Here is a 112951-nt window from a genome sequence, read left to right as displayed (position 1 = left end):
GACGTGTACGCGCTCTCGGCCAGGTCGGAGGTGCTGGGCGCCGGGCACAGCAGGCTGGTGCGCTCCACGGGCAGCCGGGCGGCCGGTGCGGCCGTGTCCGTGCCGGAGCCGTCCGGGGCGGACACCGCCGCGAACCCGGTGACGGCGGCGAGCGCCGTCGCACCGGCGATCAGGGACAGGGTCGTGCGCTTCACTGCTGGCTCCCGTCGGGACGCTCACTGCCCGTGCCGTGGGGCTGCTGGGGCTGCTGGGGCTGCTGGGGCTGGGAAGGGTCGTACGGCGTGTCGTATCCGCCCTGTCCGTACGCCTGGTCGTAGGCGGGGTCGTACCCGCCCTCCTGAGCCTGCGTCGGGCCGCCGTAGGCGTAGGGGTCGTACTGGCCCGCCCCGTACTGCACGCCCTGGCCGCCGTCGCCGCCGTGACCGCCCTGGTAGGCGTCCGCCTGGTACGGGTCCGCCGCCTGGTACGACTGCTGTCCGTACGCGCCCGGGTCGTACTGCTGGGCGCCCTGGTACTGCTCACCGCCGTAGCCGCCGTCGTAGGAGCCGTAACCGGCGCCGGTGTAGCCCGTCGCGTCCCATTCGCCGTACGCCTGCTGCTGCGGGACCGGCACGGGGGCCTGGACGGGTGGCTCGGGCACCTCGGCGGTGTCACCGGCTGCCTCGGGGCCCGGCTCCGCCTCCGCGAAGGCCCCGGCACCGGCCTCCGCTTCGGCCTCGGCCTGGGCCCGCAGTCGCCGGGCCCGGCGTCCTTCGCCCTCGACGGGCTGGGCGGGGACGAGCGCCTCGTCGGGCAGGTCGTCGTCGACGTCGCGGCGCCTGCCGGGCAGGGCGAGGACGACCAGGACGACGGCGAGGAGCCCCTGGGCCCACAGCCAGGCCGTGTGCGTGAACGGGTCGTCGTAGGTGACGTCCAGCCGGCCGCCGGAGGCGGGGAGTTCGAAGCCCTGGGCCCAGCCGTCGACCGTGGTGCGGGCCAGCGGCTTGCCGTCCAGGGTGGCCGTCCAGCCCTCGGCGGCGGTGTCGGCGAGGCGCAGCACCCGGCCGTCGGCGCCCGCCTCGATGTCGGTGTGGATCTCCACGGGTCCGGCGGCCACGGGCTCGGGCGCGCCGCCACCGGACTTCCCGGCACCGGTCTTGCCGTCGGCCACGATGGTCGCGCGCGCGACCTCCTGGTCAACCCGCCACAGCCCGCTGCCGTCCTGCTGGCTGAGCCTGCTCAGGCCGGGCGTGGCGTCCAGGACGCGGGTGACCTCGCGGGGGGCGCCCTTGTGCACGAGCACGTAGCGCACGGCGAACCCGCCGAGCTGGTCGGCCTGGTCGGCGCCGGAGCCGGCCACGAGGTTGGCGACGACCTTGTCCAGCGTGCTGTTCCCGCCGTCGCCGGAGGCCAGTTCGCCGTCGCCGAGGCGGGCGCCGGAGCCGCGGACCAGCATGTAGCCCACGTGCGCGGCGGAGTCGCTGTCCAGGACGAGAGTGCGGGCCTGGTCGCGGGTGTGGCTCTCCTCGGCGACGAACGCGGGCACCTGCACGGGATCGCGGCGCTCGACGGGCCCGTCGGCGCCGCCGAACATCCAGCCGGCGGCGGCGATCAGCGGGCCGAGGGCCGAGGCGAGGGCGATCAGGGCGGCGACCGGCTGGCGCCAGCCGAAGCTCTGCTCGGCGACGCGGAAGCGCGCCCCGTCGGCGCCGAGGGTCGCGGCGGACAGCAGGGCGATGCCGTAGACGAGGGTGGCGGGGCCGGCCCAGGCGGAGCGGTTGGACAGCACCGAGAAGACCAGGGCGACCAGGGCGACGGCCCAGGCGGTGCGGACGCCCAACTGCCGCTCGGAGCGCAGCAGGGCGGCCAGCGCGGCCAGCACGATGCCGAGGAGGAGCAGCCCGCCCACCGTGCCGGGGCCGCCGGGGCTGGCGCCGAGCAGGTCGAGGGCGGAGGCGGCCGAGGAGCCGTACCCGAGTCCGGCCTCGTCGAAGAAGCCGAACGGCAGCAGCGACAACGACCAGGGGGCGAGCAGCAGCAGCGGGGTGCCGAGCTGGGCGAGGAAGCGCGGCCCGTACGCCGTGATCTCGCCGCGGCGCAGGGCGAGCACCCCGATGCCGAGGACCAGCGCGACGGGCCACACGACGGGCGTGAAGGCGGTGGTGACGGTGAGGAGCAGGGCGTACGCCCAGGTGGCGCGCCAGCTGCCGCGGGCGCCGGAGGAGCCCGACAGGCCGGCCGCCGCGACGCCCGCGCGCGCGATGAGCGGCAGCAGGACGGCGAGGACGGCGGTGCCGATGCGGCCGCCGGCGAGCGCGCCGGTGGCGGCGGGCAGGAAGGCGTAGGCGACGGCGGCCCAGGCGCGCAGCAGCCGGGACGGGACCAGCGGGCGGGAGGCGAAGTACGCGGTGGCACCGGCCAGGGGCACCGAGCAGACCATCAGCAGGGTGACGGCGAGTCCGGTGGAGCCGAGCAGCAGGGACGCGACGGTGGCGACGATCGCCAGGTAGGGCGGTGCGGAGGCGGTGCCGCCGGTGCCGACCGTGTGCCAGGCGTCCGCGTACCGCGACCACAGCTCACCGGCGCCGGCCGGTGCGGGCAGCAGCGCGCCGCCCGCCAGGGCGCCACCGCCGAGGAGCGCGCGGCAGGCGGCCAGCGAGACGAGCAGCAGCACCAGGAAGAGCACCGGTCCGGGCTTGCGGGCGATGCGCTTGAGGCGGGCGAACTGCTCGATCTCCAGGAAGTCGGCGTCGTCGCCGCCCGGTCCGGACTCGATGCCGCCGCCGTGCCGGCCGGCGCCCGCGGCTGCCTCGGCGTCGGAGCTGCCGAACAGGTCGCCCGCGACCTGCTCGACGGTGGCCCGGACGGTCGCGCCCGGGGGCGGGAACAGGGGCCGCAGTTCGTCCTTCTCGACCTGCGGGCGGCCGCGTTCGCGTCGGCCCGCGACGATCCGCTCGGGCCGCAGCAGGACGCCGAGCAGGCCCCGGATCTCGTCGAGGGCCTGACCGGGGACCTTGCCGACGAGGTAGGCGACGGTGCGCAGCAGTGTGCCGAGGACGACGCGCAGCAGCACCCACGGCAGGACGGCGGTGCGGACGTTGACCAGGAGGGTGTGGACGGCACCGGCCTTGTCCACCTTGTGCGGTGAGGCGGTGGTGCGCCCCGCGCAGTCGACGGCGCGGCGTTCGCGCGAGGCCGCCTCGGCGTGGCGGACGACCGCCTCCGGGGCGACGAGGACGCGCAGTCCGGCGGCGTGCGCGCGCCAGCACAGGTCGACGTCGTCGCGCATCAGGGGCAGCCGACGGTCGAAGCCGCCGAGCCGCTCGAAGACGTCGCGCCGGATCAGCATGCCGGCGGTGGACACCGACAGCACGGTCCTGACGTGGTCGTGCTGGCCCTGGTCCTGCTCGCGACGGTCCAGGCCGGTCCAGCGGCGGCCGGAGTTGGCGATGGAGACGCCGACCTCCAGCAACTGCCTGCGGTCGTACCAGCCGCGCAGTTTGGGGCCGACGACGGCTACGTCGTCGCGGCCGAGTTCGTACTCGGTGTCCACGACGCGCAGCAGCTGGGCGAGGGCGTCGGGTTCGGGGGCGCAGTCGTCGTGCAGCAGCCACAGCCACTGGACGGGCTCTCCGTGGGGAAGCTCCGGCATGTCGTAGGCGTCGTCGCGCCAGGAGCGGGTGACGGGGTCCCAGCCGCTGGGCCGCCTCAGGTACGGCAGGTCCTCGGGGGTGAGGACGGGGGCGGTGCGGGCGGCCTCCTCGACGGCCTGGCCGAAGCCGGTGCGCCGGGCGAGGTGGAGCACGCGGTCGTCGCCGAGGGCTTCGGCGACGAGCCGGGAGGAGTCGTCGGCGCTGCCGGTGTCGGCGGCCACGGCGTACTGGACGGGGCGCTCCTGGCCCAGCAGCCCGGCGAGCGCGTCGGGCAGCCAGCGGGCTCCGTCGTGGGCGACGAGGACCGCGGTCACCACGTGACGCGGGAACTCAGGTGCGGCAGCGAGGTCTTGCTGGGCTGCCGAGTGACTCTGCACGGACATCGAGGTACGGGCCCCGGTTCGGTGGACTGCGGTGGACGCCCGTGCCCGTTGAGGGTGGCGGGGCGTCTCGGACGAGCGCCCACACTATCGGCTGGGCAGCAAGAGGGCCCGCCGCCTGTGGACAACCCACCTGCGACGGGCCGTTCTCGCTGTTCGGGCCGTTTCTGCCGCTGCGTCGGGCGGCGCTTTCAGACCGCGGCCTTCTTGAGGCGGCGGCGTTCCCTCTCGGACAGGCCGCCCCAGATGCCGAAGCGCTCGTCGTTGGCAAGGGCGTACTCGAGGCATTCGGAGCGGACCTCACAGGCGAGGCAGACCTTCTTGGCCTCGCGGGTGGAGCCGCCCTTCTCGGGGAAGAAGGACTCGGGGTCGGTCTGGGCGCACAGTGCGCGCTCCTGCCAGCCGAGTTCCTCGTCCGCGTCGTCGACCAGCAGTTGCTGCACCAGCTCGGTCATGTGCGCCCCTCGTCTGTCTTTCGCGTCCCCGTGATCTAGCCGTTACCGATTCCGGCTGAACGACACGAGTGAAATTACAAGTGTGCTGCTCCGGGCGAGTCAAGCCGAGATCTGCTATTGGGCCCCTTATTCACTCTGCGGAACCAAGCCCATGCAGTAAGTGTTCAAATCGCCATAAACCTTGACATACCAATGAGGCCCACCGGGATACCCGTCCCGATTCACACCCGCACCAGGAAGGACGCCCCGGCGTTCGATCCCGTTCCGATACACGCGCCGAAGCGAACCTGATCACATTCGGATCACGGGATCGCAACGGGGGTTGTGCGCCCGGCTTGTGCGCCATGTGTCCCGGTAGCCGTCTGAGCAAACCTTTCGGCAGGACGATCAACCGGATGAGGTGAAACATGTCCCACATAACGGTCATCGAGTTGACAGTGCCTGTGTGAACCGCTGTCCTTGGGGGCATGCTCGCGAACTTGGCGCTCGCCTCGACCCGCATCGCCGGGTCCCACGGTGCTGCCCGCGCTCGCTGTAGCTGTTGCCGCTGTTCCAGCTGTTGAGCCAACCGCGCTCCGGCTGTCCCCGAGTCCCACGCGACTCGACTGCTCCTTCCCGCCCCACCGGGGCGCGCCTCGTCATCGCTCCGCTCAGCCGCACTCTTCCGTTGAGGAACCACCGCACCCATGAACAGCGACAGCGACCTCCAGATCGCCGGCGACATCCTCGAAGTCCCCCACCTGCTGCAGGCTCCGCGCGAGCACCCGGCCACCGTCGCCGAGTTCGCCGGTCTGCTCCGCTCCGTCGCCGCCGACCGCTCCGAGTGGGGGCACCTCGTCCGGTACGACGCGACGACCCGCTGGTACCACCGGCTGCGCACCGGCCCCGGGTACGAGGTCTGGCTGCTGTCGTGGGTGCCGGGTCAGGGCAGCGGACGCCACGACCACGGCCCCTCCTCCGGCGTGTGGACGGTGCTTGAAGGCACCCTCACCGAGCACACGGAGCGCGGCACGCGCGCGTTGGACCCCGGTACGCAGCGCGTGTTCGCGCCGGGGTACGTGCACGAGGTGGTCAACGACGCGCTGGAGCCGGCGGTCAGCCTGCACGTCTACTCCCCGGGCCTGACCGAGATGCCCATGCACTCCCCGCAGTGCTCGCCCGCCGCGGTGACGACCGGCTGACGCGGTAACGACCGGCTGGCGCGGTGACGACTGGCTGACGCACTGTCGTACCCGCCTGCAAGACTGGGGCCATGCGCATTGTGGTTCTGGCAGGCGGCATCGGTGGTGCCCGGTTCCTGCGTGGTCTCAGGCAGGCCGCGCCGGACGCGGACATCACGGTCATCGGCAACACCGGGGACGACATCCACCTCTTCGGGCTGAAGGTCTGCCCGGACCTCGACACGGTGATGTACACGCTCGGCGGCGGCATCAACGAGGAGCAGGGCTGGGGCCGGGCCGACGAGACCTTCCACCTCAAGGAGGAACTGGCGGCGTACGGCGTCGGCCCCGAGTGGTTCGGCCTAGGCGACCGCGACTTCGCCACGCACATCGTGCGGACGCAGATGATCACCGCGGGCTTTCCGCTGAGTGCGGTGACCGAGGCGCTGTGCGACCGCTGGAAGCCCGGTGTTCGCCTGATCCCGATGACCGACGACCGCGTGGAGACGCATGTCGCGGTCGAGCTGGACGGGGAGCGCAAGGCGGTCCACTTCCAGGAGTACTGGGTGCGCCTGCGCGCCTCCGTCCCCGCCGAGGCGGTCGTGCCGGTCGGCGCCGAGCAGGCCAAGCCGGCCCCCGGCGTCCTGGAGGCCATCGGGGAGGCGGACGTGATCCTCTTCCCGCCCTCCAACCCGGTCGTCTCCATCGGCACGATCCTCGCCGTACCCGGCATCCGCGAGGCGATCGCCGACGCCGGGGTGCCGGTGGTGGGCCTCTCCCCCATCGTCGGCGACGCGCCCGTGCGCGGGATGGCCGACAAGGTGCTCGCCGCGGTCGGCGTGGAGTCCACGGCCGCCGCGGTCGCCGAGCACTACGGCTCGGGCCTGCTCGACGGCTGGCTGGTCGACACGGTCGACGCGGACGCCGTCACCCGGGTCAAGGCCGCCGGCGTCCTCTGCCGCGCCGTACCGCTGATGATGACCGACCTCGACGCGACGGCGCAGATGGCCCGGGAGGCGCTGACGCTGGCGGAGGAGGTGCGGGAGGCATGAGCGACGAGACGCGCGACGACGCTCCCGGCCGCGGGGACGGCTACCGCGGCGGGTACCGGGTGTGGGCACTGCCCGGTCTGCCCGAGGTGCGGCCCGGCGACGACCTGGCCAAGCTGATCGCGGCCGCCGAGCCCGCGCTGGCCGACGGGGACGTGCTGCTCGTCACGTCCAAGATCGTGTCCAAGGCCGAGGGCCGGGTCGTCGAGGCCGCCGACCGGGAGGCCGCGATCGACGCGGAGACCGTACGGGTGGTGGCCCGGCGCGGCCCGCTGCGCATCGTCGAGAACCGCCAGGGCCTGGTCATGGCGGCGGCGGGCGTCGACGCCTCCAACACCCCGGCCGGGACCGTGCTGCTGCTCCCCGAGGACCCCGACGCCTCCGCGCGCGGCATCCGCGAGGGACTCCGCGACACGCTCGGCGTGGACGTCGGCGTCATCGTCACCGACACCTTCGGGCGCCCCTGGCGGGCCGGGCTCACGGACGTGGCGATCGGTGCCGCGGGCGTCCGCGTCCTCGACGACCTGCGCGGCGGCACGGACGCGCACGGCAATCCGCTCGGCGCCACCGTCGTCGCCACCGCGGACGAGCTGGCCGCCGCGGGCGACCTGGTCAAGGGCAAGGCCGCGGGCCTGCCCGTGGCCGTCCTGCGCGGGCTGCCACAGGTGGTCGTCGCCGAGAGCGAGGACGACGGCGAGGGCGCGCGGGCGATGGTGCGCGGCGCGCGCGACGACATGTTCCGCCTCGGCACCTCGGAGGCGGTACGCCAGGCGGTCACCCAGCGTCGTACGGTGCGGGCCTTCACGGACGAGCCGGTCGATCCCGGTGCCGTACGGCGGGCGGTGGCCGCGGCCGTGACCGCGCCGGCGCCGCACCACACGACGCCGTGGCGGTTCGTGCTCCTGGAGTCCGGGGAGTCCCGCACCCGGCTCCTCGACGCGATGCGCGACGCGTGGATCGCGGACCTGCGGCGCGACGGCAAGAGCGAGGAGTCCGTCGCCAAGCGCGTGCGGCGCGGTGACGTCCTGCGCAACGCGCCCTACCTCGTCGTCCCCTGCCTGGTCATGGACGGCTCGCACACCTACGGGGACGAGCGCCGCGACGGGGCCGAGCGGGAGATGTTCGTGGTCGCCACCGGCGCGGGGGTGCAGAACCTGCTCGTCGCGCTCGCCGGGGAGCGGCTGGGCTCCGCGTGGGTGTCCTCGACGATGTTCTGCCGGGACGTGGTGCGGGAGGTGCTGGGGCTGCCGGGCGACTGGGACCCGATGGGGGCGGTGGCGGTCGGCCATCCCGCCGAGGAGCCGAAGGCCCGGCCGGAGCGGGACGCGGAGGCGTTCATCGAGGTGCGGTGAGTCTCCTCCCCCGAGCCCCTACCCTCGTAGAGGCTCACCCCTCTTCCCAGAGGCTCACCCCTCTTCCTCCCAAGGATCTCTCTCGTGGCAGGACGCTTCGCTCCCCGCCCCACGCGCGCCACGGTGCGCGGCGGGGAGACCGTCGTGCCCTCGGCCGCCATACCCCGGCAGGCCGCCGCGCCGGGCACGGTGCGGGTGTGGGTGCCGGACGGGCCGCTGGATCTGGGGCTGGTGCTCGGGCCGCTGCGCCGCGGGCCGGGCGATCCGACGTTCCGGACGATGCCGGACGGGTCGGTGTGGCGGGCCTGCCGGACGCCCGCCGGGCCTGGCACGCTGCGGGTCACCGCGCGCGGCGCCGAGGTACGGGGCGAGGCATGGGGGCCGGGGGCCGAGTGGCTGCTGGAGCAGTTGCCGCGGATGCTGGGCGCCGAGGACGACCCGTCCGCGTTCGTGCCACGGCACCGGCTGCTGGCGGTCACGGCCCATCGGCGGCCGGGGCTGCGGCTGACGCGGACCGGGCTGGTGCTGGAGTCGTTGATCCCGTCGATCCTGGAGCAGAAGGTCACGACGCTGGAGGCGTACCAGGCGTGGCGGCTGCTCGTGCGGAGGTTCGGGGAGCCGGCGCCGGGGCCCGCGCCCGGACGGATGTGTGTGATGCCTGCGGCGCGGACGTGGGCGCTGATCCCGTCCTGGGAGTGGCATCTGGCGGGGGTGGACGACAAGCGGGCGTCCACGATCCTGCGGGCGGTACGGGTCGCCGCGCGGCTGGAGGAGGCGGCGGGGATGGAGCCGGCGGCGGCGCGGGAACGGCTGGAGGTGCTGCCGGGGGTGGGGCCGTGGACGTCGGCGGAGACGGTGCAGCGCAGTCATGGGGCGGCGGACGCGGTGACGGTGGGGGATCTGCATCTGCCGGGGATCGTGGGGTTCGCGCTGGGTGGGGACCGGTATGCGGACGACGCGGAGATGCTGCGGTTGCTCGAGCCGTATGCGGGGCAGCGGCATCGGGCGGCTCGGTTGGTGTTGCTGAGTGGGCGGGCGCCGGGGAGGCGGGCGCCGCGGATGGCTCCGCGGGGGATTGAGCGGCTGTAGGTGGTCCGGCGTTGTCTTGGCGCCGGGGTGGGTGTGGGCGGCGGGTGGGTGCGCAGCCCGGCGTGGCGGGGTGCCTCCCCCAGTGCCTGAACGGCCTGGGAGGTACCCCCACCGCCCACCCGTGCCGCCCCAGCGGCACGACTGCCCGCAGTGGCGGCGGCACGCGACTGACCCCAGCTTTCAGGAGATTACGCGTCCGGGGAGAAGCGGAGGGATGCCGGGGGGATGTGGGCGTTGCACCAGATTCGGGCGCCGGAGCGGAGTTCGTTGTCGGCGCCGATGACCGCGCCGTCGCCGATGACCGTGTCGGCGAGGACCGAGCGGGTGCCGATGCGGGCGCGGGTGCCGATGAGGGAGTCGGTGATGTCGGCCCCCGGCTCGATGACGGCGCCCGGCAGGATCGTGCTGCCGAAGACACGGGCCCCCTCCGCCACGAAGGCGCCCTCGCCGACCACTGTGCCGCCGGCCAGCTTGGCGTCGGGCGCGACCCGTGCCGTGGGCAGGACGAGGCGGTCGCCGCAGCGGCCCGGTACGGCCGGGGACGGGGCGCGGCCCAGGACCAGGTCGGCCGAGCCGCGGACGAAGGCCGCCGGGGTGCCCAGGTCCAGCCAGTACGTGGAGTCGACCATGCCCTGGAGGTGCGCGCCGGTGGCGAGGAGTTCCGGGAAGGTCTCGCGTTCGACCGAGACCGGGCGGCCCGCCGGGATCGTGTCGATGACGGAGCGGCGGAAGACGTACGCCCCCGCGTTGATCTGGTCGGTGACGATCTCCTCGGGGGTCTGGGGCTTCTCCAGGAAGGCGAGCACTCGGCCCGTGTCGTCCGTGGGGACCAGCCCGTACGCCCTCGGGTCGGTCACCTGCGTCAGGTGCAGGGAGACGTCCGCGCCCGTCGTCTCGTGGGTGCGGACCAGCGCGTCGATGTCCAGGCCCGTCAGGATGTCGCCGTTGAAGATCAGCACCGGCTCTTCAGGGCCCGAGTGCAGCCGGGACGCCACGTTGCGGATCGCGCCGCCGGTGCCGAGCGGTTCCTCCTCCGTGACGTACTCGATGTGCAGGCCCAGCGCCGAGCCGTCGCCGAAGTACGGCTCGAACACCTCGGCCAGGTAGCTCGTCGCGAGCACGATGTGCTCGACGCCGGCCGCCTTGGCCCGTGCCAGCTGGTGCGTGAGGAAGGGCACTCCGGCAGCCCGGACCATGGGCTTGGGCGTGTTCACCGTGAGCGGGCGCAGCCGCGTGCCCTTGCCGCCGACCAGGAGGATCGCTTCTGTCACCTGTCGTCTCTGCTTCCTGCCGGGACCGGCCGAACTGTCCTTCGGCGGGCCAGTGTATGCAGACCGTTCCACGGTGCCTTCGACGACCGCGCGGCGCCCGCCCTCAGCGGCCCTGGTACTGCGCCGCCTTGGCACGGGCCGTGCCGAGCCTGGCGTAGAGCTTCGTGCCGGGGCAGTTCGTGGCGAAGCCGTCGCGGTGACCGGAGATGACGTTCAGTCGTACCTTCTTGCCCTTTCGGTAGAGGTTGCCACCCCCGGACTTCAGGTATGTCTTCCCGCGCGGATTCATGCCGTAGAGCCCGACCTTCCACGCGGTGAGCCGGGCGATCGCCTTCAGCGCGGCCGACGACGGCTTCTTCGAGCTGTACGTGCCGAGCACCGCGATTCCCATGCTGTTGGAGTTGAACCCCAGGGTGTGGGCGCCCAGCACCGGCTTGGACACGCCTCCGGCCCGGCCCTCGTAGATGTGTCCGCACTTGTCGACGAGGAAGTTGTAGCCGAGGTCGCGCCAGCCCGTGCTGCGGACGTGGTAGCGGTAGATACCGCGGATGACCGACGGCGCCTGCGAGCAGCGGTAGTTGTTGCCGGTGGCCGAGTGGTGCACGAAGGCCGTCTTGACCTTCTTCGTGTACACGAACCCCTTTTCGCGCAGCTTCTCGTCGGCACCCCAGCCGCGGCGCGTGGTGATGCCCGGGCGGGGGCCGATGTGCGGCCCGGCCTTCCGCCGCGCGGGAAGTGCGGGGAGCACGGACGGTTCCGTCTGGGTCCGTGCGCGGTTCGTCGGCGGCGGGGTGCCCTCGCCGGGGTCGACGAGTTCGAGGCGGAGTCCGGCGGGCAGCGGCGAGGCGGACCGGGCGGTACCGGGCTCGTGCCCGGCCCGTACCCGGACCTCGACGCCGTCGGACTCGCCCACCCACAGCGGTGCGGTGGCGCCGCGGACACGGCCCGAGGCGCTCTCCGGGGTGCCCGGGTCGGCGGCGTGGTCGGCGTTGTGGGGCTCCAGTTCCTGCCAGCCGGACCAGGTGCCGGTGGCGGTGGCACGGGTACGGACCTCTACGCGGCCGTGGAGTTCGATGGCGGGGCTGTCCCAGACGACGCCGACGAGCGAGAAGTGCCGTACGTCCGAGCGTCGCAGGCCCTGTTCGGCCGCACCGGGTGTCCCGGGTGCACGGTCGCGGGCGAGGGGGGCGAGGGGCAGGGACTGGGTGCCGCCGGGGGCGTACGCCCCGGGCCGTGCGGTCGAACTCGTCGCGGGTGGGGCCGAGGAGGTGGCGGCTGCCGCGGGCGGGGCGAGCGGGAGGGCCAGGGCCGCCGCGCACGTGACGCCGGTCGAGGAAGCTAGGAATCCACGCATGCCCCTGATACTGGACATGGTCTTACAAATATGTCCATTTGGGATCTGACGGGCCGTAGGGTGCCTTGGTCCGATCCGGTGGTGGCGCGGTCAGCCGTGCGCTCGCTGCGCGTTGCCCGTCCCGCGTACGCTTGCGCGGGTGAACGCGACCGACCGCACCCCTGCCGACCTGCTGAGTTCCGCGCTCGCCGCGGACCCGGGACGCCCCCTGGTGACCTTCTACGACGACGCCACGGGCGAACGCGTCGAACTGTCCGTGGCCACCTTCGCCAATTGGGTGGCCAAGACCGCCAACCTCCTCCAGGACGAGCTCTCCGTCGAACCCGGCGACCGGGTGGCGCTGCTGCTGCCCGCGCACTGGCAGACGGCGGTGTGGCTGCTGGCGTGCGCGTCGGTGGGTGTCGTCGCCGACGTGGCGGGTGATCCGGGGGCGGCGGACGTGGTCGTGAGCGGGCCGGAGCCGGAGTCGCTGGAGGCGGCGCGGGCGTGCTCGGGCGCGCGGATCGCGCTGGCGTTGCGGCCGCTGGGGGGTCGGTTCGCGCCGGCGCCGCCGGAGGGCTTCGCCGATTACGCGGTGGAGGTGCCGGGGCAGGGGGACCGGTTCGTGCCGTACGCGCCGGTGGACCCGGAGGCGCCGGCGCTGATCGTGGCGGGGCGGGAGTTCAGCGGGGCGGAGGTCGTGGAGCGGGCTCGGGCGGAGGCGTCGGGGCTGGGGCTCACGGGGCCGGGGGTGCGGATTCTGTCGGGGTTGCCGTACGACACGTGGGAGGGGTTGAGCGCGGGGTTGTACGGGCCGCTCGCGAGTGGGGGGTCGGTGGTGCTGTGCCGGAATCTGGAGCTGGCGGGGGCGGGTGTGGTGGATCAGCGGATCGAGGCGGAGCGGGTTTCGGCGACGGCGCGGTGAGTTTCCGCCGGGTGGTTGGTGGACCGGCGTTGAGGTGACGCCGGCGAGTCGGTGACCGGTGCCGGCCGGTGCTCGGCGTCGGTGTCGGCGCGGGGTGGGATGCGCGGCCCGGCGCTGACGGGGCGCCGCCTGCGCCCACCCGTGCCGCCCCAGCGGCACGACTGCCCGCAGGTTGCGGGGCGGGGCGGGTGCCTTACCTGCCCGCAGGTTGCGGGTGGGCGCCTTGCGTGCCCGCAGGTTGCCGGGGGGGTGCCCCCCGTTCGGCCTACCTGCGTTCTGTCCTTCGGGGCTGGTCGGGGCATGGTCGTACCAGCGTGCGGGTGTGGACGGAGGCAGGCGTGGGCGAGGACGCGGGCACGGCGGGCCCCGGCGGGGGTCCGGGGGACGGGGCGTCCGCGAGCGGGATCGGACTGAAGCGGCGGCGGCGCAGGCGGCGGCTGGGGATCGCCGGGGTCGTGGTCGTCGCGCTGGCCGGGGGCGCGGTGGGCGTCGGATGGGCGGTGTACGCCAAGCTGAGCGGCAACATCACCGCGGACGAGGCGGCCGCGGCCGAACTCGCCCGGTACGAGAAGGAGCGGCCCACCTCGCTGGTGCGCGGCGCGCAGAACGTCCTGCTGATCGGGTCGGACTCGCGGTCCGGGGACGGCAACGCGCGCTACGGGCGGGACTCCGGGACCGAGCGGTCGGACACCACGATCCTGCTGCACCTGGCCGCGGGCCGGGACAGCGTCACCGCCGTCTCCCTCCCCCGCGACCTGATGGTGCACGTCCCCGGCTGCCACCGCCCGGACGGGTCCCTCACCGAACCGGCGCTCCAGCAGTTCAACTACGCCTTCGCCGCAGGCGGTTCGGCATGCTCGATCCGTACGGTGGAGAAGCTGACCGGCATCCGGATCGACCACCACGTGGTCGTCGACTTCGAGGGTTTCAAGGAGATGGTCGACGCGCTCGACGGTGTCGAGGTGTGCCTGCGAAAGCCGGTCGACGACAAGGACGCCAAGCTGAAACTGCCCGCGGGCCGGGTGACGCTCGACGGGGAGCAGGCGCTCGGGTACGTCCGGGCGCGGAAGTCGCTCGGCGACGGCAGCGACACCGACCGGATGGACCGGCAGCAGCGTTTTCTGGGAGCGCTTGTGAGCAAGGTGCAGAGCAATGACGTGCTGCTGAATCCGGTGAAGCTGTATCCCGTTCTGGACGCCGCCACGTCGTCGCTCACCACGGATCCGGGTCTGGCGAGTCTGCGCGATTTGTACGACCTTGTGCGCGGGCTGCGCGGGATTCCCACCGAGCGCGTGCAATTCCTGACCGTCCCCCGGGAGTCCTACTCCGGCGACGCCAATCGGGACCAGCTCGTGCAGCCCGCCGCGGAGAAGCTGTTCACCCGCCTGCGGACGGACGAGCCCGTGACGGTCACGGCTTCCCGACGGGACGCGACGGACGCGACGGGCGGTACGGCGAATTCCGGTGAACCCCGTGCCGCCGATTCCCCGGCGCCCACGTTCAGCGGGAACACCGCCGACGAGGACGTCTGCGAGTAAAGCGCATTCCAAGAAGGAGCCACCCGCACGCAAGGCGGGCGCGAACGCGCGGACAATTGTCCGAGAAATGCGCCGGATTGCCCAGTTGTAAGGTTCGTGGAATACGTCACTGCCGTCGCCCTGCGGCGAAGAGGGCGGTTAGTGTGAGCGATCCGGTGTGCCCGGCCGCGGACTTCTGCCCCGGCCACGCACTGAACTGACGTGAGCGAGACCGGGCGCCCGGAGGGGAGGGCGCCGCGTGGCCCCGACGGAGGATTCGGACAACCGTGGACGCGCAAGGCCGTGGGCGGGCGGAGGACATCGACCCCGCAGACCAGTGGGTACTCAATCCGGACACCGGTGACTACGAACTGCGACTGCCCCCTTCCGCACCGCAGTCACCCGTCCCGAGGTCCCGCCGGGCCACCCCCGCACCCGCCCCCGAGGTTCCCGCGCCCCGCAGACGCCGCGCGACGCCCGAGGAGCCGCCGCCGCCCGGCCGACGCGACCGCCGACGGCCGGCGAAGAAGAAGTCGAGGGGCAAGAAGATCCTGCTGTGGACCGGCGGCACGATGGCGTTCGTCGTCCTCGCCGTCGGCGCCGCCGGATACCTCTACCTGCAGCACCTCAACGACAACATCGAGTCCCTCCCCGACGACGGCGCGAGCACCGGCGGGTTCCAGAAGGACCAGGCGATCAACATCCTGCTGATCGGCACCGACAAGCGCACCGGCTCCGGCAACGACGGCTACGGCGACAAGGGCAGCGCGGGCCACGCCGACACCACGCTCCTGCTGCACGTCTCCAAGGACCGCTCCAACGCGACCGCTCTCAGCATCCCGCGCGATCTGATCGTCGACGTCCCCGACTGCCCGACCACGCAGGAGGACGGGAGCACGAAGGTCATCCCGGGCTCCACCGGCGTCCGCTTCAACACCAGCCTCGGCCAGAGCGGCCGTACGCCCAGCTGCACCATGCGGACCGTCACCGAGCTGACCGGCGTCACGCCCGACAACTTCATGGTGGCCGACTTCAACGCGGTCAAGACCCTCTCCTCGGCGGTCGGCGGGGTCGAGGTCTGTCTGGCGAAGGACATCGACGACCCCGACTCGCACCTGAACCTGCCGGCGGGCAAGCACACCGTCGAGGGCGAGGAGGCACTCGCCTTCGTCCGCACCCGGCACTCCGTCGGTTTCGGCGGCGACCTGAGCCGTATCGAGCTCCAGCAGCAGTTCCTCAGCTCGCTGATGCGCAAGCTGAAGTCCAACGACACGCTCACCAGCCCGACGAAGATGGTGAAGCTGGCCGAGGCGGGCACCGATGCGCTGACCGTCGACGCCAAGCTGAAGAGCATCGGCAAGCTCAAGGACCTCGGTCTGGAGCTGGGCAAGCTCGACACCAAGAACCTCACCTTCGCCACGGTCCCGGTGAAGGACAACCCGGCCGAGAAGACACCAGTGACCGTCGTCCTCAAGGACGGCCCCGCCCAGCAGGTCTTCGACATGGTCAAGAACGACGTCTCCTTCACCGAGGTCAAGAAGAAGGAGAAGGAGAAGAAGGACAAGGAGGACGCCGCGGTCGCCGCCCGCCTCGAGGGCGAGAAGTCCGAGCCCTCCGAGGTCCGCGTCCGCGTCCTCAACGGCGGCGCCTCGTCCGGCAGCGCGGGGCGGGAGCTGACCTACCTCCAGAACGAGGCGGGCGTCACCAAGTCCGAGAACGCGGGCAACGCCCCCGCCGACATCGCCAGGACCACCCTGGAGTACGCCCCCGACCAGGCCGACCAGGCCCGCGCCCTGGCCGAGATCCTCGGCCTGTCCGGCGCCGCCATGAAGCCCGGCGAGAGCGTCACCAACTCCCAGGGCCTGCCCGCCATGACCCTCACCCTCGGCAAGGACTTCAAGGGCGCGGGCGTCAAACTCGACGCCACCTCCGCGAAGGCGCCGGAGGACCTCCAGAAGTCCACGGCGGACAAGGTCGAGTGCGCGAAGTGACCTGAGGGGCCCCACACGCGTCTGACAGTACGACAGTCCATCGGTCGACCGGTCCAACCGCGAACAAACCACCGGGCGTCGTACAGCCAACGCGAGGCTTCGTACGTCCAACTGTGCGAACAGGTCGCGTGCGGGAGCACGGTCGCGGGTCCGAGGGTGGGAGAGGCATGACGCAGAGCAGTGTGCGCGGGGAGGGAACGCGACCCGACACGGTCCGGCACGCCCGCGGCAGGCGAGCCGGACGCAGCGGCCGTGACGACGGCGGGGCGGGAACGAGCGGACAGGACGGCTCGGGCGGCAACGGCGGCAACGGCAGACGCTCCGGGCGGCGGCGCGCGGGAGGGCGCCGGCACCGGGCGTTGCGCTGGTCCGCGACGACCCTCGCGGTGCTGATACTCGGCACGGCCGGCGCCGGATACCTCTACTACCAGCACCTGAACGGCAACATCGACAAGGGCGAGCGCAGCAGCGGCGACTCCAAGGCGCACAAGGCCGAGCCGAACGCGGCCGGACAGACGCCGATGAACATCCTGCTGCTCGGCTCCGACAGCCGCGCCTCCGCCGCCAACGTGGCGCTGGGCGGCGGCAAGAACCACCGCGACAACCCGCCGCTGGCCGACGTGCAGATGCTGATCCACCTGTCCGCCGACCGCAAGAGCGCCTCGGTGGTGAGCATCCCCCGGGACACCCGGGTCGACATCCCGGCCTGCAAGGACCCCGACAGCGGGGAGAAGTTCCCGGCGACCAACGCCATCATCAACACCTCGCTGGCCCGCGGCGGCGCCGGCTGCACCCTGGCCACCTGGGAGAACCTCACCGGGGTCTACATCGACCACTGGATGACGATCGACTTCGCGGGCGTGGTGTCGATGGCGGACGCCATCGGCGGCGTCGAGGTCTGCGTGAACCAGAACGTCTGGGACCGCCCGCTGCCCGGCGTGCCCGGCGGCTCCGGCCTGAAGATGACGGCCGGCCGGAAGAAGGTCGAGGGCGAGCAGGCGCTGCAGTGGCTGCGCACCCGGCACGCCTGGGGCAGCGATCCGCTGCGGGCCCGGGCCCAGCACATGTACATGAACTCGATGATCCGCACGCTGAAGAGCCAGAACGTCTTCACGGACGCGGGCAGGCTGATGGACCTGGCCGAGGCCGCCACGAAGTCGCTGACGGTCTCCGAGGAGATCGGCACCGTGAAGAAGCTGTACGACCTGGGCATGCAGCTCAAGACGGTGCCCACGGACCGCCTCACCATGACGACGATCCCCACCGTCGAGGACCCCGAGGACGAGAACCACCTGCTTCCGGCCCCCGACGCCGACAAGATGTGGGCGATGCTCCGCGACGACGTGTCCTTCGACGACAAGGGCACGAAGGAGAAGAAGGGCACGGGCACGGGCGACGGCAAGGACGCCGCCGGAGACGACGCCGCGCAGGGCGACGCCGGGCAGCCCTCCGACGAGCCCGCCGCCGACTCCGAGATCGGCGTCCTCGTCCAGAACGCCACCCGCTCGGCCACCCTCGGCCCGGTCACCGGCCGGGCCGGTGACATCGCCGGGACGCTGGTGGACAAGGGCTTCGCCAAGGCGGTCAAGGACACCTCGGCGGCGCTCTCCGAGGAGCGGACCGTAGTCCGGTACCCGAGCGAGGAGTTGGCGGGCGACGCGCGGCGCGTCGCCGAGGCGCTGGGAATCCCCGCGAACGCGGTGCGCAAGTCCACGGACGTGTCCGGGATCACTCTCGTCGTGGGAGCTGACTGGCGCGAGGGGACGTCCTATCCGAAGCAGAAGACGCCCGAGGCAGGAGACCTGCCGGAGACCAGCGACGCCATCAACGGCTCGGACACCAGCAAGTGCATGGACGTCTACAAGCCCTACCGATGGTAGGAGTTCACGAAAATAGGAGGGAATGCCCTGTTGTAGGAGTGACGATCGTGACACCAGAGTCGTTCGACGCCGAACCGGGCGGATAGTGTGAGCGCTCCGGTGCCCCCTGCCGCGAGGTCCGCCCTGGCGTCGTGCACTTGTTGACTCTTTACCGGGCACCTTCAGAGGAAGGTGCCGCGTGGCCCCCGACGGAGGATTGGGAGACCGTGGACGCGCAAGGACGTGGGCGGGCAGACGACGTCGATCCCGCAGACCAGTGGGTGCTGAATCCGCGGACCGGTGAATACGAACTGCGACTGTCCCCCTCCGCACCGGAGTCGTCCGTCCCGGGGCCCCGCGCGGAAGGCCCCCGTACGGCGGGGCGCCGTACAAGCGCTCCGGGCCGTGAGGTGCCGCCCCAGCGGCGGCGGCGTCCCGAGCCCGAGGCGCCGGTGCCCGGGCGGCGCGGACGCCGGCCGGAGAAGAAGAAGTCCCGGGGCAAGAGGGTCCTGCTGTGGACCGGCGGCAGCATGGCCTTCGTCGTCCTGGTGGCCGGTGTGGGCGGCTACGTCTACCTCAAGCACCTTGAGGGCAACGTCTCGACGACGGACGTGGGCACCGCCGGAAGCAGCAGCTTCAAGAAGGACGAGGCCTTCAACATCCTCATCATCGGCACCGACAAGCGCACCGGTGAGGGCAACGAGGGCTACGGCGACAAGGGCAGCGCCGGACACGCGGACACCAACATCCTGCTGCACGTCGCCGAGGACCGCTCCAACGCCACGGCGCTCAGCATCCCCCGCGACCTGATCGTCGACATCCCCGACTGCGAGACGACGCAGGAGGACGGGACGAAGAAGGTCATCCCCGGTACCTCCGACGTCCGCTTCAACCAGAGCCTCGGCGACTTCGGCCGGGACGCGGGCTGCACGATGCGCACGGTGGCGGAGACGACCGGCATCAAGCCGGACCACTTCATGATGGCCGACTTCAACGCGGTCAAGACGCTGACCACCGCGGTCGACGGGGTCGACGTGTGCGTGGAGCACGCCGTGGACGACCCGAAGTCCCATCTCAAGCTGCCCGCGGGCGAGTCCAAGGTCGAGGGCGAGCAGGCCCTGGCCTTCGTCCGCACCCGGCACGCCTTCGGCAACGAGGGCGACCTGGACCGCATCAAGGTGCAGCAGCAGTTCCTGGGCTCGCTGATGCGCAAGATGGCCTCCGGCGACACCCTCACCAGCCCCACCAAGCTGGTGAAACTCGCCGAGGCCGCGACCGAGGCCCTGACCGTGGACAAGGCCATCGGCAAGGTGGGCACGCTCAAGGACATCGCCCTGGAGCTGAAGAAGGTGCCGACGAAGAACATCACCTTCACCACGGTGCCGGTGATCGACAACCCCGCCGAGAAGGTCAAGGCGACGGTGGTCGTGAACGAGGCCAAGGGCCCCCAGGTCTTCGACATGATCAAGAACGACATCTCCTTCACCGAGGTCGAGCAGAAGAAAAAGAAGGAGAAGGCCGCCGTCGCCGCCCGGCTCAAGGGCGAGAAGTCCGAGCCCGGCGAGGTCCGGGTCCGCGTCATGAACGGCGGCGCCCCCACCGGCAGCGCCCAGCAGGAACTGGCCTACCTCCAGACCCAGGCCGGGGTCTCCAAGTCCGAGAACGCGGGCAACGCCCCCGCCGACATCGCCAGGACCACCCTGGAGTACGCCCCCGACCAGGCCGACCAGGCCCGCGCCCTGGCCGAGATCCTCGGCCTGTCCGGCGCCGCCATGAAGCCCGGCGAGAGCGTCACCAACTCCCAGGGCCTGCCCACCATGACCCTCACCCTCGGCAAGGACTTCAAGGGCGCGGGCGTCAAACTCGACGGCTCCGTCAAGAAGCCGGACCTGGACACCGAGTCCACGGCCGACCAGAAGCTGTGCGCCAGTTGACCTGAGGGGCCTGTCGTACGTCTCACAGGGCGGCGACGGGCCCACGCGGTGGCCCGGGGGTGGGGAGGGACGCGGACGTGACGCGGAGCAGTGTGCAGGGGGAGGACACGGACGAGGGCGCGGCAGACGCCCCCGAGCGTGCGGAGACCGTCCGGGGGGACGACGACAACGGTGTCGACGACGACGGTGTCGACGACACCCAGGACGAAGCCCCCCGTCCGCGCAGGCGCCGGCGGGTCCTGCGCTGGACCGCGGTGGTGCTCGCCGTGGTCCTGGCCGGCACGGCCGGGGCGGGTTACCTCTACTACGAGCACCTCAACGACAACATCAAGCAGGACGCCCTGAACCTGGGCGACAGCAAGGTCGCCGCGCCGACACCGAACGCGGCCGGGCAGACCCCGCTGAACATCCTCGTCATCGGCTCGGACGCCCGGGACAGCGAGGAGAACCAGCAACTGGGCGGCGCCCGCGAGACGTTCGGCTCCACGCCGCTGGCGGACGTGCAGATGCTGGTGCACCTGTCCGCCGACCGCAGCAACATGTCGGTGGTCAGCATGCCGCGCGACACCCTGCTGGAGATACCCAGGTGCACCGACCCGGACGACGGCGAGGTCTACCCGGCGAGCGAGGGCCGGGTGATGACCAACCAGAGCCTCGGCCACGGCGGCCCGGGCTGCACGGTGGCCACCTGGCAGGAGCTGACCGGCATCCACATCGACCACTTCGTGATGGTCGACTTCGCGGGCGTGGTCTCGATGGCCGACGCCGTCGGCGGCGTCCCGGTCTGCGTGGACGCCAACATCCACTCGCGCGACAGCGGGGGCCACGGCTCCGGTCTGAAGCTGGCGAAGGGCACGCACCCGGTCAAGGGCGAGCAGGCCCTGCAGTGGCTGCGTACCCGGTACGGCTTCGAGGACGGCAGCGACCTGGCGCGGGCCAAGGCCCAGCACATGTACCTGAACTCGATGGTCCGGGTACTGCGCGAGAACGCGACCCTCAGCAGCCCGAACAAGCTGCGCAGGCTCGCCGAGGAGGCCACCGCGGCGCTCACCGTCGACCCGGGCCTGGACTCCGTCAAGAAGCTGTACGACCTCAGCAACGAGCTGCGCACGGTGAAGCCCGAGCGCATCACCATGACCACGATGCCCAACCGGTACGTCGGCGCCCGCGTCGAGCCGACCGAGGACGCGGAGCAGCTGTTCCGGCTGGTGCGCGAGGACATCGCGCTGGACGGCAAGGACGCGAAGAAGAAGCCCGACGCGGAGCCGGAGCTCCCGGCCGACCCGGCCGCACCCGACGACGAGATCGCGGTGCAGGTCCGCAACGGCACCCGCACCGACGCACTGGGCACGGCCCCCGGACGCGCGAACACGGTCACCGGGCTCCTGGTGGAGCGGGGCTTCACGAAGGCGGTCGCGGACCCGTCGGTGCTGCCGAGCGAGGACCGTACGGTGATCCGCTACCCGAGCGCCGACCTGGAGGGCGACGCCCGGCGCGTCGCCAAGTCCCTCGGAATCCCCGCGAGTTCGGTGCGGCGGTCGACGGACGTCTCCGGCGTCACACTCGTCGTGGGGGCCGACTGGCGCGAGGACACGGCGTACCGGGCGCCCGAGAGCGACGACCGGACCCCCGAGTCGGCCGAGGCCCTCAACGGCGCGGACGACAGCGCCTGCATGCACGTGAACCCGGCGTTCACCTGGTCCTGACGGCCGTCACCGGGTACCGGCGACGCCCGTGTCCGGCCGGCCGGGCATGATCGCGGAAGCGGCGGGCGGCCGCACGCCGGACCTGCCGTTCATCGGCGCTCGCGTTACCGCGAACGGGGGACACGGGTGCGTGCCGCGGGGCCACAGCCCCGGGCAGCAGATCGTATGGGCCTACGGTGCTCACGAATCCCGCGTCACTCCCATGTCCGGCCGCACGGTCCACGCCCAGGGCCCGTCCCCGCGGAGGTGTCCCCTTGCCCACGCCGCCCCGCTCGTCCCGGGTCCCGGCCTCGACCAACCGGGGCGGCCCCCCGCCGCAGCGCGGCGGACCCCGGCCGTCCGGGCGTGGGCCGAGGCCCCCCGTACGGCGGAAGAAGCCGCGCTGGGCCATGCGGGCGGTGACCGCGCTGTCGGTGGTGGTGCTCGCCTCCGCCGGGATCGGGCACGCGGTGCTCTCGAGTCTGGACTCGGACATCTCGCGGTTCGACGCGTTCAAGGACATGAAGAACCGGCCGCGGGCGGGCGACGGCATGAACGTCCTGATGGTCGGCACCGACGGCCGGGACGAGATCACCGAGGAGGAGCGGCGCAAGTACCGCCTGGGCGGCGCCCCCTGCCACTGCACCGACACGATCATGATCGTGCACATCTCGGAGGACCGGGAGCGCGCGAGCGTGGTCAGCCTGCCGCGCGACTCGTACGCCGAGACACCCGGCCACACCGACCGCACCACCGGCAAGCACCACAAGGGGCACCCGCTCAAGCTGAACGCGGCCTATGCCGAGGGCGGCCCGCAGCTGACGATCCGCACCGTGGAGAACATGACCCGCGTGAAGATCGACCACTATCTGGAGGTCGACTTCACCAGCTTCATGAAGACCGTGGACGTCCTCGGCGGTGTGGAGATCTGCACGGTCCAGCCACTCAAGGACAGCTACACGGGACTCGACCTGCCGGCCGGCTCGCACACCCTGATGGGCGGGCAGGCGCTGCAGTACGTGCGCGCCCGCCACCTCGACGGCGCCTCGGACCTGAGCCGGATGAAGCGCCAGCAGCGCTTCCTGGCCGCCCTGATCGACCGGGCGACCTCCTCGGGGATCCTGCTGAACCCGCTGAAGTTCCGCGACGTCACCCGGGCCGTGCTCGGCTCGGTCCGGGCCGACCAGGGCTTCGGCACCGACGAGCTGCTGACGCTCGGACGGGCGATGCGGAACTTCTCTCCGTCGTCCTCCGAGTTCACCACCGTGCCGATCGGGCAGATGGGCTACGCCGTCAAGGGCGTCGGTTCGACCCTGAAGTGGGACCCGGCGAAGTCGGAACGGCTCTTCGACGCCCTGCGCGAGGACAAGCCGCTGGCCGCGCCGAAGCCGAGGCCGAAGGGTCCGGCGCCGGTGCGGGTCCCGGTGGACCCGAAGCAGATCCGCGTCCAGGTGGAGAACGGCACCCGCACCTCCGGGCTCGGCAAGCGGGTGGACGACGCGCTGGCCGCGACCGGGTTCCGCACCACCAAAGCACCGCGGAACGCCAAGGACCGGGGGGTCGAGCGGACCGTCGTCGCCTACGACCCGCGCTGGGACCAGTCGGCGAAGTCACTGGCCGCCGCGCTGCCGGGCAGCGAACTGAAGCCGGTCAAGGGGCAGGGCGCGACGCTGAAGGTGATCGCGGGCGCCGACTTCGAGAAGGTGGCGAAGGTGCGGCCGGCCGACCCGCCGCAGGAGTCGGGCACGGTCGTGCGGGGCGACGAGGTGGTCTGCGGCAAGGAGTGAGGCGCGCCGCGTGACTCAGCGGCGCGCCCCGGTTCAGTTGTTGCCGGAGACGGTGACCTTCTCGTCGTTCTTGAGTTCCTCGACGAGCTTCTTCACCTTCGCGTCGTCCCACTTGAGGTTCCCGCCGACGCTGCCCGAGATCGGCATGTTCATCGAGGTGCCCTCGCCGCCGCTGACGCTCTTCATCGCCCAGAACATGCTCGCCAGGTCGAACAGGCCCATGTCCTTGTCGACGATGAGGGAGTCCAGGCCGGCACCCATGGTCGGGTACAGCTTGAACGGGTTGAGGACCGTCGACGGGGTGGCCACCTGGCTCGCCAGCGCCGACAGGAACTTCTGCTGGTTCTTGGTGCGGTCCAGGTCGGAGCCGGCCAGCGCGTACCGGGTGCGGACGAAGGCGAGGGCCTCCTGGCCGTCCAGGGTCTGCTTGCCCTTCTTGAGGTCGGCGCCGGACTTCTTGTCCTTGATGTCCTGCGGGATGTCGATCTCGACGCCGCCGACCGCGTCCACGATGTTCGCGAAGCCGCCGAAGCCGATCTCCACGTAGTGGTCCAGGCGCAGCCCGGTGTTGTGCTCGACGGTGCGCACCAGCAGCTCGGGGCCGTCCTCGGCGTAGGCGGCGTTCAGCTTGGTGTGCCGGCCCGTGCCCGGGTACTTCTTGCCGGACTCGGAACCGACGAAGCTCGGGATCTCCACGTCCGAGTCGCGGGGCAGGGAGATCAGCGTCGACCCGTTGTCCCCGGTGTGCAGGATCATCATCGAGTCGGTGCGCTTGCCCTCGGCGTAGCCGGTGTGCAGGTCGTTCATCTGGTCCTTGGACATGCCCTCGCGGCTGTCGGAACCGACGATGAGGTAGTTCGTGCCCTCGCCGGCCGCGGGCCGCTCGATGACCTTGGACAGGTCGACGTCGCGGTTGAGCTTGGAGTCGGCCCAGAAGTAGGTGCCGACGGTGGTGACGACCAGCACGGTCACCACCGTGATCGCGGTCCACTTGATCCGGCGGCGCCAGTTCGGCGCGGGCCGGCCCGGTGCCTGGCGGCCGGGTCCCTGGCCACCGCCGCCGCCGTAGACCTGACCGGTGTTGTAGCCGCTGTCGTACCCGTCGCCGCCGTGCCCCTGGCCGTCGGTGTACGACGGCTGCTGGGGCACCCCGGCGCCGTACGGCGGGGCCGACGGGCCCGGGCCGGGCGGCGGTGTCGCGCCGCGGCGGACCTGACGCATCACACGTGCGCTCTCGGGCCGGGCGCTCGCGCTGCCGCGCCCGTAGCCGCTGCCGCGGTTGTCACCGGACCATCCCTCGGGCCAATCATTCATGCGCACCAGTGTGCAGGGCCGCCCTGTGGGCGTTACAAGGTATGTCGGAAAATCAGGGCAGTGCTGTTGCGAACCCGACACAAAATCACGCCGGTGTGGCCCCGGCATAAGGTGGAGGCCATGACAGACCAGGCAGAACAGGCCTCGGCCGCGCAGTCGACGGCCCCGGAGATCCCGGGCAAGCCGACCTCGGCGTCCCGCACCACCCTCAGTCACATCATGACGCACAGCGACACCAACCTTCTGGGCACGGTGCACGGCGGTGTGATCATGAAGCTCGTCGACGACGCGGCGGGCGCCGTGGCCGGACGGCACTCCGGCGGACCCGCCGTCACCGCGTCCATGGACGAGATGGCGTTCCTCGAACCGGTCCGCGTCGGCGACCTCGTCCATGTGAAGGCCCAGGTCAACTGGACCGGCCGCAGTTCCATGGAGGTGGGTGTCCGGGTCCTGGCCGAGCGCTGGAACGAGTCCACCCCGGCCACCCAGGTCGGCTCGGCCTACCTGGTCTTCGCGGCCGTGGACGCCGACGGCAAGCCGCGCACGGTGCCACCGGTGCTGCCCGAGACCGAGAAGGACAAGCGGCGCTACCAGGAGGCCCAGATCCGCCGCACCCACCGCCTGGCCCGCCGCCGGGCGATCATGGAACTGCGGGAGCGGCGGGTGGCGGAGGGGTACGAGGACTGACCTCCGCCCGGGGCGCCACCCCGGGCGCCGGCGCCGTCAGAGCATGAGCAGGAGCCGGGTGTTCGGGACGAGCTTCCGGTTCACGCTCGTGCTCTGCACGAAGATCGTGAATTCGTCGTTGTGGTCGGGCTTGATGCGGACCTCCACGTCCGGCAGGCCGAGCAGGGCGCGGGCCTCGGGCCCCGTGTACACCCGGTCCGTCTTCTTCTCCAGCACCGATATCTGCTTCTTCGGCTGGACCTTCTCCGACTTGCTCAGCTGGTAGAAGGCGCCACCGGTGCGGTAGGTGTGCCCGCGCTCGACGACCCAGTCCCGGATCGCCACGTCGCGGGTGACGTCGATCAGCTGGTACTTCGACGACTCCACCGGGGTCAGGCCGGCCGCCTTGATGGTGTCCTTGTTGACCGCGTCCCCGCCCGTGGAGAACACCGCCCGCGACCCGCGGATGCCCTTGGTGCGCCCCACCATGAACTTCTCGGTGGCCTCCTGGATGACCTGTCCGGCCTCCTCCAGGCCCTGGGTGCTCGTGGCGTCCCAGATGGCGATGTTGTCCTTCGGGAACCCGTACTGCATGGCCTCGCGCTTGCCCATCTGGTCCGGCACGAGGACGGCCAGTGTCCAGTTGTCCGCCTGGGTCTCGATCATCGTGGACACGGCCTCGACCAGGGCGCGCGGGTCCCTGGCGGGGGCGTCCGGGCAGCGGTGGCTCACGTTCTCCTGTCCGTCCGTGAGGACGAAGGTCAGGAAGCTGTGGTCGCCGTACAGCTGGGCCGTCTGCGCCAGCTCCCGCTGCGACTTGAGCGTCGCCGCCAGCAGCGCCGTCATGCCGCCGACCCGGTACATCTCCTTCAGCGACGGCATCCGCAGCACGTCCTTGTCGTAGATGACGCACTCCACCTGGTCGGCGAAGACGTACACCGTGACGCGGGTCTCCTGGTCCAGCTCCTGCGACCGGCGGGCCAGGTAGGCGATCTGCTGGTCGGCGACCTCGACCACCTTGTGGCTCAGGCGCCGCATGGACGAACTGGCGTCCAGCACGAGAGCGACGTGGTTGATGTAGTTCTGGCTCCTGGGCATGGCGGCTCCCCCTCTTACCGATTGCCGCTCGGCGGCTTCCCGACTCGATGGATCCACCGTCTCACCCACCACTGACAATCGGTCACGACGAGCGAGGGGCGCCCGGCCGGCGGACGCCCCTCGCTGACAAGACCCCGGCCGCTACGGCAGGTTGCGCGCCATGACGATGCGCTGGACCTGGTTGGTGCCCTCGTAGATCTGCGTGATCTTGGCGTCGCGCATCATGCGCTCCACCGGGTAGTCCCGGGTGTAGCCGTAGCCGCCGAGCAGCTGGACGGCGTCCGTGGTGACCTCCATGGCCACGTCGGAGGCGAAGCACTTGGCGGCGGCGCCCTGGAAGGTCAGGTCGCTGTCTCCGCGCTGCGACTTGGCGGCGGCCGCGTAGGTGAGCTGGCGGGCGGCCTCGATCTTCATGGCCATGTCGGCCAGCATGAACTGGATGCCCTGGAAGTCGGCGATCGGCTTGCCGAACTGCTTGCGCTCCTTGACGTAGCCCTTGGCGTAGTCGAGGGCGCCCTGGGCGATGCCGAGGGCCTGGGCGGCGATGGTGATGCGGGTGTGGTCCAGCGTCTGCATCGCGGTCGCGAAGCCGGTGCCCTCCGCGCCGATCATGCGGTCGGCGGGGATGCGGACGTTGTCGAGGTAGACCTCGCGGGTCGGCGAGCCCTTGATGCCGAGCTTCTTCTCCGGGGCGCCGAAGGAGACGCCCGCGTCGGACTTCTCGACCACGAAGGCGGAGATGCCCTTGGAGCGCTTGCTCGGGTCGGTGACCGCCATGACGGTGTAGTACTCGCTGACGCCGGCGTTGGTGATCCAGCGCTTGACGCCGTTGAGCACCCAGAAGTCGCCGTCGCGGACGGCCTTGGTCTTCATGCCGGCCGCGTCGGAGCCCGCGTCGGGCTCGGAGAGGCAGTAGGAGAACATGCCGTCGCCCTTGGCGAGCGGGGTCATGTACTTCTTCTTCAGCTCCTCGGAGCCGGAGAGGATCACCGGGAGCGAGCCGAGCTTGTTCACGGCCGGGATGAGGGAGGAGGAGGCGCAGGCGCGGGCCACCTCCTCGATCACGATGACCGTGGCGAGGGCGTCGGCGCCCGCGCCGCCGTACTCCTCGGGGACGTGCACCGCGTGCAGGTCGTTCGCGGTGAGCGCGTCCAGCGCCTCCTGCGGGAAGCGCGCCTCCTCGTCCACCGCGGCGGCGTGCGGCGCGATCTTCGCCTCGGCCAGCGAGCGGACGGCGTCCCGGAGCATGTCGTGCTCCTCGGACGGGCGGTACAGGTCGAAGTCAGCCGATCCGGCCAAGGTGTCTCACGCTCCAAAACGCTGTGATGCTGGGCACGCTAACTACCGTTAAGTAACCCAAATTTTAGAGCCCCGGCCGGTCCGTGGATAGGTGAGCTTGACGACAGCCGGCCCCGAGGCCTCGAAAGGCTTTTCCCGCGTCCCCGATATGCTCGGGCGCGCAACCGTGCCGTACACCTCTGGAGCGCATCCATGGCCCTGAAGATCACTGTGATCGGTACCGGCTATCTCGGCGCCACCCACGCGGCGGCCATGGCCGAGCTCGGTTTCGAGGTGCTGGGTCTCGACGTGGTGCCCGAGAAGATCGAGATGCTCCAGCGGGGCGAGGTCCCGATGTACGAGCCGGGCCTGCGGGAGCTGCTGGGCAAGCACGTCGCCGGGATCGAGGGCTCCAGCGGGCGACTGCGCTTCACCACCGACTTCGCCGAGGTCGCGGCCTTCGGCGACGTGCACTTCCTGTGCGTGAACACCCCGCAGAAGCACGGCGAGTACGCCTGCGACATGTCCTACGTCGACTCGGCGCTGGCCTCGCTGGCGCCGCACCTGACCGGCCCCGCGCTGGTCGTCGGCAAGTCGACCGTGCCGGTGGGCTCCGCCGACCGGCTGGCCGCCTACCTGGCCGAGCACGCACCGGCCGGCGACGAGGCCGAGCTGGCCTGGAACCCGGAGTTCCTGCGCGAGGGCTTCGCCGTCGAGGACACCCTGCACCCCGACCGGCTGGTGGTCGGCGTGCGCAGCGAGCGGGCCGAGCGGCTGCTGCGCGAGGTGTACGCGACGCCGGTCGCGGAGGGCTCGCCCTTCGTCGTCACGGACTTCCCGACGGCCGAGCTGGTGAAGACCGCCGCGAACTCCTTCCTGGCCACCAAGATCTCCTTCATCAACGCCATGGCGGAGGTCTGCGAGGCGGCGGGCGGCGACGTCGCCAAGCTGGCGGAGGCGATCGGGTACGACGACCGGATCGGGAAGAAGTTCCTGCGGGCCGGGATCGGCTTCGGCGGCGGCTGTCTGCCGAAGGACATCCGGGCGTTCATGGCGCGCGCCGGTGAGCTGGGCGCCGACCAGGCGCTGACCTTCCTGCGCGAGATCGACTCCATCAACATGCGCCAGCGCGGCCAGATGGTGGAGCTGACCCGGCAGGCGCTGGGCGGCGGCCCCTTCCTCGGCAAGCGCGTCGCGGTGCTCGGGGCCGCCTTCAAGCCCGACTCGGACGACGTACGGGACTCCCCCGCGCTGAACGTCGCCGGGCAGGTGCACCTCCAGGGCGCCCAGGTGACGGTGTACGACCCCAAGGGCATGGAGAACGCCCGGCGGCTCTTCCCGACCCTCGGCTACGCCGACTCGGCGCTGGAGGCGGTGCGGGGCGCGGACGTGGTCCTGCACCTCACCGAGTGGCGGGAGTTCCGTGAGCTGGACCCCGAGGTGCTCGGCGAGGCGGCGGCGGCCCGGGTGATCCTGGACGGGCGCAACGCCCTGGACCCGACGCTGTGGCGGAAGGCCGGCTGGACGTACCGGGCGATGGGCCGCCCGACCGCCTGACGACGGCAAGGAGAACGCCGGTTCGGCCGAGGCTCAGTCGGCCGAACCGGCGTCGCTCGCATTGTGCCGCAGGGCGCGGCCGGCCGGCCGGTGAAGCGGGCGGTGTTTACGACTCCTTGGCCCGGTACCGGCGCATCTTGGCGCGGGCCCCGCACACCTGCATGGAACACCAGCGGCCGCGTCCCGCCGGGCTGCGGTCGTAGTACGCCCAGTGGCAGTCGGCTGCCTCGCACGCCTTGAAGCGGCTCCAGGTGCCGGCCACCAGTGCCTGGGCGACGGCGGCGGCGACGCGGGCGGTCAGCGAGCCCTCACCGGCCGGGGCGAGGGCGGCGGAGCCGTCGGCCGGGTCGACGGCGACGACCAGCGGGGCGGCCGCCAGCAGCTCCCCCAGCGGGGTCACCGCGCGGTGCGGCGGATGACCGGCGTGGGCGAGCAGGGTCGCGCGCAGGGACTCGCGCAGCTCACGGGCGGCCGGTACCTCATCCTCCGCCAGACCGAAACGCGCCCGAACCGCCGGAGTGTCCAGCGAGTCGGCGCCCGTCTCGATGTCCAGCAGCGTGTTCACCAGGGCCTCGACCAGTTCCAGGCCGCCCGGTGCGGGCGATCTCCCACTCATGCTTGCGACGTTACCTCCCATAGGGCAGCATGCAGTAACCGTTACCGGTTACCCGCACTGTGCCGGTAACCGAGGAACCGAAGACCGCGTGCTTCAAGGAGGAAGTCATGACTGTCGCCGAACTGGGCCCCGTCGTCCTGGACTGTCCCGAGCCCCGTGCACTGGCCCGCTTCTACGCCGGCGTGCTCGGCGGCACCGTCGAGGGCGAGGACGACTGGGTCGACCTGAAGCTGCCGGACGGACGGGCACTGGCCTTCCAGGCGGCCCCCGGGTTCGTGCCGCCGAAGTGGCCCGCGCCCGACGACTCGCAGCAGTTCCACCTCGACCTCACCGTCACGGACCTGGACACGGCCGAGAAGGCGGTGCTGGAGCTGGGCGCGCGTCCCCTGGACGCGGAGGACCGCACCCGTACCTTCCGGGTTTACGCCGACCCGGCCGGGCACCCGTTCTGCCTCTGCGCCTGCTGAACACCGGCCCACCAGCACTCGGAGGACTCCCATGGCACCCGCGGCACGTTTCCGTTCCGTCGTCGTCGACTGTCCCGAGCCCCGTGAGCTGGCCCGCTTCTACGCGGCGGTCGGGGGCGGCACGCCCGACGAGGCGGACCCGGACTGGGTGGTCCTCCACCTGCCCGGCGGACCGCGCGTCTCCTTCCAGCGGGCGCCGGACCTCACCCCGCCCGAGTGGCCGCGCTCCGACCGCAACGCCCAGCAGTTCCACCTCGACTTCGACGGCGGGGCGACCTGGGCGGAGATGGACGCGGCGCACGAGCGGGTGCTCGCGCTGGGCGCCCGGCCGCTGGACCTGGAGGACCGGGAGCGGAAGGGCTTCATGGTGTACGCCGATCCGGCGGGGCATCCGTTCTGCCTCTGCCGGATCGAGCACACGTGACGCTCGCGCGGGCTATCCGTCCAGGTCGGCGATGGTCGCCGTGGACGGCTCGCGGCGCAGCTGGGCCGCCTTCGCGGTGAAAGCCGCGGCACGCAGGACCCGCTGGACGTTGCCCCAGGTCAGTAGCGCCACGTCCGCCTCGTCCCAGCCCCGCCTGAGCAGTTCGGCGATGAGCCGGGGGTAGCAGGAGGGGTCGCCCAGCTCCAGCGGGTGCGCGGCGCCGCTGTCGTAGGTGCCGGACAGGCCGACGCTCTGCGACCCGGCCACCGTGCGGACGTGGTCGAGGTGGTCGGCGACGTCGCGGACGGTCGGGCCGGTCTGCTCGGCGGTCAGCGGCACCATGCACAGGCCGCCGGCCGCGCCCAGCTCCACCAGCAGGTCGTCGGGAAGGTTCGCGGGGTGCGGGCGCAGGGCGCGGGCGGCGGAACGGGTACACAGCGCCGGCGCCTTGGACACCGCGAAGGTACGACGGATGGTCTCGGCACCGGCGCCGGAGAGATCGGCGACGACACCGAGCCGGTTCATCTCCCGGACGACCTCCTCGCCGAACCGGGTCAGCCCCGCCTCGCTCGCCCAGCTCACCCCGGACAGCGTCAGGACGCGCAGGCCGAGCGCGTGCAGGGAACGCAGGATGCCGAGGCGGTCACCGAGGGCGGCGGCGCCCGCGGGACCGGGCAGCACGGCGACCCGGCCGCAGTTGCGGGCGTCGATGGCCTGCCCCGCGTCGTACGCCAGGCGCAGCCCCTCCGGGTGGGCCCGCACGACCGTCTTGACCAGGTCGAGCTGCTCCAGCGTGGCGCCGACCGCACGGTCCCCGTCGAGGGACTCGGGCAGGTGCAGCGACCACAGCAGCGCTCCCACGTGTCCCTCGCGCAGCCGCGGCACGTCGGTGTCGACGGCGCTCTCGCCCAGCTCCAGGTCGTACCAGGGCAGGTGCCTGAGCGCCCAGGGCAGGCCGTTGCAGCCGTCGGCGACGGGATGGGCGGCCAGCACGGCGTGCGCCCGGCTCAGCGGTTCGTCGTCGGGGTCGGACACGGGAGCGTAGGGTTCCGGCGGAAAGGCCTCCGCGGCGAGCGGCACGGGCAGGTCGTCGAGCCCACCGGCCTCGGTACCGGTGTGCAGGTCGTCCTGGAGGTCTGCCATGACGGGCTCCGTACGGTCGTCGTGAGGTACGGCCACCGTCGCACGGAGCGAAAAGGGCTTCCTGGTGGGTGGGGCGTTCGGGGGTACGCGCGCCCCACCCGGCCGGAAGCGGGGCGGCTCAGCCTCCCGGCTGCTCGGCTGCCGAGCCGTCCAGCTGCTCGATGGTGGCGTTGGACGGCGCCCGGGTCGCCCGGAGCCCCCGGGCCACGTCCTCGGCGGTGTCGAGTACGCGGACCGCGTTCTTCCAGGTGAGCTTGGTCAGGTCGGACTGGGACCAGCCGCGGTCGAGGAGCTCGGCGATCAGGTTCGGGTAGCCGGAGACGTCGTCGAGGCCGTCCGGGGTGAAGGGTGTGCCGTCGTAGTCGCCGCCGATGCCGAGGTGGTCGACGCCGGCGACCTCGCGCATGTGGTCGAGGTGGTCGGCGACCGTGGACACGGTGGCGACGGGACGCGGGACGCGCTCCTCGAAGGCGGCGTGGACCTTCATCGCCTCGGGGCTGGAATCGAGGTGGTGGAAGCCGTGCGCGCGCATGTTCTCGTCGGCCTCGGCCGTCCAGTCGACGGCGGCCTGGAGGACGAACTTCGGCACGAACGTCACCATGGCCATGCCGCCGTTGGCGGGCAGCCGCTCCAGGACGTCGTCCGGGATGTTGCGCGGGTGGTCGCAGACCGCGCGGGAGGACGAGTGCGAGAAGATCACCGGCGCGGTGGAGGTGTCCAGCGCGGCGCGCATCGTCGTCGCCGCGACGTGCGAGAGGTCGACCAGCATGCCCTCGCGGTTCATCTCCCGCACGACCTCGCGGCCGAAGGCCGACAGGCCGCCGACGCGGGGCTCGTCGGTCGCCGAGTCCGCCCACGCGTTGTTGTCGTTGTGGGTGAGCGTCATGTAGCGCACGCCGAGCGCGTACAGGGCGCGCAGCGTGGCCAGCGAGTTGTCGATGGAGTGGCCGCCCTCGGCACCCATCAGGGACGCGATCCGGCCCTCGGCGCGCGCGGCCTCCATGTCGGCGGCGGTCAGCGCGGCCCGCAGCTCACCGGGGTGGCGGTCGATCAGCCGCCGTACGCAGTCGATCTGCTCCAGCGTCGCCGTCACCGCGCCGGGCAGGTCGGAGCGGACGTACACCGACCAGTACTGGGCGCCGACGCCGCCGGAGCGCAGCCGGGCCAAGTCGGTGTGCAGGTGGGCCGACTGGTCGGCGGCGATGTCGCGGGCGTCGAGGTCGTAGCGGACCTGCTCGCGCAGCGCCCAGGGCAGGTCGTTGTGCCCGTCGACGACGGGGAACTCGCGCAGCAGTTCCCGGGCCTTCTCCAGCGATGTCATCCGCGTCCCTTCCGTCACTTTCCGAATCCGAAACCGGCCGCGGAGCCCTCGACCTTGGTGCGCAGCCGCTTGCCCTTCTCGGTGGCCTGGTCGTTGAGGTCCTGCTGGAACTCGCGCATCCGGCCGAGCAGTTCCTCGTCGTGGGCGGCGAGGATACGGGCGGCCAGCAGACCGGCGTTGCGGGCGCCGCCGACGGAGACCGTGGCGACGGGGACACCGGCCGGCATCTGCACGATGGACAGGAGGCTGTCCATGCCGTCGAGGTACTTCAGCGGCACCGGTACGCCGATGACCGGCAGCGGGGTGACGGAGGCGAGCATGCCGGGCAGGTGGGCGGCGCCCCCGGCCCCGGCGATGATCGTCTTGAGGCCGCGTCCGGCGGCCTGCTCGCCGTACGCGATCATCTCGTGCGGCATGCGGTGCGCGGAGACGACGTCGACCTCGTAGGGGATCTCGAACTCGTCGAGCGCCTTGGCGGCGGCCTCCATGACGGGCCAGTCGGAGTCCGACCCCATGACGATGCCGACGACCGGGCTCACCGGGCTGGGCTGGCTCATTCGGTGATCGTGCCTCTCAGGTAGCCGGCAGCGTGACGGGCGCGCTCCAGCACGTCGTCCAGGTCGTCGCCGTAGGTGTTGACATGGCCGACCTTGCGGCCGGGCTTCACGTCCTTGCCGTACATGTGGATCTTGAGCTGCGGGTCGCGGGCCATGCAGTGCAGGTACGCGGAGTACATGTCCGGGTAGTCGCCGCCCAGGACGTTGACCATCACCGTCCACTTCGCGCGCGGGCGCGGGTCGCCGAGGGGGAGGTCGAGGACCGCGCGGACGTGGTTGGCGAACTGCGAGGTGATCGCGCCGTCCATCGTCCAGTGGCCGGAGTTGTGCGGGCGCATCGCCAGTTCGTTGACGAGGACGCGGCCGTCGCGGGTCTGGAACAGCTCGACGGCGAGGTGGCCGACGACGCCCAGCTCCTTGGCGATGCCGAGCGCCATCTCCTCGGCGCGCAGGGCGAGCGCCTCGTCGAGCTCGGGCGCCGGGGCGATCACCGTGTCGCAGACGCCGTTGACCTGCTGGGACTCGACGACGGGGTAGGCCACCGCCTGACCGTGCGGGGAGCGGACCACGTTGGCGGCCAGCTCGCGGACGAAGTCGACCTTCTCCTCCGCCAGCACGGGCACTCCGGCGCGGAACGGCTCGGCGGCCTCCTCGACGGAGTCCACCACCCACACGCCCTTGCCGTCGTACCCGCCGCGGACCGTCTTGAGGACGACGGGGAAACCGTCCCCCTCGTCCGCGAAGGCGGCCACGTCGGCCGGATCGCGCACGATCCGGTGCCGCGGGCAGGGCACACCGATCGCGACGAGCTTCGCGCGCATCACGCCCTTGTCCTGGGCGTGCACGAGCGCCTCGGGGCCGGGGCGGACGGGGATGCCGTCCGCTTCCAGGGCCTTGAGGTGCTCGGTCGGCACATGTTCGTGATCGAAGGTGATCACGTCACAGCCGCGCGCGAACTCGCGCAACGTGTCCAGATCGCGATAGTCGCCGACGACGACTTCGTTCACGACCTGCGCCGCTGAGTCCTGAGGAGTGTCACTGAGAAGCTTGAACCTGATGCCCAACGGGATGCCCGCCTCGTGTGTCATACGAGCGAGCTGGCCACCGCCGACCATGCCGACTACGGGGAACGTCACACCCCTAGCGTATCGGCCGCGCGGAGCCCACCTGTTTACCGGCCGTTTCCCGCCGGTCCCGGCGCCCGTTCCGGCCCGCGTGGGTCCGTCCGCAGGAAGATCGCGCGTCCGGGTGGTTAGCATGAACGGATTGACGCCAACCCTGGACGGGGGCCTGCACGACCATGGGACATGGTTCCTCGGGTGCTCACACGGCTCCCTCCGCGCCCGATGCGCCCGATGCGCCCCGCGCCGGGATGCGGGAGCGGATCGACCGGCTCGTGCGCGAGGTCGTGAAGTTCGGCGCCGTGGGCGGCGCGGGGGTGCTGGTCAACCTCCTCGTCTTCAACTTCGTACGGCACACGACCGACCTCCAGGTGGTGCGGGCCAGCATCATCGCCACGGTCGTCGCGATCGTCTTCAACTACGTGGGCTTCCGCTACTTCACCTACCGCGACCGCGACAAGAGCGGCCAGACCCGCGAGATGTCGCTGTTCCTGCTGTTCAGCGCGGTCGGCCTGGTCATCGAGAACGGCGTGCTCTACACCGCGACGTACGGGTTCGGCTGGGACAGCCCGCTGCAGAGCAACATCTTCAAGTTCCTCGGCATCGGGATCGGCACGCTGTTCCGCTTCTGGTCGTACCGCAGCTGGGTCTTCCGCGCGCTGCCCGCCCGTGAGCCGGTGACGCAGGCGGAGACCTTCCTGGAGCACGAGCACCCGACCGCGGTCCCCCGCGCGGACGGCGCCCCCGCCGGCCACCGCTGACCCGCTCTCCCGCCGACCCGCTCCCCCGCCCCCGGGGCCCCTGGGCCCCTGGGCCTCTCAGCGCACCGTCTCCCCGCCGTCCCCCGAGGACTTCTTCGAGGGCGGCGTGCGGGACAGGAACAGCCCGAATACCGGCGGACGCCCCTGGAGCAGCTCCAGGCGGCCGCCGTCCGCCTCCGCCAGGTCACGGGCGACGGCGAGGCCGATGCCGGTGGAGTTGCGTCCGCTGATCGCCCGCTCGAAGATCCGCGCCCCCAGGTCGCCCGGGACGCCGGGGCCCTCGTCGGTGACCTCGACCACGGCCTGGTTGCCGGTCACCCGGGTCCGCAGGGCCACCGTGCCGCCGCCGTGCATCAGGGAGTTCTCGATCAGCGCGGCCAGCACCTGCGCCACGGCGCCCGGGGTGCCCACGGCCGTCAGATGGCGCTTGCCGGAACTGACGATGGCCCGCCCCTCACCGCGGTAGGCCGGACGCCATTCGGCGATCTGCTGCTGGATGACGTCGTCCAGCTCGAAGGTGACGGCAGAGCCGCTGCGCGGGTCGCGGGAGTTGGTGAGCAGCCGGTCCACGACGTCCGTCAGCCGCTCCACCTGCGACAACGCGATCGTCGCCTCCTCCTTCACCGTCTCCGGCTCGTCGGTCAGGGTGATCTCCTCCAGCCGCATCGACAGTGCGGTCAGCGGCGTGCGCAGCTGGTGGGAAGCGTCGGCGGCCAGTCGGCGCTCGGCGGTGAGCATCCGGGCGATGCGCTCGGCGGAGGAGTCCAGGACGTCCGCGACCCGGTCCAGCTCGGGGACGCCGTACCGCTTGTGCCGCGGGCGCGGGTCGCCGGACCCGAGCCGCTCGGCGGTCTCGGCGAGGTCGGTGAGCGGGGAGGAGAGGCGGTTGGCCTGCCGGATCGCCAGCAGTACGGCGGCGATCACCGCGAGCAGCGCCACCAAACCGATGATCAGCAGGGTCCGCCCGACCTCCCGGGTCACCGAGGAGCTGGGCTCCTCGACGAGGACCGTCTCGCCCTCCTCGCCGGTGGCCCTGCCCTGGAGGACGTCGCCGGTCGGCTTGCTGCCCACCTCGACGACCGGCTCGCCGGGAATGCGGATCACGGCGTACCGGGCGTCGCGGATCTGCTCCCGCAGGAAGTCCTCGTCGACGGAACCGGTGCCGATGAGCCGGCTGTCGACGATGCTGGCCAGCCGCACCGCTTCCAGGTCGACCCGTTCCTGGGCCGTGCTGCTGATGGTCCGGGTCTCGACGATGACGAGGGAGACGCCGAAGACGGCGATCACCACGAGCACCACGGCGAGCGTGGACTGGATCAGTCGGCGGCGCATGTCCTCTTACCCGGAAGGCCCTCTCGGGGCCCGCTCAGTTCTTCTCGAAACGGAAGCCCACGCCGCGCACGGTGGCGATGTAACGGGGGTTGGCCGCGTCGTCGCCCAGCTTCTTGCGCAGCCAGGAGATGTGCATGTCGAGGGTCTTGGTCGACGACCACCAGGTGGTGTCCCAGACCTCGCGCATCAGCTGGTCGCGGGTGACGACCCGGCCGGCGTCGCGCACCAGGACCCGCAGCAGGTCGAACTCCTTCGCGGTGAGCTGGAGCTCCTCCTCGCCCATCCAGGCCCGGTGCGACTCGACGTCGATGCGCACCCCGTGGGTGGCGGGCGGCTGCGGCGGCTCGGCGGCACCGCGCCGCAGCAGGGCCCGGACCCGGGCGAGCAGCTCGGCGAGGCGGAAGGGCTTGGTGACGTAGTCGTCGGCGCCCGCGTCCAGGCCGACGACGGTGTCCACCTCGTCGGCGCGCGCGGTCAGGATCAGGATCGGCACGGCGTGGCCCTCGGACCGCAGCCGGCGGGCGACCTCGAGTCCGTCCATGCCCGGCAGGCCCAGGTCCAGCACGACCAGGTCGATGCCGCCCTGCAGCCCGGCGTCGAGTGCGGTGGGGCCGTCCTCACGCACCTCGACCTCGTACCCTTCCCTGCGCAGTGCGCGGGCCAGCGGCTCCGAGATGGACGCGTCGTCCTCGGCGAGCAGTACACGGGTCATGGGCTGATGGTAGACCGCTCGGAGCAACGCCCGGGGCAAGATCGCTGCGAGGACCGCCCCACCCCGCCACCCCCGCGTCCGGACCTGCGGCTGTGGGGTGCCATCCTGGGGGAAACCTTCGAAAGATCGTTCACGGTTCCACTATTACCTGTGATCCGCGTCTCAAGTCCTTCCATACCGGGCGGTGTCCTGCCGTATGGTGAATCAGCGCCTGTAGCACCCAGCGGACCTTTGGCGACAGTTCGACGCTGAAGGTCTTTTTTGTGTGCGGGCCGACCCCCACGGTCGGCCTTGAAAGGAATGACCTGTGGCCGGGCCTCACCGCGTGCAGTGACGCGCGCAGAGGCGTGGATCCCGGTGGCCGCCGCCCACCGCTTCGCAATCCGGAGCGGATCCCTCAGGCGTGGGACGGGCTGGAAAGGCCGCCGGTGCCGGCCGCCCCCCACCGGGCGCGCATCGCCTCATGAGCGCGTCCCGACCAGCAAGGATCGACCATGGCGTCCAGCCTGACGAAGGACTCGGTCACCCCGGGCACCCCCGGCACCGAGAAGACCTTCTTCGGCCACCCCCGCGGACTGGCCACACTCTTCATGACCGAGATGTGGGAGAGGTTCTCCTACTACGGCATGAGGGCTCTGCTCCCGCTGTACCTCGTCGCCCCGGGTGGTCTCGGCCTCGGCGCCGGCACCGCGACCGCGATCTACTCGGTGTACCTCTCGCTGGTGTACCTGCTCACGATGCCGGGCGGCTGGTTCGGCGACCGCGTCTGGGGTCCCCGCAAGACCGTCGCCATCGCCGGCGGCGTGATCATGCTCGGCCACCTCACGCTGGCGCTGCCGTCGTCGGGCACGTTCTACGCGGGCCTCGGCCTGGTCGCCATCGGCTCGGGTCTGCTGAAGGCCAACATCTCCACGATGGTCGGCCAGCTCTACGACGGCCCCGACGACCCGCGCCGCGACGGTGGCTTCACCGTCTTCTACATGGGCATCAACCTCGGTGCCTTCGCCGCGCCGCTGACCATCGGCACCATCGGCGAGAACGTCAACTGGCACCTGGGCTTCGCGCTCGCCGCGGTCGGCATGGGCCTGGGCGTGCTCCAGTTCCTGATCGGCAGCCGCCACCTGGCCCCGCACTCCAGCGCGGTCCCGAAGCCGCTGTCCGTCGAGGAGAAGACCTCGACGCTGCGCAAGGCCGCCTTCTGGGCCGCGCTGGCCGTCGTCTTCTACGCGATCGTCGGCTTCTCCGGCCACTACACCCTGAACTGGATCCTGGTCCCGCTGACCCTGCTCGGCGTGATCATCCCGGTGCTGGTGCTGACCAACATCAAGCGCGACAAGTCCCTGGACCGCGCCGAGCAGTCCAAGATGTCGGCGTACATCTGGTTCTTCGTCGCCGCCGCCGTGTTCTGGATGATCTACGACCAGGGCGGCTCGACCCTGTCGCTCTTCGCCGACTCCTCGGCCAACAACAGCGTCTTCGGCTGGAGCTTCCCGGTCTCCTGGTACCAGTCGGTCAACCCGGTCATCATCATGGCCCTGGCCCCGGTCTTCGCCACGGTGTGGCTGGCGCTGAACCGCCGCGGCAAGGAGCCGAGCACGGTCGTCAAGTTCTGCGGCGGTCTGGTGCTGGTCGGCGCCTCCTTCTTCCTCTTCCTGGCCCCGCTGGGCATCGCGGAGGGCGGCCACAAGGCCGCGGCCATGTGGCTGGTGGCGATCTACTTCGTCCAGACCTGCGGTGAGCTGATGCTCTCCCCGGTCGGCCTGTCGGTGACGACGAAGATGGCGCCGGTGAAGTACGCCTCGCAGATGATGGGCGTCTGGTTCCTGGCCGTCACCGCCGGTGACGCCACGACCGGCCTGCTCTCCATCGCCGGCGTCGACCTCAACAAGACGGGCATCGTCGCCGCGGAGGCCACCCTCGCGGTGGTCGCGGGCATCGCGATCTGGATGTACCGCAAGCGCGTCAAGGAACTCATGGGCGACGTGCGCTGAGCCCTGCGGACGGCTGTCTTTGAACGGAGGGTCACCTCATCCGGCGGATGGGGTGACCCTCCGGGCGTTCGGGCAGGGGAAGATCCGGCTGGACTCAGCCCCAGGTCTTGCCGGCCGGTTCCTTGACGGTGCGGTTGATCCGGTTGAAGAAGTTGGTCAGCGCGATCTCCAGGTTGATCGCGCCGATCTGCTCCTCGGTGAAGTGGGCGTTGGCCTCTTCCCAGATCTCGTCGGTGACGCCCGGCGCGCCGTCCTGCAACCGGGTGGCGGCTTCGGCCAGCGCCAGCGCCGCGCGCTCCGCGTCGGTGTAGAACGGCGCCTCACGCCACGCCGCCACGTGGTGCAGCCGTTCATCGGTGTCACCGGCCTTCTTGCCCCCGGCGACGCCGGCGTGGACACACGCCGAGCAGCCGTTGATCTGGCTGGCCCGCAGGTGGAGCAGCGCGAGCAGCTTCGGGTCGACACCCCCGGCGGCGATCGCCTTGTGGAGGTGCTGGATCGCGGTCCACACATCGGGGTTGCCCGTGTTCTTGCTCTTGAGCCGGTTTTCCATGGGGAGTGCTCTCCTTCATCGGGTTACGTTGCCGCGCCCGTGCGCGTCATCCCTGTGACGGAGCAGCTTCCAGAGAGGTAACAACATGGCCGGCACCCAGCCCGCGGACCCGATCGCCGAGGCCTTCGAGTCCCACCGTGAGCGGCTGCGCGCCGTCGCCCACCGCATGCTCGGATCACATGCCGACGCGGAAGACGTGGTCCAGGAGGCGTGGCTGCGTCTGTCCCGCCAGGACACCGACACCATCGACAACCTCGCCGGCTGGCTGACCACCGTCGTCGGCCGTATCTGCCTCGATGTCCTGCGGTCGGGCCGGACGCGCCCGGAGGTCTCCTTCGACGGCCGGCTCGACCGGCTGCCCGAGTTCACCGTGACGCTCGACGACGCTCCCTCCCCGGAAGACCTCGTGGCACTCGGGGACTCCGTCGGCCTCGCGCTGCTCACGGTCCTCGACTCGCTGCGTCCCGACGAGCGGCTGGCGTTCGTACTGCACGACGTGTTCGCCGTGCCCTTCGGAGAGATCGGCGCCATTCTCGGCAAGTCCGCCGACGCGAGCAAAATGCTCGCCAGCCGCGCCCGAAGGAAGATACAAGCCGCCCAGCAGCCGGCAAGCACCGGTCGACCACAACGCGAGGTGGTCCAGGCCTTCCTGGCCGCGGCCCGCGACGGCCGGTTCGAGCAACTGCTGCAGGTCCTCCACCCCGACGTGAAGTTCACCGTCCACACCCCGAGCGGCACGTTCGTCACGCTCGGAGCCACCGAAGTCGCCACCCGCGCGCGAGTGGCCGGCGGCACGGCACGGGGACATGCGGCCATCGTCAACGGCTGCCCCGGCGTCCTCTCCTGGAGCAAGGACGGCACCCCGCTGTCCCTTCTCGTCTTCACCGTCGCCGACGGCCGCGTCACCGAGATCACCGCCCTGGTCGACCCGGCCGAACTCGCGCGAATGGACCTGCCGGACCCGGTGTGACCCCCTACCGGTGAAGGCCGCGCCCACTGAGTGGACACCTGCCGCGGAGGAGGCGAAGTCGGCCCACGCGGCGCCGAGGAGGGCGAGCCGCGGACGTGGCGACATCGAGTGCGGGCCTCCATGGGGGCCGGGAGCGTCCTGCACTTCGAAAGTTGGGCCTCCGCGTCCAGAAACTCACCGCCGCCGTGGTGAGTGTCCAACCGGACGGTGTCCGCGCAGCCCCAGGGGCGGCCTTACGCCGGGGCTCCCAGCTCCGCCCAGACCCGCTTGCCCGCGACTCCCGGGGTGCGTACGACGCCCCAGTCCAGGCACAGGCGCTGCACGATGAACATGCCGTGGCCGCCGGGGCGACCGGCGCGGTGCGGGGTGCGGGGTGCGGGCTGTCCCGTGCCGCGGTCGGAGACCTCCAGCCGGATCACCTTCTTCTCGCAGGTGATCCGCAGCTCGTCCGGCCCCTCGGCGTGCAGGCACGCGTTGGTGACCAGCTCGGAGACGACGAGCAGGACGTCCTCGGCGGCCGCACGCTGGTCCGCGGTGGCGGAGGGCAGCCAGCCCCAGGCGTACAGCGCCTCGCGGGTGAAGTCACGGGCCAGCGGGACGACCCCGCTCGCGTCCTCGAAGCTCAGCCTGCGGGCCTGCCGCCCGCCGCCCTCCCCGGACGCGGAGGCGGGCGCGGACGCCGTCCCGGAAGCGCCGCCGGGCTCCGGGCCGCGGTCGCCCGGCGAGTAGGGCCGGGTGGTGCTCATCAGCGCTTCACCTCACCGATTCACCAGTTCACGTTTCAAAGTCGTAGACAGCCATGTCGTACACAGCCGGTTCAGGGTCTCTCCTGCCCGACCGGATCGTACGAACACCCCTGTATTGCGCACGAAACCCGGGGCGGGGTGAAAACACCCGCTCCGGGAAGCACACGCACCCCTCCGTCGGCCGGACAAGGACGGCTCAGTCGGACGCGTCGGCCAGGGCGGCCGCAAGCGTGTCATGAAGGGTGAAGACCGCTTCGGCCCCCGTGATCTCGAACACGCGCGCTACTACCGGCTGCATGGCCACCAAATGCACTCCGCCCCCCGCGGCTTCCGCTTTCAACCGAGCGCCGAGCAGGACGTTGAGCCCCGTGGAGTCGCAGAACTCCAGCCGTGAGCAGTCCACGACGAGCCGGTTGAATCCCTTGTCGAGACAGTCCTCCAGCGGCTCGCGCAACAGATCGGCGGTGTGGTGATCCAGCTCACCCGCCGGGGTCACGACGGCGCTGGGGCCCTCTTCCCGCACCTCGACCAGAAGCCGGCCCGACTGGGCACTGCCGACCGTCCCGCGGTCCATGCCGTTTCTCTCTCCCGAGGTCGTGACTGCTTGCTGACGCACTCGAACACTACGCCTTCCCACCGCACTCCGACACCCGAACAACCGCACACAAACGGACATACCCGCACAGAACACACTTGCGGTCAGCTCGGTAAACCCGGTAGGGCTAGTAAGACACGTAAACCGACACGGCCGGCTTTGGAGGCGCCGCACACCGCAGTGCACGTATCTGGCTTCGGCAGCCGTATGCCGAGAACGATGGAGGACATCATGTCACCCCGGCTCGACGGATCGCGTACCCACGAAGCGACGTCGACACTCCCTCCGGAACATCTGGATCCCATCGCGCACCATGACGCCGTCGTCGACCACGACGACGCACTCGCCGGGCTTCCGGACATCCCCGCGTACGACGAGGTCGCTCCGGCGGACGCCAGGGCCCTGTCCAAGACCCTCTTCGAGCGGCTGGAGTCGCTGGAGGAAGGCACCCACGAGTACGCGTACGTACGCAACACGCTCGTCGAGCTGAACCTCGCGCTGGTCAAGTTCGCCGCCTCCCGCTTCCGCTCGCGCAGCGAGCCGATGGAGGACATCATCCAGGTCGGCACCATCGGCCTGATCAAGGCGATCGACCGCTTCGAGCTGTCGCGCGGTGTGGAGTTCCCCACGTTCGCGATGCCGACCATCATCGGCGAGATCAAGCGCTTCTTCCGCGACACCTCGTGGTCCGTGCGCGTTCCGCGCCGCCTCCAGGAGCTGCGGCTCGACCTGGCGAAGGCCGGTGACGAGCTGGCCCAGCGCCTCGACCGCGCCCCGACGGTGACCGAGCTGGCCGAGCACCTCGGCCTGTCCAAGGACGAGGTCGTCGAGGGCATGGCGGCGTCCAACGCCTACACCGCCTCCTCGCTGGACGCCCAGCCGGAGGAGGACGACGCGGAGGGCGCGCTCGCCGACCGCATCGGCTACGAGGACCACGGCCTCGAAGGCATCGAGTACGTCGAGTCGCTGAAGCCGCTGATCGCCGAGCTGCCCTCGCGGGACCGGAAGATCCTCTCCCTCCGTTTCGTCGCCGGCATGACCCAGTCGGAGATCGGCGAGGAGCTGGGCATCTCCCAGATGCATGTCTCACGTCTGCTGTCGCGGACCCTCGTACGGCTGCGCAAGGGGCTCACGGTCGAGGAGTAGTCCTCAGACCCTGACCGGGTGTCGCTTGCCCTCCAGGGGGGCGGTCCGAAATCGGGCCGCCCCCCTTCGGGCTGTTCACGGGGGGCCGGCGATCAGCCCGGCCGTCATCGGCAGGAACGGCACGAGGACGCACAGGAGCCAGAAGGAGCGCGGGGCGAGGGTGGTCCTGCGTCGCAGGGGCTCGTTGGCCAGCCACCAGATGATCCCGAACAGCACGACCACCGGGACGACGACCACCAGCATGGGCAGCATGCCGTCGTTCTCCGTCGGGTTGCGCATGGACCCCCCGAACTCGGCCAGCGGCCCGTTCGCCAGCAGGTACCAGACGAGCCAGATCGGCACCACCGCCGGAACACCGAGCAGCAGGTTCACCAGGAACGGCGCCCCCCATGCCCGCCAGTGCCTCGCCATCCGCCCCGTCCCCCCCGCTCCCACCGACGCCCGTAGGCTCACACCTTACGTACGCCCCGCCGCCACACCCCCGCGACCAGCGGCACCCCCGGCCGGTAGGCCAGGTGGACGTGGCTCGGGGCGTCGAGCAGCGTCAGGTCGGCGTACGCCCCCGGGACGAGGCGGCCGACGTCCTCGCGGCGCAGGGCCGCGGCGCCGCCCGCGGTGGCCGACCAGACCGCCTCGTCCGGCGTCATCCCCATGTCCCGTACCGCGAGCGCGATGCAGAAGGGGACGGAGGACGTGAAGGAGGAGCCGGGGTTGCAGTCGGTGGAGAGGGCCACCGTGGCACCCGCGTCGATGAGACGCCGGGCGTTGGGCCACTGGGCGCGGGTGGAGAACTCGGCGCCGGGCAGCAGGGTCGCGACCGTACGGCTGCCCGCGAGGGCGTCCACGTCGGCGTCGGTGAGGTGGGTGCAGTGGTCGGCGCTGGCGGCGTCGAGTTCGACGGCGAGCCGGACGCCGGGGCCGTAGGAGAGCTGGTTGGCGTGGATGCGGGGGTGCAGTCCCCTGGCCTTGCCCGCGGTGAGGATCGCGCGGGCCTGGTCGCCGTCGAAGGCGCCCTTCTCGCAGAACACGTCGATCCAGCGGGCGTGCGGGGCGCAGGCGTCGAGCATCTCGCCGGTGACCAGGTCGACGTAGGCGGCGGGGTCGTCGGCGAGTTCGGGGGCGACGATGTGGGCGCCGAGGAAGGTGACCTCGTCGGTGTGGCGGGCGGCGACGCGCAGGGCGCGGGACTCGTCGGCGGTGGTCAGGCCGTAGCCGGACTTGGTCTCGAAGGTCGTGGTGCCCTGGCGCAGGGCCTCGACGAGGTAACGGGTGAGACCGGCCTCCAGTTCCGCGTCGCTCGCGGCGCGGGTGGCGGCGACGGTGGTGCGGATGCCGCCCGCGCTGTAGGGGCGGCCGGACATGCGGGCGTTGAACTCCTCGGTGCGGTCGCCCGCGAAGAGAAGGTGGGAGTGGGAGTCGACGAAGCCGGGGAGGACCGCCCGGCCCTCGGCGTCGACCCGATTGTCAGTGGCGGGTGCTTTGCTTGATTCACCGGTCCACACGACGCGGTCGCCCTCGATGACGACGGCCGCGTCCCGGACCAGACCGAGCGGGGAGTGGTCGCCGAGGGAGGGGTCGTTGGTGACGAGTGCGGCGATGTTGGTGATGACGGTGCTGCTGCTCATGGGGTCCCTGGTGTCCTCGTGGGGGCTGGGGCGGGGGTCTGGGCCTGGCCGCGGGCGGGCGCCGGTGGTCAGGCGCGCAGGGCGTCGACGGCCCGCGCGAGGGCCTGCGGCACATCCGGTACGAGGGCGTGCGCCCCGTCGCGTACGACGTGCCGCCCGCCCACGACCGTGTGCCGTACGTCCGCTGCCGTCGCGGCGAATACGGCCGTCTCGGCGCCGAGTCTGGGCAGCGGCCCCGCTGTCCTGACCGAGTCCAGCGCGACCGTCGCCAGGTCGGCGCGGGCCCCGGCCTCGATGCGGCCGGTGTCGTCCCAGCCGAGGGCGGCGTGGCCGTCGGCGGTGGCGGCCCGCAGGAGGGCGGCGGCGGTCCAGTGGCCGCGGGCGCGGGTGCGCAGGCGCTCGTTCAGCTCCATGGCGCGTGCCTCCTCCAGCAGGTCGATGACGGCGTGGCTGTCCGAGCCGAGGGAGAGCGGCGAGCCCGCCCGCTGGAGCGCGGCCGCGGGTCCGATGCCGTCGGCCAGGTCCCGTTCCGTGGTGGGGCACATGCAGGTGCCGGTGCGGCTGCCGCCGAGCAGGGCGATGTCCTCGTCGGTGAGGTGGGTGTTGTGGACGCCGGTGGTGCGGGCGCCCAGCACACCGTGGTCGGCGAGGAGCCGGGTCGGGGTGCGGCCGTGCGCCTGTTGGCAGGCGTCGTTCTCGGCGGTCTGCTCGGACAGGTGCACATGCAGCGGAGCCCGCCGCGCCTCGGCCCACTGCGCCACGGTCGCCAACTGGTCGGCGGGCACGGCCCGTACGGAGTGGATCGCGGCCCCGATCCGTGCGTGATCCCGTTCCTTGAGAACTGAACAGCGTTCGGCCCAGGCCTGGGCCGTGCCGTCGGAGAAGCGGCGCTGGTGGGTGTTCGGGGGGGCGCCGAAGCCGGAGGAGAGGTAGCAGGTGTCGAGGAGGGTGATGCGGACACCGGCTTCGGCGGCGGCCTCGATCAGCGCCTCGCCCATCGCGTTGGGGTCGGCGTAGGGGGTGCCTCCGGGCGCGTGGTGCACGTAGTGGAACTCGCCGACGGCGGTGATGCCGGCCAGCGCCATCTCGGCGTACACGGCGCGGGCGAGGGCGTGGTAGGTGTCCGGGGTCAGCCGGTCGGCGACGGAGTACATCACCTCGCGCCAGGTCCAGAAGGTGCCCGAGCCGACCTGGACGGTCCCGCGCAGGGCGCGGTGGAAGGCGTGGGAGTGCGCATTCGCCAGCCCCGGCAGGGTCAGTCCGCGCAGGATCTCGGCGCCGGGCGGCGGGGTGGCGACGCCCTGGTGGACGGCGGTGATGCGGCCGTCGCCCAAGTCGACGGCGACGTCCGGCTCGACGTGGGTGCCGAGCCACGCGTGCTCCAGCCAGTACGTCCGGGTCCCCTCGGAGGAGGTCACGTGCAGGCCAGCCCTTCCAGTACGTCGGCGAGTGCGTTCACCCCGGCCACGCAGTCGTCCTCGGCGGCGTACTCGGCCGGGGAGTGCGAGACGCCGGTGGGGTTGCGCACGAACAGCATGGCGGTCGGGATGCGGTCGGAGAGGATTCCGGCGTCGTGTCCGGCACCGGTGCCGAGGACGGGGACCTTCAGCTCCGTCTCCGTGCCCAGGATGCGCCCGAGTTCGTCGCGCAGGGCGTGGTCGAACTCGACTACGGGCGTGAAGGACTCGCGGACCACGTCGAGGTCCACGCCGTGTGCGGCGGCGTACTCGCGGGCGGCCTTCTCGATGCCGGTGACCACGGTGTCCAGGCTCGCCTGGTCGGCGGCGCGGGAGTCAAGCCAGCCGCGCACCAGGGAGGGGACGGCGTTGACGCCGTTGGGTTCGACGCCGATCTTGCCGAAGGTGGCGACGGCACCGGCGAGTTCGGCCTCGCGGCGGGCGGCGAGGACGGTCTCGGCGTACGACAGCATCGGGTCGTGCCGGTCGGCGAGGCGGGTGGTGCCGGCGTGGTTGGCCTCGCCGCGGAAGTCGAACCGCCAGCGTCCGTGCGGCCAGATGGCGGACGCGATGCCGATGCGGTCGCCGGACAGGTCGAGGGCTCGGCCCTGTTCGACGTGGAGTTCGACGAAGGCGCCGATGCGGGCGAGCCGTTCGGGGTCGGGGCCGAGGGTGCCCGGGTCGTACCCGGCGGACTCCATGGCCTGCGGGAGGGTGACGCCGTCGCCGTCGGTGAGTCGGTGCGCCTGCTCGACGGTGAGCGCCCCCGCGGTCAGCCGGGAGCCGACGCAGGCGAGGCCGAAGCGGGCGCCCTCCTCGTCGCCGAAGTTGACGATGCCGAGCGGCCTGGTGAACCGCGCTCCCCTCCCGCGCAGTTCGTCGAGGGCGGCGAAGGCGGAGACCACGCCGAGGGGGCCGTCGAAGGCGCCGCCGTCGGGCACGGAGTCCAGGTGGGACCCGGTGACGACGGCGTTCCCGGCCGCCGGGTCGCCGAGCCAGGCCCACTGGTTGCCGTTGCGGTCGGTCTCGTAGGTCATGCCACGTGCCTCGGCCTGCTCCTGGAACCAGGTCCGGCAGTCGGCGTCGGCGCCGGTCCAGGCGGAGCGGCGGTAGCCGCCGGAGACGGAGCTGCGGCCGACCGGCAGCAGCTCCGCCCACATGCTGTGGAAGCTCACGCGCCGTCACCCTCGCGCATCGGCACCCGCACGTCGCGCTCGGCCGCCACCGACTCGGCGATGTCGTACCCGGCGTCGACGTGCCGGATGACGCCCATGCCGGGGTCGTTGGTGAGCACCCGGCGGATCTTCTCCCCGGCGAGCGGGGTGCCGTCGGCGACAGTGACCTGCCCGGCGTGGATGGAGCGGCCCATGCCGACGCCGCCGCCGTGGTGGAGGGAGACCCAGGAGGCGCCGGAGGCCACGTTGACCATGGCGTTGAGCAGCGGCCAGTCGGCGATGGCGTCGGAGCCGTCGAGCATCGCCTCGGTCTCGCGGTACGGGGAGGCGACGGAGCCGCAGTCGAGGTGGTCGCGGCCGATGACGATCGGCGCGGCCAGCTCGCCGCTCGCGACCATGTCGTTGAACCGCTCACCGGCCTTGTCGCGCTCGCCGTAGCCGAGCCAGCAGATGCGGGCGGGCAGGCCCTGGAAGTGGACCCGCTCCCCCGCCATCTTGATCCAGCGGGCCAGGGACTCGTTCTCGGGGAAGAGGTCGAGGATGGCCTTGTCGGTCTTGGCGATGTCGGCGGGGTCGCCGGACAGGGCGGCCCAGCGGAAGGGACCCTTGCCCTCGCAGAACAGCGGGCGGATGTAGGCCGGTACGAAGCCCGGGAAGGCGAACGCCCGGTCGTACCCGGCGAGCTGGGCCTCGCCGCGGATGGAGTTGCCGTAGTCGAAGACCTCGGCGCCGGCGTCCTGGAAGCCGACCATGGCCTCGACATGCCGGGCCATGGACTCCCGCGCCCGGGTGGTGAAGCCCGCCGGGTCCTTGGCGGCGGCGTCGGCCATGTCCTCGAAGGCGATCCCGGTGGGCAGGTAGGCCAGCGGGTCGTGGGCCGAGGTCTGGTCGGTGACGATGTCGATCGGGGCGCCCATGGCGAGGAGCTGCGGGACCAGCTCGGCGGCGTTGCCGAGGACCCCGATGGACAGCGGCTTGCGGCGGTCGCGGGCCTCGGTGGCCAGCTGCAGGGCGTGGTCGAGGGAGTCGGCCTTCACGTCGAGGTAGCGGTGCTCGATGCGGCGGTCGATGGCGCGCGGGTCGCAGTCGACGCAGATGACGACGCCGTCGTTCATGGTGACCGCGAGGGGCTGGGCGCCGCCCATGCCGCCGAGGCCGGCGGTGAGGGTGATGGTCCCGGCCAGCGTGCCGCCGAACTTCTTGGCGGCGACGGCGGCGAAGGTCTCGTAGGTGCCCTGGAGGATGCCCTGGGTGCCGATGTAGATCCAGGAGCCGGCGGTCATCTGCCCGTACATGGTCAGGCCGAGGGCCTCCAGGCGGCGGAACTCCTCCCAGTTGGCCCAGTCGCCGACGAGGTTGGAGTTGGCGATGAGGACCCGCGGGGCCCACTCGTGGGTCTGCATGACGCCGACCGGGCGGCCGGACTGGACGAGCATCGTCTCGTCCTGCTTGAGGGTGCGCAGGGTCCGCACCATCGCGTCGAAGGAGCGCCAGTCGCGGGCCGCCTTGCCCGTGCCGCCGTAGACGACGAGCTTGTCGGGGTGCTCGGCGACCTCCGGGTCGAGGTTGTTCTGCAGCATCCGCAGGGCGGCCTCCTGCTGCCAGCCCAGCGCGCTCGGCTCGGTACCGCGTGGCGCTCGGACAGGGCGGGGTCCGGACATGGTCTGCCTCCTGGTGGCTTGCTCCCGGCGGATTGTTGCTATGGATATTCATATCCTCGCCTTCTGAATAGAGCTAGTCAACAGGGCCGTGTCCGTGCCGTCCGCAAACGAGCGCGGGGCCCCCGGTCGGGGGCCCCGCGCTCGGACTGCCGGACGTCGCTCAGACCGTCGCCGGCGTCTTCCGCCTCGCTCCGCCCGGTGCCGCGTCGCCCGCCGCGATGCCTGTGCTGCGGTAGGCCTTGACCGCCTTGCCCGCGGGGCGGCCCGCGTTGTCGGCGAGCCAGTCCACGCGGACCCACAGCAGGGCGTCCCCGGCCTGTTCGCGGCGGCCGATCCAGGCGGACTTGAGCCACAGCCCGGCACCGCAGCCGGCCAGCAGCAGCCCGCCCGCGGCGGGCAGGGCGAAGGCGCTACCGAGGGCGGCGAGGAAGGCGAGGAGCAGCCACCAGCGGTGGCCCCGCCGCCAGTTGCGTACGGTGACCCCGCGGTCCTGGAGCACATCGTGCTTGCCCGCGCGGGCGGCCGAACCGGCCAGAGCCGCGTAGCGCCGTCGGCGCACCCACGCCACGACGGCCGTGGCGACGATGAAGAGGGCGGCGCCCGCCAGCACGCCGATCCGGCGTCCGGTCAGTCCCGGCACCAGCACGCCGATGCCCGCCGCGAAAACGCCCAGCCACCACAGTGGTGCGGCGCCCGCCCGTACGACGACGGCGACCCGAGCCAGTCCCACCTGTCCTCCGCGCGCCACGTCCTGCCTCCTGTCCCGTTCCTGCCTGTGCGATGCGTCTGAAGGGTGTGTCAGGCGCCGCACTGTAACGGGGCAAGCTGAGACGAGTCTGAGAACCCGTCCGCCGTCCGGGTCGGATCACCTCCGGGGTGCTCCCGGGTCAGTCCACGAAGAGCCCCCGCGCCGCCGCCTTGGCGTCGAACTCCTCCAGCCGGGCCTGCGCGTCCGGCAGGTCGTCGCACATCGCCTCCAGCAGCACCCGGCCGAGCAGCATCGGCGCGCAGGCGGTGTCGAAGGCGAGGCCGGTGCCGACGGCGGCGGGCAGCAGCAGGTCGGACACCTTGGCGACCGGCGCGAAGGCGGAGTCGGCGACGGTCACCACCGTGAGCCCGGCCTCCTTGGCGTGGGCGAGCGCCTCGACGACCTCGCGCGGGTGCCGGGGCAGGGCGAAGCAGAGCAGCGTGCCCGCCCCGGCCCGGACGGCGGCGTCGATGCGGTCGCGGAGCATCGTGCCGCCCTCGCCGAGGAGCCGGACGTCCGGGTGGACCTTGGCGGCGAAGTAGGCGAAGCCGTGTGCCTGGGCGGCGGCGGCCCGCAGCCCGAGCACCGGCAGCGGCCGGCTCCCGGCGAGCAGGCGGCCGGCCTCCCGCACGGGCCCCGGGTCGGCCAGCACCTCCGCGAGGTGCCGCAGGTTCTCGATCTCGGCCGCCACCGCCTGCTGGTACTCGTTGACGGCACCGTCGTCCGGGACCGGCTCCGCGGGCGCGACCTCGCGCAGATGGCGGCGCAGCGCCGGGTAGCCGTCGAAGCCGAGGGCGACGGCGAAGCGGGTCACGGACGGCTGGCTGACCCCCGCCAGCTCGGCCAGCTCCACGCTCGACAGGAAGGGCACGTCGGAGGCGCGGCGCACCATGCTGTGCGCGATGCGCCGCTGGGTCGGCGTCAGCCGGTGCCCCTCGAAGAGCGTCTGCAGCCGCGCGGCCGGACTGTCGGTCCCGCTCGTCCCGCTCGTGCCGCCGGTCCCGTTCATGACGTGGCCCCCTCGCCCTATTCACGCTCCCCGACTCCTGCATACCTTTATACAGCGAGGCGGCGGCGCGGGCCGACCCGTCCGGCCCGCCCCCGCCGAAAACGGGGGTTGTCCCCAGTGCCGACAGCGCCCCCGCTGCCTACCGTGGGATTCATGACGGGAATGGACGCACGCGACGCCGACCTGAAGAAGGAACTCGACGCCACCCTGCGGACCCGCAGGGAGCTCGGCGAGGAGTACGAGTCCGCGCTGGTCGACTCGTTCCTGGAGAAGGTCGACCAGCGCATCGACGGAGCGGTGGAGCGCCGGGTGCGCCGACAACTCGCCGAACAGCAGATGACGGCCGCCCGGGACAGCCGGTCGCCGCGGACCACGGACTCCTTCGGCGAGCGCTTCGGCTTCGGCATCGTCTCGCTGGTGCTCGCGATCCCGCTGTCCGCGATCGGGGGCGGCGTGGCGGACCTGCCCGGGATGCTGGTCGCCTGGGCGGGCATCGTCGGGGTCAACGTGGTCCAGGTCGCCCGCACCAACCCGGGCCTGTTCGGGCACCGCCGCGGCGCCGGGCGGGGCGACGCCTGGGAGGACTGAGGGCAAGGGAAGGCAGGAAAAGAGCTGCGCGGGGACCGCCGCACCCCCATCGCTGGGGGGCGGGACGACGGCGGTCCCCGCGGGGGACGCGCGGTGCCGGGCCTCACGGCCGGGGCGGCGCGTCCGTGGCGTCCTTGGAAGTCCGGGAGCCGCTCCGGAAGGTCCGTGACGCCGTTCGGCGTCGGCGGGTCCGGGGAGCCTCCCCCAGTGCTGAACGCCTGGGTGGTACCCCGCCTTCCCTGCCGACACCCCATACTCTGCCGGTCCCGTGTTAAGCGACTGCTGCGCGCACATGACGTGCGCGTACCACTTCCGCGAAGTCCACGAAGATCACCAGCCGGGCCGCGGATCCCGCCCGCCCTGCCTGTCCCACCTGCCTCACTTGCTCTACTTGCTCTACTTGCCCTTGGCGAGGAAGGACAGCAGGTCCTGCCGGCTCACCACACCGGTCGGCTTGCCCTCGACGAGGACGATCGCCGCGTCGGCGCCGCCGAGCACCGACATCAGGTCCGCGACCGGCTCGCCGGAACCGACCTGGGGCAGCGGGGCGGACATGTGCTTCTCCAGCGGGTCCTCCAGCGAGGCACGCTTGGCGAACAGCGCGTCCAGCAGCTCGCGCTCCACCACCGAGCCGACGACCTCCGCGGCCATCACGTCCGGGTGACCGGCGCCGGGCTTGACGATCGGCATCTGCGAGACGCCGTACTCGCGCAGCACCTCGATGGCCTGGCCGACGGTCTCGTCCGGGTGCATGTGGACGAGGGAGGGGATGTGGCCGCCCTCCTTGTGGTTCAGGACCTCGGCGACGCGGGCGCTGGGACCGGCGTCCTCCAGGAAGCCGTAGTCGGCCATCCACTCGTCGTTGAAGATCTTGCTGAGGTAGCCGCGCCCGCTGTCCGGCAGCAGGACGACCACCACGTCGTCCTCGCCGAGCCGCGCCGCCACCTCCAGCGCCGCGACGACCGCCATGCCGCAGGAGCCGCCCACCAGCAGGCCCTCCTCCTTGGCGAGGCGGCGGGTCATCTGGAAGGAGTCCTTGTCGGAGACGGCGACGATCTCGTCCGCGACCTCGCGGTCGTACGCCGTCGGCCAGAAGTCCTCGCCGACGCCCTCGACCAGGTACGGGCGCCCGGAGCCGCCGGAGTAGACGGAGCCCTCGGGGTCGGCGCCGATGACCTTCACCGCGCCGTCACTGGCGTCCTTCAGGTACCTGCCGGTGCCGGAGATGGTGCCGCCGGTGCCGACGCCGGTCACGAAGTGGGTGATCTTCCCCTCGGTCTGCTCCCACAGCTCGGGGCCCGTGGAGTGGTAGTGGGAGAGCGGGTTGTTCGGGTTGGAGTACTGGTCCGGCTTCCAGGCGCCCGGCGTCTCGCGGACCAGCCGGTCGGAGACGTTGTAGTACGAGTCGGGGTGCTCGGGGTCGACCGCGGTCGGGCAGACGACGACCTCGGCGCCGTACGCGCGCAGCACGTTGATCTTGTCGGTGGACACCTTGTCGGGGCAGACGAAGATGCACTTGTAGCCCTTCTGCTGGGCCACGATGGCGAGGCCGACGCCGGTGTTGCCGCTGGTCGGCTCGACGATGGTGCCGCCCGGCTGCAGCTCTCCGCTCTTCTCCGCGGCCTCGATCATGCGCAGGGCGATGCGGTCCTTCACCGAGCCGCCCGGGTTGAAGTACTCCACCTTGGCCAGGACGGTCGCCCTGATCCCCTTGGTCACGTTGTTGAGCCGCACCAGCGGGGTGTTGCCGACGAGGCTGATCATCGAGTCGTGGAATTGCACCGTGGTCTCCGGATGCCGCAAATGAAGGGTCGATATCGGTCCGGCCAGCCTATGGCCTGCGGGCCCGCGGATGCCCCGTGACGGTCGTTCACCCTGCGTTGAGATTGGGCGACCGTCCGTACGGGGCAAGGAGTGGGTGTACGGGTTGGAGGAGGTGGCGGCGACGCATGACGAGCATGTCGAGGGCGAGGGTGGCCCGGCGGATCGCGGCCGGCGCGGCGTACGGCGGCGGCGGCATCGGCCTGGCGGGAGCGGCGGCGGTCGGCCTGGTGGTGGCCGAGGTGCAGTTGGCCAGACGCCGGGTGGGGGTGGGTCCACCGACCCGGGTGCCGAACGCGCAGGGACTGTACGGCGGCACCCTGCCCACGGCCGGTGACCCACCGCTGCGGCTGATGATGCTGGGCGACTCCACGGCCGCCGGGCAGGGCGTGCACCGGGCCGGGCAGACGCCGGGCGCGCTGCTGGCGTCCGGGCTCGCGGCGGTGGCGGAACGGCCGGTGCGGCTGGGGTCGGTCGCGCAGCCGGGGGCGTGCTCGGACGACCTGGACCGGCAGGTGACGCTGGTGCTCGCGGAGCCGGACCGGGTGCCCGACGTCTGCGTGATCATGGTCGGCGCCAATGACGTCACCCACCGGATGCCGGCGACCCGCTCGGTGCGGCACCTGTCCTCGGCGGTACGGCGGCTGCGCACGGCCGGTGCGGAGGTGGTGGTCGGCACCTGTCCGGACCTGGGCACGATCGAGCGGGTGCGGCAGCCGCTGCGCTGGCTGGCCCGGCGGGCCTCGCGGCAGCTCGCGGCGGCACAGACCATCGGCGCCGTCGAGCAGGGCGGGCGCACGGTGTCACTGGGCGATCTGCTGGGCCCGGAGTTCGCGCAGAACCCACGGGAGCTGTTCGGCCCGGACAACTACCACCCGTCCGCCGAGGGGTACGCCACCGCCGCGATGGCGGTACTGCCCTCGGTGTGCGCCGCGCTCGGCCTGTGGCCGGCCGAGGAGGAGCACCCGGACGCGCTGCGCCGCGAGGGCTTCCTGCCGGTGGCGCGTGCGGCGGCGGAGGCGGCGTCGGAGGCGGGTACGGAGGTCGCTGCCGCTGTGCCTACGGGGTCTCGGGGGCCCTGGGCGCTGCTCAAGCGCCGACGGAGGCGGAGGGTGGCAGAGGCGGAACCCTCCAGCCCGTCCGGCGTTTGAGGACGAGGCCGTCCAGGCCGAAGGGGGGTCTGGGGGCACAGCCCCCAGGTACGCCCGCCACCCACAGCACCCGGCACGGGTGCACCGCCCGACCGCCGGAGGCAAAAGCAAGCGCTTAGACAGTTGCGGTCCATGTCACATGCCCATAGCCGTGACCCGGGCCATACGGCCGGGTAACTTCCCAACCAGCCCTGCCCGCCCCGTACCGCCTCGCCACTGGAGCCGTGATGCCCGAAGCCGTGATCGTCTCTGCCGCCCGTTCCCCCATCGGCCGCGCCTTCAAGGGCTCCCTGAAGGACCTGCGCCCCGACGACCTGGCCGCCACGATCATCCAGGCGGCCCTCGCGAAGGTCCCCGAGCTGGACCCGCGGGACATCGACGACCTGATGCTCGGCTGCGGCCTGCCCGGCGGCGAGCAGGGCAACAACCTCGGCCGGATCGTCGCCGTCGAGATGGGCATGGACCACCTGCCGGGCTGCACCGTCACCCGGTACTGCTCCTCGTCCCTGCAGACCTCCCGCATGGCCCTGCACGCCATCAAGGCCGGTGAGGGCGACGTCTTCATCTCGGCCGGCGTCGAGATGGTCTCCCGCTTCGCCAAGGGCAACTCCGACAGCCTCCCGGACACCCGCAACCCGCTCTTCGCCGAGGCCGAGGCCCGCACCGCCGAGGTCGCCCAGCAGGAGGGCACCACCTGGCACGACCCGCGCGAGGACGGCCTCGTCCCCGACCCGTACATCGCGATGGGCCAGACCGCGGAGAACCTCGCCCGCGCCAAGGGCATCACCCGGCAGGACATGGACGAGTTCGGCGTCCGGTCCCAGAACCTCGCCGAGGAGGCCATCAAGAACGGCTTCTGGGAGCGCGAGATCACCCCGGTGACGCTGCCCGACGGCACGGTCGTCAGCAAGGACGACGGCCCGCGCGCCGGCGTCACCCTGGAGGGCGTCCAGGGCCTCAAGCCGGTCTTCCGCCCCGACGGTCTGGTCACCGCCGGCAACTGCTGCCCGCTCAACGACGGCGCCGCCGCCCTCGTGATCATGAGCGACACCAAGGCCCGCGAGCTGGGCCTGACCCCGCTGGCCCGCATCGTCTCCACCGGCGTCTCCGGCCTCTCCCCCGAGATCATGGGCCTCGGCCCGGTCGAGGCCAGCAAGCAGGCCCTGTCCCGGGCCGGGCTGGGCGTCGGCGACATCGACCTGGTCGAGATCAACGAGGCGTTCGCCGCGCAGGTCATCCCCTCCTACCGCGACCTCGGCATCCCGCTGGAGAAGCTGAACGTCAACGGCGGTGCCATCGCCGTCGGCCACCCCTTCGGCATGACCGGCGCCCGCATCACCGGCACGCTGATCAACTCCCTCCGGACGCACGACAAGCAGTTCGGTCTGGAGACCATGTGCGTCGGCGGCGGCCAGGGCATGGCCATGGTGATCGAGCGCCTGAGCTGACCCCTGCCGAAGGGCACTGAGGGACCGTCAGTAGCGCCTCGCGGACCCAGCGTGACAACCCGGCCCGGAACCCCGTTCACTCCAGGGTTCTGGGCCGTTTTGTGACCCAAACTCCCCCAGGATGTGACCTACCTCTCCCGCCCCATGGATTTACGCAGGTCAGACCACCCCCACCCCTACCTCGCGGGCCCAAAGTCCTGTCCGTTTCGTGACGTTACGCACTGACAGACGGTTAGCCCTCCCTTCAAGCTGATGTAGGAAGTCGGGGGTCGACTTTGAACCGGGAGTACGTCAGTGAGCGCCATGCCGATCGCCCTGCTGCTCACCACGGCCGCCACCGGCGCCGTGGGCGTCGCCGTCCTGCGCAGCATCCTGGTGCTGCGCCGCCAGGTGACCGCCTTGCGCGCCGAGCTGGCCGAGAGCCGGGCCACCGCCACGCGGGGCCGGGTGCCCGCCGCCCGCACCACCGCCGACGCCGAGGAGATACGCGCCGCCGTCGCGGAGGCGCTCGCCGAGGAGCGCGAGCGGGAGCTCGCCGAGGCGCGGGCCTTCTGGGCCGCCCAGGAGACCCGGGACGCGTCCGACGCGCCCCTGCTGCTCGGTCTGTCCGACAGTGAGCTGTTCCTGCCCCGCCAGGCGGACCTCGTGGGCCTGGAGCCCGTGACCGAGCCGGCCGCGGACACCGACGAGCCGGCCGCGCAGGACGCGGGTCACGCCGGTCCCAGGGAGTCCGCCGAGCTGGCCGCCGCCCGACGCCGGCACCCCTCGCACCCGGACTTCGTGCCGAACCCGTCCCCGGCCGTGAACGATCACGACCGCACCGTGGCGACCCTGGAGGGGCTGGCCGAGTCGAGCGTCGCGCTGGCCGACGTCCGTCCGGGTCCGCTGGGCACCCTCGACGTGTACGTCTTCGCCGACGGCACCACCCTGTGCATGACCCCGGGCCACCGCGAGACCGCGGAGCGCCTGGCCACCGCACTGGGCGCGGGCCAGACGCCGTACCTCCTCGGCGGCTCCGGCATCTCCGGTGCCTACACGCTGACCTTCGCGTGCGGCGAGGAGAACGTGTACATCCTGGCGGACCGCGTCATCGCGTCCCTGTAGTCACACCAGCTCACACCAGCCCACGCCAGTCACGCCGGCCGCGCCGGTCCCGCCGGTCGCATCAGACCCCGGCCCGCTTGCGGGCCTCCTCGACCAGCGCCGCCGCTTCTTCCACCTGGCCCTCGTTCTCCAGGACGAGGGCCAAGTCGTGTGCGGCGACGGCGATCTGGTCGGCGGCGGCGAACATGCCCGCGTCCGGCATCTCCCGGGGCTCGGCCGCGGGTTCCTCCACGAGCTGGGCGCGCCGGGCCAACTCCCTGGCCAGGCCGAGCGCCTCGGCGGCGGCGCCGCGTTGCAGTCTGCTCTGCGGGGCGGCCCGCAGGCGGTCGGCGAAGTCGTCCACGGCACGGGTCAAAGGCGTCGTATCAACCACGGCGCGAGCGTACGCGGCCGTCCGGGACTGTTGCCAACGGGCGAACGCTCAGGCACGGTGACGTGAAGGACCGGCTCACATCCCCTTTCGCCCGGAGGCGCCGATGTCCCAAGTCTTCTCCGAGGAGACCCATCGCAATCTGCTCGCCCGTATCCCCCAGTGCACCGGCCGTGAGATCTCCGACTGGCTGCGCGCCGTCGAGGACGGCCCCGCCCTCTTCCGCTTCGAGGAGAAGGTCAGCTGGCTCCGCCACGAACACAACCTCGCGTACGGCCACGCGAAGGCGATCGTCCACGAGTACGACCTGAGAAGGGCCGCGCGCAACCTGCTGTGAGCGGGCGCACCGACCCCACGACGACGAAGGGCCCCGGGCACGAAGCCCGGGGCCCTTCACCTGCTGGGTGCTACTAGTCGTTGCTGTTCAGGATCGCGATGAGGCGCAGGAACTCCAGGTAGATCCAGACCAGCGTCAGCGTGAGGCCGAAGGCGGCGAACCAGGCCTCCTCGCGCGGGGCGCCGTAGGCGAGCCCGTCCTCGACCTGCTTGAAGTCGAGGGCAAGGAAGCAGGCACCGAGGATGATGCCGACGATGCCGAAGACGACACCGAGCGCACCGCTGCGGAAGCCGAGGCCGTCGCCGCCGCCGAAGACGGCGAACAGCAGGTTCACCATCATCAGGAAGACGAAGCCGAGCGCGGCGGCCATCACGAAGCCGTAGAAGCGTCGGTTGACGCGGATCCAGCCCGCCTTGTAGGCGATCAGCACACCGGCGAAGACCGCCATCGTGCCAATCACGGCCTGCATGGCCGCGCCGTCCGCGATGCGGTTGTCGACGACGCTGGAGACGACGCCGAGGAAGACACCCTCGAACGCCGCGTAGGACAGGATCAGCGCCGGCGTGGGCTTGCGCTTGAAGGACTGGACGAGCGCCAGGACCATGCCGATCAGCGCGGCGCCGATGCCGATGCCGTACGAGCGGCTGATGTTGGCGTCGTCCACGGGCAGCAGCGCCCACGCGAGCGCGGCCGTCACCACGAGCACGCCGAGCGTGCCGGCCGTACGGATGACGACGTCGTCCATCGTCATCCGGCCGGTGGTGGCGGGCGCCTGCGGCGGCGCGCCGAACTGCTGGTCCGGCTGGGCGTACGGGTTCTGCGCGTACGGGTTGCCGGCGGGCTGCTGGGCGTACGGGTTGCCCTGGGTGCCCTGCGCGTACGGGTTGGCCTGCGTGGCGACGGCGGGTCCCCCGGCCTGCGGCGCGGCGTTGAAGCCCGCGTAGCCGTTGTCGCGGCTGAACCCCCGTCGCGAGAAGACCGGGTTTCTGCTCCTCATTTCACTCCTCCGTGGCCACACGGCGCAGCCTTGGGCTCAAGAGTAATAGAACGGCAAAGGAATGACCCTACTGCTTGGGGAGGATCTTTCCCTCGCCTTGCGACTCAACACGCTACGCCGATCAGTGATTCCCCTCACGGCCGGGGGCACCCGGGCCGCCCGGCCCCGCTCACCCGATCGGGAACCCGGTGTAGGCCTCGGCGAGGTCGGTCTCGGCGGCGCGGGAGGACGTGATCCGGTCGAGGCGGGCCAGCTGGAGCCGGTCCTCGAAGGGGGTGGCGCCCGGGGCGGTGTGCAGCAGCGTCGTCATGTCGTACGAGAAGCGCTCGGCCTGCCAGACGCGGCGCAGACAGGTCGCGGAGTAGGCGTCGAGCAGTTCGTCGGAGCCGGTCTCGGTGCGGTGGGCCAGCGCCCGCGCGAAGGTGACCACGTCGCCGACGGCGAGGTTGAGGCCCTTGGCTCCGGTGGGCGGCACGATGTGCGCGGCGTCGCCGGCCAGGAAGAGGCGGCCGTGCCGCATGGGCTCGTGGACGTAGGAGCGCATCGGCGTGACCGACTTCTGGGTGATGGGGCCCCGTCGGAGGCTCCAGTCGTCGTCGGTCTCGAAGCGGCGCTCCAGCTCGTCCCAGATCTCCTCGTCGCCCCAGCTGTCGGCGTCCGTGTCCGCGGGGACCTGGAGGTAGAGGCGGGAGACGGACGGGGAGCGCATGGACAGCAGGGCGAAGCCGCGGTCGTGCCGGGCGTAGACCAGTTCGTCGTGCGAGGGGGCGACGTCGGCGAGGATGCCGAGCCAGGAGAAGGGGTACGTCCGCTCGAAGGTGCGCCCGTCCGGGACCGCGCTCCGGGCCACTCCCCAGAAGCCGTCGCAGCCGACGACGTAGTCGCACTCCAGCACGTCCTCGGCGCCCTGGTGGCGGAAGCGGACGCGCGGGCGGTCCGTCTCGGCGCCTTCCACCGCCAGCGCCTCCGCCTCGAACAGCAGCGGGCCGCCCTCCTCCAGCTGGAGGGCGATGAGGTCCTTGCAGACCTCGGTCTGGGCGTAGACCATGACGGACCTGCCGCCGGTGAGCGCGGGGAAGTCGACGCGGTGGCGGCGGCGGGCGAACCGCAGCTCGATGCCGTCGTGGCGCAGCCCCACCCGGTCCATCCGCTCCCCGGCCCCGGCCTCGCGCAGCACGTCCACCGTGCCCTGCTCCAGGATCCCGGCGCGCTGCCTGCGCTCGACGTACGCACGGTCGCGGCTCTCCAGGACGACCGAGTCGATCCCGGCGTTGTGCAGCAGCCGGGCCAGCAGGAGCCCCGCGGGGCCTGCCCCGATGATGCCGACGGTGGTGCGCATCGGTCGTTCCCTTCGATCGGCGTCGTTGCCTTGCTCGAATCACCAGTTGTTCGCGGCGGTTGTCCGCAGCAGGTGTTCGCATGGTGAAATTTCCTTCACCATCATCTGACGCCGAGTCTCGGCCTCCCGCGCACCACTGTCAACGGGCGAACCGGACACCCTGCCTCAGCCGTCCCTGTTCTCCCGCAGCAGGCGCTGGATCTCGGCCAGAAGTTCCCGGTCGCTGCCCCGGCCGGCGCCCGCGAGGGCGTCCAGGCGTGCGGCGGTGCGGAAGTCGTAGGCCCGCTCCTCGTCCCGCCCCGGTACGGCGGCGTACGTCTCCTTCTGGGCGAAGCCGACGACGGCGTCCACGGCCTTGGCGAGGATCCAGGTCAGGACGAAGGAGAAGGCGGCCACGGCGAGGATGGCGACGATCTGCTTCCAGAGCAGGGAGCCGCCGCCCCCGTAGAAGACGCCTTCCTTGCCGCTGACCGTGGAGGTGGCGAAGAAGCCGACCATGAGCAGTCCGACCAGGCCGCCCGCGCCGTGCACGCCGACCACGTCCAGGGTGTCGTCCACGTTCAGCCGGTACTTGAGGGTGACGGCGAACGCGCAGACGAAGCCCGCGACGAGTCCGGTCACCAGCGCGCCGCCGGGGTCGATCTCCCCGCAGGCGGGGGTGATGGCCACCATGCCGGCCACGGCCGACGAGCCCACGCCCATCATGGTGACCCGCCGGGTGCGCCAGTACTCGACCAACGGCCAGGTGACCATCGCACCGGCCGCGCCGAGCTGGGTGTTGATGAAGGCCGTGGCGGCGGTGCCGGTGTCGCGGACGGCCGACCCCGCGTTGAAGGCCAGCCAGCCGAACCAGAGCAGCGCGACGCCGATCATGACCAGGGGGATGTTGTTGGGCGTCGGCTCCTTGCGCCGGAAGTCCGCCGGACCTCTGACGACCAGCGCGACGGCCAGCCCGGCGATGCCGGAGTTCAGCTCCACCGGCAGGCCCCCGGCGAAGTCCAGCGCGCCCAGGTGCTTGGTGATCCAGCCGTGCTCGGTGTCGAAGACCCAGTGCGCGACCGGCACGTACACGATCAGCAGCCACAGCACCGAGAAGACCAGCCAGCCCCGCATCGTGGCCCGGCCGGCGATCGAGCCGCTGATCAGCGCCACCGTGACGATGGCGAAGCCCATCTGGAAGGTGGCGTACACATAGGTCGGGATGGACCCGGTCAGGGTGTTCGGCTCGATGCCGCGCAGGAAGGCGTGGTCGAGGTTGCCGATGAGTCCGACGCCTCCCACGTCGGGGCCGAAAGCGAGCGAGTACCCGACGATGAACCAGAGAATGGTGACGAAGCACAGCGAGGCGAAGCTCATCTTGAGCATGACCAGGATGTGCTTGGTGCGGACCATGCCGCCGTAGAAGAAGGCGAGGGCGGGGGTCATCAACAGCACCATGGCCGCCGCGGCCAGCATCCAGGCGGTGTCGCCCGAGTCGTAGGCGGGGGGCATGGGGGCGGGCGCGGTGATCACGGGCACGGTCTCCTGAGCGGGCGGGGGCGGTGGGGTTACGGTTTACGCAGGTCGGGTACGGGGTGGCCGGTGAGCAGCCGGCGTACGGCGTCCCACGCGGCCCGGACGGCCTCGGTGACCCGGGGCTCCTCGTGGCCGAGGATCCGCACCCAGGCCCCGCAGTCGTCGGGGAGCACACTCGCCCCGTGCAGGACCTCACGTCCCTCCAGGGACGCGTGCAGGGCGTCGGCGATCTCGGCGGCGGGACGCCTGCCGCTCACCACGAACAGCGAGGCGACGTGGTCGTGCCCGGCGAAGACGCCCGGGCCGTCCACTCCGCCCGCCCGCTGCGGTGTGAGCCGCAGCGTGTCCACCGCCAGCAGGGTGCCGTCGGGCCGGCGGATCTCCAGGTCGCCGGTGAGGACGGTGTACGCGTGCCGCTCGCCGCGGGCGAGCCGGCCGGCGGTGACGGCCTCCCCGTAGACGACCGTGGCGTCCTCGTCGACGGTGAGCACCACGTCCTGGTGGAAGCGCGCCCCCCGGAAGGGGATGAGCGGATCGGGCAGGTACTCGACGTAGGCGCCCTCGTCCGCGCTGAGCCGCACGAGCTGGGTCGCGTAGTCCTGCTCCATCCGGTAGACCTTCGTGGCCGCCTGCGTGGTGAACAGCGCCTGGGTGCCCGGACCGCACCGCAGGTCCTGGCGGTAGCGGTCGGCCTGGGCGACGCCGCCGCCCGTGGCCATCACGTAGGTGCACGCCATGCCGGGCAGCGCCGGGTCCACGTAGAGCGGGCGCATGATCTCCAGCGGCGTCTTCTGGTACCGCTCGACGAGTTCGGTGCGCTCGCCCCGGCGGACGAACCCGAGGTCGAGGATGCCGACCTTGGCGGGCGAGCCCGGGCCCAGGGTCTCGGGTACGGCGGAGAGCGCCGACAGCTCCCGGGGAAGCCTGCCTGGCTCGTAGTACTCCGGCGCGAGCCGGTCGCGGACGGCCGGCATGTCAGATCAGGACCTCACGCCGGGACTCGAGGAAGGCGAGGACGTCGTCGACGCCCTTTCCGGTGAGACAGTCGGTGAGCACCACGGGCCCCTCGCCGCGCACGGTGTGGGCGTCGGACTCCATGACGCCGAGGTCGGTGCGGACGTACCGGGCGATGTCGATCTTGTTGATGACGAGCAGGTCGGAGTCGGTGATGCCCGGCCCCCGCTTGCGCGGCATCTTCTCGCCCTCGGCGGTGTCCAGGACGAAGACGAACACGTCGACCAGGGCGGGGCTGAAGGTGAGGGTCAGGTTGTCGCCGCCGCTCTCGTAGAGCAGGACGTCGGTGTCGGGGAAGCGTTCCAGCATCTCCGCGCCCGCAGCCAGGTTCATCGTGGGGTCGTCGCGGACGGCGGTGTGCGGGCAGGCGCCCGTCTCGACGCCCACCACCCGGTCGCCCTCCAGCACCCCGTCGAGCGTGCGGCGGATGTGCTGGGCGTCCTCCTGGGTGTAGATGTCGTTGGTGATCACGGCGGGCCGATGACCCCGTTCGATCAGAATCGGCACGAGGGCCTCGATGAGGGCGGTCTTGCCCGATCCGACGGGTCCGCCGATTCCCACGCGCAGCACGTTGTCCCGCACTTGCCTTCCTCTTCTCCTGGTCGTGCCCGCCGGCCCTCGCGGCCGGCGGACGGGTCGGGTGGTGGTCAGCTCGCGAACAGCCGTGCCGGGGCCCGCTCGTGACGGGCCGACATGACGTCCACCGCGTACGTGGTCGCACCGAGGTCCTCGATCCCGCGGTCCACCGCCGCCCGGGTGGTCTCCTCGATCACCGGTGCGGCCTGTCGCAGCAGGCTCTGGGCCAGCCGGTGGTCGGTCAGCCGCAGCCGCAGCGCCGCCCCGGCGAAGCTGGCGCAGAACGCGAACAGGTCGGCGGCGACGGCCTGCCGGACGGGCACCCCGGTCGCCGCGTACACGACGCCCGCGGCGACGGCCTGGGTGCCCGGTGCCCGGCGCTCCGTCACCACGCGGTGGTAGTGGGCGACACCGGGCGCGCCGAAGACCTCGGCCGCGAGGTCCAGCAACTGACGTCCGGTCCGCGTCGCCGCCTGCCGCGTCTCGCGGCCCAGCTTCGTGGCGTACAGGCGGCGGTCCGTCGCGGCCACCGCATCCCAGTCGTCGGCCGCGGCGGCCCGGTGGGCCAGGGCGAGCGCGGTGGCGTCGGCCGGGCCGACGCCGTGCCGGAGCACGTCGTGCAGCAGCGCGGCCAGGGAGTCGCGGTCGACCGCCCCCTGCTGCACGAAGCCCTCCAGGCCGTGGGAGAGGGTGTAGAAGCCGCTGGGAAACGCCGAATCGGTCAGTTGCAGGCCGACGAGGAGGTGGTCCAGGTCGAGGCCGGGAGCCGCCGCGTCCGCGCCGCCCGACCCGTCGTCGCCCGTCACGTCGTCCTCGGCCACCTCGGCCGTCGTGGTCCTCTCGTCGCGGTACATCGGGCTCAGGCGAGGAAGAAGAGCTGGTTGAGGGGGAGTTTCTGGGCCGGTTCGATGGTCGCGACCTCGCCGTCGACCGTGACCTTGTACGTCTCCGGGTCCACCTCGATGTCGGGCAGCACGTCGTTGCGGACCATGTTGTGCTTGCCGATCGTGCGGGTCTTGAGCACCGGCAGGACCCTGCGCCGGAGGCCGAGCCTCTCCGGCACCCCGGCCGCGATGCCGGCCTGGGACATGAAGGTGACGTGCGTCGACTGCATGGCGCGCCCGAACTGGCCGAAGGACGGCCGGTAGTACACGGGCTGGGGGGTGGGCAACGAGGCGTTCGGGTCGCCCATCTGCGCCCAGGAGACGATGCCGCCCTTGATGACCATCTTGGGCTTGGCGCCGAAGGAGTGCATGGGCCACAGCACGATGTCCGCGAGCTTGCCCGCCTCCAGCGTCCCCACGTAGTCGGCCACCCCGCATGCGATGGCCGGGTTGATGGTGGCCTTGGCGAGGTAGCGCAGCACACGCTGGTTGTCGTTGCGCGCGGAGTCCTCGGGCAGCGGGCCGAAGGCCTCCTTGCACACGTGCGCGATCTGGAAGGCGCGGGTGACGGATTCACCGACGCGGCCCATGGCCTGCGAGTCGGACGAGATCATGCTGATGATGCCCCGGTCGTGCAGGACCGTCTCGGCCGCGATGGTCTCCGCCCGCACCCGGCTGTCGGCGAACGCCACGTCCTCGGGGATGTCGTGGCTGAGGTGGTGGCACACCATCACCATGTCCAGCAGCTCGTCCACGGAGTTCTTGGTGTACGGCAGCGTCGGGTTGGTCGACGACGGCAGGATGTTGGGCTCGCCGGTGACCCGCAGGATGTCGGGGGCGTGGCCGCCGCCGGCGCCCTCGCTGTGGAAGGTGTGGATCGTCCGTCCGTCGATCGCGGACCGGGTGTCCTCGAAGAAGCCGCCCTCGTTGAGGGTGTCGGTGTGGATGGCGACCTGCACGTCGTGCCGGTCGGCGACGGCCAGCGCGTTGTCGATGACGGCGGGGGTGGAGCCCCAGTCCTCGTGGACCTTGAGCGCGGCGGCGCCCGCCTCGATCTGCTCGTCCAGCGCCGCGGGGAGGCTGCCGTTGCCCTTGCCCATGATGCCGATGTTGACCGGCAGGTCCTCGGCCGCCTCCAGGATGCGGGCGATGTTGTAGGGGCCGGGGGTGCAGGTGGTGCCGTTGGTCCCGTCCGTCGGCCCGGTGCCGCCGCCGAAGAGCGTGGTGATGCCGTTGCTGAGCGCCTGCTCGCACTGCTGGGGCGAGATGAAGTGCACGTGCGAGTCCAGCGCCCCGGCGGTGGCGATCAGGTGCTCGCCGGCGATCACCTCGGTGCCGGTGCCGACCACGAGCCGGGGGTCGACGGCATCCTGGGTCTGCGGGTTTCCGGACTTGCCGATCCCCGCGATGAACCCGTCCTTGACGCCGATGTCGCACTTGACCACGCCGATCACCGGGTCCATGACCACCACGTTGGTGATGACCAGGTCGAGGGCGCCCTGCGCGGCGGTGGCCTGCGGATCCGAGGCCATGCCGTCGCGCATGGTCTTGCCGCCGCCGTAGACCACCTCGTCGCCGTACGAACCCTCGCGGACGTCCTTCTCGACCTCCACCACGAGGTTGGTGTCGGCCAGCCGGAACCGGTCGCCCACCGTGGGGCCGAACAGGTCGGCGTACTGCTTGCGGGTCAGGGTCGGCATGTCAGTTGGATCCCTTCTTCTTGGACTTCTTGGCGCCGCCCTTGCCCGGCTCCGCCTTCTGCGTGCCACCGGTGCCGCCCGTCCCCCGGAACCCGCGCTGCAGCGCCCGGCTCACGGCCTCGACCCTGGCGGGGTGCGACTTGACGCTGCCGTTGAGGAGGCCGCTGAAACCGGTGAGGCGGCCGGTGCCGGCGTAGGCGCACAGTTCGACCTCGCGGGTGCCGCCGGGCTCGAAGCGGACGGACGTGCCGGCGGCGATGTTCAGGTGCATGCCGAGCGTGGCGTCGCGGTCGAACTCGAGGGCGGAGTTCGCCTCGAAGAAGTGGTAGTCCGAACCGACCTGGACGGCCCGGTCGCCGGTGTTGCTGACCGTGACCTTGAGGGTCCGCCGGCCGGCGTTGATCTCGATCGGGTCGTCGCCGTACTGGTATCGCGGAGGGAGTTTCATCGAAGGCTCCTGCTGGATGGGAGGACGTGGGGGACGGAGGGGACGCCGTGGGCGGGGACCGGAGCCGGGGCGGCGGGTACGGCGGCCGGAGCACCGGCCGCTTGGCGGGCGGAACCGCCCTCTCCCGCACCGTGCCCGTGGTCGTGACCGTCCGGGCCGTGGCTGTGGCCGTGGTCGTGGTCGTGACCCTCCGGACCGTGGCTGTGGGAGTGCCCGTGGCCGTGGGTCGCGGTGAGGGCGCGGGGCAGGCCGTCGTCGCCGTGCCGGTCGCGCCGGTGCCAGGCGTCGCGGACGCGCGCGTCGAGTACGCCCGCCGTCGCGGACGCCGTCAGGAGCGGCCCGCCGGTCTCGCAGTGCGCGGGGGCCGGCACGCCCGGCGTCACCCAGGCGGCCGCGAGCAGCACGACGCGCTCCGCGCCCAGGGCCCGGCAGCGCCGCACGCCCTCGGCCGGGTCCGGGTCGCCGCCGGCGAGGGCCACCTCGACCGTGCGGTGCCGGCCGTACTGCCGCACCAGGCGCGCGATGCGGAACAGGTCCGCGTCGGCGAACGGGTCGCCGGAGGGCGCGGTGACCAGCAGCGCCCGGTCCCGCGGCACCCGCGTGGCCGCCGCTCTGAGCCAGCCGACCAGGTGCTCCGCGGTCCCGAACGGCTCGGCCAGCACGGTCCCCGCGCGCTCCTCGGGGGACAGGCCCAGCAGGGTGCGGGCGGCGTCGGCGACCAGCTCCGGGTCGCGGCCCAGCGTCATCGGCACCACGCAGACCTCCTCGCCCCGGGAGCGCGACGCGCGGACGCGGCGGAGCAGTTCACGCCCGCCGGACACGCAGGAGACACGGGGATCCACCAGGTCCCGCAGGGCGTGTCCGCCGTCGCTCTCGTGGCCGCAGACCGCGACCACCGTGCCGCGGCGCACGGTCAGCCGCCGACCGGGTCGTGGCAGGAGACGAGCTTGTTGCCGTCGTCGAAGGTGGCCTCGACCTGGAGCAGCGGCAGCATCTCCCGCACGCCCGGCATGGTCTGCTGCTCGCCGACCACCTGCCGGCCCAGTTCCATGCAGTCGGCGACGGTCCTGCCGTCCCGGGCGGCTTCCAGGATGGCCTCGGTGATGAGCGCCACCGACTCGCTGTAGTTGAGTTTCAGGCCGCGCTCGCGGCGTTTGCGGGCCAGGTCGGCCACGACGTACACCAGCAGCTTGTCGATCTCTCGGGGGGCCAGGTTCATGGGACTGCCTTCCTCGGTGACGCGGGGGGCGTGACGCGGTCGTGGGCGGGCCGGGTGGTCAGGAGTCGTCGGCGCGCAGGGTGATGCGGGACAGGACGGGCACGGCCGCCAGCAGGGCCCAGGTGGCGATGTTGAACGGCCAGGTGAAGGTGTGGCTGCCGAAGGACTCGAACAGCACCGACAGGGAGGCCGTCAGGGCGGTGGTGGCGGCGGCGGCCAGCACCGTGTAGGCGAGGTTCCAGCCGGTGGGACGCAGCAGGACGACGCCGAACGCGAGGCTCGTCAGGACCGCGTTGTAGCCGTAGATCCCCTCGCCGATCAGTGCGGCCGGGGCGCCGAGCGCCCACGCGGTGAGGATCCCGACGACGCTGCCCAGCACGGCGTACAGCCCCACCCTCCACCCGGCCAGGAAGAGGCCGGCCAGCATGATCAGGCCGACGTACCAGGTCTCGACGAAGAAGATCTGGGAGACGTTGGAGAAGAAGCCCTGCCACAGGTCCGTCCAGCTGACGTAGGGGCTCTTCGGTGTGGCCGGGGTGACGGCGGACGCGGGCGTCCCGTGCCAGACCCGCTCGAACGAGGGGGCGCCGAGCACCATCACCAGGGAGACCAGGCAGAACGGCCCGGTGAACGCCTTCAGGCCGAAGGGGCGCAGCAGGTTGCCGAGGGCTGCGGTGATGAGCGTGCACGTCACGGCCGCGCACACGGCCATGACGTAGGTCGAGGGGTGGTGGCCGAGATACACCACCATGGCGATGCCGCCCAGCACACCGCAGTAGGTCATCAGCCCCTGGGTCAGGGAGTCGTGCGAGACCGCCAGCAGCCGCGCCGTCAGCGTGGAGACCGCCGCCCCGATCGTGGCGAACAGGCCGATCTCCCAGCCCGCCACCCAGAGGGCTACGAGGATGACGAGCGAACACCACACGCTCGCCTGGAAGTCCACCTGTCCCACGCCGCGCAGCGCGCCGAGCGCGGTCCCCTTCCAAGGGTGCGCGGCCGTCCGCGGCGGTGGCGGAGCCCCGGGACCGTGTTCGGACGACTGCCAGGCCACGCGGGCTCCTTCGCGCAGGACTTGAGGCCCCCGACGAGCCATCGAGGGGCAGGGGAACTGTCGTCCGTGCACGCGCGGCCGCATGATCGATCGCCAGCTAGTGTGACGATATGCACCTTATTGGCGATATGCACCTTCACTCGCACCCGGACTCCACGGCCGGCTCACGGATGCCCGTGGTCGCGGCGGTGGCGGTGGGTGGTGCGGGAGGCGCCCTGCTGCGCTACGGAGCCTCCCGCCTGTGGCGCAACGGCAGCGACGCCGCGCTGCTGTGGCAGACGGGTGGGGCCGCCTTCCCGGTGACGACCCTGCTGATCAACGTGGTGGGCTGCTTCCTGATGGGCGTGCTGACCGTCGCGCTCAAGGAACGGTTCACCGGCGCCCCGCGCCTGCTGAACCCCTTCCTCGGCACCGGTGTCCTCGGCGGCTTCACGACCTTCTCGTCCTACACGGACGACACCCGCCGGCTGTTCGAGAACGGTCAGCCGGGCTACGCCGTGGCCAACCTCCTGCTGACCGTGGCGGGGGCCCTGTTGGCGGTGGTCCTGGGCGTGGTCGTGGCACGCCTGCTCCTGGGGCGGCCCCGGGGTGCGCGGACCGGAGAGGGCGGTGGTTCCTGATGGGTGAGTGGCTGCTGGTCCTGGCGGGCGGAGCGGTCGGCGCCCCCGCCCGCCATCTGATCGGTACGGCGACGCGGGAGCACCTGCGGTCCTCCTTCCACTGGGGCACGTTCCTCGCCAACATGGCCGCGGCCCTGCTGCTGGGCTTCCTCGTCCAGGCGGGCACCGAGGGAGCGCTCGGCGAGTCCGGCCAGGCCCTGCTGTCCACCGGCTTCTGCGGCGCGCTGTCCACCTGGTCGACGTTCTCCAACGAGGTCCACTCCATGGCGAGCGCCCGCCGGCTGGCCGGAGCCGCCGCCTATGTGTGCGTGACGGTCGCCCTCGGTCTGGGGCTGTCGTTCGCGGGCATGGCGGTCGCCCAGGCCCTGTGGTGAGCGCGGCCGCCACCCGGACGGCGCACCGGTGGCGGGCGGCACTGCCGCGGTTCGACCGGGGGCGCGCCGCGCGCTCGCTGCTCGCCTTCGGGTTCTCCCTCGGCACGGTCACGGCGGTCGGCGGGATCCACTACGGGATCTTCGCCGCGATGGGCTGCTACGTGGACGCGTACGGCGCCCGCGACCCCTACCCCCGGCGGGGGCCCCTGCTCGTGATCCTCTCGGCGGCCTTCCTCGTGGCCTTCGCCGCGGGCTCCGCCGCCGCCGGAGAGGTGTGGGCCATGGTGGGGGTGCTCTCCGTGGTCTCCGTCGCGGCCACCCTCGTGGTGCGCACGCTGCGGCTGAGCGGACCGGGCAGCTACTTCGTCGTCCTCGTCGCCGCCATGGCAGCCTTCCTGCCACCGGCCCCGCCCTCGGAAACCGCGGTCCGGGCCGGCTGCCTGGCCCTCGGGGCGGCCGTGTCCTGGCTGGCAGGCATGTCGGGCCGGCTGTCCCGCCCGTACGGACCCGAGGAGCGGGAGGTGTCGGCCGCCTTCCGGTCGGTGGCGGACTTCGCGGAGGCACGGACCGGCGCCCGAGGAGGCTCCGAGGCCGGGACCGGGGCTGAGTCCGAGGCCGGGACCGGAACCGCGGCCGGGGCCGGTGTGCCGGGGCCGCGGGGTCTTGCCTCCGTCACGGGGCCGGACGCCTACGCGGCCGTGCACCGGGCCTGGGCGGCGCTGAACGACGCCCGCGAAGGACACGGCGAAGAGAGCGCACCGGAGCCCGCGCCCCGGCGGATGACGCTGTACGCCCTGATGACCGGGCTCGAGACCCTGCTCGACACGGTGCAGAACGCAGCGGAACGGGGCGGGGAGCCGGTGTCGCCCGAACGGGTCGCGTGGCTGCGGGCCGCGGCCGGGAGGATCGCGGCGGGCGGCGTGCCGGGCCCCTGCCCCGGCGGCCCGGCCACCGCTCGGGAGCTCCTGGAGACCGCCCACCGGCTGTGGCCGGTGCCGTTGCCACCCCGCAAGAGCCTGCTCGCGGAACTGCGCCGCCTGCTGTCCCGGTCCTCCCCCGGTCTCCCGGTCGCCCTCCGGGTCGGGCTCGCCGTCGCGGTGGGCACCGTGCTGGGCGCCCTGCTTCCGCTCCTGCACCCGGCGTGGGTGGCGGTGGGCGGGGCAGCCGCCCTCCAGGGCGGCCCCGGCCAGCAGCCCGCCCGGCGCGCGCGGGCCCGGTTCGTCGGAACCGTGAGCGGGGTGGCGCTCACGGCCCTGGTCTTCCACTCCTACCAGCCGGGCACCTGGGTGACGGTGGCCGTCGCCACCGTCGCGCACGCGGTCTCGCGGGGCCTGCCGCCCGGCGCCCTCCTCACGCGCACCCTGCTGAACACGCCGGTGGCGCTGCTGCTGGTCGCCACCGCCGTCCCGACCGGCCTGGGCCGGCTCGCCGCCTTCCGGCTCCTCGACCTGACCCTCGGACTGATGCTCGGCGTGGCCACCGCGCTGCTGCTGGGCGGTGTGCCCCGGCGGCGGGTGTGCGCGGCGGTGGCGAACGCCGTGGCCGGGACGGGGGCCGCCGTGCAGGAGCGTCTGCGGACGGGGGCGGTCCGGGTCGCCTGCGAGGGCATGGCCTGGCAGCGGATGACGGAACTGTGGGACATGCACGCCGCCGTGCCCACCGAGGAGATCCGTACGAGCGGCACGGCGGACCGGCTGTGGCCGACCGTCCTGGCGGTACGACGCCTGCTGTCCTGGACGGTGCTCGGCCGCCTGCCGGCGCCGGATCCCGACGCAGCGGCCCTGGTCGGGCGCCATGTGGAGGCACTGACCGGTGCGGCCCATGCGGGTCTGCCCGGCTCACTCGCCCTCCGACGGTCCCTGTCCGGGCCACCGCGGGCTCCGGAGTCCGCGCACCATCCCGAGCTCCACCGGAGGCTGGCCGACCTGACGAGCGCGCTGGCCGGCCCCGACGCCAGACTTGAACCCTAGCCGCCAACCTCCTCTGACCTGCGACGACACCGTGGATTCGCCGGATTCCCGCAGAACTGCGCGGATCCTCCCGGGTGTGCTCGCCAAGCCCGGCCGGAGTGTTCCCGTGGGAACACGAGCGACACGACACCCGCTGTCGCGCACAGCCGCTCCGGGTCAATCGGGTGGCCTATGGCACACGTTGAGGTCAAGACGCATGCGGCCGTCGGGGAACCGATGCCGTCAAGAGGCCCGTTGGCCGGAAACGACGCATTCCCGCCACTCATCGGCAGAAGCCGAAGACCGGGCTTTCACGTTCCGAAAGGAGGCGCAGGCGCATGATCACCGACTACGTCACATCACCGTCGACCACGAAGTCATGATTCACGTCACAGGCCGCAGGATCGCCGAACGGAGCGTCAGGCCATGCGCCTAACATATGAACTGTTCGTCAGTGTATCCTGCCTCATCTGTCAACCACGCGCCTGCCCTCCAGGCCCCCAGGATGACGAAAGACTCAGGACCCGAACCCGAACCCGGACAGCGAACCGGTGCGGTCGAAGGATTGGAAGAGCAGGGCGTGTCGAAGCCGCGTATCAGCGTGATTGTGCCGATTTACCAAGTTCAGCCCTTCTTGCAGGAGTGTCTCGACTCCATCCTCGACCAGTCCTTCCGTGACATCGAGGTAATCGCCGTCAACGACCGCTCTCCCGACCGCTGCGGAGAGATCGTCGACGAATACGCCGAGGCCGACGAGAGGGTGCGGGCACTGCACCTGCCCGAGAACGTGGGCCTGGGCCGGGCACGGAACGCCGGCATGGAGATGGCGCGCGGCGACTACCTCTTCTTCCTCGACAGCGACGACACGCTTACGCCCGGCTCGCTTCAGCTCATTGCGGACCGGCTGGATCAGACCGCCGACCCGGATGTTCTGATCTTCGACTACGCGCGCACATTCTGGTGGGGCGGGGAGACGCGCAACAGCCTGGCATCCGTCTTCAGGACGCAGGGGCCGGAGGTCTTCACTGCGAAGCAGAGACCGGAGTTCCTCACCCTGATCATGGTGGTGTGGAACAAGGTCTACCGGCGTGAGTTCATCGAGCAGCGCGGCTTCGAATTCCCCCCGGGGTACTACGAGGACACTCCCTGGACCTTCCCGGTCCTGATGGCGGCCGACCGGATCGCCGCCCTCGACCACGTGGTCGTCCACTACCGCCAGCGCCGCCAGGGCAACATCCTTCGCACCGTCAGCCGCAAGCACTTCGACATCTTCGACCAGTACGAGCGGGTCTTCGCCTTCATCGACAGCGACCCGTCCCTCGGTGAGTGGCGGGCCCAGCTCTTCACCAAGATGATCGACCACTTCATCGCCATTCTGGCGAAGAGCAACCGAGTGCCTGAAGAGCTGCGCGCCGAATTCTTCGCACAAGCACATCGTCACTATCGGCGCTATGTGCCGACCGGCTACGTGCGGCCAGAGGGACACACGGGCATACGGCACGCACTCATCGCACGCGGCGCCTACCCGGTCTACCAGACTCTGAAGGTCGCCAACAACGGCCGACGCAAAGTCCGCAAGACGGTGCGCGAGACCCGGAAGAAGGCGGCCGTCAAGCGGATGGACCGCCTTTACGAAGCCGCACTCAAGCAGCCCGTCGACCAGAATCTGGCCGTCTACTCGTCCTACTGGGGTCGCGGTTACGTGTGCAACCCCGCTGCTTTGCACGCAAAGGCCAAGGAGATAGCCCCGCACATCAAGGGCGTGGTCGTCGCCAAGCCGGACGAGGTGAAGAAGCTCCCGCCCGGCACCGATTACGTGATCCCGGGGACCGCCAGGTACTGGGAGATCATGGCGCGCGCCAAGTACTTCTTCAACAACGTCAACTTCGAGGACCGCTTCGTCAAGCGGCCCGGCACCGTCCACGTGCAGACGCAGCACGGTACGCCGCTCAAGACCATGGGCATCCACTTGCTGCCGCACCCGGTCGCCGCGAAGGGCACCAACTTCAGGAAACTCCTGGAGCGCTCGGACCGCTGGGACTACTGCATCTCCTCCAACCGGTTCTCCTCGGAGATCTGGGAGCGGGCCTTTCCGTGCTCCTTCGCACCGCTGGAGAGCGGCTACCCGCGCAATGACGTCTTCTACACGTCGACTGCCGCCGACGTCCGTCGCATTCGGGAGGGGCTCGGCATTCCGCGGGGGAAGACCGCCGTTCTCTACGCGCCGACCCACCGGGACTACACCAAGAGCTACGTCCCCCAGCTCGACGTCGCCCGTCTCGCCGAAGCCCTCGGTGACGAGTTCGTGGTGCTGATGCGGGGCCACCACTTCTACGAACAGACCGCGGAACTGCGAGCGTTGCAGGATTCGGCCCGGGTCATCGACGTCACCTCCCACACCTCCTCGGAGGAGCTGCAGCTCGCCGCGGACGTGCTGCTGGCGGACTACTCGTCGATCATGTTCGACTACGCCAACCTCGACCGGCCGATCGTGATCTACGCCAACGACTGGGACGCGTACAAGATCTCCCGCGGTGTGTACTTCGACGTCACGGAGGAGCCGCCCGGGCACGTCGCTCGCACCCAGAACGAACTGCACGAGATCTTCGTCAGCGGCGCTTGGCGCAACGAGCAGTCGGACACCCTGCGCGACACCTTCCGCCGCAAGTTCTGCGAGTACGACGACGGCCGGGCGGCCGAGCGGGTCATACGGCAGATCATGCTGGGTGAGTCGGCGGACAGGCCGCCGGTCGTGCCGTTGGACGAGCGGACGCCGGCCCCGTCGCCGGAGGCCGCCGAGGCCGGCGAGACGGACGTCATGAAGTCAACCGTGGTCGGCCCCAGGGCCGCCGCCTAGCCTCCTCCCGGTCGGAGCGTCGGCGCGTTCCTCAGTGGCGTGCCGGCGCTCGGTGTCGAGACGTCGACGCCGGCTGTCTGGCGCCGCTGCTTTGCCTGACCTCTCCGCCTCCCCAGGGGGTGGGCCATTGACCGGAACAGAAGAGAAGGTGGCCATGCAAGCCAGTGCCGGGGAACGGCCGCACGCCGAGATCAGACGGGTCTGGCCGCGCGACGGTCACATTCGCATCCTGGGGACGATCGTCACTGGCGGGGTGTCGGACGACGTCCCCGTGGACAAGTCCTGGACGTTGCGCCTCACCTCTCGCGAGCGGCCCGAGCTTCCCGTCCTGTCCGGCGCCGAGCGGCTCAAGGGCCGGTTCGTGCGTACGGTGACCCGTACCTCGGCGCCCACACCGCGTCAGCTGTTCTTCCCCGTCGTCAACGACGGCGCGCGCTTCGAGACAGTCGTGTCCGTCCGCAACCTGGCCGTCTGGGACGCGTTGCCCCGCGAGCACTGGGACCTGCACGTGCTCGCGACACGCGGCGGCAAGAAGATGACTCTTCGGGTCGGCCGCCACCTCGACGACATGCCGGGCAAGAAGCAGATCGTCAAGTTCCCGGAGCAGTACAGCTCAGGTGTCGCCGTACTGCCGTACTACACCGACGGCGACGACCTCTCCATACGCTGCGCCCGACGCGACGACGCCAACCGGAGCGCCACATGAAGCTCACGTACCTGATCTACAACGCGTTCGGCGTCGGCGGCACCGTCCGTACCGTGTTCAACCAGGCCAACGCCATGGTCGAGCGCGGCCACGAGGTCGAGATCGCGACCATGCTGCGCTACCACGAGGAGCCGCCCTTCCCGCTGGACCCGCGGGTGAAGGTGACCGCGCTCGTGGACAACCGGTCCGGCTCGTACGTGGACTGGGACCGGTACGAGGGCCCCGAGGACACCTCCTGGCACGAGCGGTTCCCGGCGGGTATCTCCAAGAACGCCGACAGCCGCCGCCGTATCGGCGCGATGATCCGCTTTCTCCGTGGCCTGGAGGACCGGATCGTGATCGGCACCCGGCCCACGATCAACCTGATCGTCGCCGAGTACACCGACCCGGCGCTGGTCCGGGTCGTCCAGGAGCACGCGGGTCTGTCCACGCACAAGGGCGAGTGGCGCGAGGCCATCGACGCCGCCTACGTGAAGATGGACGCGCTCGTCTGCCTCACCGAGGCGGACCGTGCCGCGTATGCCGAGGCTTTCCCCCAGGTCCGCGTCGAGCGCATCCCGAACGCGCTGCACTCCCTGGACGTGCCACGCAGCGACCTCTCAAGGCCCCAGGTCGTCAGCGCCGGCCGGCTCGACGGCAACAAGGGCATCGACAAGCTGATCGCGGCGTTCGGCCAGGTCGTGGAAGCCCACCCGGAGTGGACCCTGCGCGTCCACGGCGACGGCCCGGAGATGGAAGCCCTGCGCAAGGCCGTCCGGACCAGGCACCTGTACAACCACGTCTTCCTCATGGGTCCGACGCGCACGCTCGACGAGGAGCTCGCGAAGGGCTCCATCTTCGCGATGAGCTCCAAGTCCGAGGGCTTCGGCATGGTGCTGCTGGAGGCCATGAACGTCGGTCTCCCCGTGGTCAGCTTCAACTGTCCGGTCGGCCCGCGGGAACTCGTCGCGGACGGCGTGGACGGCCTGCTCGTCCCCGAGCTCGACGTGGCGGCCCTGGCCGCGGGCATCATCCGTCTCATCGAGGACGAGCAGCTGCGCCGCAAGTTCTCCCGGGCGGCCCTGCAGAAGGCCGCCGCATACGGACCCGACGTCGTCACGAAGTCCTGGGAAGACCTCTACCAGGTCCTGACGACGGCAAAGTAGTACTGAGCGAGGCCGCCGGCCGCCGCCCCGGCGGCCGGCGGCCTCGCTGTACCTGCTCATCGAGTCGTGATGTGCGCAGGTGCGAGGAGAGTGCCCGGAGCCGGACTTGAACCGGCACGCCCTCGAAGGGGCAGCGAGGTTTAAGCTCGCCGTGTCTGCATTCCACCATCCGGGCAGGCCATGGGCTCCGCTACGCGTGCCTTGAGCCTATCGGGACGCTCCTCCCGGCCTCGGGCGGGACGGCCGATGTTGTCTTATTTTATTGGCGCCTGAGGGAGCATCAGTTACCAGGGCAGGCCAACAGCACATGCCAACAGCCTTGCGTGCGACCGCCTGCGCTGTATGCGGAATGACGGGATTTCACCGTCTCGACGAGGGCGCCCGCCCCGTTCTCGCCCGCCCCGCCGTCGGGGTCGCCCGTCATCCGCAGGTATGACACCGGCCCGGCCCGTCCGACCGAAGTCGCCCCCCTGAACCGGAACAGCGGCTGACTACAGGGCGCCGTACGGCCGGGACGATGGATGACATCCCCGAGCACACACCGTGCCGACCGCACACACCGTGCCCACCGCACACGCCGTACCGACAGGAGCGCCCTTCCCGTGACCACCGCACCCATCGCCGACCGGTCCACCCTCGTGGCCGCGCGCGCCACGGAGCTTTCCAAGATCTACGGCCAGGGCGAGACCCAGGTGGTCGCCCTGGACCGGGTCTCCATCGACTTCCGGCAGGCCGAGCTCACCGCGATCATGGGCCCCTCCGGCTCCGGCAAGTCCACGCTGATGCACTGCGTCGCGGGCCTGGACACCTTCTCGTCCGGCTCGGTGCGCATCGGCGAGACCGAGCTGGGCTCGCTCAAGGACAAGCAGCTCACCAAACTGCGCCGGGACAAGATCGGCTTCATCTTCCAGGCGTTCAACCTGCTGCCGACGCTGACCGCGCTGGAGAACATCACCCTTCCGATGGACATCGCGGGCCGCAAGCCCGACAAGCAGTGGGTGGACTCCGTGATCCAGATGGTCGGGCTGTCCGGACGGCTCGGGCACCGGCCCGCCCAGCTCTCCGGCGGGCAGCAGCAGCGGGTCGCCGTGGCGCGGGCGCTGGCCTCCCGGCCGGAGATCATCTTCGGTGACGAGCCGACCGGAAACCTCGACTCCCGCTCCGGCGCCGAGGTGCTGGGCTTCCTGCGCAACTCGGTGCGGGAACTGGGCCAGACCGTGGTGATGGTGACCCACGACCCGGTGGCCGCCGCCTACGCGGACCGGGTGGTCTTCCTCGCCGACGGACGCATCGTCGACGAGCTGTACGGGCCGACGGCCGACTCGGTGCTCGACCGCATGAAGCGGTTCGACGCCAAGGGCCGCACCAGCTGACGCTCCCCGTCCGCCCCGTCCGCTCCCCATCCGTTCCCCGTCCGCCCCCGCCCCGTACCCCGTACGCCCGTACGTCTGGACAGAGAAGACCCCCATGTTCCGTACCGCCTTGCGCAACGTCTTCGCGCACAAGGCCAGGCTGTTGATGACCGTGCTCGCCGTGATGCTCGGCGTGGCGTTCGTGTCGGGCACCCTGGTCTTCGCCGACACCCTCTCCAACGCCTTCCGCAACCAGTCGGCCAAGAGCTACCAGGACGTCGCCGTCGCCGTCACCTCGTACGCCGACCCGGACAACCCCAAGGAGTACGGACTCTCCGGCGAGGTCCTCGACCGGATCTCCGCCCTGGACGGCGTCGCCGGGGTGTACGGCCGCGTCGAGGGCTTCGCCGGGGTCGCCGACCCCGACGGGAAGCTCATCGGCGTCGGCTGGTCCAACAAGGGCTCCAACTTCGCGCCCGGCAAGGACGGCAAGGACACCGCCTACACGTTCACCGACGGCTCAGGACCGGTGAAGGACGACCAGATCGCCCTGGACGAGGAGTCCGCCGCCAAGGGCGAGTACCAGGTCGGCGACCGGGTGCGCGTCGCGACCAACGGCCCGGTGAAGGAGTACACCCTCAGCGGTGTCTTCACCACCGAGGACGGCGCCGTCAACGCGGGCGGCAGCCTCGTCCTCTTCGACACCGCCGTCGCCCAGAAGCAGTACCTCGCGAAGGGCTACTTCGAGGACGCCAACGTCACCGCGGCCCCCGGCGCCGACGATGCCGCGATCCTGGCCGCGGTCGAGCCGCTGCTGCCCGACACCGCCGAGGCCCAGACCGGCCGGGCACTCGCCGACGAGCAGGCCGACCAGATCGAACAGGGCCTGGGCAACCTCAAGCAGGTCCTGCTCGGCTTCGCGGGCATCGCGCTCTTCGTCGGCATCTTCCTGATCTCCAACACCTTCACGATGCTGGTCGCCCAGCGCACCAAGGAGATCGCCCTGATGCGCGCCGTCGGCGCGTCCCGCAGGCAGATCACCCGCTCGGTGCTCGCCGAGGCCGCGCTGGTGGGCCTGGTGGCCTCGGCCGTCGGCTTCGCCCTCGGCGTCGGTCTGGCCGTCGGGCTGCGCTCCGGCATGGCCGCGGCCGACATGAAGATGCCGGACGGTCCGCTGGTCCTGTCCGCCACGCCGGTGGTCGCGGCGTTCGCGGTGGGCGTGCTGATCACCGTGTTCGCCGCCTGGCTGCCCGGCCGCCGGGCCGCGAAGATCCCGCCGGTGGCGGCCATGAACAGCGTCCACGCGGTGGCCACCACCAAGTCGCTGGTGGTGCGCAACTCCATCGGCGCGGCCATCACCGCCCTCGGTGCGGCGGGGATCGTCGCGGGCGCCTCGGCCGGCGGCGACGACGGCCGGATGTACATCGGCGCGGGCGCCTTCTTCGCCCTGATCGGCGTGATCGTCCTCATCCCGCTGCTGTCCCGGCCCGTGATCGCACTCGTCCGTCCGCTGCTCGTCGGGCCCTTCGGGGTGGCGGGCAAGCTGGCCGGCCAGAACGCGGTCCGCAACCCGCGCCGTACCGGCGCCACCGCCTCGGCGCTGGCCATCGGACTGACGCTGGTGACCGCCCTGTCGGTGCTCGGCGTCACAGTCGGCGCGGCCATCGACAAGATGACCACGGACAACATCAGGGCCGACTACATGGTCTCGATGGCCAACGGAGGCGATCTCGACCGGTCCGCGCTGACGGCCCTGGAGAAGGCCGACGGCGTGTCCGCGGTGTCGCCGCAGCAGGACGCCTACTTCCGGGTCGACGGCGACTTCGTGTCCGCCTCGGCGGTCACCCCCGGCGACATCGAGAAGGTCCTGACCGTCGACGTCGTCAGCGGCGACGCGGGCTCGCTGGCCCAGGGCCGGATCGCGGTCGCCGAGAAGACGGCCGAGAGCAGGGGCTGGAGGCCCGGCGACACCGTCCCGGTCACCTTCGACGACGACGAGAAGGCCACGCTGACGGTCGGCGCCGTCTACAAGGACAGCGAGTTCCTCTCCCCCGTCCTCGTCGACCGGAAGGTCATGGACCGGCACGAGGCGAAGCCGTCCATCCGGGAGATCTTCGTGAAGGTCGACGGCGGCCAGTCCGCGGCGAACGAGAAGGTCCTCGTCGACGCGCTCGGCGACAACCCGGCGATCACCGTGATGGACCGGCAGGACATCCGCGACGAGTTCGGCGGCGCCATCAACACCCTGCTGAACGTCATGTACGGCCTGCTGGCGATGGCCCTGATCATCGCGGTCCTCGGCGTCGTCAACACCCTCGCGATGTCGGTCTTCGAACGGCAGCAGGAGATCGGCATGCTGCGCGCGATCGGCCTGGACCGGCGCCGGGTGAAGCGGATGGTGCGGCTGGAGGCCGTCGTCATCTCGGTGTTCGGCGCGGTGGTCGGCATCGGTCTCGGCACCTTCCTCGGCTGGGCGATCGGCGAGACCGTCGCCGAGGAGATCCCCGGGTACGCGCTGGTCCTGCCCTGGGACCGGATCGGGATCTTCGTGGTGCTGGCCGGTCTGGTGGGCGTCCTGGCCGCCCTGTGGCCGGCCCGCAACGCCGCCCGGCTGAACATGCTGAACGCGATCAAGACCGAGTGACCTCGCCGCGACACGGAACACCGAGGGCCGGGCTCCCCGCACGGGGGCCCGGCCCTCGGGCCGTCTGCGGATCAGGCGCGGCCCGGCGCGCCCCACACGCGGGCCCGCAGCGGCAGCCCGGAGGCGCCGGAGTCGGGCGTCTTCACCGCGAGGACCTGGTTGACGCCGATGCGGTTGCGTTCGAAGGCAAGCGCGGAGGCGGCCATGTACAGCTGCCAGACCCGGGCACGGCCGGGGCTGACGAGCCGGACGGCGCTCGCCCAGTCGGACTCCAGGTTGGCGACCCAGCGGCGCAGCGTGAGCGCGTAGTGCTCGCGGATCGACTCCACGTCGCGGACCTCGAACCCGGCGCGCTCCAGCTGGGTGACGGTGGTGCCGACGGGGGCCAGTTCGCCGTCGGGGAAGACGTAGGCGTCGATGAACTCGTCGACGTTGTAGGCGGACTCCTCCCGCTGCGGCCGGCGGGCGATCTGGTGGTTCAGCAGCCGTCCGCCGGGCTTGAGCAGCTTGTGCAGGTCGGTGGCGTACTCCAGGTAGCGCTCGGCGCCGACGTGCTCGGCCATGCCGATGGAGGAGATGGCCTCGTACGGCCCGTCCCCGACGTCCCGGTAGTCCTGGACGCGGATCTCCACCCGGTCGGTGAGCCCCTCGTCCGCGACGCGCTTGCGGGCGTAGGCGGCCTGCTCCTGGGAGAGGGTCACGCCGACGACGCTCACGCCGTGCTCGCGGGCCGCGTGGATCGCCATGGAGCCCCAGCCGCAGCCGACGTCGAGGAGACGCTGACCGGGGCTCAGGTCCAGCTTGCGGCAGACGAGTTCGAGCTTGTCGCGCTGGGCGTCCTCCAGGGTGCCGCCCTCGGCCGGCGGGGCGGGCCAGTAGGCGCAGGAGTACACCATGGAGGGGCCGAGGACGAGTTCGTAGAAGTCGTTGCCGACGTCGTAGTGGTGGCTGATGGCCCGCTTGTCGCTGCGCCTGGTGTGCAGGTGGCCGCGGGCCCGGCGGACCTCCTCGGGCGGCGGGGCGGGCGGCAGCGGCGGCCCGGCGAGCTTCACCAGTCCGCGTACGGCGGCCCGGACCTCGGGGTCGCGGAGCGCCTCGACCAGGCCGCGGGCGTCCTCGTCGCGCTCCCAGATCAGGCCGGCCATCAGGCCGAGGGCGGTGTAGAGGTCTCCGTCGATGTCGATGTCGCCGGCCACCCAGGCGCGGGCCAGGCCCAGTTCACCCGGTTTGAACAGCAGGCGGCGCAGGGCCCTGCGGTTGCGGACGACGAGGGTCGGTGCGCCCGGCGGACCCGCCTGCGAACCGTCCCAGGCGCGGATACGCACCGGGAGTGGTGCTCCCAGCAACTGTTCGAAGAGGTTCTGCAGCCGCAGCGCGGCGTCAGCCATGGCGTCCTCCGTGACGAGCGATCCCGGATGTCCAACACCACGTAAACACCTGGGAGCCCGCCGTACAGTCCCCGGCGCGCGTTACGACTCGGCAAAATAGCTGTACACACCAACGGACTTGTCGCCCCGACGCGCGGCAAGCGCACAGCGCGAAGGGGCCGTCCGCACCACGGATGGCGGACGGCCCCTTCGAGGGACTGCTACTGCTGGCGACCGGGGGTCAGGAGGCCTTGGCCTCGGTCTTCTCCTGCTTCGCGGTCTTCTCGCTCTGGTCGGCCTTGTCGGCGGCCTTCGCCGCGGCGGGCTTCGGGGCGGGCTTGGCGGCCTCGTAGAACTCCTCGCGCGGGGTCTCCATCGCGCCGAGGGAGACGACCTCGCGCTTGAGGAACATGCCGAGCGTCCAGTCCGCGAAGACGCGGATCTTGCGGTTGAAGGTCGGCATCGCCATGCCGTGGTAGCCGCGGTGCATGTACCAGGCGAGACGGCCCTTGAGCTTGATCTTCATCTTGCCCATGACGATCATCGCGACGCCCTTGTGCAGGCCGAGGCCCGCCACCGCGCCCTTGTTGGCGTGGCTGTACGGCTTCTGCGGGAAGCCCCGCATGCCGGAGATCACGTTGTCGCCGAGGACCTTGGCCTGGCGCAGCGCGTGCTGGGCGTTCGGCGGGCACCAGGCGTTCTCGTTGCCCGCCTTGCGGCCGACGAGGTCCGGCACCTGGGCGTTGTCGCCCGCGGCCCAGATGTAGTCGGTGCCCTGGACCTGGAGGGTCGCCTGGGTGTCGACGTGGCCGCGGGGGCCGAGCGGCAGGCCGAAGCGGGCCAGCGCGGGGTTGGGCTTGACGCCGGCCGTCCACACGATGGTGTTGGAGTCGACCTCGAGACCGTTCTTCAGCACCACGTGGCCGTCGACGCAGGAGTCCATGGAGGTGGACAGGTAGACCTCGACGCCGCGGCCCTCGAGGTGCTCCTTGCCGTACTGGCCGAGCTTGGGACCGACCTCGGGGAGGATCTTGTCGGCGGCGTCCACGAGGACGAAGCGCATGTCCTCGCGGGAGACGTTGTTGTAGTACTTGGCCGCGTCCCGGGCCATGTCCTCGACCTCACCGATGGTCTCCGCGCCGGCGAAGCCGCCGCCGACGAAGACGAAGGTGAGCGCCTTGCGGCGGATCTCCTCGTCGGTGGTGGAGTCGGCCTTGTCGAGCTGCTCCAGGACGTGGTTGCGCAGGCCGATGGACTCCTCGATGCCCTTCATGCCGATGCCCTGCTCGGCGAGGCCGGGGATCGGGAAGGTGCGGGAGACCGCGCCCATCGCGATGACCAGGTAGTCGAAGGGCAGCTCGTACGCCTCGCCGACCAGCGGCGCGACGGTGGCGACCTTGCGGTCCTGGTCGATGGTGGTGACCCGGCCGGTGAGGACCTCCGCCTTCGGAAGCACGCGCCGCAGGGGGACGACTACGTGCCGCGGGGAGATGCTGCCGGCGGCGGCTTCGGGGAGGAAGGGCTGGTAGGTCATGTACGACCGCGGGTCGACGACGGTGACGGTCGCCTCGCCGTAACGCATCTTCTTCTGGATGCGTCGAGCTGCGTACAGGCCTACGTACCCACCGCCTACTACGAGGATCCTGGGACGCTCCGTGGTGCTCATGCCATCGAGTATCCACCCGGTTGAGGGGGGTGGTTCGTGCGCCCCTTCACAAGCATCGGTGGGTGCTGTGCTACCATCCGCCACCCACGTGACGGAGATCATGGCGGGCGAAGGAACCAGCGTGTAGGGGACCCCGTTGTCAATGCCGCGTGAGCTGCACCTCCGCGTTTCGGGAGCGGTGGACCACCCTCCCGCGAGGGCTCTGCGGGACCCTCTCGCGACACCGACCTGAACACGTTCAAAGGGCAGTTGAAACCCCAAAAGGGTCAACGCACGCGGTTTCGTCGTCCGACAGGGCCCAATTCCTTGTGAAGAACTTCACGAACTTTCCCGACGGGACGTCACCGGGGGCCCCCGAGAGTCCCCCCGGCGCCCGCTCAATCGTCGTCCGTCCTGCTCAGACCGCTACCGCACCGCCACCGCGAGCGCCCTACGCGATCGACCACGCGATGCCGTCGAGGATGTCGTGCTCGCTCACGACGACCTCCTCCGCGCCCGTCCGCTCCATGATCGCCAGCAGCACCAGGGACCCGGCCGCGATCACGTCGACCCGGCCCGGATGCATGGAGGGCACCGCCGCGCGCTCGGCGTGGGTGGAGGTCAGCAGCCAGTCGGTGATCTCCCGGACCCGGTCGTGCGAGACACGGGAGTGGTGGATGGCGGCCGAGTCGTACTCCGGCAGCCCCTGCGCGATCGCCGACACCGTCGTCACCGACCCGGCCAGACCCACCAGCGTGCGCGCCTCGCGCAGCGGCACCGTCCGCTCGGCCAGGTCCAGGGCGGCCTCGATGTCGGCCCGCATCGCGGCGACCTGCTCCGCGGCGGGCGGGTCGGTCACCGCGCCGTCGCGCACCAGGTGCCGCTCGGTCATCCGTACGCAGCCGACGTCCACGGAGCGGGCGGCGCGCACCTGGTCGTCGCCGACGACGAACTCGGTGGAGCCGCCGCCGATGTCGACGACCAGGTAGGGCTTGTCGAGGTCCGCCCGGCCGGTCAGTTCCCTCGTCGCCCCGGTGAAGGAGAACTCGGCCTCCTGGCCGCCCGAGATGACCTCCGGCTCGACGCCCAGGATGTCCAGCACGCCGCGCACGAAGTCGTCCCGGTTCTCCGCGTCGCGGGAGGCGGAGGTGGCGACGAAGCGCAGCCGCTCGGCGCCGTGCGCCTTGACGACCTCGGCGTACTCGCGGCAGGCGGCGAAGGTCCGCTCCAGCGCCTCGGGCGCCAGCCGGCCGGTGCGGTCGACGCCCTGGCCGAGCCGCACGATGGTCATGCGACGGTCCAGGTCGGTCAGCTCGGCGGCAGCCCCCGCGCCGGAGGCGCTGTCGGACACAGTGGCGTCGGCGACCAGCAGGCGGATGGAGTTCGTACCGCAGTCGATGGCGGCGACCCGGGTCACTTGGCGTCCTCCTCGGCCGGCTCGGGAACCGTCACGCACGGGCCCTTGCGCCACCACTCGGGCAGCATCGCGATCGCCTCGTCGCCCAGCGGGTTGACGCCCGGACCGGCGGCCAGCGAGTGGGCGACCAGCACGTGCAGGCACTTCACACGGTCCGGCATGCCGCCCGCGCTCGGGAAGCCGGTCAGCTCCTCGATCTCGTCGCGGCGCCGGACGTAGTCCTCGTGCGCGGCGCGGTAGGCGGCGGCCAGCTCCGGATCGGTGGCCAGCCGCTCGGTCATCTCCTTCATCACGCCGTTCGCCTCCAGCGTGCCGATGGCGGAGGCCGCCTTCGGACACGTCAGGTAGTACAGCGTGGGGAAGGGCGTGCCGTCGGGCAGCCGCGGCGCCGTCTCCACCACGTCGGGCTGCCCGCACGGGCAGCGGTGCGCGATGGCCCGCAGTCCGCGCGGCGGACGTCCGAGCTGCTGCTTGAAGGCCGCCACGTCCGCGTCGGTCGGCTCGGTGCGCGGAGTGGTCGGCGGGGGAGTCTGCATGACTGTCTTCTGCTGGTCTTCCTGTTGGGTCAATGCCGGAGCGGCCGGAGCGGCCGGAGCGGCCGGTGCGGTCGGCACGGTCGGTTCACTGCCGAAGGGCGACGGCGTCGGCCTTGTCGACCGCGTCCCACACGTTCCGGTACCAGGGGCGGTCGGCGGCGCCGGCCCGGGCGCGGGTCTGCTCGGCCGCCTCCGGGTCGACGACGACGAACCCCGTCTCCCCCGGCATCACGTAGTGCAGCCGCAGCCGGACCTGCTGCTCGGCGTAGGCGTCGTCCTGCCAGCGTGCCTTGAGGTCGCGCAGGTCCTCGACCCGCTGCCGGGTCTCGCGCTGCTCCCGCTGGAGATCGGCGATCTCGGCGCGCTGGGCGACGTACTGCCGTATCGGGTAGGCGAGCGCCACGACGAGCGAGCAGAGCACCATCGCGAGCAGCGCGGCCCGGCCGGTCAGCCGGGAGCGCCGGGCCTGGCGCTTGGTCTGCGAGCGGTAGACCCGGGCCGCGGTCTGTTCCCCGATGATCCGGATCCTGGTCGCGGTGGAGAAACGGTCCCGGTCCTTCACGGCCATCTGGTCTCCGCCTCCCGTGCACGCGCGTACGTCCCCGCACACGGTACGGGACCGGATACGGGGACGTACGTACGACGCTGCCTTCTACCGGGCCGTCAGCCCTTGAAGCGGGGGAACGCGCTGCGGCCGGCGTACACCGCGGCGTCGTCGAGGATCTCCTCGATGCGCAGCAGCTGGTTGTACTTGGCGACGCGCTCGGAGCGGGCCGGGGCGCCGGTCTTGATCTGGCCGCAGTTGGTGGCGACGGCGAGGTCGGCGATGGTGACGTCCTCGGTCTCGCCGGAGCGGTGGGACATCATGCACTTGAAGCCGTTGCGCTGGGCCAGCTCGACGGCGTCCAGGGTCTCGGTGAGCGAACCGATCTGGTTGACCTTGACCAGCAGGGCGTTGGCCGAGTTCTCCTCGATGCCGCGGGCCAGGCGCTCCGGGTTGGTGACGAACAGGTCGTCGCCGACCAGCTGGACCTTGTCGCCGAGCTTGGCGGTGATGGTGTTCCAGCCGTCCCAGTCGTCCTCGAACAGCGGGTCCTCGATGGAGACCAGCGGGTACGCCTCGACCAGCTCGGCGTAGTACTCGGTCATCTCGGCGGCGGTGCGCTGCTTGCCCTCGAAGGAGTAGGAGCCGTCCTTGTAGAACTCGGACGCGGCGACGTCGAGCGCGAGGGCGATCTGCTCGCCCGGGGTGTACCCGGCCTCCTTGATCGCCTCGAGGATGAGGTCGAGGGCCTCGCGGTTGGAGCCGAGGTTCGGGGCGAAGCCGCCCTCGTCGCCGAGGCCGGTGGCCAGGCCCTTGTTCTTCAGGACCTTCTTGAGGGTGTGGTAGACCTCGGCGCCCCAGCGCAGCGCCTCGGAGAAGGACTCCGCGCCGATCGGGGCGATCATGAACTCCTGGATGTCCACGTTGGAGTCGGCGTGCGAGCCGCCGTTCAGGATGTTCATCATCGGCACCGGCAGCAGGTGCGCGTTCGGACCGCCCAGGTAGCGGAAGAGCGGCAGGTCGCTGGCCTCGGAGGCGGCGTGGGCGACGGCGAGGGAGACGCCGAGAATGGCGTTGGCGCCGAGCGAGGCCTTGTTGTCGGTGGCGTCCAGGTCGAACATGGCCTGGTCGATCAGGCGCTGCTCGGTGGCGTCGTAACCGACCAGCTCCGGGCCGATCTGCTCGATGACGGCGAGGACGGCCTTCTCGACGCCCTTGCCGAGGTAACGGCTCTGGTCGCCGTCACGCAGTTCGATGGCCTCGAAGGCACCGGTGGAGGCGCCGGACGGAACGGCGGCACGCCCCGTGCTGCCGTCGTCGAGGCCGACCTCGACCTCGACCGTGGGGTTGCCTCGGGAGTCCAGGATTTCCCGGGCTACGACGACGTCGATGGACGGCACGAGCATCTCCTTCTTCAATGTGACGCTTCAGTGTGACGCTTCGGTCTGCCGCGGTCCCGCGGGACCGCGGCGGCTCTGCGGGACCGAGCCTAACCGGCTCCGGGCGATCGGCCAGCCGATCGCCCACCCGCTGGACAGAACCGAGAGTAAATTGTTTCCGAACGGAACAAAGGTGGAACATGAAAATCCCGCCCCGGTGCGTACGGGGGAACACGCACCGGGGCGGGAGTCGCGGGGCGGGCCGCCGCTTACTTCAGGTGCAGCTGCTGGCCCGGGTAGATCAGGTCGGCGTCGTCGACGATGTCGCCGTTCAGCTTGAAGAGCTTCGCCCAGCCGCCCTTGACGTCGTGCTCCTCGGCGATCGAGCTGAGGGTGTCGCCCTTGACGACCTTGTACTCGCCGTCGCCCTTCTCGACCTTCTTGCCGGTCGGGGTGGTGACGGTCTTCTTCGCGGGCTTCTCGGCCTTCTGCTCCGCGGCCGGACGCTCGGAGGAGCGGGAGGCCTTCTGCTCGGTGGAGCGCTCGGCGGTGGAGCCGCTGCTCTGGCTCTGCGAGCCCTCGGAGCTGCCGGAACCGCTGTCCTGCGAGCCGCCACCGGTGTAGGCGGCACCCGACAGGCCGGTGCCGCAGACCGGCCAGGCGCCCTTGCCCTGGCCCGCGAGCACCTTCTCGGCGATCTCGATCTGCTGGGACTTGCTCGCCTGGTCGGCGGAGGAGGCGTACTGCGTACCGCCGTAGGCGGCCCAGGTGGAGCTGGAGAACTGCAGACCGCCGTAGTAACCGTTGCCGGTGTTGATGGACCAGTTGCCGCCGGACTCGCACTGGGCGACGGCGTCCCACTCGGACGCGGTGGCGGCGGAGGCGTTGCCGGCCGCCATCAGCGGGGCGGCGACGGCGGCACCGGTGACGCCGGCGACGGCGATGACACGGGTGGCCTTGGACGGGCGACGGTGCTTGCCCTTGCCGGAAAACAGCATGGTTGATCCCCTCACCGACGCCTGCGAGGTGAGCTGTCGGGTTCGGGCCGGTTGAGTTGCCCGGCCGGGTTCCTCCCGGAACTCGGCTTCACCCCTAGCCGCTCCGGCTCAACTGCCCGGTGCGGCACTTACCTTGGGTCCCCCGCTCCTGCCTGCGGCGCTTGACGCGACGACTGTTCCCGTACGGCCGCTGGCAGGATTCGGCGTTGCGGCTGTCGGGGCCCGCGGTGGCGAGCGGTCATGACCGTAGACACGCGCTCCGCGGATTTTCAAAGACGATCACGGCTTCTGAGACCTATCTCTCACGAGATCCAAAAGGGACATACGACCCCTAACCGTGACGCGAACTCCCTCTACTTTTCGCCCGATTCGCCCGTGACCGTGAGCGTCTGACCGGGCAGGATGTGGTCGGGGTCGGCACCGACGACCGCCTCGTTGCCGGCGTAGAGCGCGTGCCATCCGCCGTCGATCTCAAGGGAGTCGGCGATGGCCCAGAGACTGTCGCCGGTGCGGACGACGTAACGGCCGTCCCCGGCCTCTCGCTCGTCACCGTCGCGCGAGGCGTGCCGGCCCGCCGTCGGGTCCGTACGGCCCTCCCCCGTCGCGCCCTCGTCCGCACTGCCGCCGCGGTGCTTGCCGGAGCCGGACGAGCCCTCGGCACCCTGCGGTTCGGCGCTGGCGGAGGGGTCGGATTCGGAGGAAGTGTCCGGCTTGGCGGATTGGTCCGCACCCTCGGACGAGGCGTCGGACGACGGCGCGGAAGAGGCCGAAGAAGAGGGCGAAGGGGACGAAGAGGACGCCCCGGACGTCGACTCCGGCGTCTCGGCCGTACCGGTCGAGCCGGTCGAGCCGGTCGACTCGGGTGACTGGGACGACTCGGGCGTTTCGGTGGTCGCGGGCGATTCGGACGACTTGGTGGTGTCCTGCTCCTCCGAGGAGTCCGAGCCCTCCGACGCCCCGTCACCGGCCGTGCCGGAGCCACCGCCCGTGAGGCCCGAGTCGCTGCCCAGGCCGGCCAGCAGACCGCAGGTCGGCCAGGCGGCGATGCCCTGGGCCGCGTGTATCTTCTCGGCGATTTCTATCTGCTGGGAGCGACTGGCCTGGTCGGCGCTGGGGGCGTAGTCCAGACCGCCGTACTGCTCCCAGGCCTCCTGGGACAGCTGCAGGCCGCCGTAGTACCCGTTGCCGCTGTTCTGGCTCCAGGCGCCGCCGGTCTCGCACTCGGCGACCTGGTCCCAGTTCGCGGAGCCGGCCGCGTGGGCGCCGGTGGCGCCGAGCAGCGGGATCGCGATGGCGGAGCCGGTCACTCCGGCGGCGACGACCAGTGCGGGTGCCTGGCGGGGGCGGCGGTGACGACCGTTCCCGGAGAGCATGCGACGACCTTTCACGAGACGACGGGGACCGCGCGGCGGATGACGCTCGACACCACGCTGATCCGTGAACGTATAGGGAGATCATCGCTTGTCACAAGTTCATGCCGCGCAGATCACGTGAAGATCACAGAGTTGAGCGCGTGTCACTTTTGCGTCGGCGACGGACCGTTGCCCGCCGATGACGCGGGCGGTGTGAACGAGACGGGCAAGGTGCGCAGACCTCGCATGATGAGGCCGCCGCGCCAGCGGAGTTCGGCCGGGTCCGCGGCGAGGCGGAGGTCCGGCAGCCGGGTGAGGAGCGTGGCCAGCGCCGTCTGCCCCTCCAGCCGGGCGAGCGGGGCGCCGAGGCAGTAGTGGATGCCGTGGCCGTACCCGAGGTGCTGGCTGTCGCGGCGGGCGAGGTCCAGGGTGTCCGGGTCGGTGAACCGCTCCGGGTCCCGGTCGGCGGCCGCGAGGACGACGAGGACGGGGTCGCCGGCCGCGACGTCCTGTCCGCCGATGGTCAGCGGCCGGGTGGCGAAGCGCCAGGTGGCCAGCTCCACCGGGCCGTCGTAGCGCAGGAGTTCCTCGACGCCGGTCTCCAGCAGGCCGCGCTCCCCGGCGGCCAGGGACGCCTGGAGCCGCTCCCGCTGCTCGGGGTGGGTGAGCAGGGCGTACGCGCCGTTGCCCACGAGGTTGACTGTGGTCTCGAACCCTGCGAAGAGCAGGATGAAGGCCATGGCCGCGGCCTCGTTCTCGGTGAGGTGCTCGCCGTGGTCGGAGGCCCGGATCAGGCCGGAGATGAGGTCCTCGCCGGGGGCGGGCTCGGGCGGCAGTGCGGCGCGCTTGCGGTGGATGAGATCGGCGAGGTAGCCGCGCATCTTCTTCACCGACCGGGCGACCCCGCCCCGCGGGCCCCCTTGGTGACGGATCATCATGCCCGCCCAGTCCCGGAACTCGTCCTGGTCCTCGCGGGGGACGCCGAGCAGGTCGCAGATGGCGTAGATGGGCAGCGGGAAGGCGAACTCGTGGATCAGGTCGGCGGAGCCGCCGGCGGCGAACCGGTCGATGAGACCGTCGGCCAGCTCCTGCACCCGGGGCGCGAACTCGGCCACGCGACGGGGCGTGAACGCCTTGCTGACCAGCCGCCGCAGCCTGGTGTGGTCGGGCGGATCGATATTCAGCAGATGGGTCATCAGCTCGGCCTTCCGCTCCCCCGGAATGCCGGTCTTGCCCTTGGCGTGCGCGGGCTCGGCGTGGTGGGCCGGGTTCTTGGACAGCCGCGGGTCGGCGAGGGCCTGCTTCGCGTCGGCGTACCGGGTGACCAGCCACGCCTCCACTCCGCTGGGCAGCCGGGTGCGGTGCACGGGGGCGTGCTCGCGCAGCCAGGCGTAGGCGGGGTAGGGGTCGCTCGCGAACTCCCAGCTGAACAGCTCGGGGACCGGGGCGGAAGAGCTGCCGGTCATCCCTCGACCGCCCGGATCGCGTCCCGGTAGGCGCGGTCCGCCGCTCTCAGGGCCGCCTCGGGGTCGGTGCCCTCGGACTCGGCGCGGGCGGCGAGGGCGAGGAGTTCGTAGCCGATGCCCTCGCCGGAGGGCAGCGGGACGTCGAGGCCCGCGGTGCGGACGCGGGAGTGGAGCTTGGCGGCGAGGGCGAGGCCGGGCTGGCCGAGGGGGACGCCCTCGGTGACCGAGGTGCGCTGCTTCTCGGCGGCCTTGGTGCGCAGCCAGTGCTCCCGGACCTCCTCGGGGGTGTCGGCCCTCTCGTCGCCGAAGACGTGCGGGTGGCGGTGGACGAGCTTGTCGACGATGGTGCCGGCCACGTCGTCGACGGAGAACGGCGCGTCGGGGTCCTCCTCGGCGATGCGGGCGTGGAAGACGACCTGGAGGAGCACGTCGCCCAGCTCCTCCCGCAGCTCGTCGCGGTCGCCGTCCTCGATGGCCTCGACGAGTTCGTACGCCTCCTCGATGGCGTACTTGGCCAGGCCCTTGTGGGTGCGCTGCGAGGACCAGGGGCATGCGAGGCGGATGCGGTCCATGACCTGGACGAGGTCGAGCAGGCGGGCGCCGGGGAGGTCGTAGGAGGCGGGGAGCAGCTCGAGGTCGGGCATCGCGACGCGTCCGGAGCCGGCGAGGCGGGCCAGGCCGTCGGTGAGCGCGGGGTCGCCCTCGCCGGTGGCGACGACCACCGCGGTACGGCCGCCGGCGCAGGCGTCCACCAGTTCCTCGGCGGTCGGGGCCGCCTCCTCGACCCGTATCCCCGCCTCGCGCAGATAGGGCAGCTGGGGGTGGGCTCCGTCGGCGCACAGGACGCGGTCGGCGGTGCGCAGGGCCTGCCAGGCGGGCCAGGACAGCAGGCCGGGGGCGACGCGGTGGCTGGTGGTGAGCAGGACGATGCGGCCCTGGTCGGGGGCGGTCGCGTCGGCGGTGGTTGCGTTCACTCCTCGAACCTAACGCACCCGGCCGACGGCCCCCGAGTTGTCCACAGGGGGCCGTATCGCCGCTGCTCAGGGGGCTACGCCGGCTGCTGAGAGCCCGCCGCCGTGATCTCCCGCACCCACGGTGTCCGCGTGTCGACGCGGCTGCTCTTCTGGACGTCCCAGGCGCCGTAGCGCGGGTTGAGGTCGACGTCGAGCTTCTTGGAGGCCTCGGACAGGGCCTGCCAGAACTCGGGCCGGCTGGTGTCGGTGCCGAGGCTCTGGGCGAGCTTCTGGGCCTCGATCTGGACGAGGAGGTTGTCGTCGAGGCGGTCGGGGGCGACGCCGTACTGCTGGAGCCAGACCGTCTCCAGCTGCTCGGGGCCGCCGGCCTGCTTCTCCAGCTCGCCGCGCATGTCCTGCACTTCCTTGCGGCTGACGCTCACCCCGGCGTCCTGGGCGGCGCGGTGCAGGACCCGGTCGAGGACCATGCCGTGCAGGGTGTCGCGGGTGAGGGTGCCGGTCCGGGCGACGACCTGCTGGTACTGGGTGTCGTCCGGGACGGCGGCGCGCTGTGCCTCGCGCACCTCGTCGACGCGGTTCTCCAGCTGGGCGACGGTGATCCGCTGGTCGCCGACGACGGCCGCCGCGCCCGGATGGGCGTCGTTGCCGCAGGCGGTGAGCAGGGGTGCCGCTGCGGCGATCGCGGCGGTGAGGAGAAGCGCGGAGCGACGGCGGCTGCGGCGGTGCAAGGGAACCTCCCGTTTGGAGATTGTGCGACGGTGCACAAAGTCTTGCGATGATCGATGTTAGGCAGTGGCCGGGCTCTGGCCAACCCATTGGACCAACGATTCATCAGGACTTCGGGCACCGCCTCGCGCCCGGCCCGCCGCCCGGCCCGCCGCCGGGCCCTCGTGGCGGCGGTGGTCAGCCGTGCATCCGGCCCAGCCACTGGAGCGTGCGCCGGATGTCGGCCGCGAGCGGATGGCCGGGGCCGTGGACCCGCTCCACGTCGTGCAGCAGCCGGGCCAGCGTGTCGTGGGCGGCGGCGCGGTCGCCCAGGGCGAGGAGGAGGTGGCCGATGCGGCGGCGGACGTCGTGGGCGAGGTCGGGGTCGCCGGCGACGTACTGGTTCTCGTAGTACGGCAGCAGCGCCCGGTACTCGGCGAGGGCGGCGGCCGGTTCGCCGAGCTGTTCCAGGCACTGGGCGGCGTCGTAGCGGTGGCGCAGGGCCTGCGGGTCGGCCTGGCCGGCCTCGGCGGCGCGTTCGTCGGCGAGGCGGCGCAGTTCGGGCAGGGCGCGCCGGTACTGGCCGTCGTCCATGAGGGTCGCCGCGTACTGCCGGCGCAGGGTGCGCACGACCGGGGAGCGTTCGCCGTGCTGTTCGGCGGCGGCGGGCAGGATCGCGCCGAGGACGTCGACGGCCTGGGTGATGCGGCCCTCGCCGAGGAGGCGCTTGACGTCGTCGACGGCGCGGGCGACATCCGGCTTGGCGGCCTCGGCGGCGGGCGGTACGGGGGCCGGCTGCGGTGCGGGGGTGCGGGCGCGGTCGGGCCAGGGGGCGTGCGGGCGCACGAAGGGGCGGGTGGGGTCCAGGGGGCCGCCGGTGGGCACGCCGAGCGCCGGGAGCAGCAGCGCAAGGTGCTCGTAGACCTCCTGGGCGGAGTCGGGGCGGTGCTGCGGGTCTTTGGCGAGCAGGCGCAGGACGAGGGCTTCGAGCGCCTCCGGGACCTCGGGGCGGATGCGGCGCACGGGCAGCGGGGGTTCGTACAGGTGCCGGTGCAGTACGCCGAGGGCCGTCGACCCGGCGAACGGCACGTCGCCGCTGAGCAGTTCGTGCAGGAGTACGCCGAGTGCGTACAGGTCGGTGTACGGGCCGACGGCGCCGCCCATGGCCTGCTCGGGGGCCATGTAGGCGGGCGAGCCGATGGGGGTGCCGGTGTGGGTGAGGCGGGTGGTGTCGGCGTCCATGACGGAGGCGACGCCGAGGTCGAGGACGGTGACGGTGCCGTCCTGCTTGACCATCACGTTGCGCGGTTTGAGGTCGCGGTGGACGATCGGCACGGCGTGCACGGCGCTGAGGACGGCGCACAGCTGGGCGGCGACCGCGACGGCCCACTGCCAGGGGTACGGGTCGTGCTCGGCGAGGTGGTCGGAGAGGTCGGCGCCGTCGACGTACTGCATGACGAGGAACAGCTCCTCGCCCTCGCTGCCCGCGTCGTGCACCGTGACCAGGCCGGGGTGATCGACCTGCGCGGTGATGCGGCACTCGCGCACGAACCGGCGGCGCAGTTCGTCGGCCTCCGCTCCGGCGACCTTGTCGGGGCGCAGCAGCTTCACCGCCACGCGGCGGTCCAGGCGCCGGTCGTACGCGGTCCAGACCTGTCCCATGCCGCCCTGGCCGATGAGCGTGGACAGCTCGTACCGGCCGGCGACGACGCGTCCGGTCGCCACGGTCACCTTCCGCCCCGGTGGCCGTCGTCGCGGCCGTCGTGGTTGCGCAGGTAGTCGCTGAGCTCGTCGAGTTCGGCGCGGACCTGGTCGATGCGGGCGGGCGCCGGGGGGTGGGGCGGCGGCGCGGCCTGGTACGGCGGGACCGGCGTCTGCACGGGTGCGGCGGGTGGCGGGGTGTAGGGGTACGAGGGCTGCGGGTGTCCGTATCCGGCCGCCGGGGGCGGCGGCATCGCGACGACGTGGCCGGGGTGGGGCGGCCGCCGGTGGTGACTGATGTCGGCGTAGAGGAAGTACCCGGCGCAGACGCAGGCGTTGAGCAGCAGGATGATCATTCCGGTGGTGCCGGCCGGGGTGCTGAAGTCGTCGGTGTCGTCGGTGGCCAGGAAGCAGAAACTGATCACCAGGGCGGCGGCGGTCGCGGCGAAGACCCACCAGTCGCGCGGCCGACGGCTCACGATGGCCGCGTACAGCGTCGATATCCAGGCGAGGAACCCGATGCTCAACAGGGCCAGGGCCACGAAGAAGACGCGCGACAGGACCAGCACCGCGGTCTTGGGGCGGCGCGGCGGCGGTGGCGGCGCATAGCCGTGGCCGTGCATGACTTCTCCTGGAGACCTGATGAGACGGACGTGCGCCGGGCGACCGGTGCGGAGTCGAGCGTATAGGCCGACACGGACGAGCGGCCCCGGGTTGTACCGAACCGTTGTCGTCCTGGTCACTCGGCCCGTGCGGGCGGCTCAGCCGGGGGCGACCGTGCCGTCCGTGAGCCCGTCGTACATGCCCCGCACCAGCTGCTCCCCCAGGCGGCCCGCGAGGCGCAGCGCGCGCTCGAACTCGTCGAGGGCGCGGAAGCGGTCGCCGTAGCCGCGCTGGGCGTCGAGGGGCAGCCGGGGCAGTTGGAGGCGCCGCACGTCGAGGCGGGTGGCGGTGGAGGCGTAGCTGCTGGCCTGCCGGTGGTTGGCGGTGCCGCGCAGGAACCCGGCGAGGAACCAGGGGTCGAGGGCGGCGGGGTCGGGGCGCAGGAGCACGAGGTTGCGCCCGAGGGCGGCGCCGGCCGTGTCCTCGTCGATGACGCGCGCGACGGAGCCGCCGCCGAGGACGGGCACGACGACGTCACCGGGTTCGGTCAGGACGGGTTCCTCGTCGCCGTCCGGGAGGGTGCCCGAGGGGCCGGTGCCGGTGAGGACGTCGTGGTCGGTGAGCAGGGGCACGCGCGCGTGGCCGCCGTTGGTGCCGGTGCGCAGTACGAGGGCGCCGCCGCGGGCGAGTTCACCGACGGTGGTGAGCGGTCTGCGGGGTGCGGCGCGTCCGGTGCCGGGGGCCGCGGGGGCCAGCTCGGCGGTCAGGCGCAGGGTCTCGTCGAGGCGCTCGCGTACGTCGGTGAGCCGTTCGGTGCCGCCGGTGGCGGCGGGGGGCGGCAGGTGGCGGGCGGGGGCCAGGTCGACGTCGTCGTCGAGGAGTTCGATGACGGGCAGACAGCGGGCGAGGCCCGGCCGGTCGTCGAGCCGGCCGGTGCGGTCGAATACGCCCCAGGCGTCGAGTACGGCGTCCCGCACGGACCGCCAGTCCGGCCCGCCGCGCCCCTCGCCGGCGAACTGCCCCGTGTCGGCGAGCAGCACCCCGGGGTGGGCGGGCGCTCTCTCGGGCCGGCGCAGCACCCACAGGTGCAGGGGGATGTTGTACGGCGGTGCCGCGCCGACCGGCAGGGCGATCACGGCGTGCAGCGCGCCCCGGCGCAGCAGGTCGGCGCGGACCCGGCGGCCGGAGCGGCGGGAGGCCGCGGCGGGCGGCATCAGGACGACGACGGTGCCGCCGTCCCTGACCCGGGCCAGGGCGTGCTGCACCCAGGCCAGTTCGGACTCGGTGCGGGCCGGGAAGCCGTACTCCCAGCGGGGGTCGTAGGCGAGCTCGTCGTGGCCCCAGTTGCGCTCGTTGAACGGCGGGTGGCACAGCGCGGCGTCGGCGCGCAGGCCGGTGCGGGCGTCCGCGCGCAGGCTGTCACCGGCGGCGATCCGCACGGCGGCGTCCGTGCTCAGGGCGAGCCGCAGCGCGGTGAGTGCGGCCAGTGCGGGGTCGCTGTCCTGGCCGCACAGCTCCTGCCCGGGCCGGGTGGTGGCGGCAGCGGCGCGGAGCAGGGAGCCGGTGCCGCAGGCGGGGTCGAGCACCGTGCGGGCGGGACCGGCGAGTTCGGCCATCAGGTCGGCGAGCGGGTCCGGGGTGAGCGTGTACTGCCGCGGGTTGGCGTCGAGGTGCCGGCCGAGCAGGAACTCGTAGGCCTTGCGGGCGCCCGGTCCGGCGGCGAGTTCGGCGGCGCCGCGCAGGAGCGGTGCGGAGGGGAGCAGCCGGGGGGCGGTCGGGGTGGTGACGGCGCGCTCGGGGCCGGTGCCGAAGCGGGCGTCGAGTACCTGGTCGAGGGCGGCGGGCAGCAGGTCGGCGAGGCGGTCGTCGGAGCCGGCGCTCGCGTCCAGCCAGAGGGTGGGGCGGTCGTGGACGAGCAGGAGGACGCAGCCGGCCTGCACCAGGGCGGCGACCGGGCCCTCCGGGTGGCCGGCCAGTTGCTGCCAGACGCGTTCACGCGGGGGGACCTCGGCGAGTTTGCCCTGGGCGCGCAGCCATGCCTCGACGTCGGCGAGGGCGAAGGACGGGCTGGTCTCGGTGCCGCCGACCGGTCTGGGGAAGTCCGCGTGGCGACGGCGCCAGTTGCTGACGGCGGCGCGGCCGACGCCGGCGAGCCGCGCGATACCGGCGGCGGTCACCTCTGTCCCGTGGTCCTGCACGCTCGGGCCCCCTCGTTCTGGTGTGTGGGGCCGATCCTACCGATGAACACGATCCGACTCCGTTCACATCGTGTACTTCCATCACCCCGTGAACCGTGTTGACTCGGTTCACAAGCTCTGTTCTTATTGACGCATCGCACCGGCCGAGGCGATGGGCCTCGGTTCACGGTCGACCGATCTGTCTCTGGGGAGAGGACTGACGTCATGGGCATGAAGACCAAGATCGTGCTGGGCGCCGTGGTGGGGATCGCCATCGTCGGCGCGCTGTCGGCGAACGCGGGCGACGGGGACGGCGACACCAAGAACGGCAACCGGACCTCGGCGAGCGCGGGCGAGAAGCCGGACGGCGCGGGCACGGACCGTGCGAAGAAGGACGGCGCGTCCGACGCGAAGCCAGCCGAGGACAAGGCCGTCGAGAAGGCGTCCCAGGCCGAGCAGTTCAAGGCGTTCGTGCAGAAGAACGGGACGCCCAAGGAGAAGGACGCCGTCTCCCACGTCACCAAGGTGCAGGGCGCCGACGAGCAGAACGACATCCTCGACGCCGCCGACGTCTACACCGACTTCACCGGCGGCATCATGGGCGAGGGGACGGGCCCGGCCAAGCTCATCGCGTCCGCGTTCGCCGACTGGAAGGACAGCGAGAACGGCCTCGTCACGATCTACGATGCCGACGGCGAACTGCTCGGCAACGGCCAGTTCTGAGCGCCGGACCGCGCTCACCGTTCACCGTTCACCGAGCATCCCTGGGGGGATCCACCATGCGCCGTCGCGCGCGCCGTACCGCACTCACCGCTCTGCTCCTCGCCGCGGGCGCCACCGCCTGCCTGACCGGCTGCCAGTCCGGGCAGGACGGCGACGGCGCGTCCGACGGGGCCGCCCGGTCCGCCGCGTCCGGCGGATCGGCGACCGCCTCGTCGTCCGCCCCCGCACCCGGCTCGACCGCGACAGGGGCAGAGGCGTCCGCATCGGCGGCCTCGGCACCGGCCTCGGCGCCGTCACCGGACGAGCCGTTCGCCGGGCTGACCGGCGCGGAGATATCGGAACGGGCACTGAAGGCCACCACCGGGGCGCGCTCGCTGCGCATGACCGGCAGCGTCCCCGACGACGAGAGCGGCAGCACCATAGAGATCGACCTCGCCCTGGACCGGCGGGGCGACTGCGCCGGGACGATGGGCATGGACGGCCAGGGCGAGGCCGAGTTGATCAAAACCGGCGACACGCTCTACCTGAAGTACGACGAGCGGTTCCTGCGGGCCCAGAGCAAGGGCGAGCCGCAGGCCGACACCGAGGCCCTCGTGTCGCTGCTGGCCGGACGGTGGACCAGCATGTCCGCCGACGGTGCGGACGCGAAGGAGATGGCCGGGTTCTGCGACCTGGACAAGCTGCTGGAGGACGCCGGGGGCAGCGGTGACGACACCCCGACGAAGGTGACCCGCGGCAGGGCCACCACCGTCGACGGCAAGCCCGCGTTCACCCTGTACGAGACGGACGGCTCCGAGCGCAACACGGTGTACGTCGCCACCGAGGGCAAGCCGTACCTGCTGCGCTTCGAGAGCGGGTCGAAGCAGGAGCCCGGCTCCCTGTCCTTCAACGGGTACGACGAGCCGGTGCCCGCCGCGTCCCCCTCCGGAGAGGTCCTCGACCTGGACGACCTGGGCGGGGCGAACGCCTGAGCCGCGGGGGGGGCGACCCTCACCCCCGGGCCGCGGCGACCCCGAAGCCGTCCATGTAGTCGCGGGCCCGGGCGATCAGCCCGTCGCGCACGTGGAGCACCAGGAGGCCGGGGACGGTGAATCCGGTGCGTGCGGGAGGCACCGCCCCCACGACGACGTGCTCGGCGACGATCACTCCGGGACGGGCGGTCTCGTGGACCGCGACCTCCCTGACCTCCTCCACCCGGGCGGGGCTGGCGCCCCAGGCGGCGCGATACCCGGACCGGACGGCCTCGCGCCCCTCGAAGTGCCCGGGGAAGCCGGGCGCGGTGAACGGAAACTCGTGCACCGCGTCCACGGCGTACAGATCGGCGAGGTCGTCCGCGGACTTGTCGAGCATGGCCCGGTAGTACCGGGCCAGCACCTCGCGCGGGGTGCGAACAGCGGGGGCGTCCGAAGGCGGCATGGTGACCACTCCACTCGTCGACAATTCGCTCAACAACTGTTGACCCAACCACCGTAGAGCCGCGTGCCGGATCGGTCAACAGCTGTTGAGCGAACGAGGGTAGAGTGGACCGGTGCCCACGCCCCACCAGTCCCGCGCAGACCGCCGCCGAGCGACCGAGGCCCGCATCCTGGACGGCGCACGGGAGCTGTTCGCCGAGCGGGGTTTCGACCGCACCACGATCCGCGCCGTCGCGACCTCGGCGGGCGTCGACCCGGCCCTGGTCATGCAGTACTTCGGTTCGAAGCGGGAGCTGTTCACCGCGGCCGTGCAGGCGGCGCCCGCACCGCCGCCGGCCGCGGGCCCGGACGCGCTCGTCGATCAGCTGCTGGCCACACTCGGCCTCAAGCTCGGCGGCCTGCCCGAGGGCACGCTGGCGATGATGCGCTCCATGCTCACCGACCCGGCGGCGGCCGACCACGCCCGGGCCGCCCTCGGCCGGCAGATCGACGCCATCGGCGCCGCCCTGCCCGAGGACGCGGACCCGGAACTGCGCGCCGCGCTCGTCGTCAGCACCCTGCTGGGCATCTCCGTCGGGCACCAGCTGCTCAGCCTGTCGCCCCTCCGGGACGCCTCGGCCGACCGGATCGCGGCGCTGCTCCGCCCCGCCCTCGCGGCGCTGACGACACCGACGCGGTAGGCCCGTCAGCCCGTCAGCCCGTCAGCCCTGACACTGCTTCGACATCATCGCCCGGTCCGCCTCCGTCACCGCCAGCTCGTACTTGACGGCGACCTGGGCGAAGCGGACCGCGTACGCGCACCGGATCGCCTTGTCCGGGGGCAGCCAGGAGGCCGGCCCGGAGTCGCGCTTGGCGGAGTTGGCGCGCCCCTCGACGGGGAGCAGGTTGAGCGGGTCGTTGGCCAGCTGCTCGCGCTTGTTCTCCGGCCACCGCGAGGAACCCATCTGCCAGCTGTAGGACAGCGGCACGACGTGGTCGATCTGGACCTCGCTCGCGTCCTGCTTGCGCCAGTCGATGCGCGTCCCGGTGTACGGGTCGTCCAGCGCCATCGCGATGACCACGCAGTCCGAGCCGGACTTGAAGCGCACCTTCTGGCCGTCGCGTTTGAGCAGGTCGTTGCGGGTGTCACAGCCGTTGCGGGCGAGCGGAACGCCGTCGGCGGTGTCCATCCAGGCATAGCCGAACTCGTCCCGGTCGTACCCGGTCTTCGGGCCGCGCCCCTTGGTCCGCAGACCGTCGATCAGCTTGCGGGCGGCCGCCTGCGGGCTGTCGCCCGTGACCGGGGCGAGGCCCGGTTCGGTGCCGTCCGGGTTGTCCAGCGGGCTGACGGCGTGGCCCGCTGCGGGGGCCTCGGCACCACTGCCCGAGGTCGGGGCCTCGTCGTCGGCCTCCAGGCCTTCACAGCCGGTCACCAGGGCCAGGGCGAGGGCCGACCCCACGGCCCAACCGGTGCGGATCCTGCCGTGCCGCGTCATGCGCGCCCCTCCCCTTGCCGTTCGCAGCCACCACCGTAGCGAGGGAGAGGTCCGGGCCATAGGTGGCCTTAAGTGGGCGTTAGTGGGCACACGAGACATATCTGTCGTACCTTCGACAGTGAGTCACGCCTCGGAAGGAGCTCTGCATGGGCATCCTCGACAAGATGAAGAGCATGGCCGGCAAGGACAAGGACAAGTCAAGGAAGATGTCCGACGCCGCCGAACGCCAGGTCAACCAGCGGACCGGCGGCAAGTACGAGAAGCAGGTCGACTCCGCGCAGCAGCAGGCCGAGGGCAAGCTCGGCTTCGGACGCGAGCAGGGCGGCGGCCGGGAGCAGCAGTAGAAGCCGTTCCCCGTACCCGGACACGTCGAAGCCGTCCACGGAACTGTCCCCGTGGACGGCTTCCTCGTGGACGGGTTCGTGGACGGCTTCGTCGGCGGCTTCCCCGTGGGCGGGCCCGGGCTTCGAGTGCTACGACCCGAGGATCGAGGTCAGGAACTCGCCCACCCAGCCGAGCAGTTCCCGCCCGACCAGCGGCTTGCCGCCCACCTTCGCGGTCTTCGGGCGCGGCACGAGCACCTGGTGCGTACCCGTCTTGATGACGCTGCCGGGGTAGAGCCGCTTGAGCCTCAGCTCCTGGGACTCGCGCAACTCCACCGGTGCGAAGCGGATGTTGCTGCCCTGGAGCACGACCTCGCCGACGGCGCACGCCCGCGCGAGCATGCGCAGACCGGCGACCAGCAGCAGGTTCTCCACCGGCTCCGGCAGCTTGCCGTAGCGGTCGACGAGTTCCTCACGTACGGCCTTGACGTCCTCCTCGCTGTTGGCGGAGGCGATGGACCGGTACGCCTGGAGCCGCAGCCGCTCGCCGGGGGCGTAGTCGTGCGGGACGTGCGCGTCGACGGGCAGCTCGATCTTGACCTCGAGCGGCGGCTCCTCCTCCACACCGCCCTCCAGGGAGGCCCGGTAGTCGGCGACGGCCTCGCCGACCATCCGCACGTACAGGTCGAAGCCGACACCGGCGATGTGGCCGGACTGCTCGCCGCCGAGCAGGTTGCCCGCGCCGCGGATCTCCAGGTCCTTCATCGCCACGTACATGCCCGCGCCCATCTCGGTGTGCTGGGCGATGGTGGCGAGCCGCTCGTGCGCGGTCTCCGTCAGGGGCTTCTCCGGCGGGTACAGGAAGTAGGCGTAACCGCGCTCGCGGCCTCGGCCGACGCGGCCGCGCAGCTGGTGGAGCTGACTGAGGCCGAAGTTGTCGCCGCGCTCCACGATGAGGGTGTTGGCGTTGGAGATGTCGATGCCGGACTCGACGATGGTCGTGGAGACCAGCACGTCGAACTTCTTCTCCCAGAAGTCGACGACGACCTGCTCCAGGGCCTGCTCCGACATCTGGCCGTGGGCGGTGGCGATGCGCGCCTCGGGGACGATCTCGCGGAGTCTGGCCGCCGCGCGGTCGATGGACTCGACGCGGTTGTGGATGTAGAAGACCTGGCCCTCGCGGAGCAGCTCGCGGCGGATGGCGGCGCCGATCTGCTTGTGCTCGTAGGGACCGACGAAGGTCAGCACCGGGTGCCGCTCCTCGGGCGGGGTGGTGATCGTGGACATCTCGCGGATGCCGGTGACCGCCATCTCCAGGGTGCGCGGGATGGGGGTCGCGGACATGGTGAGCACGTCGACGTTGGCGCGCAGCTTCTTCAGCTGCTCCTTGTGCTCGACGCCGAAGCGCTGCTCCTCGTCGACGATGACCAGGCCCAGGTCCTTGAACTTCGTCTCCGAGGAGAACAGGCGGTGGGTGCCGATGACGATGTCCACCGAGCCCTCGCGCAGGCCCTCCAGGGTCGCCTTCGACTCGGTGTCGCTCTGGAAGCGGGACAGCGCCTTCACGTTCACCGGGAACTGGGCGTAGCGCTCGCCGAACGTCCCGAAGTGCTGCTGCACCAGCAGGGTGGTGGGGACGAGCACGGCGACCTGCTTGCCGTCCTGGACGGCCTTGAACGCGGCGCGGACCGCGATCTCCGTCTTGCCGTAACCCACGTCGCCGCAGATCAGGCGGTCCATCGGGACCGTCTTCTCCATGTCGTCCTTGACCTCGGCGATGGTGGTGAGCTGGTCCGGGGTCTCCGCGTAGGGGAAAGCGTCCTCCAGCTCGCGCTGCCAGGGGGTGTCCGCGCCGAACGCGTGGCCGGGCGCCGCCATCCGCGCGCTGTAGAGCTTGATCAGGTCGGCGGCGATCTCCTTGACCGCCTTCTTGGCGCGGGCCTTGGTCTTGGTCCAGTCGGCGCCGCCGAGGCGGTGCAGGGTGGGGGCCTCGCCGCCGACGTACTTGGTGATCTGCTCCAGCTGGTCGGTGGGGATGTACAGCCGGTCGCCGGGCTGGCCGCGCTTGGCGGGGGCGTACTCCACGACCAGGTACTCGCGGGTGGCGCCCTGGACGGTGCGCTGCACCATCTCGATGTAGCGGCCGACGCCGTGCTGCTCGTGGACGATGTAGTCGCCGGTCTCCAGGGTGAGCGGGTCGATGGTCTTGCGGCGCCGGGCCGGCATCCGCGCGCCCTCGCGTCCGGCGGCCTTCTGGCCGGTCAGGTCGGTCTCGGTGAGCACGGCGAGCTTGAGGGCCGGGTCGACGAAGCCGTGGTCGATCGAGCCGCAGGAGACGTGCACGACGGAGGGGCTGAGCGTGCCGAGGTCGTGGTCGAGGCGGGCGGCGATGCCCTCGCCGCCGAGGACCTCGACGGTGCGGGAGGCGGGGCCGTGGGCCTCGGTGACATAGACCGCGCGCCAGCCGTCGGCGAGCCAGCCCTTGGTGTCGGCCAGCGCCTTGGCGGTGTCGCCGCGGTAGGTCTCGGGGGCGTGCATGCCGAGCTTGAGGGTGTCCGAGTCGCCCTCCGCGTCCACGGCGGACGTCAGCGTCTCGTCGGCGGCGAAGGGCGAGACCGACCACCACATCATGTCCAGCTCGCGGGCCCGCTCCCGGACGTCCGCGATGGACCACAGCGAGGCCGCGTCCACGTCGATCGGCGCCTCCCCGCCGCCCGCGGTGGCCGCCCAGGACGCCTGGAGGAACTCCTGCGAGGTCGCCACCAGGTCGGCGGCCCGCGTACGCACCCGCTCGGGGTCGCAGACCAGGGACATCGAGCCCTTGGGCAGCACGTCGAGGAGCAGCTCCATGTCGTCGACGAGGACGGGGGCCAGGGACTCCATGCCCTCCACCGCGATGCCCTCGGCGATCTTCCCGAGCAGTTCGCCCAGCTCGGGGTGGTCCTCGGCGAGGACGCGGGCCCGCTCGCGCACGTCGTCGGTGAGCAGCAGCTCGCGGCAGGGCGGGGCCCACAGACCGTGTTCGGCGACCTCCAGGGAGCGCTGGTCGGCAACCTTGAAGTAGCGGATCTCCTCGACGTCGTCGCCCCAGAACTCGACCCGGAGCGGGTGCTCCTCGGTCGGCGGGAAGACGTCCAGGATGCCGCCGCGCACGGCGAACTCGCCGCGCTTCTCCACCAGCTCGACGCGCGCGTACGCCGCTGCCGCCAGGGCCTGGACGATCTCTTCCAGGTCGGCGCTCTGCCCGGTGCGCAGCGCCACGGGCTCCAGGTCGCCCAGGCCCTTGACCTGCGGCTGGAGCACGGAGCGTACGGGTGCGACGACGACGGAGACCGGGCCGGTCTCGGGGTCGTCGGGGCGGGGATGGGCCAGGCGCCGCAGGACGGCGAGGCGACGGCCGACGGTGTCGCTGCGGGGGCTGAGCCGCTCGTGCGGGAGGGTCTCCCAGGAGGGGTACTCCACGATGCCCTCGGGGGGCAGCAGGGAGCGCAGGGCCGCCGCCAGGTCTTCCGCCTCGCGTCCCGTCGCCGTCACCGCCAGCACCGGGCGGCCCGTCTCGCGGGCCAGGGCGGCGATCGCGAAGGGGCGGGCCGCGGGCGGGCCGACCAGGTCGACGTGCATGCGGTTGCCGTCTGCGGCCGCCGCGATCGCTTCCGCGAGGGCGGTGTCCTTGACGACGGCGTCGAGCAGACCGTGCAGGCTCATTCGGGGCGCTTTCCGTGCGGGGGTGTACAACACGACGGGCCCGACGCGCGCCGCGGGCCGGGGTGTCTCCAGCGTACGTCGCTGCGGTGGGGTGCGTCGGGGGCTGTGGACGACGCCGGGTGCGTGGTGGCCGGCGCCGCGGTGGCCGTACCAGGGGGCTCCGCCCCCTGGACCCCCGGACCTATGCCCACCCACCCCCCGACTCGGTGGGCTGAAAGGCGAACGTCCGGGGTGACGGACCACTCGGGGAGCTGAAAAGCGGGCGCGCCGGGTGACGGGCCGCTTGGGGTGGGAAGCGGCAGCGTGGTTCTGCCACTGCCGAAAAGGCCCGGCGCCTCCGTCCCTCTGGGACGTCGGCGCCGGGCCCTCCCCCGCAACCCCCGTGTGCGGTGGCTCTGGGGTCGGGTGCTACTCCGTCGCGATGGCGTTCAGGACGTTCATCCGGCCCGCCCGGAAGGCCGGGACCAGCGCGGCGAACAGGCCCACGAAGGCCGAGCCGATGAAGACCCCGATGATCGTCGGCCAGGGGATGTCCAGGACGTTCAGGCCCTCCAGGGCGAGCAGCTTCTGGGCCGTGGCGCCCCAGCCCATGCCCAGGCCGAGGCCGAGCAGGGCACCGAAGAGGGCGATGACCACGGACTCCATGCGGATCATGCGGCGCAGCTGGCGGCGGGAGAGGCCGATGGCCCGCATCAGGCCGATCTCCCGGGTCCGCTCGACCACCGACAGCGCCAGGGTGTTCACCACACCGAGGACGGCGACGATGATCGCCAGGGCGAGCAGGCCGTACACCATGTTCAGCAGCTGGCCGATCTGGTCCTTCAGCTCCTGCTTGTAGTCGGTCTGGTCGGCCACCTGGTACTGCGGGTAGGCGTCCAGCGACTTCTTCAGCGCGGCGTACGCCTGGTCGGCCTGGCCGTCCTTCGCCTTGGCGAACATGATCATGTTCGGCGGGACGTTCTCGGCCGGCAGGTACTTCTCCATCGTCTCGATGCTGATGTACCGGGCGCCCTGGTCGATGGCCACGTCGTCGCTGGTGATCGCGGCGACCTTGAGCTTCGCGGTCTCGCCGCCCTTGAAGGCGACCGAGACGGTGTCGCCGACGTGCACGCCGTGCTTCGCGGCGTAGTCCGAGCCGACCGACATGGCGTCGGTGCCGTAGGCGGCGGTGAGCTTGCCCTCGGTCGTCGCGCGGCGCACGTCCTCGGCGTAGGTGGGGTCGGCGGCCGTGACACCGTCGTCGTCCGTCTTGCCGTCGGGCGAGGTCAGCGTGGCGTCGAGCACCTTGTAGCGGGTGACGTGCTCCAGGCCGGGGGTGTCGGTCATGGCCTTCTCGGCCTGCGGCACGATCCGCTGGTTGCCCTGGACGATGAAGTCCGCGCCGACCGTCTTGTCCAGCTCGCTGGTGGCCGAGGCGACCATGGAGGAACCGACGACGGAGAGGCAGGCGACCAGTGCGAGGCCGATCATCAGGGCGGCGCCGGTGGCACCGGTGCGGCGCGGGTTGCGCAGGGCGTTGCGCTCGGCCAGCCGGCCCACGGGACCGAAGGCCCGCAGCAGCACCGCGCTGATCACCCGCACCACGAACCCGGCCAGCAGCGGGCCGATGACGACGAATCCGATGAGGGAGAGCACGATGCCCGCGCCGAGCATCATCGAACCGTCGCTCGCCTTGTCGGCGGAGGCGGCCGTGAGCAGGGCGGCGACGCCGGAACCGGTGAGCACCAGGCCGATCAGGCCGCGTATCCAGCCCGCCTTGGCGTCGGCCGGGGTACCGGCGTCGCGCAGGGCGGCCATCGGGGAGATCTTCCCGGCCCGGCGGGCCGGCAGGTAGGCGGCCAGGACGGTGACCACGACGCCGAGGATCAGACCGGTCACGGGGGTCGCCGTCTTGATGGTGAGGTCGTCGGTGGACAGGTTCATGCCCGCCGCCGACATCAGCTTCATCAGGCCGATGGCGATGCCGACACCGGCCGCGACACCGAGGACCGAGCCGACGACGCCGAGGAGGAGCGCCTCGACCAGCACCGAGCGGTTGACCTGCCGACGGGAGGAGCCGATGGCCCGCATCAGGCCGATCTCGCGGGTGCGCTGGGCGACCAGCATGGAGAAGGTGTTGATGATCAGGAAGATGCCGACCAGGAACGCGATCCCGGCGAAGCCGAGCATGGCGTACTTGATGACGTCCATGAACTCGCCGACGTCCTCGCGTCCTTCGTCGGACGCCTCCTTGGCCGTCTGGACCTTGAACGTGTCCCCCAGGGCCCCGGACACGTTCTGCTTGAGCTGCGCGTCGGTGACACCGCCGGCGGCGGTGACGTTGAACTGGCTGAACCGGTCCGCGCCGCCGAGCAGTTCACGCTGGGCGGTGGCGGTGTCGAAGTAGACGACCGCGGCACCGGGGTTGGTCACGGTGAAGGAGGCGATGCCGACGATCTTCGTCTTGAAGTCGCCGGTCTGCGCGATGGTGCGCAGCTCGTCGCCGATCTTCAGGTCGTGCTTGTCGGCGGTGTCGGAGTCGACCATCGTCTCGGTCGGGCCGCGCGGGGCGTGGCCCGAGGTGATCTCCATGGACCGCAGGTCGTTCTTGGTCCAGTTCCCGGCGATGGTCGGGGCGCCGCTGGTGGCCCCCACGTTGTCGTTGTCGGAGTTGACGACGGTCACGTTCATCGAGGCGACCGCGCCCTCGACGGACTCCACACCGTCGACCGAACGGAGCTTGTCCAGCGTGGCCGCCGGCAGCGACTCGGGCACCCCGTTCTGCGGGGTGTCCTCGGCCTCGGCGTCCTTCGGGGCGACCGTCACGTCGGAGGAGGTGACGGCGAAGAGCTTGTCGAAGGTGGTGTTCATCGTGTCGGTGAACACCAGGGTGCCGCACACGAACGCCACCGACAGCAGCACCGCCACCGCCGAGAGCGCCATGCGGCCCTTGTGCGCGAAGAAGTTGCGCATCGAGGTCTTCACGACGGTCATGACGTGCGCCCCCGGGCGTCGAAGTCCTTCATGCGGTCGAGCACGGCGTCCGCGGTGGGCTTGTGCATCTCGTCCACGATCCGGCCGTCGGCCAGGTACAGCACCCGGTCCGCGTAGCTGGCGGCCACCGGGTCGTGGGTGACCATCACGATGGTCTGGCCCAGCTCGGTGACCGACCGGCGCAGAAAGCCGAGCACTTCGGCACCGGCGCGCGAGTCCAGGTTTCCGGTCGGCTCGTCACCGAAGATGATCTCGGGCTGGGCGGCCAGGGCCCGGGCCACCGCGACCCGCTGCTGCTGGCCGCCGGAGAGCTGGGTGGGCCGGTGCTTGAGCCGCCCGGCGAGCCCCACGGTCTCCACGACGCGGTCCAGCCACGCGCGGTCGTACTTGCGGCCGGCGATGTCCATGGGCAGCGTGATGTTCTCGAGCGCGTTGAGCGTCGGGAGCAGGTTGAACGCCTGGAAGATGAAGCCGATCCGGTCCCGGCGCAGCTGCGTGAGCTTCTTGTCCTTCAGGCCGGTGATCTCGGTCTCGTCGAGGTAGATCTTCCCGCCGGTGACGGTGTCCAGGCCGGCCAGGCAGTGCATCAGCGTGGACTTGCCGGACCCCGAGGGGCCCATGATCGCGGTGAACTGACCGCGCGCGATGTCCACGTCCACGTGGTCGAGGGCGACCACCCGGGTCTCGCCCGATCCATAGGCCTTCACGACCTGCCGCGCTCGCGCGGCAACGGCCGTACGCCCTCCAGTGCTCCCGTGCGTGGGAATACTTACGGCCGATGTCATGTCAAGTCTCCTATGTCGGTCATCGAGTGAGCCGCCGGTGCCCGGCACGGCGGTCGATCCGCCGCGCAGGTGCCTCGCTGCTGTCTCGAAGAGTCTGTCCGGAACCGGGGGCCGGCCGCGCTGGTGTTCAGCGCAGTCTTTTACTGAGGAAAACCCCACCCCCGCGGGTCCGGTTCACCGCCCCCCAGCGGCGTAAAGCCAGACTAAGGACGCCACCGGCCCCGTCTCGTCCTCCGTCGGTACGAACCCTCCCCGACCCGTAGTACGGAGGTACCCCTAGGGGCAGTCCACCCTTCGGTGGAGCGGGTCTCGGGGTCGCCCTCCACCCTGAGACGCACCGCGCGTCCACCCGGGCACATACCGACCGATCAGTTCGGCCAAAACGCAGCGTGCTCCCCAACCCGCGAGTAACGTGCCTGGCTCCCGCCCCCCACCTCCTGCGGTCCACCGCTCGGACCCAAGCCGCGCAAGGAGAACCGGGATGTCCTACGACCCGTCCCCGTCGTACCCGCACCGCCCACCACCGCCCCCGCCCCCGTACGCCCCGAGGCACCACGCCCAGCACGCCCAGCACGCCCAGCACGCTCACCAAGCCCACCAAGCCCACCACGCGCCCCGCCGCGACCCGTTGGGACACCACAGCGACCTGCGGATCCTGCGCAGCGCCTACCGCCGGCAGCGGCGCACCGCCACGCTCGCCGCGCTCGGCTACTTCACCCTCTTTCTGCTCCTGTCCGCGTACGCGCCCGGGCTGATGACCGGCACCGCCGCCGGCGGACTGCCCACCGGGCTGCTGCTCGCCCTGGTCCAGCTCCCCGTCACCTGGCTGGCGATCGCGCTGTACGAACACACCGCCCGGCGCCGCGTCGACCCGCTCGCGGACCGCATCCGCAAGGAGGCCGAGCTGGACGCGCGGCGGGGGGCGGGACGGTGACGGAGTTCAGCGGCAACGCCCAGACGATGTCCCTGGTCGGCTTCACCGCCGTCGCCACCGTCACGCTGCTGCTGTGCGTGATGACCGGCCCGGACCGGGACGACCTCGACGAGTTCTACACCGGGTACGGCTCCCTGTCCCCCATGCGCAACGGCCTGGCGATCGCCGGCGACTACATCTCGGCGGCGTCCGTGCTCGGCACGGGCGGCGTCGTCGCCCTCTTCGGCCACGACGGCGTCGTCCTGGCGCTGAGCACCGCGCTGTCGCTGATGCTGCTGATGTTCCTGCTGGCCGAACCGCTGCGGAATGCGGGCCGGTTCACCATGGGCGACGCGCTCGCCCGCCGGATGCCGGGCCGCGCCGTCCGCATGACGGCCTGCGCCGTGACCCTCGCGGCGCTGCTGCCGCTGATGCTGGTGCAGCTCGCGGGCACCGGCCAACTGCTCGCCTTCGTCCTCGGCTTCTCCGGCGCGTCCCTGCAGACCGGCTGCATCATCGGCCTGGGCGCGCTGATGATCAGTTACGCGGCGATCGGCGGGATGAAGGGCACCGCCCTCATCCAGATCCTCAAGATCGTGATGCTGCTCGGCTCGGGCCTCGTGGTCGCCGCGCTGATCCTGCACCGCTTCGACTGGGACCCTGCCGCGCTGTTCGACGCGGCGGCGGACAACAGCGGCGTGGGGTCGGCGTTCCTGAACTCCGGTCTCCAGTTCGCGGGCGGCCCCCACCCGGACGCGGACATGATCTCCGCGCAGCTCACCGTCGTCCTCGGCGGCGCCTGCCTCCCCCACGTCACCATGCGCATGTACACCGCCTCCTCGGCCCGCCAGGTGCGCCGTTCGATGTCCTGGGCGGTGTCCGGCGTGGCGCTGTTCGTGCTGGTCGTCACGGTGATCGGCTTCGGTGCGACGGCGCTGGTGGGGCGGGCGGCCGTCGCCGGGATCGACCCGCAGGGCAACACCGCCTACCTGCTGGGCTCGCAGGCGGCCTTCGGCGCACAGGTCTCCACTGCGGAAACGTTCCTGTTCACGACCGTCACCACGGCCGTCTTCCTCACCCTGCTCGCCTCCGTCGGCGGCATGATCCTCGCCTGCGCCAACTCCCTGGCCCACGACGTCTTCGCCGCCCGCGTGCAGGAGATGTCACCGCGCCGCGAGATGACCCTCGCCCGCGTCTCCGCCCTGGCCGTCGGCATACCGGCGATCGTCCTGGCCACCCTCGTCCAGCACCGCAGCCTCCAGCCCCTGGTGACCCTGTCCTTCTGCCTGGGCGCCTCGGCCATCGCGCCCGCCCTGGTCTACGGCCTCTTCTGGCGCCGCTACACGCGCGCCGGACTGCTCTGCACCCTCATCGGGGGCTCGCTGGCCGTGCTGCTGCTGATGCCGGGCACCAACCTGGTCTCCGGCTCCCCGGTGTCCGCCTTCCCCGAGGCCGACTTCAACTGGTTCCCGTTCACCACGACGGGCCTGGTCTCCATCCCGCTGGGCTTCGCCTGCGGCTGGCTCGGCACGATGCTCTCCGGCCGGCGCAAGGCGCAGGAGCAGCGCCGGCACTACGAGGCGGTGGAGGGCTGGATCCTGGCGGGCGCGGTACGCAGGGGGGACTGACGGCACGGCAGGCGGCGGGACGCGGCGGGCGGTACGCAGCGGGACCCGGCGCGCCGTACGCACCGGGCGCACGGCGCGGGCGTCACTCGACCTCCACCGCACGCCCCGTCAGCGCGTGGAGGCTGCTGCGTACGGACGCCATGTGGGCCTGCAACTCGTCCCACCGCTCCCCGTGCTCGCGCAGCACCCGTTCCGTGTCGCGGGCGATGCGCTCACGCCGCGCCCGGGCCTCGGCGACCACCTCGGCCGCCCGGTCCCGGGCCTCCTCCTGCCGCCGCCCGGCCGCCTCCCGGGCGTCGACCAGCTCCTGCTCCGCCTCGCGCACTCCCTGCTCCGCGCGCGCCACCAGCTCCGCGTGGTGGGCGTCCAGGGCCCGCGCGCGCTCCTCCTCGGTCCGCTCCGCGGCGGCCCACCGCTCGGCCAGTTCCCTGCTCTGTTCGGCGGCCGTCCCCTGGGTGCGCCTGCGCATCTCGCGCAGCGCGGACAACGCCTCCGCGCGCCCCTCCTTCACTTCGCGACGCGCTCCGATCCGCGCCTCGTCCGCCTCCGCGCGCGCCGCGAGCAGCAGGTGCCGGGCCCGTTCGTCGGCCTCGGCCCGTACGGCGTCGGCGTGCGCCCGGGCCGCCTCCCGCACGCCGTCCGCGTACGCCTGCGCCTCCTCCACCAGCCCTTGCGCGGCACCGCGCGCCCGCTCGCGCACCGCCGCGGCCTCCTCCTCGCCGAGTCGGAACAGCTCCCGCGCCCGCTCCCCCAGCACCTCGTAGTCCTGCGAGGTGAGCTGCGCGACCACCTCCTCCAGGTCTCCCAGGTCCTCTTCCATCTCCCTGGCCAGCACGGTGAGCCGGGCGGCCCGCTCCCAGGCGGCGTCGCGCTCCTCGGAGAGGGCCGCGGCGCACGCCTCGACCCGCTCAGGACGGTAACCGCGCTCACGCCCGCGTACGGTCGCGAAACCGTGGGGAGACGCCGATGCACCGCTCATGCCCAACACCCCTCAATGACCCTGTGCGTCCCGCTTGTGGTGAACCTGCCGCATCACATGGACCTGACCGACTTTATGGATCAGACGTAAGCCCACATAATCCGACACACCGCACACAAACGGGCGGGGCCCGGTCGACTCACAGGTCGACCGGGCCCCGCCCGTCGGGTACGTCAGCGGCGCGAACGCCTCACAGCAGCCCGTCCCACATCTGCTCCAGCAGCACGGACCACCAGCTCTCCGGCGAACCGAGCGCCGCCGGGTCCAGCGCGGCCAACTGCGCCTGGAAGTCCACCGTCCAGCGGCCCGCCTGCTCCTGGTTCAGACCGAACCTGAGCCGCCACATCCGGCCCAGCAGCGCCAGGCAGCGCGCGAACTCCGGCAGCCCCGTGTTCACGAACTGCGGCGGCACGGGCGCACCGCCCGGACCGGCCTCCACCGGGACCGCCACGATGGCCGCCGTGCCGTACTGCACACAGATCGCCCGGCCGAAGTCG

At 71.7% G+C, this 112951-nt stretch carries 97 protein-coding genes, 1 tRNA gene and 1 riboswitch (2 of these 99 only partly in view); of the genes, 38 read left to right on the top strand and 60 right to left on the bottom strand.

Going from position 1 to position 112951, the window contains the following annotated elements; translation table 11 throughout:
* From ACZ7MF_RS39325 to ACZ7MF_RS39315, 3 genes are all read right to left on the bottom strand, one after another.
* A protein-coding gene (locus ACZ7MF_RS39325; RefSeq protein WP_471483005.1) for a DUF5719 family protein crosses the window boundary here: on the bottom strand, positions 1-194 show its start. The gene continues 1297 nt to the left of window position 1, outside the view; 194 of the gene's 1491 nt are visible here — the first part of the coding sequence; the start codon lies at positions 192-194; the stop codon falls past the left edge of the window.
* The gene (locus ACZ7MF_RS39320; protein WP_471483003.1) at positions 191-4015 is read right to left on the bottom strand and encodes a glycosyltransferase; all 3825 of its coding nucleotides are present in this window, start codon (positions 4013-4015) and stop codon (positions 191-193) included. The genes ACZ7MF_RS39325 and ACZ7MF_RS39320 overlap by 4 nt, the downstream gene beginning before the upstream one ends.
* A 188-nt stretch (positions 4016-4203) precedes the next feature.
* On the bottom strand, positions 4204-4467 hold the full coding sequence (locus ACZ7MF_RS39315) for a WhiB family transcriptional regulator (protein ID WP_003975777.1): 264 nt from the start codon (positions 4465-4467) through the stop codon (positions 4204-4206).
* Between the two features lie 686 nt (positions 4468-5153).
* Here ACZ7MF_RS39315 and ACZ7MF_RS39310 point away from each other — a divergent pair.
* The 4 genes from ACZ7MF_RS39310 (at position 5154) to ACZ7MF_RS39295 (ending at position 9117) form a co-directional block, all read left to right on the top strand.
* The gene (locus ACZ7MF_RS39310) at positions 5154-5648 is read left to right on the top strand and encodes a cysteine dioxygenase (RefSeq protein ID WP_471483001.1); all 495 of its coding nucleotides are present in this window, start codon (positions 5154-5156) and stop codon (positions 5646-5648) included.
* A 71-nt stretch (positions 5649-5719) separates the two neighbouring features.
* Positions 5720-6679, top strand: a complete 960-nt coding sequence (cofD, locus tag ACZ7MF_RS39305; protein ID WP_471482999.1) for a 2-phospho-L-lactate transferase — start codon at positions 5720-5722, stop codon at positions 6677-6679.
* Positions 6676-8028: a coenzyme F420-0:L-glutamate ligase gene (locus ACZ7MF_RS39300; protein WP_471482998.1), complete on the top strand. Its 1353-nt coding sequence runs from the start codon at positions 6676-6678 to the stop codon at positions 8026-8028. Before cofD ends, ACZ7MF_RS39300 begins: the two co-directional genes overlap by 4 nt.
* An 84-nt stretch (positions 8029-8112) precedes the next feature.
* Positions 8113-9117: a DNA-3-methyladenine glycosylase family protein gene (locus ACZ7MF_RS39295; RefSeq protein WP_471482997.1), complete on the top strand. Its 1005-nt coding sequence runs from the start codon at positions 8113-8115 to the stop codon at positions 9115-9117.
* 188 nt (positions 9118-9305) lie between these two features.
* Here ACZ7MF_RS39295 and manB read toward each other — a convergent pair whose 3' ends face one another.
* Together manB and ACZ7MF_RS39285 are read right to left on the bottom strand one after the other, a co-directional pair.
* Positions 9306-10388: a mannose-1-phosphate guanylyltransferase gene (manB, locus tag ACZ7MF_RS39290; RefSeq protein WP_471482995.1), complete on the bottom strand. Its 1083-nt coding sequence runs from the start codon at positions 10386-10388 to the stop codon at positions 9306-9308.
* Between the two features lie 103 nt (positions 10389-10491).
* The gene (locus tag ACZ7MF_RS39285) at positions 10492-11742 is read right to left on the bottom strand and encodes a peptidoglycan recognition protein family protein (protein ID WP_471482994.1); all 1251 of its coding nucleotides are present in this window, start codon (positions 11740-11742) and stop codon (positions 10492-10494) included.
* 139 nt (positions 11743-11881) lie between these two features.
* On the opposite strand from ACZ7MF_RS39285, the gene ACZ7MF_RS39280 reads away from it, so the two are divergent.
* From ACZ7MF_RS39280 to ACZ7MF_RS39250, 7 genes are all read left to right on the top strand, one after another.
* On the top strand, positions 11882-12646 hold the full coding sequence (locus ACZ7MF_RS39280; protein ID WP_356859436.1) for a TIGR03089 family protein: 765 nt from the start codon (positions 11882-11884) through the stop codon (positions 12644-12646).
* Between the two features lie 338 nt (positions 12647-12984).
* Positions 12985-14184: an LCP family protein gene (locus tag ACZ7MF_RS39275; protein WP_471482992.1), complete on the top strand. Its 1200-nt coding sequence runs from the start codon at positions 12985-12987 to the stop codon at positions 14182-14184.
* Positions 14185-14450: 266 nt separating this feature from the next.
* A complete protein-coding gene (locus ACZ7MF_RS39270; protein ID WP_471482990.1) occupies positions 14451-16154 on the top strand; it encodes an LCP family protein in 1704 nt (567 codons plus the stop codon).
* 167 nt (positions 16155-16321) lie between these two features.
* The gene (locus ACZ7MF_RS39265; RefSeq protein WP_471482988.1) at positions 16322-18034 is read left to right on the top strand and encodes an LCP family protein; all 1713 of its coding nucleotides are present in this window, start codon (positions 16322-16324) and stop codon (positions 18032-18034) included.
* A gap of 206 nt (positions 18035-18240) precedes the next feature.
* Positions 18241-19947 carry an LCP family protein gene (locus ACZ7MF_RS39260; RefSeq protein ID WP_471482986.1) on the top strand — a complete coding sequence of 569 codons (1707 nt, stop codon included), beginning with the start codon at positions 18241-18243 and terminating at the stop codon, positions 19945-19947.
* 77 nt (positions 19948-20024) lie between these two features.
* Positions 20025-21653, top strand: coding sequence for an LCP family protein (locus ACZ7MF_RS39255; RefSeq protein WP_471482984.1), 1629 nt, complete (start codon positions 20025-20027; stop codon positions 21651-21653).
* Positions 21654-21907: 254 nt separating this feature from the next.
* A complete protein-coding gene (locus ACZ7MF_RS39250) occupies positions 21908-23419 on the top strand; it encodes an LCP family protein (RefSeq protein ID WP_471482983.1) in 1512 nt (503 codons plus the stop codon).
* A gap of 33 nt (positions 23420-23452) precedes the next feature.
* Here ACZ7MF_RS39250 and ACZ7MF_RS39245 read toward each other — a convergent pair whose 3' ends face one another.
* A complete protein-coding gene (locus ACZ7MF_RS39245; RefSeq protein WP_471482982.1) occupies positions 23453-24733 on the bottom strand; it encodes an LCP family protein in 1281 nt (426 codons plus the stop codon).
* A gap of 120 nt (positions 24734-24853) precedes the next feature.
* On the opposite strand from ACZ7MF_RS39245, the gene ACZ7MF_RS39240 reads away from it, so the two are divergent.
* Positions 24854-25420, top strand: a complete 567-nt coding sequence (locus ACZ7MF_RS39240) for an acyl-CoA thioesterase (protein WP_030873063.1) — start codon at positions 24854-24856, stop codon at positions 25418-25420.
* Positions 25421-25456: 36 nt separating this feature from the next.
* Here the strand turns inward: ACZ7MF_RS39240 and ACZ7MF_RS39235 are convergent, their stop codons facing one another.
* The gene (locus tag ACZ7MF_RS39235; RefSeq protein ID WP_471482981.1) at positions 25457-26497 is read right to left on the bottom strand and encodes a vWA domain-containing protein; all 1041 of its coding nucleotides are present in this window, start codon (positions 26495-26497) and stop codon (positions 25457-25459) included.
* A gap of 141 nt (positions 26498-26638) precedes the next feature.
* Positions 26639-27796: an acyl-CoA dehydrogenase gene (locus ACZ7MF_RS39230; protein ID WP_471482979.1), complete on the bottom strand. Its 1158-nt coding sequence runs from the start codon at positions 27794-27796 to the stop codon at positions 26639-26641.
* A gap of 192 nt (positions 27797-27988) precedes the next feature.
* Here ACZ7MF_RS39230 and ACZ7MF_RS39225 point away from each other — a divergent pair, with 192 nt between their 5' ends.
* Complete coding sequence (locus ACZ7MF_RS39225) at positions 27989-29332, top strand: UDP-glucose dehydrogenase family protein (RefSeq protein WP_471482978.1); 1344 nt, start codon at positions 27989-27991, stop codon at positions 29330-29332.
* A gap of 106 nt (positions 29333-29438) precedes the next feature.
* On the opposite strand, the gene ACZ7MF_RS39220 is transcribed toward ACZ7MF_RS39225, so the two are convergent.
* Entirely contained in the window at positions 29439-29948 is a 510-nt protein-coding gene (locus tag ACZ7MF_RS39220; RefSeq protein ID WP_471482977.1) for a CGNR zinc finger domain-containing protein, read from the bottom strand.
* A gap of 107 nt (positions 29949-30055) precedes the next feature.
* Here ACZ7MF_RS39220 and ACZ7MF_RS39215 point away from each other — a divergent pair, with 107 nt between their 5' ends.
* Positions 30056-30415 carry a VOC family protein gene (locus ACZ7MF_RS39215; RefSeq protein ID WP_471482975.1) on the top strand — a complete coding sequence of 120 codons (360 nt, stop codon included), beginning with the start codon at positions 30056-30058 and terminating at the stop codon, positions 30413-30415.
* A gap of 31 nt (positions 30416-30446) precedes the next feature.
* A complete protein-coding gene (locus ACZ7MF_RS39210; protein ID WP_356859409.1) occupies positions 30447-30839 on the top strand; it encodes a VOC family protein in 393 nt (130 codons plus the stop codon).
* A gap of 12 nt (positions 30840-30851) precedes the next feature.
* Here the strand turns inward: ACZ7MF_RS39210 and ACZ7MF_RS39205 are convergent, their stop codons facing one another.
* From ACZ7MF_RS39205 to ACZ7MF_RS39190, 4 genes are all read right to left on the bottom strand, one after another.
* On the bottom strand, positions 30852-31982 hold the full coding sequence (locus tag ACZ7MF_RS39205) for a dipeptidase (RefSeq protein ID WP_471482974.1): 1131 nt from the start codon (positions 31980-31982) through the stop codon (positions 30852-30854).
* A 118-nt stretch (positions 31983-32100) separates the two neighbouring features.
* Entirely contained in the window at positions 32101-33303 is a 1203-nt protein-coding gene (locus ACZ7MF_RS39200) for a dipeptidase (protein WP_471482973.1), read from the bottom strand.
* Between the two features lie 14 nt (positions 33304-33317).
* Positions 33318-33860, bottom strand: a complete 543-nt coding sequence (gene purE / locus ACZ7MF_RS39195) for a 5-(carboxyamino)imidazole ribonucleotide mutase (RefSeq protein ID WP_471482971.1) — start codon at positions 33858-33860, stop codon at positions 33318-33320.
* The gene (locus ACZ7MF_RS39190) at positions 33857-34996 is read right to left on the bottom strand and encodes a 5-(carboxyamino)imidazole ribonucleotide synthase (RefSeq protein ID WP_471482970.1); all 1140 of its coding nucleotides are present in this window, start codon (positions 34994-34996) and stop codon (positions 33857-33859) included. The genes purE and ACZ7MF_RS39190 overlap by 4 nt, the downstream gene beginning before the upstream one ends.
* Before the next feature lie 164 nt (positions 34997-35160).
* Between ACZ7MF_RS39190 and ACZ7MF_RS39185 the strand changes: the two genes are divergently transcribed.
* Positions 35161-35742 carry a GtrA family protein gene (locus tag ACZ7MF_RS39185; protein WP_471482969.1) on the top strand — a complete coding sequence of 194 codons (582 nt, stop codon included), beginning with the start codon at positions 35161-35163 and terminating at the stop codon, positions 35740-35742.
* A 57-nt stretch (positions 35743-35799) separates the two neighbouring features.
* On the opposite strand, the gene draK is transcribed toward ACZ7MF_RS39185, so the two are convergent.
* Together draK and ACZ7MF_RS39175 are read right to left on the bottom strand one after the other, a co-directional pair.
* Entirely contained in the window at positions 35800-37074 is a 1275-nt protein-coding gene (draK, locus tag ACZ7MF_RS39180) for a two-component system sensor histidine kinase DraK (RefSeq protein WP_356859393.1), read from the bottom strand.
* 34 nt (positions 37075-37108) lie between these two features.
* Positions 37109-37786 (bottom strand): response regulator transcription factor, encoded by a 678-nt coding sequence (locus ACZ7MF_RS39175; RefSeq protein ID WP_115742474.1) that lies wholly within the window; start codon positions 37784-37786, stop codon positions 37109-37111.
* Positions 37787-38280: 494 nt separating this feature from the next.
* Between ACZ7MF_RS39175 and ACZ7MF_RS39170 the strand changes: the two genes are divergently transcribed.
* Positions 38281-39777 carry an MFS transporter gene (locus tag ACZ7MF_RS39170; RefSeq protein ID WP_471482966.1) on the top strand — a complete coding sequence of 499 codons (1497 nt, stop codon included), beginning with the start codon at positions 38281-38283 and terminating at the stop codon, positions 39775-39777.
* A gap of 94 nt (positions 39778-39871) precedes the next feature.
* On the opposite strand, the gene ACZ7MF_RS39165 is transcribed toward ACZ7MF_RS39170, so the two are convergent.
* The gene (locus ACZ7MF_RS39165; protein ID WP_471482964.1) at positions 39872-40330 is read right to left on the bottom strand and encodes a carboxymuconolactone decarboxylase family protein; all 459 of its coding nucleotides are present in this window, start codon (positions 40328-40330) and stop codon (positions 39872-39874) included.
* 85 nt (positions 40331-40415) lie between these two features.
* Here ACZ7MF_RS39165 and ACZ7MF_RS39160 point away from each other — a divergent pair, with 85 nt between their 5' ends.
* On the top strand, positions 40416-41300 hold the full coding sequence (locus tag ACZ7MF_RS39160; protein WP_471482963.1) for a sigma-70 family RNA polymerase sigma factor: 885 nt from the start codon (positions 40416-40418) through the stop codon (positions 41298-41300).
* Positions 41301-41533: 233 nt separating this feature from the next.
* Here the strand turns inward: ACZ7MF_RS39160 and ACZ7MF_RS39155 are convergent, their stop codons facing one another.
* Together ACZ7MF_RS39155 and ACZ7MF_RS39150 are read right to left on the bottom strand one after the other, a co-directional pair.
* Complete coding sequence (locus ACZ7MF_RS39155; protein WP_471482962.1) at positions 41534-42046, bottom strand: ATP-binding protein; 513 nt, start codon at positions 42044-42046, stop codon at positions 41534-41536.
* A 196-nt stretch (positions 42047-42242) separates the two neighbouring features.
* A complete protein-coding gene (locus ACZ7MF_RS39150; RefSeq protein WP_003975744.1) occupies positions 42243-42620 on the bottom strand; it encodes an STAS domain-containing protein in 378 nt (125 codons plus the stop codon).
* 252 nt (positions 42621-42872) lie between these two features.
* Between ACZ7MF_RS39150 and ACZ7MF_RS39145 the strand changes: the two genes are divergently transcribed.
* Complete coding sequence (locus ACZ7MF_RS39145; RefSeq protein ID WP_356859381.1) at positions 42873-43787, top strand: RNA polymerase sigma factor SigF; 915 nt, start codon at positions 42873-42875, stop codon at positions 43785-43787.
* 75 nt (positions 43788-43862) lie between these two features.
* Here ACZ7MF_RS39145 and ACZ7MF_RS39140 read toward each other — a convergent pair whose 3' ends face one another.
* The 7 genes from ACZ7MF_RS39140 to ACZ7MF_RS39110 form a co-directional block, all read right to left on the bottom strand.
* Positions 43863-44198, bottom strand: coding sequence for a hypothetical protein (locus ACZ7MF_RS39140; protein WP_471482960.1), 336 nt, complete (start codon positions 44196-44198; stop codon positions 43863-43865).
* 38 nt (positions 44199-44236) lie between these two features.
* Positions 44237-45412: an imidazolonepropionase gene (gene hutI / locus ACZ7MF_RS39135; protein ID WP_471482959.1), complete on the bottom strand. Its 1176-nt coding sequence runs from the start codon at positions 45410-45412 to the stop codon at positions 44237-44239.
* Between the two features lie 68 nt (positions 45413-45480).
* Positions 45481-46830: a formimidoylglutamate deiminase gene (locus tag ACZ7MF_RS39130; protein ID WP_471482958.1), complete on the bottom strand. Its 1350-nt coding sequence runs from the start codon at positions 46828-46830 to the stop codon at positions 45481-45483.
* On the bottom strand, positions 46827-48044 hold the full coding sequence (locus tag ACZ7MF_RS39125) for an allantoate amidohydrolase (protein ID WP_471482957.1): 1218 nt from the start codon (positions 48042-48044) through the stop codon (positions 46827-46829). Before ACZ7MF_RS39125 ends, ACZ7MF_RS39130 begins: the two co-directional genes overlap by 4 nt.
* On the bottom strand, positions 48041-49705 hold the full coding sequence (hutU, locus tag ACZ7MF_RS39120; protein ID WP_471482956.1) for a urocanate hydratase: 1665 nt from the start codon (positions 49703-49705) through the stop codon (positions 48041-48043). Before hutU ends, ACZ7MF_RS39125 begins: the two co-directional genes overlap by 4 nt.
* A gap of 160 nt (positions 49706-49865) precedes the next feature.
* Positions 49866-50453, bottom strand: coding sequence for a hypothetical protein (locus ACZ7MF_RS39115; protein WP_471482955.1), 588 nt, complete (start codon positions 50451-50453; stop codon positions 49866-49868).
* A 139-nt stretch (positions 50454-50592) separates the two neighbouring features.
* Positions 50593-51462, bottom strand: coding sequence for a MurR/RpiR family transcriptional regulator (locus ACZ7MF_RS39110; RefSeq protein WP_471482953.1), 870 nt, complete (start codon positions 51460-51462; stop codon positions 50593-50595).
* Between the two features lie 162 nt (positions 51463-51624).
* On the opposite strand from ACZ7MF_RS39110, the gene ACZ7MF_RS39105 reads away from it, so the two are divergent.
* A complete protein-coding gene (locus ACZ7MF_RS39105) occupies positions 51625-52050 on the top strand; it encodes a hypothetical protein (protein WP_356859485.1) in 426 nt (141 codons plus the stop codon).
* A gap of 396 nt (positions 52051-52446) precedes the next feature.
* Here the strand turns inward: ACZ7MF_RS39105 and ACZ7MF_RS39100 are convergent, their stop codons facing one another.
* Positions 52447-53832 carry a cystathionine beta-synthase gene (locus ACZ7MF_RS39100; protein ID WP_471482952.1) on the bottom strand — a complete coding sequence of 462 codons (1386 nt, stop codon included), beginning with the start codon at positions 53830-53832 and terminating at the stop codon, positions 52447-52449.
* Between the two features lie 167 nt (positions 53833-53999).
* Here ACZ7MF_RS39100 and ACZ7MF_RS39095 point away from each other — a divergent pair, with 167 nt between their 5' ends.
* From ACZ7MF_RS39095 to ACZ7MF_RS39085, 3 genes are all read left to right on the top strand, one after another.
* The gene (locus ACZ7MF_RS39095) at positions 54000-55022 is read left to right on the top strand and encodes an SGNH/GDSL hydrolase family protein (RefSeq protein WP_471482951.1); all 1023 of its coding nucleotides are present in this window, start codon (positions 54000-54002) and stop codon (positions 55020-55022) included.
* Between the two features lie 227 nt (positions 55023-55249).
* Positions 55250-56470, top strand: coding sequence for an acetyl-CoA C-acetyltransferase (locus ACZ7MF_RS39090; protein ID WP_385359638.1), 1221 nt, complete (start codon positions 55250-55252; stop codon positions 56468-56470).
* A gap of 294 nt (positions 56471-56764) precedes the next feature.
* A complete protein-coding gene (locus ACZ7MF_RS39085) occupies positions 56765-57574 on the top strand; it encodes a hypothetical protein (RefSeq protein WP_471482949.1) in 810 nt (269 codons plus the stop codon).
* Between the two features lie 61 nt (positions 57575-57635).
* On the opposite strand, the gene ACZ7MF_RS39080 is transcribed toward ACZ7MF_RS39085, so the two are convergent.
* Entirely contained in the window at positions 57636-57947 is a 312-nt protein-coding gene (locus tag ACZ7MF_RS39080; RefSeq protein ID WP_361008501.1) for a hypothetical protein, read from the bottom strand.
* Positions 57948-58050: 103 nt separating this feature from the next.
* Here ACZ7MF_RS39080 and ACZ7MF_RS39075 point away from each other — a divergent pair, with 103 nt between their 5' ends.
* A complete protein-coding gene (locus ACZ7MF_RS39075) occupies positions 58051-58281 on the top strand; it encodes a DUF4287 domain-containing protein (protein WP_052842169.1) in 231 nt (76 codons plus the stop codon).
* Between the two features lie 73 nt (positions 58282-58354).
* Here ACZ7MF_RS39075 and ACZ7MF_RS39070 read toward each other — a convergent pair whose 3' ends face one another.
* From ACZ7MF_RS39070 to ACZ7MF_RS39020, 11 genes are all read right to left on the bottom strand, one after another.
* Positions 58355-59278 carry a Bax inhibitor-1/YccA family protein gene (locus ACZ7MF_RS39070; RefSeq protein WP_471482947.1) on the bottom strand — a complete coding sequence of 308 codons (924 nt, stop codon included), beginning with the start codon at positions 59276-59278 and terminating at the stop codon, positions 58355-58357.
* Positions 59279-59447: 169 nt separating this feature from the next.
* A complete protein-coding gene (locus ACZ7MF_RS39065; RefSeq protein ID WP_471482945.1) occupies positions 59448-60617 on the bottom strand; it encodes a 4-hydroxybenzoate 3-monooxygenase in 1170 nt (389 codons plus the stop codon).
* A 165-nt stretch (positions 60618-60782) separates the two neighbouring features.
* Positions 60783-62108 (bottom strand): ammonium transporter, encoded by a 1326-nt coding sequence (locus tag ACZ7MF_RS39060; RefSeq protein ID WP_471483033.1) that lies wholly within the window; start codon positions 62106-62108, stop codon positions 60783-60785.
* Positions 62109-62164: 56 nt separating this feature from the next.
* Positions 62165-63106: an urease accessory protein UreD gene (locus tag ACZ7MF_RS39055; RefSeq protein WP_471482943.1), complete on the bottom strand. Its 942-nt coding sequence runs from the start codon at positions 63104-63106 to the stop codon at positions 62165-62167.
* A gap of 1 nt (position 63107) precedes the next feature.
* Positions 63108-63728 carry an urease accessory protein UreG gene (gene ureG, locus ACZ7MF_RS39050; protein WP_471482942.1) on the bottom strand — a complete coding sequence of 207 codons (621 nt, stop codon included), beginning with the start codon at positions 63726-63728 and terminating at the stop codon, positions 63108-63110.
* A 65-nt stretch (positions 63729-63793) separates the two neighbouring features.
* Positions 63794-64576: an urease accessory protein UreF gene (locus ACZ7MF_RS39045; protein ID WP_471482940.1), complete on the bottom strand. Its 783-nt coding sequence runs from the start codon at positions 64574-64576 to the stop codon at positions 63794-63796.
* A gap of 5 nt (positions 64577-64581) precedes the next feature.
* A complete protein-coding gene (ureC, locus tag ACZ7MF_RS39040; protein WP_471482938.1) occupies positions 64582-66306 on the bottom strand; it encodes an urease subunit alpha in 1725 nt (574 codons plus the stop codon).
* Between the two features lies 1 nt (position 66307).
* Positions 66308-66754, bottom strand: a complete 447-nt coding sequence (locus ACZ7MF_RS39035) for an urease subunit beta (protein ID WP_388522985.1) — start codon at positions 66752-66754, stop codon at positions 66308-66310.
* On the bottom strand, positions 66751-67665 hold the full coding sequence (locus tag ACZ7MF_RS39030) for a sirohydrochlorin chelatase (protein ID WP_471482936.1): 915 nt from the start codon (positions 67663-67665) through the stop codon (positions 66751-66753). Before ACZ7MF_RS39030 ends, ACZ7MF_RS39035 begins: the two co-directional genes overlap by 4 nt.
* A gap of 2 nt (positions 67666-67667) precedes the next feature.
* Complete coding sequence (locus ACZ7MF_RS39025; protein WP_402554180.1) at positions 67668-67973, bottom strand: urease subunit gamma; 306 nt, start codon at positions 67971-67973, stop codon at positions 67668-67670.
* A gap of 58 nt (positions 67974-68031) precedes the next feature.
* Entirely contained in the window at positions 68032-69024 is a 993-nt protein-coding gene (locus ACZ7MF_RS39020) for an urea transporter (protein ID WP_471482934.1), read from the bottom strand.
* Positions 69025-69152: 128 nt separating this feature from the next.
* Here ACZ7MF_RS39020 and ACZ7MF_RS39015 point away from each other — a divergent pair, with 128 nt between their 5' ends.
* From ACZ7MF_RS39015 to ACZ7MF_RS38990, 6 genes are all read left to right on the top strand, one after another.
* Positions 69153-69644, top strand: coding sequence for a fluoride efflux transporter FluC (locus tag ACZ7MF_RS39015; protein ID WP_471482932.1), 492 nt, complete (start codon positions 69153-69155; stop codon positions 69642-69644).
* A complete protein-coding gene (locus ACZ7MF_RS39010; protein ID WP_471482930.1) occupies positions 69644-70018 on the top strand; it encodes a fluoride efflux transporter FluC in 375 nt (124 codons plus the stop codon). The genes ACZ7MF_RS39015 and ACZ7MF_RS39010 overlap by 1 nt, the downstream gene beginning before the upstream one ends.
* Complete coding sequence (locus ACZ7MF_RS39005; protein WP_471482928.1) at positions 70015-71988, top strand: FUSC family protein; 1974 nt, start codon at positions 70015-70017, stop codon at positions 71986-71988. The genes ACZ7MF_RS39010 and ACZ7MF_RS39005 overlap by 4 nt, the downstream gene beginning before the upstream one ends.
* A 559-nt stretch (positions 71989-72547) precedes the next feature.
* Complete coding sequence (locus ACZ7MF_RS39000) at positions 72548-74824, top strand: bifunctional glycosyltransferase/CDP-glycerol:glycerophosphate glycerophosphotransferase (RefSeq protein ID WP_471482926.1); 2277 nt, start codon at positions 72548-72550, stop codon at positions 74822-74824.
* Between the two features lie 154 nt (positions 74825-74978).
* The gene (locus tag ACZ7MF_RS38995) at positions 74979-75530 is read left to right on the top strand and encodes a hypothetical protein (RefSeq protein ID WP_471482924.1); all 552 of its coding nucleotides are present in this window, start codon (positions 74979-74981) and stop codon (positions 75528-75530) included.
* Positions 75527-76675: a glycosyltransferase family 4 protein gene (locus ACZ7MF_RS38990; RefSeq protein ID WP_471482922.1), complete on the top strand. Its 1149-nt coding sequence runs from the start codon at positions 75527-75529 to the stop codon at positions 76673-76675. Before ACZ7MF_RS38995 ends, ACZ7MF_RS38990 begins: the two co-directional genes overlap by 4 nt.
* A 91-nt stretch (positions 76676-76766) precedes the next feature.
* Here ACZ7MF_RS38990 and ACZ7MF_RS38985 read toward each other — a convergent pair.
* Positions 76767-76850 (bottom strand) — tRNA-Leu (locus tag ACZ7MF_RS38985).
* 427 nt (positions 76851-77277) lie between these two features.
* Here ACZ7MF_RS38985 and ACZ7MF_RS38980 point away from each other — a divergent pair.
* Both ACZ7MF_RS38980 and ACZ7MF_RS38975 read left to right on the top strand, forming a co-directional pair.
* The gene (locus tag ACZ7MF_RS38980; RefSeq protein ID WP_087790666.1) at positions 77278-78048 is read left to right on the top strand and encodes an ABC transporter ATP-binding protein; all 771 of its coding nucleotides are present in this window, start codon (positions 77278-77280) and stop codon (positions 78046-78048) included.
* A gap of 94 nt (positions 78049-78142) precedes the next feature.
* Positions 78143-80671 (top strand): ABC transporter permease, encoded by a 2529-nt coding sequence (locus tag ACZ7MF_RS38975; protein ID WP_471482921.1) that lies wholly within the window; start codon positions 78143-78145, stop codon positions 80669-80671.
* Between the two features lie 71 nt (positions 80672-80742).
* On the opposite strand, the gene ACZ7MF_RS38970 is transcribed toward ACZ7MF_RS38975, so the two are convergent.
* From ACZ7MF_RS38970 to ACZ7MF_RS38905, 14 genes are all read right to left on the bottom strand, one after another.
* Positions 80743-82059 carry a class I SAM-dependent methyltransferase gene (locus tag ACZ7MF_RS38970; protein WP_471482919.1) on the bottom strand — a complete coding sequence of 439 codons (1317 nt, stop codon included), beginning with the start codon at positions 82057-82059 and terminating at the stop codon, positions 80743-80745.
* Between the two features lie 220 nt (positions 82060-82279).
* On the bottom strand, positions 82280-83704 hold the full coding sequence (locus ACZ7MF_RS38965) for an NAD(P)/FAD-dependent oxidoreductase (RefSeq protein ID WP_471482917.1): 1425 nt from the start codon (positions 83702-83704) through the stop codon (positions 82280-82282).
* A 430-nt stretch (positions 83705-84134) separates the two neighbouring features.
* Positions 84135-85100, bottom strand: a complete 966-nt coding sequence (locus tag ACZ7MF_RS38960) for a Ppx/GppA phosphatase family protein (RefSeq protein ID WP_471482915.1) — start codon at positions 85098-85100, stop codon at positions 84135-84137.
* A complete protein-coding gene (locus ACZ7MF_RS38955; RefSeq protein WP_471482913.1) occupies positions 85097-85636 on the bottom strand; it encodes a DUF501 domain-containing protein in 540 nt (179 codons plus the stop codon). Before ACZ7MF_RS38955 ends, ACZ7MF_RS38960 begins: the two co-directional genes overlap by 4 nt.
* Positions 85637-85721: 85 nt before the next feature.
* A complete protein-coding gene (divIC, locus tag ACZ7MF_RS38950) occupies positions 85722-86204 on the bottom strand; it encodes a cell division protein DivIC (protein WP_471482911.1) in 483 nt (160 codons plus the stop codon).
* Positions 86205-86299: 95 nt separating this feature from the next.
* Entirely contained in the window at positions 86300-87580 is a 1281-nt protein-coding gene (gene eno / locus ACZ7MF_RS38945) for a phosphopyruvate hydratase (protein ID WP_471482910.1), read from the bottom strand.
* Between the two features lie 248 nt (positions 87581-87828).
* The gene (rpfA, locus tag ACZ7MF_RS38940) at positions 87829-88557 is read right to left on the bottom strand and encodes a resuscitation-promoting factor protein RpfA (RefSeq protein WP_471482908.1); all 729 of its coding nucleotides are present in this window, start codon (positions 88555-88557) and stop codon (positions 87829-87831) included.
* Between the two features lie 3 nt (positions 88558-88560).
* Positions 88561-88727, bottom strand: a riboswitch (cyclic di-AMP (ydaO/yuaA leader).
* A 183-nt stretch (positions 88728-88910) separates the two neighbouring features.
* Positions 88911-89930, bottom strand: a complete 1020-nt coding sequence (locus ACZ7MF_RS38935; RefSeq protein WP_471482907.1) for a transglycosylase family protein — start codon at positions 89928-89930, stop codon at positions 88911-88913.
* A 143-nt stretch (positions 89931-90073) separates the two neighbouring features.
* Positions 90074-91375, bottom strand: a complete 1302-nt coding sequence (locus ACZ7MF_RS38930) for a cytochrome P450 family protein (protein ID WP_471482905.1) — start codon at positions 91373-91375, stop codon at positions 90074-90076.
* Entirely contained in the window at positions 91372-92349 is a 978-nt protein-coding gene (locus ACZ7MF_RS38925; protein ID WP_471482903.1) for a nucleoside triphosphate pyrophosphohydrolase, read from the bottom strand. The genes ACZ7MF_RS38930 and ACZ7MF_RS38925 overlap by 4 nt, the downstream gene beginning before the upstream one ends.
* A gap of 74 nt (positions 92350-92423) precedes the next feature.
* Positions 92424-93077 (bottom strand): SurA N-terminal domain-containing protein, encoded by a 654-nt coding sequence (locus ACZ7MF_RS38920; RefSeq protein ID WP_356859323.1) that lies wholly within the window; start codon positions 93075-93077, stop codon positions 92424-92426.
* 175 nt (positions 93078-93252) lie between these two features.
* Positions 93253-94743, bottom strand: coding sequence for a serine/threonine protein kinase PkaE (pkaE, locus tag ACZ7MF_RS38915; protein WP_471483031.1), 1491 nt, complete (start codon positions 94741-94743; stop codon positions 93253-93255).
* Between the two features lie 38 nt (positions 94744-94781).
* Positions 94782-95378 (bottom strand): hypothetical protein, encoded by a 597-nt coding sequence (locus ACZ7MF_RS38910; RefSeq protein WP_471482901.1) that lies wholly within the window; start codon positions 95376-95378, stop codon positions 94782-94784.
* 138 nt (positions 95379-95516) lie between these two features.
* Positions 95517-97556: an N-6 DNA methylase gene (locus ACZ7MF_RS38905; protein WP_471482899.1), complete on the bottom strand. Its 2040-nt coding sequence runs from the start codon at positions 97554-97556 to the stop codon at positions 95517-95519.
* A 204-nt stretch (positions 97557-97760) separates the two neighbouring features.
* Here ACZ7MF_RS38905 and ACZ7MF_RS38900 point away from each other — a divergent pair, with 204 nt between their 5' ends.
* Positions 97761-98258 (top strand): hypothetical protein, encoded by a 498-nt coding sequence (locus ACZ7MF_RS38900; RefSeq protein WP_471482897.1) that lies wholly within the window; start codon positions 97761-97763, stop codon positions 98256-98258.
* Positions 98259-98314: 56 nt separating this feature from the next.
* Positions 98315-99229, top strand: a complete 915-nt coding sequence (locus ACZ7MF_RS38895) for a hypothetical protein (RefSeq protein ID WP_471482896.1) — start codon at positions 98315-98317, stop codon at positions 99227-99229.
* A gap of 19 nt (positions 99230-99248) precedes the next feature.
* On the opposite strand, the gene ACZ7MF_RS38890 is transcribed toward ACZ7MF_RS38895, so the two are convergent.
* On the bottom strand, positions 99249-99674 hold the full coding sequence (locus tag ACZ7MF_RS38890) for a nuclear transport factor 2 family protein (RefSeq protein WP_471482894.1): 426 nt from the start codon (positions 99672-99674) through the stop codon (positions 99249-99251).
* A gap of 112 nt (positions 99675-99786) precedes the next feature.
* Between ACZ7MF_RS38890 and ACZ7MF_RS38885 the strand changes: the two genes are divergently transcribed.
* Positions 99787-100353 (top strand): TetR/AcrR family transcriptional regulator, encoded by a 567-nt coding sequence (locus ACZ7MF_RS38885; RefSeq protein WP_471482892.1) that lies wholly within the window; start codon positions 99787-99789, stop codon positions 100351-100353.
* A gap of 21 nt (positions 100354-100374) precedes the next feature.
* Here ACZ7MF_RS38885 and ACZ7MF_RS38880 read toward each other — a convergent pair whose 3' ends face one another.
* A complete protein-coding gene (locus tag ACZ7MF_RS38880) occupies positions 100375-101148 on the bottom strand; it encodes an HNH endonuclease family protein (protein WP_471482890.1) in 774 nt (257 codons plus the stop codon).
* Positions 101149-101294: 146 nt separating this feature from the next.
* Here ACZ7MF_RS38880 and ACZ7MF_RS38875 point away from each other — a divergent pair, with 146 nt between their 5' ends.
* Positions 101295-101492: an antitoxin gene (locus ACZ7MF_RS38875; RefSeq protein ID WP_356859309.1), complete on the top strand. Its 198-nt coding sequence runs from the start codon at positions 101295-101297 to the stop codon at positions 101490-101492.
* A gap of 129 nt (positions 101493-101621) precedes the next feature.
* On the opposite strand, the gene mfd is transcribed toward ACZ7MF_RS38875, so the two are convergent.
* The 3 genes from mfd to ACZ7MF_RS38860 all read right to left on the bottom strand — a co-directional run bounded on the left by mfd (position 101622) and on the right by ACZ7MF_RS38860 (position 108934).
* On the bottom strand, positions 101622-105176 hold the full coding sequence (gene mfd / locus ACZ7MF_RS38870) for a transcription-repair coupling factor (RefSeq protein ID WP_471482888.1): 3555 nt from the start codon (positions 105174-105176) through the stop codon (positions 101622-101624).
* Between the two features lie 408 nt (positions 105177-105584).
* Positions 105585-108149 (bottom strand): ABC transporter permease, encoded by a 2565-nt coding sequence (locus ACZ7MF_RS38865; protein ID WP_471482887.1) that lies wholly within the window; start codon positions 108147-108149, stop codon positions 105585-105587.
* Entirely contained in the window at positions 108146-108934 is a 789-nt protein-coding gene (locus ACZ7MF_RS38860; RefSeq protein ID WP_471482885.1) for an ABC transporter ATP-binding protein, read from the bottom strand. Before ACZ7MF_RS38860 ends, ACZ7MF_RS38865 begins: the two co-directional genes overlap by 4 nt.
* Positions 108935-109415: 481 nt before the next feature.
* On the opposite strand from ACZ7MF_RS38860, the gene ACZ7MF_RS38855 reads away from it, so the two are divergent.
* Together ACZ7MF_RS38855 and ACZ7MF_RS38850 are read left to right on the top strand one after the other, a co-directional pair.
* On the top strand, positions 109416-109868 hold the full coding sequence (locus ACZ7MF_RS38855; protein ID WP_471482883.1) for a DUF485 domain-containing protein: 453 nt from the start codon (positions 109416-109418) through the stop codon (positions 109866-109868).
* Positions 109869-109894: 26 nt separating this feature from the next.
* Positions 109895-111475 (top strand): sodium/solute symporter, encoded by a 1581-nt coding sequence (locus ACZ7MF_RS38850; protein WP_471483030.1) that lies wholly within the window; start codon positions 109895-109897, stop codon positions 111473-111475.
* An 82-nt stretch (positions 111476-111557) separates the two neighbouring features.
* Here ACZ7MF_RS38850 and ACZ7MF_RS38845 read toward each other — a convergent pair whose 3' ends face one another.
* Positions 111558-112454, bottom strand: a complete 897-nt coding sequence (locus tag ACZ7MF_RS38845) for a cellulose-binding protein (RefSeq protein ID WP_471482882.1) — start codon at positions 112452-112454, stop codon at positions 111558-111560.
* A gap of 190 nt (positions 112455-112644) precedes the next feature.
* Positions 112645-112951, bottom strand: the 3' portion of a protein-coding gene (locus ACZ7MF_RS38840; RefSeq protein WP_471482881.1) for an SUKH-4 family immunity protein. 2441 nt of this gene lie beyond the right edge of the window; 307 of the gene's 2748 nt are visible here — the last part of the coding sequence; its start codon lies beyond the right edge, outside the window — the gene reads right to left on this strand; it ends in the stop codon at positions 112645-112647.

It is taken from the genome of Streptomyces sp. NPDC111628 (genome assembly GCF_055635195.1).
This window is presented reverse-complemented; position numbering and strand designations above follow the sequence as displayed.

What these genes read in the sequence shown, in the direction of transcription:
- ACZ7MF_RS38995 (WP_471482924.1), top strand. Translation starts at nt 74,979, where the DNA reads ATGCAAGCCAGTGCCGGGGAACGGCCGCACGCCGAGATCAGACGGGTC.
- ACZ7MF_RS39215 (WP_471482975.1), top strand. Translation starts at nt 30,056, where the DNA reads ATGACTGTCGCCGAACTGGGCCCCGTCGTCCTGGACTGTCCCGAGCCC.
- hutI (WP_471482959.1), bottom strand. Translation starts at nt 45,412, where the DNA reads ATGAGCAGCAGCACCGTCATCACCAACATCGCCGCACTCGTCACCAAC.
- ACZ7MF_RS38990 (WP_471482922.1), top strand. Translation starts at nt 75,527, where the DNA reads ATGAAGCTCACGTACCTGATCTACAACGCGTTCGGCGTCGGCGGCACC.
- ACZ7MF_RS39035 (WP_388522985.1), bottom strand. Translation starts at nt 66,754, where the DNA reads ATGAAACTCCCTCCGCGATACCAGTACGGCGACGACCCGATCGAGATC.
- ACZ7MF_RS38895 (WP_471482896.1), top strand. Translation starts at nt 98,315, where the DNA reads ATGCGCCGTCGCGCGCGCCGTACCGCACTCACCGCTCTGCTCCTCGCC.
- ACZ7MF_RS38955 (WP_471482913.1), bottom strand. Translation starts at nt 85,636, where the DNA reads ATGCAGACTCCCCCGCCGACCACTCCGCGCACCGAGCCGACCGACGCG.
- ACZ7MF_RS39240 (WP_030873063.1), top strand. Translation starts at nt 24,854, where the DNA reads ATGACAGACCAGGCAGAACAGGCCTCGGCCGCGCAGTCGACGGCCCCG.
- ACZ7MF_RS38880 (WP_471482890.1), bottom strand. Translation starts at nt 101,148, where the DNA reads ATGACGCGGCACGGCAGGATCCGCACCGGTTGGGCCGTGGGGTCGGCC.
- ACZ7MF_RS39285 (WP_471482994.1), bottom strand. Translation starts at nt 11,742, where the DNA reads ATGCGTGGATTCCTAGCTTCCTCGACCGGCGTCACGTGCGCGGCGGCC.
- ACZ7MF_RS39025 (WP_402554180.1), bottom strand. Translation starts at nt 67,973, where the DNA reads ATGAACCTGGCCCCCCGAGAGATCGACAAGCTGCTGGTGTACGTCGTG.
- ACZ7MF_RS39320 (WP_471483003.1), bottom strand. Translation starts at nt 4,015, where the DNA reads ATGTCCGTGCAGAGTCACTCGGCAGCCCAGCAAGACCTCGCTGCCGCA.
- ACZ7MF_RS39235 (WP_471482981.1), bottom strand. Translation starts at nt 26,497, where the DNA reads ATGCCCAGGAGCCAGAACTACATCAACCACGTCGCTCTCGTGCTGGAC.
- ACZ7MF_RS38930 (WP_471482905.1), bottom strand. Translation starts at nt 91,375, where the DNA reads ATGACCGGCAGCTCTTCCGCCCCGGTCCCCGAGCTGTTCAGCTGGGAG.
- ACZ7MF_RS39095 (WP_471482951.1), top strand. Translation starts at nt 54,000, where the DNA reads ATGACGAGCATGTCGAGGGCGAGGGTGGCCCGGCGGATCGCGGCCGGC.
- ACZ7MF_RS39065 (WP_471482945.1), bottom strand. Translation starts at nt 60,617, where the DNA reads ATGCGCACCACCGTCGGCATCATCGGGGCAGGCCCCGCGGGGCTCCTG.
- ACZ7MF_RS39225 (WP_471482978.1), top strand. Translation starts at nt 27,989, where the DNA reads ATGGCCCTGAAGATCACTGTGATCGGTACCGGCTATCTCGGCGCCACC.
- ACZ7MF_RS39315 (WP_003975777.1), bottom strand. Translation starts at nt 4,467, where the DNA reads ATGACCGAGCTGGTGCAGCAACTGCTGGTCGACGACGCGGACGAGGAA.
- draK (WP_356859393.1), bottom strand. Translation starts at nt 37,074, where the DNA reads ATGCGCCGCCGACTGATCCAGTCCACGCTCGCCGTGGTGCTCGTGGTG.
- ACZ7MF_RS39140 (WP_471482960.1), bottom strand. Translation starts at nt 44,198, where the DNA reads ATGGCGAGGCACTGGCGGGCATGGGGGGCGCCGTTCCTGGTGAACCTG.
- ACZ7MF_RS39160 (WP_471482963.1), top strand. Translation starts at nt 40,416, where the DNA reads ATGGCCGGCACCCAGCCCGCGGACCCGATCGCCGAGGCCTTCGAGTCC.
- ACZ7MF_RS39110 (WP_471482953.1), bottom strand. Translation starts at nt 51,462, where the DNA reads ATGAACGGGACCGGCGGCACGAGCGGGACGAGCGGGACCGACAGTCCG.
- ACZ7MF_RS39155 (WP_471482962.1), bottom strand. Translation starts at nt 42,046, where the DNA reads ATGAGCACCACCCGGCCCTACTCGCCGGGCGACCGCGGCCCGGAGCCC.
- ACZ7MF_RS39175 (WP_115742474.1), bottom strand. Translation starts at nt 37,786, where the DNA reads ATGACCCGTGTACTGCTCGCCGAGGACGACGCGTCCATCTCGGAGCCG.
- ACZ7MF_RS38860 (WP_471482885.1), bottom strand. Translation starts at nt 108,934, where the DNA reads ATGACATCGGCCGTAAGTATTCCCACGCACGGGAGCACTGGAGGGCGT.
- ACZ7MF_RS38845 (WP_471482882.1), bottom strand. Translation starts at nt 112,454, where the DNA reads ATGAGCGGTGCATCGGCGTCTCCCCACGGTTTCGCGACCGTACGCGGG.
- ureC (WP_471482938.1), bottom strand. Translation starts at nt 66,306, where the DNA reads ATGCCGACCCTGACCCGCAAGCAGTACGCCGACCTGTTCGGCCCCACG.
- ACZ7MF_RS39185 (WP_471482969.1), top strand. Translation starts at nt 35,161, where the DNA reads ATGGGACATGGTTCCTCGGGTGCTCACACGGCTCCCTCCGCGCCCGAT.
- ACZ7MF_RS38975 (WP_471482921.1), top strand. Translation starts at nt 78,143, where the DNA reads ATGTTCCGTACCGCCTTGCGCAACGTCTTCGCGCACAAGGCCAGGCTG.
- ACZ7MF_RS39090 (WP_385359638.1), top strand. Translation starts at nt 55,250, where the DNA reads ATGCCCGAAGCCGTGATCGTCTCTGCCGCCCGTTCCCCCATCGGCCGC.
- hutU (WP_471482956.1), bottom strand. Translation starts at nt 49,705, where the DNA reads ATGTCCGGACCCCGCCCTGTCCGAGCGCCACGCGGTACCGAGCCGAGC.
- ACZ7MF_RS39055 (WP_471482943.1), bottom strand. Translation starts at nt 63,106, where the DNA reads ATGCCGGCCGTCCGCGACCGGCTCGCGCCGGAGTACTACGAGCCAGGC.
- ACZ7MF_RS39045 (WP_471482940.1), bottom strand. Translation starts at nt 64,576, where the DNA reads ATGTACCGCGACGAGAGGACCACGACGGCCGAGGTGGCCGAGGACGAC.
- ACZ7MF_RS39170 (WP_471482966.1), top strand. Translation starts at nt 38,281, where the DNA reads ATGGCGTCCAGCCTGACGAAGGACTCGGTCACCCCGGGCACCCCCGGC.
- ACZ7MF_RS39265 (WP_471482988.1), top strand. Translation starts at nt 16,322, where the DNA reads ATGACGCAGAGCAGTGTGCGCGGGGAGGGAACGCGACCCGACACGGTC.
- rpfA (WP_471482908.1), bottom strand. Translation starts at nt 88,557, where the DNA reads ATGCTGTTTTCCGGCAAGGGCAAGCACCGTCGCCCGTCCAAGGCCACC.
- ACZ7MF_RS39015 (WP_471482932.1), top strand. Translation starts at nt 69,153, where the DNA reads ATGCACCTTCACTCGCACCCGGACTCCACGGCCGGCTCACGGATGCCC.
- ACZ7MF_RS39245 (WP_471482982.1), bottom strand. Translation starts at nt 24,733, where the DNA reads ATGAATGATTGGCCCGAGGGATGGTCCGGTGACAACCGCGGCAGCGGC.
- ACZ7MF_RS39205 (WP_471482974.1), bottom strand. Translation starts at nt 31,982, where the DNA reads ATGGCAGACCTCCAGGACGACCTGCACACCGGTACCGAGGCCGGTGGG.
- ACZ7MF_RS39210 (WP_356859409.1), top strand. Translation starts at nt 30,447, where the DNA reads ATGGCACCCGCGGCACGTTTCCGTTCCGTCGTCGTCGACTGTCCCGAG.
- mfd (WP_471482888.1), bottom strand. Translation starts at nt 105,176, where the DNA reads ATGAGCCTGCACGGTCTGCTCGACGCCGTCGTCAAGGACACCGCCCTC.
- ACZ7MF_RS39145 (WP_356859381.1), top strand. Translation starts at nt 42,873, where the DNA reads ATGTCACCCCGGCTCGACGGATCGCGTACCCACGAAGCGACGTCGACA.
- ACZ7MF_RS39010 (WP_471482930.1), top strand. Translation starts at nt 69,644, where the DNA reads ATGGGTGAGTGGCTGCTGGTCCTGGCGGGCGGAGCGGTCGGCGCCCCC.
- ACZ7MF_RS38890 (WP_471482894.1), bottom strand. Translation starts at nt 99,674, where the DNA reads ATGCCGCCTTCGGACGCCCCCGCTGTTCGCACCCCGCGCGAGGTGCTG.
- ACZ7MF_RS38855 (WP_471482883.1), top strand. Translation starts at nt 109,416, where the DNA reads ATGTCCTACGACCCGTCCCCGTCGTACCCGCACCGCCCACCACCGCCC.
- ACZ7MF_RS38850 (WP_471483030.1), top strand. Translation starts at nt 109,895, where the DNA reads ATGTCCCTGGTCGGCTTCACCGCCGTCGCCACCGTCACGCTGCTGCTG.
- ACZ7MF_RS39220 (WP_471482977.1), bottom strand. Translation starts at nt 29,948, where the DNA reads ATGAGTGGGAGATCGCCCGCACCGGGCGGCCTGGAACTGGTCGAGGCC.
- ACZ7MF_RS38900 (WP_471482897.1), top strand. Translation starts at nt 97,761, where the DNA reads ATGGGCATGAAGACCAAGATCGTGCTGGGCGCCGTGGTGGGGATCGCC.
- ACZ7MF_RS39070 (WP_471482947.1), bottom strand. Translation starts at nt 59,278, where the DNA reads ATGAGGAGCAGAAACCCGGTCTTCTCGCGACGGGGGTTCAGCCGCGAC.
- ACZ7MF_RS39310 (WP_471483001.1), top strand. Translation starts at nt 5,154, where the DNA reads ATGAACAGCGACAGCGACCTCCAGATCGCCGGCGACATCCTCGAAGTC.
- ACZ7MF_RS38965 (WP_471482917.1), bottom strand. Translation starts at nt 83,704, where the DNA reads ATGAGCACCACGGAGCGTCCCAGGATCCTCGTAGTAGGCGGTGGGTAC.
- purE (WP_471482971.1), bottom strand. Translation starts at nt 33,860, where the DNA reads ATGAGCCAGCCCAGCCCGGTGAGCCCGGTCGTCGGCATCGTCATGGGG.
- ACZ7MF_RS39300 (WP_471482998.1), top strand. Translation starts at nt 6,676, where the DNA reads ATGAGCGACGAGACGCGCGACGACGCTCCCGGCCGCGGGGACGGCTAC.
- ACZ7MF_RS39165 (WP_471482964.1), bottom strand. Translation starts at nt 40,330, where the DNA reads ATGGAAAACCGGCTCAAGAGCAAGAACACGGGCAACCCCGATGTGTGG.
- ACZ7MF_RS38865 (WP_471482887.1), bottom strand. Translation starts at nt 108,149, where the DNA reads ATGACCGTCGTGAAGACCTCGATGCGCAACTTCTTCGCGCACAAGGGC.
- ACZ7MF_RS38970 (WP_471482919.1), bottom strand. Translation starts at nt 82,059, where the DNA reads ATGGCTGACGCCGCGCTGCGGCTGCAGAACCTCTTCGAACAGTTGCTG.
- ACZ7MF_RS39105 (WP_356859485.1), top strand. Translation starts at nt 51,625, where the DNA reads ATGGACGCACGCGACGCCGACCTGAAGAAGGAACTCGACGCCACCCTG.
- ACZ7MF_RS39200 (WP_471482973.1), bottom strand. Translation starts at nt 33,303, where the DNA reads ATGACATCGCTGGAGAAGGCCCGGGAACTGCTGCGCGAGTTCCCCGTC.
- cofD (WP_471482999.1), top strand. Translation starts at nt 5,720, where the DNA reads ATGCGCATTGTGGTTCTGGCAGGCGGCATCGGTGGTGCCCGGTTCCTG.
- ACZ7MF_RS38935 (WP_471482907.1), bottom strand. Translation starts at nt 89,930, where the DNA reads ATGCTCTCCGGGAACGGTCGTCACCGCCGCCCCCGCCAGGCACCCGCA.
- divIC (WP_471482911.1), bottom strand. Translation starts at nt 86,204, where the DNA reads ATGGCCGTGAAGGACCGGGACCGTTTCTCCACCGCGACCAGGATCCGG.
- ACZ7MF_RS39150 (WP_003975744.1), bottom strand. Translation starts at nt 42,620, where the DNA reads ATGGACCGCGGGACGGTCGGCAGTGCCCAGTCGGGCCGGCTTCTGGTC.
- ACZ7MF_RS38875 (WP_356859309.1), top strand. Translation starts at nt 101,295, where the DNA reads ATGGGCATCCTCGACAAGATGAAGAGCATGGCCGGCAAGGACAAGGAC.
- ACZ7MF_RS39060 (WP_471483033.1), bottom strand. Translation starts at nt 62,108, where the DNA reads ATGCCCCCCGCCTACGACTCGGGCGACACCGCCTGGATGCTGGCCGCG.
- ACZ7MF_RS38910 (WP_471482901.1), bottom strand. Translation starts at nt 95,378, where the DNA reads ATGCACGGCCACGGCTATGCGCCGCCACCGCCGCCGCGCCGCCCCAAG.
- ACZ7MF_RS39075 (WP_052842169.1), top strand. Translation starts at nt 58,051, where the DNA reads ATGTCCCAAGTCTTCTCCGAGGAGACCCATCGCAATCTGCTCGCCCGT.